General features: G+C 73.2%; 73 protein-coding genes and 2 pseudogenes. 31 read left to right on the top strand and 44 right to left on the bottom strand.

Features of this window, described 5'->3' with window-relative positions; translation table 11 throughout:
• On the top strand, window positions 1–248 hold a 248-nt coding region (locus CD790_RS35390; protein ID WP_222108331.1), incomplete at its 5' end, for a hypothetical protein.
• A gap of 229 nt (window positions 249–477) precedes the next feature.
• On the opposite strand, the gene CD790_RS32045 is transcribed toward CD790_RS35390, so the two are convergent.
• Both CD790_RS32045 and ahcY read right to left on the bottom strand, forming a co-directional pair.
• The gene (locus CD790_RS32045) at window positions 478–1,092 is read right to left on the bottom strand and encodes a hypothetical protein (RefSeq protein ID WP_144386894.1); all 615 of its coding nucleotides are present in this window, start codon (window positions 1,090–1,092) and stop codon (window positions 478–480) included.
• 102 nt (window positions 1,093–1,194) lie between these two features.
• A complete protein-coding gene (gene ahcY, locus CD790_RS32040; RefSeq protein ID WP_144386893.1) occupies window positions 1,195–2,655 on the bottom strand; it encodes an adenosylhomocysteinase in 1,461 nt (486 codons plus the stop codon).
• 508 nt (window positions 2,656–3,163) lie between these two features.
• Between ahcY and CD790_RS32035 the strand changes: the two genes are divergently transcribed.
• Complete coding sequence (locus CD790_RS32035; protein WP_144386892.1) at window positions 3,164–5,347, top strand: fructose-specific PTS transporter subunit EIIC; 2,184 nt, start codon at window positions 3,164–3,166, stop codon at window positions 5,345–5,347.
• A gap of 127 nt (window positions 5,348–5,474) precedes the next feature.
• Here CD790_RS32035 and CD790_RS32030 read toward each other — a convergent pair whose 3' ends face one another.
• The 6 genes from CD790_RS32030 to CD790_RS32000 all read right to left on the bottom strand — a co-directional run bounded on the left by CD790_RS32030 (window position 5,475) and on the right by CD790_RS32000 (window position 11,984).
• Window positions 5,475–6,446 (bottom strand): cation diffusion facilitator family transporter, encoded by a 972-nt coding sequence (locus CD790_RS32030; RefSeq protein ID WP_144386891.1) that lies wholly within the window; start codon window positions 6,444–6,446, stop codon window positions 5,475–5,477.
• A gap of 93 nt (window positions 6,447–6,539) precedes the next feature.
• The gene (gene manA / locus CD790_RS32025) at window positions 6,540–7,769 is read right to left on the bottom strand and encodes a mannose-6-phosphate isomerase, class I (RefSeq protein WP_144386890.1); all 1,230 of its coding nucleotides are present in this window, start codon (window positions 7,767–7,769) and stop codon (window positions 6,540–6,542) included.
• Window positions 7,770–7,956: 187 nt separating this feature from the next.
• Window positions 7,957–9,270, bottom strand: coding sequence for an SIS domain-containing protein (locus CD790_RS32015; protein ID WP_144386888.1), 1,314 nt, complete (start codon window positions 9,268–9,270; stop codon window positions 7,957–7,959).
• A 154-nt stretch (window positions 9,271–9,424) separates the two neighbouring features.
• Window positions 9,425–9,607: a Trm112 family protein gene (locus CD790_RS32010; protein WP_144386887.1), complete on the bottom strand. Its 183-nt coding sequence runs from the start codon at window positions 9,605–9,607 to the stop codon at window positions 9,425–9,427.
• A 355-nt stretch (window positions 9,608–9,962) separates the two neighbouring features.
• The gene (locus tag CD790_RS32005; RefSeq protein ID WP_144386886.1) at window positions 9,963–11,321 is read right to left on the bottom strand and encodes a phosphomannomutase/phosphoglucomutase; all 1,359 of its coding nucleotides are present in this window, start codon (window positions 11,319–11,321) and stop codon (window positions 9,963–9,965) included.
• A gap of 225 nt (window positions 11,322–11,546) precedes the next feature.
• The gene (locus CD790_RS32000) at window positions 11,547–11,984 is read right to left on the bottom strand and encodes a DUF3499 domain-containing protein (RefSeq protein ID WP_144386885.1); all 438 of its coding nucleotides are present in this window, start codon (window positions 11,982–11,984) and stop codon (window positions 11,547–11,549) included.
• Between the two features lie 283 nt (window positions 11,985–12,267).
• Here CD790_RS32000 and CD790_RS31995 point away from each other — a divergent pair, with 283 nt between their 5' ends.
• Window positions 12,268–12,747, top strand: a complete 480-nt coding sequence (locus CD790_RS31995; protein ID WP_144386884.1) for a metallopeptidase family protein — start codon at window positions 12,268–12,270, stop codon at window positions 12,745–12,747.
• A gap of 1 nt (window position 12,748) precedes the next feature.
• Here CD790_RS31995 and CD790_RS35045 read toward each other — a convergent pair whose 3' ends face one another.
• The 3 genes from CD790_RS35045 to CD790_RS31980 form a co-directional block, all read right to left on the bottom strand.
• Window positions 12,749–14,353, bottom strand: a complete 1,605-nt coding sequence (locus tag CD790_RS35045) for a DUF5719 family protein (RefSeq protein WP_186319355.1) — start codon at window positions 14,351–14,353, stop codon at window positions 12,749–12,751.
• Window positions 14,350–18,354, bottom strand: coding sequence for a glycosyltransferase family 2 protein (locus tag CD790_RS31985; RefSeq protein ID WP_144386883.1), 4,005 nt, complete (start codon window positions 18,352–18,354; stop codon window positions 14,350–14,352). The genes CD790_RS35045 and CD790_RS31985 overlap by 4 nt, the downstream gene beginning before the upstream one ends.
• Window positions 18,355–19,474: 1,120 nt before the next feature.
• Entirely contained in the window at window positions 19,475–19,738 is a 264-nt protein-coding gene (locus tag CD790_RS31980; RefSeq protein WP_144386882.1) for a WhiB family transcriptional regulator, read from the bottom strand.
• Window positions 19,739–20,375: 637 nt separating this feature from the next.
• Here CD790_RS31980 and CD790_RS31975 point away from each other — a divergent pair.
• The 3 genes from CD790_RS31975 to CD790_RS31965 all read left to right on the top strand — a co-directional run bounded on the left by CD790_RS31975 (window position 20,376) and on the right by CD790_RS31965 (window position 23,445).
• The gene (locus CD790_RS31975) at window positions 20,376–20,927 is read left to right on the top strand and encodes a cysteine dioxygenase family protein (RefSeq protein WP_144386881.1); all 552 of its coding nucleotides are present in this window, start codon (window positions 20,376–20,378) and stop codon (window positions 20,925–20,927) included.
• A gap of 152 nt (window positions 20,928–21,079) precedes the next feature.
• Window positions 21,080–22,066 carry a 2-phospho-L-lactate transferase gene (gene cofD / locus CD790_RS31970; RefSeq protein WP_144386880.1) on the top strand — a complete coding sequence of 329 codons (987 nt, stop codon included), beginning with the start codon at window positions 21,080–21,082 and terminating at the stop codon, window positions 22,064–22,066.
• On the top strand, window positions 22,063–23,445 hold the full coding sequence (locus CD790_RS31965) for a coenzyme F420-0:L-glutamate ligase (RefSeq protein ID WP_144386879.1): 1,383 nt from the start codon (window positions 22,063–22,065) through the stop codon (window positions 23,443–23,445). Before cofD ends, CD790_RS31965 begins: the two co-directional genes overlap by 4 nt.
• Here CD790_RS31965 and CD790_RS35040 read toward each other — a convergent pair whose 3' ends face one another.
• Window positions 23,446–23,667: a hypothetical protein gene (locus CD790_RS35040; RefSeq protein WP_186319353.1), complete on the bottom strand. Its 222-nt coding sequence runs from the start codon at window positions 23,665–23,667 to the stop codon at window positions 23,446–23,448. It lies immediately after the preceding gene.
• Window positions 23,668–24,597: 930 nt separating this feature from the next.
• On the opposite strand from CD790_RS35040, the gene CD790_RS31955 reads away from it, so the two are divergent.
• The gene (locus CD790_RS31955; RefSeq protein ID WP_144386878.1) at window positions 24,598–25,590 is read left to right on the top strand and encodes a DNA-3-methyladenine glycosylase; all 993 of its coding nucleotides are present in this window, start codon (window positions 24,598–24,600) and stop codon (window positions 25,588–25,590) included.
• Between the two features lie 15 nt (window positions 25,591–25,605).
• Here the strand turns inward: CD790_RS31955 and CD790_RS31950 are convergent, their stop codons facing one another.
• Together CD790_RS31950 and CD790_RS31945 are read right to left on the bottom strand one after the other, a co-directional pair.
• Window positions 25,606–26,706, bottom strand: a complete 1,101-nt coding sequence (locus CD790_RS31950; RefSeq protein ID WP_144386877.1) for a sugar phosphate nucleotidyltransferase — start codon at window positions 26,704–26,706, stop codon at window positions 25,606–25,608.
• Between the two features lie 124 nt (window positions 26,707–26,830).
• On the bottom strand, window positions 26,831–28,459 hold the full coding sequence (locus tag CD790_RS31945) for a peptidoglycan recognition protein (protein ID WP_222108330.1): 1,629 nt from the start codon (window positions 28,457–28,459) through the stop codon (window positions 26,831–26,833).
• A gap of 139 nt (window positions 28,460–28,598) precedes the next feature.
• Here CD790_RS31945 and CD790_RS31940 point away from each other — a divergent pair, with 139 nt between their 5' ends.
• The 4 genes from CD790_RS31940 to CD790_RS31925 all read left to right on the top strand — a co-directional run bounded on the left by CD790_RS31940 (window position 28,599) and on the right by CD790_RS31925 (window position 34,670).
• Complete coding sequence (locus tag CD790_RS31940) at window positions 28,599–29,351, top strand: TIGR03089 family protein (RefSeq protein WP_144386876.1); 753 nt, start codon at window positions 28,599–28,601, stop codon at window positions 29,349–29,351.
• 289 nt (window positions 29,352–29,640) lie between these two features.
• Entirely contained in the window at window positions 29,641–30,885 is a 1,245-nt protein-coding gene (locus tag CD790_RS31935; RefSeq protein WP_260868044.1) for an LCP family protein, read from the top strand.
• Window positions 30,886–31,169: 284 nt separating this feature from the next.
• Window positions 31,170–32,909 (top strand): LCP family protein, encoded by a 1,740-nt coding sequence (locus CD790_RS31930; RefSeq protein ID WP_144386874.1) that lies wholly within the window; start codon window positions 31,170–31,172, stop codon window positions 32,907–32,909.
• Between the two features lie 90 nt (window positions 32,910–32,999).
• Complete coding sequence (locus tag CD790_RS31925) at window positions 33,000–34,670, top strand: LCP family protein (protein ID WP_144386873.1); 1,671 nt, start codon at window positions 33,000–33,002, stop codon at window positions 34,668–34,670.
• A 66-nt stretch (window positions 34,671–34,736) separates the two neighbouring features.
• Here CD790_RS31925 and CD790_RS31920 read toward each other — a convergent pair whose 3' ends face one another.
• The gene (locus CD790_RS31920; RefSeq protein ID WP_144386872.1) at window positions 34,737–35,753 is read right to left on the bottom strand and encodes a glycosyltransferase family 2 protein; all 1,017 of its coding nucleotides are present in this window, start codon (window positions 35,751–35,753) and stop codon (window positions 34,737–34,739) included.
• A gap of 186 nt (window positions 35,754–35,939) precedes the next feature.
• On the opposite strand from CD790_RS31920, the gene CD790_RS31915 reads away from it, so the two are divergent.
• The gene (locus tag CD790_RS31915; protein WP_186319352.1) at window positions 35,940–37,556 is read left to right on the top strand and encodes an LCP family protein; all 1,617 of its coding nucleotides are present in this window, start codon (window positions 35,940–35,942) and stop codon (window positions 37,554–37,556) included.
• Window positions 37,557–37,679: 123 nt separating this feature from the next.
• Here CD790_RS31915 and CD790_RS31910 read toward each other — a convergent pair whose 3' ends face one another.
• Complete coding sequence (locus tag CD790_RS31910; RefSeq protein ID WP_144386871.1) at window positions 37,680–38,222, bottom strand: acyl-CoA thioesterase; 543 nt, start codon at window positions 38,220–38,222, stop codon at window positions 37,680–37,682.
• Between the two features lie 139 nt (window positions 38,223–38,361).
• On the opposite strand from CD790_RS31910, the gene CD790_RS31905 reads away from it, so the two are divergent.
• Window positions 38,362–39,714: an LCP family protein gene (locus tag CD790_RS31905; RefSeq protein ID WP_144386870.1), complete on the top strand. Its 1,353-nt coding sequence runs from the start codon at window positions 38,362–38,364 to the stop codon at window positions 39,712–39,714.
• Window positions 39,715–39,750: 36 nt separating this feature from the next.
• Here the strand turns inward: CD790_RS31905 and CD790_RS31900 are convergent, their stop codons facing one another.
• A complete protein-coding gene (locus CD790_RS31900) occupies window positions 39,751–40,350 on the bottom strand; it encodes a DUF4291 domain-containing protein (RefSeq protein WP_144386869.1) in 600 nt (199 codons plus the stop codon).
• A gap of 129 nt (window positions 40,351–40,479) precedes the next feature.
• On the bottom strand, window positions 40,480–41,637 hold the full coding sequence (locus CD790_RS31895; RefSeq protein WP_144386868.1) for an acyl-CoA dehydrogenase: 1,158 nt from the start codon (window positions 41,635–41,637) through the stop codon (window positions 40,480–40,482).
• 195 nt (window positions 41,638–41,832) lie between these two features.
• Here CD790_RS31895 and CD790_RS31890 point away from each other — a divergent pair, with 195 nt between their 5' ends.
• Window positions 41,833–43,173: a UDP-glucose/GDP-mannose dehydrogenase family protein gene (locus CD790_RS31890; protein ID WP_144386867.1), complete on the top strand. Its 1,341-nt coding sequence runs from the start codon at window positions 41,833–41,835 to the stop codon at window positions 43,171–43,173.
• 29 nt (window positions 43,174–43,202) lie between these two features.
• On the opposite strand, the gene CD790_RS31885 is transcribed toward CD790_RS31890, so the two are convergent.
• The 3 genes from CD790_RS31885 to CD790_RS31875 all read right to left on the bottom strand — a co-directional run bounded on the left by CD790_RS31885 (window position 43,203) and on the right by CD790_RS31875 (window position 46,236).
• Window positions 43,203–44,390, bottom strand: a complete 1,188-nt coding sequence (locus CD790_RS31885; RefSeq protein ID WP_144386866.1) for a dipeptidase — start codon at window positions 44,388–44,390, stop codon at window positions 43,203–43,205.
• Between the two features lie 173 nt (window positions 44,391–44,563).
• A complete protein-coding gene (purE, locus tag CD790_RS31880; protein WP_144386865.1) occupies window positions 44,564–45,100 on the bottom strand; it encodes a 5-(carboxyamino)imidazole ribonucleotide mutase in 537 nt (178 codons plus the stop codon).
• Window positions 45,097–46,236, bottom strand: coding sequence for a 5-(carboxyamino)imidazole ribonucleotide synthase (locus CD790_RS31875; RefSeq protein WP_144386864.1), 1,140 nt, complete (start codon window positions 46,234–46,236; stop codon window positions 45,097–45,099). Before CD790_RS31875 ends, purE begins: the two co-directional genes overlap by 4 nt.
• Before the next feature lie 197 nt (window positions 46,237–46,433).
• On the opposite strand from CD790_RS31875, the gene CD790_RS31870 reads away from it, so the two are divergent.
• The 5 genes from CD790_RS31870 to CD790_RS31855 all read left to right on the top strand — a co-directional run bounded on the left by CD790_RS31870 (window position 46,434) and on the right by CD790_RS31855 (window position 49,860).
• Window positions 46,434–46,823 carry a hypothetical protein gene (locus tag CD790_RS31870; protein WP_144386863.1) on the top strand — a complete coding sequence of 130 codons (390 nt, stop codon included), beginning with the start codon at window positions 46,434–46,436 and terminating at the stop codon, window positions 46,821–46,823.
• Window positions 46,820–48,397, top strand: coding sequence for a peptidoglycan-binding protein (locus CD790_RS35035; protein WP_186319351.1), 1,578 nt, complete (start codon window positions 46,820–46,822; stop codon window positions 48,395–48,397). The genes CD790_RS31870 and CD790_RS35035 overlap by 4 nt, the downstream gene beginning before the upstream one ends.
• Complete coding sequence (locus CD790_RS31865) at window positions 48,394–48,828, top strand: protease inhibitor I42 family protein (RefSeq protein WP_186319349.1); 435 nt, start codon at window positions 48,394–48,396, stop codon at window positions 48,826–48,828. The genes CD790_RS35035 and CD790_RS31865 overlap by 4 nt, the downstream gene beginning before the upstream one ends.
• 16 nt (window positions 48,829–48,844) lie before the next feature.
• Window positions 48,845–49,249 (top strand): hypothetical protein, encoded by a 405-nt coding sequence (locus CD790_RS31860; RefSeq protein WP_144386861.1) that lies wholly within the window; start codon window positions 48,845–48,847, stop codon window positions 49,247–49,249.
• Between the two features lie 98 nt (window positions 49,250–49,347).
• Window positions 49,348–49,860: a GtrA family protein gene (locus CD790_RS31855; RefSeq protein ID WP_144386860.1), complete on the top strand. Its 513-nt coding sequence runs from the start codon at window positions 49,348–49,350 to the stop codon at window positions 49,858–49,860.
• Between the two features lie 89 nt (window positions 49,861–49,949).
• On the opposite strand, the gene CD790_RS31850 is transcribed toward CD790_RS31855, so the two are convergent.
• Window positions 49,950–51,200, bottom strand: a complete 1,251-nt coding sequence (locus tag CD790_RS31850) for an ATP-binding protein (protein WP_144386859.1) — start codon at window positions 51,198–51,200, stop codon at window positions 49,950–49,952.
• Window positions 51,201–51,267: 67 nt separating this feature from the next.
• Window positions 51,268–51,948, bottom strand: coding sequence for a response regulator transcription factor (locus tag CD790_RS31845; RefSeq protein WP_144386858.1), 681 nt, complete (start codon window positions 51,946–51,948; stop codon window positions 51,268–51,270).
• Between the two features lie 291 nt (window positions 51,949–52,239).
• On the opposite strand from CD790_RS31845, the gene CD790_RS31840 reads away from it, so the two are divergent.
• A complete protein-coding gene (locus tag CD790_RS31840) occupies window positions 52,240–53,769 on the top strand; it encodes a peptide MFS transporter (protein ID WP_144386857.1) in 1,530 nt (509 codons plus the stop codon).
• A 114-nt stretch (window positions 53,770–53,883) separates the two neighbouring features.
• Here CD790_RS31840 and CD790_RS31835 read toward each other — a convergent pair whose 3' ends face one another.
• The 6 genes from CD790_RS31835 to CD790_RS31810 all read right to left on the bottom strand — a co-directional run bounded on the left by CD790_RS31835 (window position 53,884) and on the right by CD790_RS31810 (window position 59,749).
• The gene (locus CD790_RS31835) at window positions 53,884–55,395 is read right to left on the bottom strand and encodes a hypothetical protein (RefSeq protein WP_144386903.1); all 1,512 of its coding nucleotides are present in this window, start codon (window positions 55,393–55,395) and stop codon (window positions 53,884–53,886) included.
• 5 nt (window positions 55,396–55,400) lie between these two features.
• On the bottom strand, window positions 55,401–56,456 hold the full coding sequence (locus CD790_RS31830; protein ID WP_260868043.1) for a neocarzinostatin apoprotein domain-containing protein: 1,056 nt from the start codon (window positions 56,454–56,456) through the stop codon (window positions 55,401–55,403).
• A complete protein-coding gene (locus CD790_RS31825) occupies window positions 56,453–57,511 on the bottom strand; it encodes a hypothetical protein (protein WP_144386856.1) in 1,059 nt (352 codons plus the stop codon). The genes CD790_RS31830 and CD790_RS31825 overlap by 4 nt, the downstream gene beginning before the upstream one ends.
• 307 nt (window positions 57,512–57,818) lie before the next feature.
• Complete coding sequence (locus CD790_RS31820) at window positions 57,819–58,547, bottom strand: LPXTG cell wall anchor domain-containing protein (protein ID WP_144386855.1); 729 nt, start codon at window positions 58,545–58,547, stop codon at window positions 57,819–57,821.
• Window positions 58,548–58,718: 171 nt separating this feature from the next.
• Window positions 58,719–59,216 (bottom strand): ATP-binding protein, encoded by a 498-nt coding sequence (locus tag CD790_RS31815; protein WP_144386854.1) that lies wholly within the window; start codon window positions 59,214–59,216, stop codon window positions 58,719–58,721.
• A gap of 164 nt (window positions 59,217–59,380) precedes the next feature.
• On the bottom strand, window positions 59,381–59,749 hold the full coding sequence (locus CD790_RS31810) for an STAS domain-containing protein (protein ID WP_144386853.1): 369 nt from the start codon (window positions 59,747–59,749) through the stop codon (window positions 59,381–59,383).
• A 253-nt stretch (window positions 59,750–60,002) separates the two neighbouring features.
• Here CD790_RS31810 and CD790_RS31805 point away from each other — a divergent pair, with 253 nt between their 5' ends.
• The 3 genes from CD790_RS31805 (at window position 60,003) to CD790_RS31795 (ending at window position 63,063) form a co-directional block, all read left to right on the top strand.
• A complete protein-coding gene (locus tag CD790_RS31805; protein ID WP_186319348.1) occupies window positions 60,003–60,947 on the top strand; it encodes an RNA polymerase sigma factor SigF in 945 nt (314 codons plus the stop codon).
• 303 nt (window positions 60,948–61,250) lie between these two features.
• Complete coding sequence (locus tag CD790_RS31800; protein ID WP_144386851.1) at window positions 61,251–62,264, top strand: beta-ketoacyl-ACP synthase 3; 1,014 nt, start codon at window positions 61,251–61,253, stop codon at window positions 62,262–62,264.
• 49 nt (window positions 62,265–62,313) lie between these two features.
• Entirely contained in the window at window positions 62,314–63,063 is a 750-nt protein-coding gene (locus CD790_RS31795) for an SDR family NAD(P)-dependent oxidoreductase (protein WP_144386850.1), read from the top strand.
• An 81-nt stretch (window positions 63,064–63,144) separates the two neighbouring features.
• Here CD790_RS31795 and CD790_RS31790 read toward each other — a convergent pair whose 3' ends face one another.
• Complete coding sequence (locus CD790_RS31790) at window positions 63,145–63,390, bottom strand: hypothetical protein (RefSeq protein ID WP_186319364.1); 246 nt, start codon at window positions 63,388–63,390, stop codon at window positions 63,145–63,147.
• A complete protein-coding gene (locus tag CD790_RS36705) occupies window positions 63,387–63,743 on the bottom strand; it encodes a hypothetical protein (RefSeq protein ID WP_313956560.1) in 357 nt (118 codons plus the stop codon). Before CD790_RS36705 ends, CD790_RS31790 begins: the two co-directional genes overlap by 4 nt.
• Before the next feature lie 304 nt (window positions 63,744–64,047).
• Here CD790_RS36705 and CD790_RS31780 point away from each other — a divergent pair, with 304 nt between their 5' ends.
• From CD790_RS31780 to CD790_RS31765, 4 genes and pseudogenes are all read left to right on the top strand, one after another.
• A complete protein-coding gene (locus CD790_RS31780; protein WP_144386848.1) occupies window positions 64,048–64,992 on the top strand; it encodes a helix-turn-helix transcriptional regulator in 945 nt (314 codons plus the stop codon).
• Window positions 64,946–65,086: pseudogene (locus tag CD790_RS37045) on the top strand (DUF397 domain-containing protein); the annotation flags it as partial. The gene CD790_RS31780 and the pseudogene CD790_RS37045, both read left to right, overlap by 47 nt.
• A complete protein-coding gene (locus tag CD790_RS31770; protein ID WP_144386846.1) occupies window positions 65,079–65,303 on the top strand; it encodes a DUF397 domain-containing protein in 225 nt (74 codons plus the stop codon). The pseudogene CD790_RS37045 and the gene CD790_RS31770, both read left to right, overlap by 8 nt.
• Window positions 65,304–65,342: 39 nt before the next feature.
• Complete coding sequence (locus CD790_RS31765) at window positions 65,343–65,561, top strand: DUF397 domain-containing protein (RefSeq protein ID WP_144386845.1); 219 nt, start codon at window positions 65,343–65,345, stop codon at window positions 65,559–65,561.
• A gap of 74 nt (window positions 65,562–65,635) precedes the next feature.
• On the opposite strand, the gene CD790_RS31760 is transcribed toward CD790_RS31765, so the two are convergent.
• A complete protein-coding gene (locus CD790_RS31760) occupies window positions 65,636–66,154 on the bottom strand; it encodes a GtrA family protein (RefSeq protein WP_144386844.1) in 519 nt (172 codons plus the stop codon).
• Window positions 66,155–66,564: 410 nt separating this feature from the next.
• Here CD790_RS31760 and CD790_RS31755 point away from each other — a divergent pair, with 410 nt between their 5' ends.
• Entirely contained in the window at window positions 66,565–67,137 is a 573-nt protein-coding gene (locus CD790_RS31755; RefSeq protein WP_144386843.1) for an RNA polymerase sigma factor, read from the top strand.
• Window positions 67,118–67,429, top strand: a complete 312-nt coding sequence (locus CD790_RS31750) for a hypothetical protein (protein ID WP_144386842.1) — start codon at window positions 67,118–67,120, stop codon at window positions 67,427–67,429. The genes CD790_RS31755 and CD790_RS31750 overlap by 20 nt, the downstream gene beginning before the upstream one ends.
• 8 nt (window positions 67,430–67,437) lie before the next feature.
• Here the strand turns inward: CD790_RS31750 and CD790_RS31745 are convergent, their stop codons facing one another.
• The 8 genes and pseudogenes from CD790_RS31745 to CD790_RS31715 all read right to left on the bottom strand — a co-directional run bounded on the left by CD790_RS31745 (window position 67,438) and on the right by CD790_RS31715 (window position 73,762).
• On the bottom strand, window positions 67,438–69,216 hold the full coding sequence (locus tag CD790_RS31745; RefSeq protein WP_186319346.1) for a BTAD domain-containing putative transcriptional regulator: 1,779 nt from the start codon (window positions 69,214–69,216) through the stop codon (window positions 67,438–67,440).
• A gap of 276 nt (window positions 69,217–69,492) precedes the next feature.
• A complete protein-coding gene (locus CD790_RS31740; RefSeq protein WP_144386840.1) occupies window positions 69,493–69,810 on the bottom strand; it encodes an antibiotic biosynthesis monooxygenase in 318 nt (105 codons plus the stop codon).
• On the bottom strand, window positions 69,807–70,115 hold the full coding sequence (locus CD790_RS36430; RefSeq protein WP_260868046.1) for an antibiotic biosynthesis monooxygenase: 309 nt from the start codon (window positions 70,113–70,115) through the stop codon (window positions 69,807–69,809). The genes CD790_RS31740 and CD790_RS36430 overlap by 4 nt, the downstream gene beginning before the upstream one ends.
• 6 nt (window positions 70,116–70,121) lie before the next feature.
• A pseudogene (locus CD790_RS36425) lies at window positions 70,122–70,592 on the bottom strand (SRPBCC family protein); the annotation flags it as partial.
• A gap of 1 nt (window position 70,593) precedes the next feature.
• Window positions 70,594–70,854 carry an acyl carrier protein gene (locus CD790_RS31730; RefSeq protein WP_144386838.1) on the bottom strand — a complete coding sequence of 87 codons (261 nt, stop codon included), beginning with the start codon at window positions 70,852–70,854 and terminating at the stop codon, window positions 70,594–70,596.
• Between the two features lie 79 nt (window positions 70,855–70,933).
• Window positions 70,934–72,166, bottom strand: a complete 1,233-nt coding sequence (locus CD790_RS31725; protein ID WP_144386837.1) for a ketosynthase chain-length factor — start codon at window positions 72,164–72,166, stop codon at window positions 70,934–70,936.
• Window positions 72,163–73,440, bottom strand: coding sequence for a beta-ketoacyl synthase (locus tag CD790_RS31720; protein ID WP_260868042.1), 1,278 nt, complete (start codon window positions 73,438–73,440; stop codon window positions 72,163–72,165). Before CD790_RS31720 ends, CD790_RS31725 begins: the two co-directional genes overlap by 4 nt.
• Window positions 73,433–73,762, bottom strand: coding sequence for a TcmI family type II polyketide cyclase (locus tag CD790_RS31715; RefSeq protein ID WP_144386836.1), 330 nt, complete (start codon window positions 73,760–73,762; stop codon window positions 73,433–73,435). Before CD790_RS31715 ends, CD790_RS31720 begins: the two co-directional genes overlap by 8 nt.
• A gap of 330 nt (window positions 73,763–74,092) precedes the next feature.
• Here CD790_RS31715 and CD790_RS31710 point away from each other — a divergent pair, with 330 nt between their 5' ends.
• On the top strand, window positions 74,093–75,148 hold the full coding sequence (locus CD790_RS31710; protein ID WP_144386835.1) for a methyltransferase: 1,056 nt from the start codon (window positions 74,093–74,095) through the stop codon (window positions 75,146–75,148).
• A 211-nt stretch (window positions 75,149–75,359) separates the two neighbouring features.
• On the opposite strand, the gene hutI is transcribed toward CD790_RS31710, so the two are convergent.
• The 4 genes from hutI to hutU form a co-directional block, all read right to left on the bottom strand.
• Window positions 75,360–76,529 carry an imidazolonepropionase gene (gene hutI / locus CD790_RS31705; RefSeq protein WP_260868045.1) on the bottom strand — a complete coding sequence of 390 codons (1,170 nt, stop codon included), beginning with the start codon at window positions 76,527–76,529 and terminating at the stop codon, window positions 75,360–75,362.
• Between the two features lie 116 nt (window positions 76,530–76,645).
• On the bottom strand, window positions 76,646–77,986 hold the full coding sequence (locus CD790_RS31700) for a formimidoylglutamate deiminase (RefSeq protein ID WP_399218588.1): 1,341 nt from the start codon (window positions 77,984–77,986) through the stop codon (window positions 76,646–76,648).
• The gene (locus tag CD790_RS31695; RefSeq protein ID WP_144386832.1) at window positions 77,983–79,170 is read right to left on the bottom strand and encodes an allantoate amidohydrolase; all 1,188 of its coding nucleotides are present in this window, start codon (window positions 79,168–79,170) and stop codon (window positions 77,983–77,985) included. Before CD790_RS31695 ends, CD790_RS31700 begins: the two co-directional genes overlap by 4 nt.
• Window positions 79,171–79,319: 149 nt before the next feature.
• Window positions 79,320–80,990 (bottom strand): urocanate hydratase, encoded by a 1,671-nt coding sequence (gene hutU, locus CD790_RS31690; RefSeq protein WP_144386831.1) that lies wholly within the window; start codon window positions 80,988–80,990, stop codon window positions 79,320–79,322.
• Between the two features lie 108 nt (window positions 80,991–81,098).
• Here hutU and CD790_RS31685 point away from each other — a divergent pair, with 108 nt between their 5' ends.
• Window positions 81,099–82,433, top strand: coding sequence for a diaminopimelate decarboxylase (locus tag CD790_RS31685; protein ID WP_144386830.1), 1,335 nt, complete (start codon window positions 81,099–81,101; stop codon window positions 82,431–82,433).
• The last annotated feature ends 89 nt before the right edge of the window (window positions 82,434–82,522 follow it).

Below are 82,522 nucleotides of genomic sequence, written 5' to 3'. Positions count from 1 at the left end.
ACGGACGCTTCCTTCGGTCCCGTTTCACCGGGCCCTCCGGGCGCTTCCCTTCGGTGTTTCCAACCTTACCAGATTCTTTTTCGTTCCGTTTCCGGTCCGAATTCGTTTCCGGTTGGCCGCTGGAGTGGCCTTTGCCTTTCGGCTGTTTCGACTTTATCAGAACCGGCCCGGCCGATCTAATCGGCCTTGCGCTTCCGAAGAATTCGAAGCTGCTCGCCGGAATTCAATTTCCCAGTCGAGCGACGTAGATACTAACCGCCGCCCCTGGACGGTGTCCAGTTCCTGGCAACTGCTTGAATCTACCTCCCTGCTCCACCTGTGTCAACAGGTCTCGCGGGGCGAAGAGGACAGTACCAGGTCAGAGGGGGTCCATGCACATCGCGCGGCCGGCGTGCCCCCGGCGGATCCGTGCGCGGGTGCGTCGGCGTCGCCCGGTCCGGGCGTCGCGACGAGCGGCCGGGGGCACGTTCGGGCCGGTCAGGAGAGTGCGGAGGGCGGGCTCTCCAGGTCCTCCAGCTCGATGCCGGGGGCGGAGAGCACCACGTCACCCGCGATGTGGACGGTGTGCGCCTCGCCCGTGTCCACGTCTCCGACCTGGTACTCGTCCACCGTCAGCGGGCCGCTGTCGGTGGCGTGCGCCGTTCTGTCGAGCAGCGCCCAGGACTGGTCGAGGGTGCGCGGGGCCAGCACCGGAGCGGTGAGGGCGACCAGCCGGACCCGGGTCGCGGGGGCGCCCGGGGTGAGCCGCAGCAGTCGGGCGGTGGCGACCAGGAAGGCGGGCGAGGCGCCGGTGAAGGCGTGCGCGGGCACATTGCCCTCCGTGGCATGGGTGCCGCCGGGGTCGGTGCGGACCCAGGTGACCCCGTCCAGCGCGGCGCCGCGGACCTGCCAGCCCCCCGCGTGCAGCTCCATCCGCAGCGGGCGGCCCAGCTCGTCCAGAGTGAGATCCACCGAGCCGGCGTGCTCGCCGTCGGGGGTAGTGATCTGGGAGACGTAGCGCCAGCCGGACGGGCCCGTGGCGCAGTGGAAGTGCTCTTCGCCGAGCGGGGTGTGGTCGTGCGGGTCGTGGAGCGAGTAGCGGCCGCGGGGCATGGTGGGTCCTTGACGGTGAAGACGGGACAGGCCCCCGCCGGGAGAGCGAGGGCCTGTCACCGAGCCACGTGGATCAGGAGCGATCGGTGTGGCGAGAAGCGATCAGTAGCGGTAGTGGTCCGGCTTGTACGGGCCCTCGACCGGCACGCCGATGTAGGCGGCCTGCTCCGGCCGGAGCGTGGTCAGCTTGACGCCGAGCGCGTCCAGGTGGAGGCGGGCGACCTTCTCGTCCAGGTGCTTGGGCAGCACGTAGACGTCGGTCGGGTAGGACTCCGGCTTGGTGAAGAGCTCGATCTGGGCGATGGTCTGGTTCGCGAAGGAGTTGGACATCACGAACGACGGGTGACCGGTGGCGTTGCCCAGGTTCAGCAGGCGGCCCTCGGACAGCACGATGATCGCCTTGCCGTCGGGGAAGGTCCAGGTGTGAACCTGCGGCTTGACCTCGTCCTTCACGATGCCGGGGATGGCGGCGAGGCCGGCCATGTCGATCTCGTTGTCGAAGTGGCCGATGTTCCCGACGATCGCCTGGTGCTTCATCTTGGCCATGTCGGCGGCCATGATGATGTCCTTGTTGCCGGTGGTGGTGACGAAGATGTCGGCGATCTCGACCACGTCGTCCAGGGTGGCGACCTGGTAGCCGTCCATCGCGGCCTGGAGGGCGCAGATGGGGTCGATCTCGGTGACGATCACGCGGGCGCCCTGGCCGCGCAGCGACTCGGCGCAGCCCTTGCCCACGTCGCCGTAGCCGCAGACGACCGCGACCTTGCCGCCGATCAGCACGTCGGTGGCGCGGTTGATGCCGTCGATGAGGGAGTGGCGGCAGCCGTACTTGTTGTCGAACTTCGACTTGGTGACGGAGTCGTTGACGTTGATCGCCGGGAAGAGCAGCGTGCCGTCCCGGTGCATCTCGTAGAGGCGGTGGACGCCGGTGGTGGTCTCCTCGGTCACGCCGCGGATCTCGGAGGAGAGCCGGGTCCACTTCTGCGGGTCCTCGGCGAGGGTGCGGTTGAGCACCTCCAGGATGATCCGGTGCTCGTCGTTCTCGGCGGTCTCCACCGCCGGGGCGGCACCGGCCTTCTCGTACTCGACGCCCTTGTGGACGAGGAGGGTCGCGTCACCGCCGTCGTCCAGGATCATGTTCGGGCCGCCGGTCTCGGTGCCCGGCCAGGTCAGCGCCTGCTCGGTGCACCACCAGTACTCCTCCAGGGTCTCGCCCTTCCAGGCGAAGACCGGAACGCCCTGCGGGTTCTCCGGGGTGCCGTTCGGGCCGACGGCGACGGCGGCGGCCGCGTGGTCCTGGGTGGAGAAGATGTTGCAGGACGCCCAGCGCACCTCGGCGCCGAGGGCGACCAGGGTCTCGATGAGGACGGCGGTCTGCACCGTCATGTGCAGCGAGCCGGTGACGCGGGCGCCGGCGAGCGGCTGGGCGGCGGCGTACTCGGCACGGATCGCCATCAGGCCGGGCATCTCGTGCTCGGCGAGGGTGATCTCCTTGCGGCCGAAGGCGGCCAGGGACAGGTCGGCGACCTTGAAGTCCTGGCCGGTGGCGGCGGTGGTCGTCATGGGGTGTCCTCCATGGGGCGTCGTCTGAGCGAGAGTGGTTCGGCTGGGCATGCGGCAGAGACGCACCGGACCCGTCGTCCGGTCCCGGGCCGGATGGGCCGGGGCGGGCGCGGGTACGGCTCACCGCACACGTGACACACGGCGCGGCCGCACGCTTGGCGCACGGCCCCGCCGTACGCGTCGCGCACGGCCCGGCCGCACGACACGCGTACGGCCCCTCTGCTCGCAGCGCAGTCCGTCGGAGGCCCTCTCTCCCTCGGCCGATCCACGGGGCGGACCGCCCGACCGCCATCAGCAGCGACGTCTGGCTCGGTCACGAATCTACACCGATCGGCCCAGTGATCCCCAGCCCGTGGGGGCCTACTTCGGCCGGAATGGCGGGCTCCAGGGGGGTCGGGGCAGACGGTTGTCCGAACGCTTCCGTCGTCCCGCGGGCGTGTTGCAGGATGCGGCCCAGCGTGGCGCGTACACAGGCGCCCCACGCTCGCTGATGTGTGAGGAGAACGACGTGACCAGTCCAGCCGATCCCCCCGAGGGCGTGGGGGCCAGCGGGCCACGGCTCAGGCTGCTGGCGGTGACCGCCTGTCCCACCGGCATCGCGCACACCTACATGGCCGCCGAGAAGCTGGCCCAGGCGGCGGAGGCTTTCGGCCATCGCATCACGGTGGAGACACAGGGCTCGATCGGGGCCGAGAACGTCCTGTCTGACAACGATGTCAGAGAGGCCGACGCGATCATCGTCGCCGCGGACAAGGACGTCGACCTCAGTCGGTTCGTGGGCAAGCGGGTGCTCGCGGTCGGTGTGGCGGAGGGCGTCCACCATCCGGAGGAGCTGATCGAGCGGGCGCGGACGGCCCCGGTGTACGGGGGCGACGGCGGTACGTCGAACGCGACGGAACCCGGCGCCGGCCCGGGCGCGAGCGCCGGCCGGCACGGCGGCGGCTCGGGGCGCGGCGTCACCTACAAGGCGCTGATGAACGGCGTCTCGTACATGATCCCGTTCGTGGTGGTCGGCGGCCTGCTGATCGCGGTCTCGCTCGCGCTGGGCGGCCATACGACCCCCGAGGGGATCGTCATCCCGCACGACTCGGTGTGGAAGTCGGTCAACGACATCGGCGTCGTCGGCTTCCAGCTGATGGTCCCGATCCTCTCCGGCTATATCGCCTACGCCATCGCGGACCGGCCGGCGCTGGTGCCCGGCATGGTCGGCGGCTGGATCGCGGCCCACGGCGAGCTGTACGACAGCGAGGCGGGGGCCGGGTTCATCGGCGCCATCGTGACCGGCTTCCTCGCCGGTTATCTGGTGCTGTGGATCAAGAAGGTCCGGGTCCCCCGGTTCGTCCAGCCGATCATGCCGATCATCGTGATCCCGATCCTGGCGACCTCCGCGCTGGGTCTGTTCTTCGTCTACGTCCTGGGCGAGCCCGTCTCCTGGGTCTTCGAGCACCTCACGGACTGGCTCGGGGGTCTGACCGGCACCAGCGCGGCGCTGCTCGGCGTCATCCTCGGACTGATGATCGCCTTCGACATGGGCGGCCCGGTCAACAAGACCGCGTTCCTCTTCGGTGCCGGTCTGATCTCGAAGAACCCCGAGGTCATGGGTGTCTGCGCGGCCGCGATCCCGGTGCCCCCGCTGGGGCAGGGGCTGGCCACGCTGCTCCGCCGCCGGCTCTACTCCGACCAGGAGCGCGAGACCGGGCTGGCCGCCCTCTTCATGGGCTTCTTCGGGATCACCGAGGGCGCCATCCCGTTCGCGGCGGCGCGTCCCGCGCGGGTCATCCCCGCGAACATGCTCGGTGGCGCGGCCGCGGGGGCGGTCGCGGGGCTGGCGGCGGTCGAGGGCAGTGTGCCGCACGGCGGGCCGATCGTGGCGCTGCTCGGGGCGGTCGGCGGGGTGCCGATGTTCTTCGTCGCGGTCGCGGTGGGGACGGGGGTCACCGCGCTGACGACGGTGACGCTGCTGTCCCTCGGCGGCGGGCGTCGCGCGGGGGAACGGCCGCGGGAGCGGTCGGGGGCGGGCACGGCCCGCGGCGCGGCGGTGCGCGAGCCCGCGTTCGCGGGTGTGGGCGCGCCCCGGGCGACCGCCGGTGACCGTGGCCGTGACGGTGACGGTGACGGTGGCGGTGGCGGTGTGGGTGTCGGCGGCGGGAGCGGGAGCGGCGCCGAAGCGGACCCCGGCCACTCGGCCGCGGAGGCCGGGGCGACGGTGCCGGGGGGCGGCTCCGGGCCCGAGGCCGAGGTGCTGTCCGGGTATCTCACGGCGCGGACCGTGAAGAAGGAGCTGGTGGCGGACGACAGGGACGCGGCCATCCGGGAGATGGCGGAGTTGCTGGCCGCGAGCGGCCGGGTCGCGGACGTCGACGAGCTGGTCCGGGTGGCGTTCGCCCGGGAGGCGCGGGGCACCACCGGGCTCGGCGAGGGGATCGCCATCCCGCATGCCAAGACGGACGCGGTCTCCGCGCCCGTCGTCGGGTTCGCCCGCTCGGCGGAGGGCGTCGAGTGGGAGTCGCTGGACGGGACCCGGGCCCGGTTGGTCTTCATGATCGCGGTGCCGGAGGCCGCCGCGGGCGATGAGCATCTGCGGATCCTGGCGCTGCTGTCGCGCGGGTTGATGGATCCCGGGTTCCGGGGGCGGCTGCTGGAGGCGGCCGACGAGGCGGCGATCCTGCGGGTGCTGGGCGAGATCGGCTGACCGTCGGCCGGTGGGGCGGCCGGGGGTCGGCTCCGGTGGGCGACCTCGGCGCGGGCCGACGCGACGGGAAGGGGGTACGGGGCGCGTGCCCCGTACCCCCTTCCCCTGGCTCGCTCGGCCTACGGCGTCAGTGGTCCGCGCCCGACCCGTCCGGCGTCGCGGCCGGGTCGGCGCCGGCGCCGGCCGCCTCGGCGCGGTACACGTCGGGTTCGAGGTAGATCACCCGGGCGATCGGGACGGCGGCGCGGATGCGGGCCTCGGCGGCGTCGATGGCGCGGGCGACGTCGGCGGCCGTCTCCTCCTGCGGAACCGCGATCTTCGCGGCGACCAGGAGCTCCTCCGGGCCCAGGTGCAGCGTGCGCATGTGGATGAGGCGGGTGACGGTCTCCCCGTCGACGACCGCCTCGCGGATCTTGGCGACCTGATCGACGTCGGCCGCCTCGCCCAGCAGCAGGGACTTGGTCTCGGCGGCCAGCACGAGGGCGATCAGGACCAGCAGGGTGCCGATGCAGAGGGTGCCGATGCCGTCCCAGACGCCGTCGCCGGTGAGGAGCGCGAGGCCGACGCCGCCGAGGGCGAGGATCAGGCCGACGAGGGCGCCGAGGTCCTCCAGGAGGACGACCGGCAGCTCCGGGGCCTTGGCGCGGCGGACGAACTGCGACCAGGTCAGCCCGCCGCGAACCTCGTTGGACTCCTTGATGGCGGTGCGGAAGGAGAAGGTCTCGGCGATGATCGCGAAGACCAGCACGCCGACCGGCCAGTACCAGTGCTCGATCTCGTGCGGGTGCTTGATCTTCTCGTAGCCCTCGTACAGCGCGAAGACGCCGCCGATGGTGAAGAGCACGATGGAGACGAGGAATCCGTAGATGTACCGCTCGCGGCCGTAGCCGAAGGGGTGCTCCTCGGTCGCCGCCTTCTTCGCCTTCTTACCGCCGACCAGCAGCAGGGCCTGGTTGCCGGAGTCCGCGACCGAGTGCACGCCTTCGGCGAGCATCGACGACGAGCCGCTGAAGGCGAACGCCACGAACTTGGCTACGGCGATGGCCAGGTTGGCGCCCAGCGCGGCGACGATCGCCTTGGTTCCGCCTGATGCACTCATGGGTGTCGGATGTCCCTTCCAGCCTTGGATCTTTGCTGTCGCTTTACCGCTGTACGGCGGGACATTGTTGCAGCATCGCCGGAGCGCCCCGGATCAGTCCGAGACGGAGCCGGCGACGGTGGCCCGGAACAGCGTGCCGCCGCCGGGGCCGCCGGCCGCGGCGGCGACGCGCTCGCCGGCGGCGGCGTACGCCGACTGCCCACGCGTCAGGCGCAGTTCGGGCGCGCTGTCGTCGAGGGAGCGCAGCACGACCTCGCCGGCCGTGCAGAGCAGGATCTGCGCTCCGCCGGCCGGCAGCGGGTGGGCGGCGGCGCCCTCGGCGAGGACGAGGCGGGAGAGCCGGAACTCGTCGATCGGGGTGGCGTACACCTCCTCCTCGCCGGCGTCGGCCTCGGGGCGCAGCACGCCGGGGGCGCCGGGCTCGAAGCGGACGACGCGGAGCAGTTCGGGGATGTCGACGTGCTTGGGGGTCAGTCCGCAGCGCAGCACGTTGTCGGAGTTGGCCATGATCTCGACGCCGAGGCCGTCGAGGTAGGCGTGGGGGACGCCGGCGCCGAGGTAGAGCGCCTCGCCGGGCTGCAGCCGCACATGGTTGAGGAGCATGGCGGCGATGACGCCGGGGTCGCCGGGAAAGTGGCGGGCGAGGGAGGCGTACGCGGCGTAGGCGTCGGCGTGGGGTCCCCCGAGGGCGGCGAGCCGCTCGGCCGCGTGGGCGGCCGCCTCCACGGTCTCGGCCATGGCGTCGTGTTCGGCGGAGAGGACGGCGGTGAGGACTTCGCGCAGCGCGGAGGACTCGGGGTGGGCGTGCAGGATGTCGACGAACGGCTTGAGGGAGTCGACCTGGAGGGCGGCGATCAGCTCGGCCGTCTCGTCGGGGGCCCGGAAGCCGCACAGCCCCTCGAACGGGGTGAGCGCGCAGATGAGTTCGGGCTTGTGGTTGACGTCCTTGTAGTTGCGGTGCGGGGCGTCAAGGGGGACGCCGCGCTCCTCCTCGTCGGCGAACCCGGCCCGGGCCTGGTCGAGGTCGGGATGGACCTGGAGGGAGAGCGGGGAGCCGGCGGCGAGCACCTTGAACAGGAAGGGCAGCCGGGGGCCGAAGCGTCGGACCGCGGCGGTGCCCAGCTCGCCCTCCGGGTCGGCGGCGATGACGTCGGAGAGCGCGGTGGGGCCGGCTCCGCGGTCGATGCGGGACGGCGCCCCGGGGTGTGCGCCCATCCACAGTTCGGCCTGCGGTTCGCCGGTCGGCTCCTGGCCGAGGAGTTCGGGGAGGGCGGTGGTCGAGCCCCACGCGTAGGGGCGCACGGTGTTGGTGAGGCGATCCATGGAGCGTTCCTGACTGTCCTGGCTGCTGGGTGTCGGTGCTGGTGGGCGGGGCCGGCCCGGGCGGCGGGACGCGAGGCGTCGGCGGCGGGTGGACGTCCGCTCCCGGTTCGGCACGCCCGTCACCGGCGCCGAGTGCCCGCTGCCGAGGGTGGAACTCCGGCACCGGGTGCGGCCGCCCGCCACCGGCTCATGATCTCTCGGCGGAGGCGAGCGCCAGGTAAACGGCGGCGAAATCCGTGATGGCGAGCAGTTCGGCGGCCTTCTCGAGCGGGCTGCCGTCGGCGGGTTCGAGCTCGCTGATCGCGGTGTCGTGGGCGAGGGCGAACTCGCGGGAGGTCGGCGCGGCGGAGGTCGGGGTCTCCTGGTCGTCGCGGAGCAGCACGATGCGGGCGCGTAGCGCCTCCGGCTCCTCGACCCGGTCGCGGAAGAAGTCGTCCGGGTTGCCGCCGCCGGCGAAGGCCGAGGTCAGCAGGGCGCCGTGGGCGGCGATCGCCCCGGGCAGCTCGCCGGTGAGGGCGGGGCGCCCGGCCACCGCGGCGAGCAGCCCGGCGAACCGTCGTCCGGCGGCGCCGGCGACGGGCCCCTCGGTCCACACCAGCGGCAGCGCCCCGGCCAGTTCGGCGGCGAGGGTCTTGGCGGGGTTGGTGTAGGTGGCGATGGCGGGGCCGCAGCGCTCGGCGACCCGGTCCAGCCGGTCGGCGACCTGGTCCAGCACCGAGGGCGGGGCGGCGATCAGGCCGATCCGGTCGACGAGGGCGAGCAGCGGGGTGAGCAGGGCCCACAGGGTGCCGGGAAGGGCGGGGCCGGTGGTCTCGCCGGGCGCGGTGCCCAGTGGCTCGGTGTGCCGGGCGGTGGTCTCGGCGCTGTGCGCGCCGCCGACCCCGGAGCTGAGCGCGCCGGTGTCGTACGGCCCGTACAGGCTGTCGGGGGAGGCGCCGGCGGCGCCGACCGGGGCGGGGCCGTGGGCGGGGTCGTAGGGCGCGGTGCCGTAGGCGGCGGTGTCGTAGGGGGCGGTGGCCAGCGGGACGGTGAGTCCGCGCGCCTGGCTCACGGCCTCGGTGAGCGGGGAGCCGGCGGGCGCGACGGCGACGAGGGAGCAACCCCTGCGGTACGCCTGCTCCACCAGCAGCGGCAGCCCGGGTTCGGTGCCGTCCGGGGAGACCAGCAGCACCAGGTCGAGCGGCCCGGCCCAGCCGGGCAGGGTCCAGCGCAGCGCGCCGGGGGCGGGCGCGACGCCCGTGGGCGCGATCAGGCTGATCGGGCAGTGGCTGCCGCTGAGCGCGGCCAGCACGTCGGCGGTGCAGCTGCCGGCGGCTCCGGGGCCGGCGACCAGCACGGCGCGCGGCCGCCCGTCGGGTTTGAGCTGCCCGATCCCGACGTCGGCGGCGTGCCGAGCGGCGGTGCGGACCCTGGCGCCGGATTCGGCGGCTCCGCGCAGCAGTCCGCGGGTGTCCGCGCGGGCCAGGGCTTCGGGGGCGTCGAGGAGGGATTCGTCGAGCATCGGGCTTCGGCCTCCGATCGCCGTGGGCGGGCGTTTGCTGCTGCCTCGCGCGGTGCCGCCTGGCGCCGCGCGCTGATGTGCTTCTCTTCTAGCTCTAACCCGCCGGGGCCGGCCCGGCTTCCCCCTTCCGGCGCGTCCCGCGCCGGGCCCGGGGTCAGGCGGGGCGGCGCGCCTCGTCGACGAGCAGCACCGGGATCTCGTCCTTGACCGGGTACGCCAGGCCGCAGCCGGATCCGGTGCACACCAGCTCGGGGTGGTCCGGCCCCGTCTCCTCACGCAGCGGGGCGTGGCACGCCGGGCAGACGAGGATCTCCAGCAGACCGGCTTCGAGCGGCATGGGCGGGGTGTCCCTTCGGGAATGGATACGGCGTCGTCAGCCTACCGCCGCGCCGTGCCGGGGGCGCGGGGCACCACCGTGACGCCGGCGCCGGACGCCGCGCCGGCCCCGGACGGGGCCCGGGCGTGGCGCGGGGTTCGCCCAGGAGCGGTCGTCCCACCGGACCGGCTCGGCCCCGGCCGTCGGCCGGTGAGGGCTCGGACGCCGACCGGCCGCCGTCAACGCCGTGCCCGGTGAGGGGGCCTGGGACGGGTCGCGGCACAGGGCGGGACGCCCCCGGTCCCGAGCCTTCCGCAGGGGAGGCCAGGCCCGGGGGTGGATCAGGCCCCGGGGCGGGTCACGCTACGGACGCGGGTCAGGCTCGGACGATGGCCAGCACCTCGTCGCGGACGCGGGCGACCGTCTCCGCGTCGCGGGCTTCCACGTTGAGGCGCAGCAGCGGCTCGGTGTTGGAGGGGCGCAGGTTGAACCACCAGTCGGCGGTGGCCACGGTCAGGCCGTCCAGGTCGTCGGTCTCGACGCCCTCGCGGTCCGCGTAGCCGGCCCGGACCGCCGCCATGCGGTCGGCCTGGTCGGCCACGGTGCTGTTGATCTCGCCGGAGCCGGCGTAGCGGTCGTACTGGTCGACCAGCTCGGACAGCGGTCCGTCCTGTTCGCCGAGGGCGGCGAGGACGTGCAGCGCGGCGAGCATGCCGGTGTCGGCGTTCCAGAAGTCGCGGAAGTAGTAGTGCGCGGAGTGCTCGCCGCCGAAGATCGCGCCGGTGCGGGCCATCTCGGCCTTGATGAAGGAGTGGCCGACGCGGGTGCGCACCGGGGTGCCGCCCTGCTCCCGGACGACCTCGGGGACGGACCACGAGGTGATGCAGTTGTGGATCACGGTGCCGCCGGGGTGCTTGGCCAGCTCGCGGGCGGCGACCAGGGCGGTGATCGCGGACGGGGAGACCGGCTCGCCGCGCTCGTCCACCACGAAGCAGCGGTCGGCGTCGCCGTCGAAGGCCAGGCCGATGTCGGCGCCGGTCTCGCGGACCCGGGCCTGGAGGTCGACCAGGTTCTTCGGGTCGAGAGGGTTGGCCTCGTGGTTGGGGAAGGTGCCGTCGAGCTCGAAGTAGAGCGCGTCCAACTCCAGCGGCAGCCCCTCGAAGACGGTCGGGACGGTGTGCCCGCCCATGCCGTTGCCGGCGTCCACGACGACCTTGAGCGGCCGGATGGCGCTCAGGTCGACCAGGGTGCGCAGATGGGCGGCGTAGTCGGCGAGCACGTCCCGCTGGGTGAGGGTGCCGGGGGTGGCGGCGGGCTCGGGCGCCGCGCTCTCCGCCCAGCCCTCCACGAGCTCCCGGATCTCGGTCAGCCCGGTGTCCTGGCCGACGGGCGCGGCGCCCGCGCGGCACATCTTGATGCCGTTGTACTGGGCCGGGTTGTGGCTCGCGGTGAACATCGCGCCGGGCAGGTCGAGCTGTCCGCTGGCGAAGTAGAGCTGGTCCGTGGAGCACAGACCGATCTCGGTGACGTCGGCGCCGGCCGCGGCGGCGCCCCGCGCGAAGGCGCGCGACAGGCCGGGCGAGGAGGGGCGCATGTCGTGGCCGACCACGATGGCGCGCGCCTCGGTCACCCGGGCGAAGGCGGCACCGAAGAGTTCGGCGAGCGACTCGTCCCACTGGTCCGGGACCACTCCGCGTACGTCGTACGCCTTCACGATCTGCGACAAGTCGGGCACGGCCAGACCCTTCTGGAGTTCTTACGGGCCCCCAAACCTACCCGCACGGGAGGGGAGCGAAAGGCGCGGCCGTCCCCGGGGGAGCGGCCGAAAGGGCCTGGGCCGCCGGCGACCGCCGACAAGGCGTTCGGGAGGACCGGGAGCCCGGCGGTCGCGCCGTCAGCAACGGCGGGCCACGCCGTCAGGAACGACGGGCCGCACGGTCAGAACCGGCGGGCCGCGCGGTCAGGAGTCGGGCGAGCGCAGCACCCGCAGGTGGCCACGTCGGGCGACCTCGACCGAGTCGCCGCGGCCACCGCCGCTCCCGGGGCGGCCGGGGCCGCCGCCGGCGGCGCGCTCGTGCGGCCGGGCGGCCTCGCGCACGGCGTTGGCGAGGGCTTCCAGGTCGTCTCCGCTGGGCCGGGCCGGGCCGCTGTCCAGGGCGAGGCGCACGACCTCCCAGCCGCGCGGGGCGGTCAGCCGCTCGGAGTGCTCCGAGCACAGGTCGTAGCAGTGGGGCTCGGCGTAGGTGGCGAGCGGCCCGAGGACCGCGGTCGAATCCGCGTAGACGTACGTCAGCGTCGCGACGGCGGGGCGGCCGCACGCGGTGCGCGAACAGCGACGTACAGGGCTCACGACGTTGGACGGTACCGCACTCTTGAGCGGGCCGCGACGACTCTCCACCAGCTCACTCCGCCGTGTCGTCCCGGTTCGCCCTTCCCGTCCGATACGCGAACATCGCGGGTGACCTGCGCGGAGTCTCCGATGCGGCGCCTGGGGCGGAGGGGACCGACGGTCAGCACCCGGTCCCGTTCGGGCCACAACGCAGACCATCGAGTGATCAGGAGACGTCTGTTTTCGCACCCAAGTGTGGCTGAAATGCTCACCCGCCGACACGCCGAGGAGGGGGCGGCCGCTGCTCGGTAAGCGCGTGCCGAAAGGCCCCCGAGGGCTACCCTCATGAGTGATGACCAGGCCCGTACCTCCTCACCCATCCGAACCGCGCCCGCGCCGCCGCGACCGGCACGGCAGAGGTATGCGCGGACCGATCGCACCGCCCCAGGTGCCGCTGTCGATCAGCCGTGCCGAGTCCTTCCTCGATCTGGTGCAGGACTCCGCGGAGCGGCTGGAGCGCCGCTGGCCACGGCTGGCCGAGGTCGACTTCACGGTGCTGGACGTGCCGGTCCCCGGCTTCGACGGCCTCGGCCCGGACGGGAACGGCGGCGGCGACCCGATCTGGGACGGCGAGACGGTGCCACTGGGCCGCTTCATCGCCGCCCACGGCAACGTCCCGCACCGGATCGTGATCTACCGCCGTCCGGTCGAGATCCGCACCAAGAACCGGGACGAGCGGGCGCTGCTCGTCCACGAGGTGGTCGTGGAGCAGGTCGCCGAGTTCCTCGGGCTCGCCCCGGAGTCGGTGGACCCCAAGTACGGCCAGGACTGACTCAGTCGTTCAACAGCGACATGTCCTGGCCGGCCTCGGGCACCTCCACCGTTCCCCGGTCGTCGGGGAGCGTCTGGACCGTGAACATCGGCACGCCGTCCTGGGGCAGCGCGAGGGTGCGGGCGGCGTGGACCGGTCCGCCCGAGACGCGTTCCACGGTGACGGCGAACGCCCCCTTGCCGCCGGCCGGCGGGGGCGGCTCCACGGCCATGGTGGTGCCGCCCTTGAGGGTGATCTCCTTGGTGCTCGGCGTGCCGCCCTCGCTGCCCGCCGAGGAGGTCACCCGCACCCGCGCGCCCTCCTCCGGCGCCACCAGGGAGAGGGTGGAGCCCTTGGCGCGGTTGTCGGCGACGCTGGCGCGCCGCTCGATGGCGGTCGTGGCGGGGATGAACGCCGTCTCCTGCTTGGCGCCCTTGCCTCGGGTGATCCGCAGGGCCGCCACCACCGGCGCGGCTCCGCTCGCGTCGCCCTCCGGTGACAGCAGCAGCGAACCCGGCTCGCCCTTGGTGACGTCCCCGAGGTCCAGCGCCGCGGTCATCCCGCTCTTGACGTGCAGCGTCTGGCTCCCGGCCGGGGTGAAGGTGCCCGACCGGCCGGCGAGCCGGACCTTGAGGTCGGCGTCCTCTCCGCCGGGGGCGTAGGCGACCAGCCGCACCGCCGTGGCGTCCTCCGGGATGCCGGGGAGCACCAGCGAGGTGGACGGGTCGGCGGCGGGCGGCAGCCAGTCGCCGCCGATGTTGGTGTCGGACGCCTGCACCGCGGCGCCCACCCGGCCGGAGCGCACCGCCACCCGCAGCGTCACGTTGATCTCCGGCTTGGCGGCCAGGGTGGACAGCAGGACCGGCACGGTGGAGTGCGGCGGGACGTTGACGGCCTCACCGGAGGGGGCCTCCAGGCGGCCGTCCTGGCCGTACAGCTCCAGGTCGACGACGGCGGTGGCGTCGTCGGGGTTGGTCAGGTGGACGTAGTCCTGCCGGTCGGTGGCGGTGCTGGAGCCGGGGAACCAGAACTCGGTGTCCGGCGCGGTGCACGAGATGCCCTGGAGGCCGCGCCCGACGCCCGCGTCGACCACGGTGGTCTGCTGCACGCTCCAGCCGGGCGCCAGCCGGCCGTCGGCGGTGCCGGTGAGGGCCGGCGCGTCCGAGCCGTCGGCGGTCGCGGTGACCGGACGGCCGGGCTCCTTGAGCGGCACCACCGGCTCTCCCCCGCCCTTCCGCGCGCCCTTGTCCTGGCCGTCCTGGGCCGGGTCGTCCTGGGCCGGGTCGTCCTGGGCCGGGTCGTCCTGGGCCGGGTCGTCCTGGGCCGGGTCGTCCTGGTTCTGGCCGGTCGCGGCGGCGGGCAGCAGCTGGGCGGTGCCGGGCTTCTGCCCCCGGTCCTTCGCCGCCGCGCCGTCCGCCGTGGGGGTGAAGGCGGTGTAGGTGGTCTCGCCCACGTCCGAGGAGGTCGGCGCGGGGCAGACCAGGGTGGACCGCTCCACCGGCAGCCGGGCGGGGGCGTCGGCGGTCGACCGCCCGGCCGCGTCCGAGGGCTCGGTGACGTAGGCGACCCCGGTGACGGCGGCCAGCGCCACGACGCCGGCGATGAGGGACAGGGTGGTGCGGTTCATCGCTGCTGCTCGCTCCCGTCACGGCGCGGCTCGCCCGCCCCGCCGCCGTACGTCATGTCGGTGTGCGGGGGGCCCGCGGGCGGCGCCGGGTAGCCGCCGTCCGAGTACGCCGTCCCGCCCTGGCCGTATCCGGAGCCGTCCCCGAAGGAGCCGCCCGAGTACGGGTAGCCGCCGTCGCCGTAGCCGCCCTGGGCGTAGCCGTTCTGGGGGCTCTGGAGGCTCTGGGGGTTCGGGGGGCTCTGGGGGTAGCCGCCGTCGCCGTAGCCGTCGCCCTGGTAGGCGTCATAGCCCGGGTACGGCGGCTGCGCCTGCCACCCGCCGTACGACTGCTGGGGCGCGGCCGCGTACGGGTCGGCGACCGCCGCGGCCGCCTGGTCCGGATAGGCCGCATCGGCCCGCTCGGCGTACGGCTGCCCGGCCGTGGGCGGCGCGCCCGGCGGCGGGGGGACGGCGCCCGGCGCGGCCGGCCGCTCCCTCGCCCCGCGCGGGGCCGCGTTCGCCGCCTCCGCGCCGCGCGGGGCGGCGCCGTCCGGGCCGGCCCCGTGCGGGTCCGCGGGCTGGTCGCCCTGGGTCGTCTCCGCGGCCGCGCGGAGCCGCCGCGCCCGGCGGCCCTCCCCCGCGGCCGTCTGGGCCGGGATCGTCGCCCGCGGGGCGCCGCCGGGCCGGGCGGCGGCCCCGGCGGTGGGCAGGTCGTCGTCGATCTCGCGGCGCCGTCCGGGCAGGGCGAGCACCACCAGCACCACCGCCAGCAGGCCCTGCGTCCACACCCACGCGGTGTGCGTGAGCGGCGTCTCGTAGCCGAGGTCCAGTCGGCCACCGGCCGCCGGGAGCTCGAAAGCCTGCGCCCAGCCGTCCACGGTCTTCGCCTTCAGCGGCTTGCCGTCCAGGGTGGCCCGCCAGCCGGGCGCGGCCCGGTCGGCGATGCGCAGCAGCCGGCCCTCGGCCCCGGCGGGGATCTCGGTGTGGGCCTCGACCGGGCCGGCGGCCACCGGCACCGGCGCGGCCGCCCCGGAGCCGCCGTCGGCGGCCTCGCCGCCGACGATGGCGACCCGCGCGACACGCTGCTCGACCTGCCACAGCGAGCTGCCGTTCTGCTGGCTGAGCCGGGCCAGCCCTGGGGTGGCGTCGAGCACCCGCCCCACCCGGCGCGGGGCGCTGTCGCGCACCAGCACGTAGCGCACCGCGTAGCCGCTGAGCTGGCTGGTCTGGTCGGCGCCGGAGCCGGCGACGAGGTTGGCGACGACGTCGTCCAGCCGCGGGTCGGCGCCGCCCGCGACGGCGAGTTCGCCGTCGCCGAGCCGGGCGCCGGAGCCGCGCACCAGGACGTAGTCGACGCGGCCCGCGGTGCCGTCCAGCACCAGGGTCCGCGCCTGGTCGCGGGTGCTGGCCTCAGCCGCGACGAACTCCGGGACCTGCACCGGGCTGTGCCGTCCCACCGGCCCGTCGGCACCGCCGGCCATCCAGCCGAGGGCGGCCAGCAGCGGGGCCGCGACGGAGGCCACCGCGATCAGCAGCGCGGTGGGCTGGCGCCAGCCGAAGCTCCGCGCGGCGACGCGTTCGCGGACGCCCTCGGCGCCGACCATGGCGGCGGAGAGCACCGCGATCCCGTAGACGAGGGTCGCCGGCCCGGCCCAGCCGGAGCGGTTGGTGAGCGCGGCGAACAGCAGTCCGGTCAGCGCGACCGCCCAGGCGGCGCGGATGGCCAGCTGGCGCTCGTCGCGCAGCAGGGCGCCGAGCGCGGCCAGTACGAAGCCGAGCAGCAGCAGCGAGCCGCCCGCCTTGGGGCCGCCGGGGCTGAGCGCCAGCAGGTCCAGGGCTCCGGCGGAGCCGCCCGCGTAGTCGAGCCCGGCCTGGTCGAGGAAGCGCCCCGGGTGGGTCAGCAACGACAGCGACCAGGGCGCGAGCATGAGCAGCGGGGTGCCGACGACGGCCAGGAGACGCAGCGCGTGCGGCACGAGGTGGGCGGGGTTCCGCAGCACCTGGAAGGCGAGCAGGCCGAGGCCGAGCAGCACGGCCATCAGCCACACCACCGGCGTGAACGCCATGGTGACGGTCAGCAGCAGCGCGTACGCCCAGGCGGCGCGCCAGCTCGGGCGCGCCGCTCCGAGCGGTCCGTTCGCGCCCAGCCCGCTGGCGACGACGGCGGCGCGCGCCATCAGCGGCAGCAGCACGGCGAGCACGGCGGTGCCCAGCCGGCCGCTGGCCAACGCTCCGGTGGCGGCGGGCAGGAAGGCGTACGCGATGCTTCCCCAGGCCCGCAGCAGTCGGGACTCGACCAGCGGGCGGGAGGCGAAGTAGGCGGTGAAGCCGGCCAGCGGCACGGAGCACACCAGCAGCAGCGTCAGGGTGAAGCCGGTGCTGCCGAGGAAGAGCGTGCCGAGCGCGGCCAGGACGGCCAGATAGGGCGGGGCGCCCTCGGTGGTGCCTGGGCCGACCGGGTGCCAGCCGCCCGTGTAGCGCGCCCACAGCCCGGAGACGTCGCCGGGGGCCGGCAGCAGGGCGCCGCCGGAGAGCGCCCCGGTGCCGATCAGCCCGCGGCAGGCGATGAAGGAGACGAGCAGCAGGAGGGCGAAGAGCACCGGTCCGGGCTTGCGGGCGATCCGCTTCAGCCGGGCGAACTGCTCGACCTCCAGGAAGTCGGCGTCCTCTCCGCCGGGCCCGGACTCGACCGCGCCGTGCCGGCCGGCCGCGGCCAGCTCCGGCTCCGACCGGCCGGCGACGCTGCCGGCGATCTGCTCCACGGTGGCCCGCACGGTCGCGCCGGGCGGCGGGAACAGCGGCCGCAGCTCGCTCGCCTCGACGGCGGGGCGGCCGCGGCGGCGCCGCGCGGCCAGCAGCCGCTCGGGCCGCAGCAGCACCCGGAAGAGGCCCGCGATCTCGTCCAGTGCCTGGCCGGGCACCTTGCCCACCAGGTAGGCGACGGTGCGCACCAGGGTGCCGAGCACGACCCGCAGCAGCACGTACGGCAGCAGCGGGCCGCGGGTGTTGGCCAGCAGGGTGTAGACGGCGCCGGACTTGTCGACCCGGTGTGGCGAGGAGCCGCGCAGCGAGAAGCGCTTCGATCCGGGGTGGTCGGGCGAGGGGCCGGCCGAGCGGCCGACGCAGTCGATGGGGCGGCGTTCCCGCGCGGACGCCTCGGCGTGTCGCAGCACCGCGTCGGGGGCGACCAGCACCTGGTGGCCCGCGGCCTGGGCGCGCCAGCACAGGTCGACGTCGTCGCGCATCAGCGGCAGTCGCGGGTCGAAGCCGCCGAGCTCGTCCCACACGTCACGGCGGATCAGCATGCCGGCGCTGGAGACGGCGAGCACCGGGCGCACCTGGTCGTGCTGTCCCTGGTCCTGCTCGCGCCGCTCCAGGCCGGTCCAGCGGCGGCCGCTGCGGGCGATGCTGACGCCGACTTCGAGCAGCTGTCTGTCGTCGTACCAGCCGCGCAGCTTGGGGCCGATGATGGCGGCGGAGCGGTTGGCCGTCAGCTCCGCCTCGGCGACGCGCAGCAGCTCGGCCAGCGCGTCGGGGGCGGGGGCGCAGTCGTCGTGCAGCAGCCACAGCCACTGGATGGGCTCGCCGTGCGGGAGTTCGGGCAGGTCGTAGGAGTCGTCGCGCCAGGTGCGGCTCGCCGGGTCCCAACCGCTGGGGCGCTTGAGGTACGGCAGTTCCTCGGGCCCCAGCGCCGGCACGCCGCGGACCGCCTCCTCGACCGCCGTGCCGAAGCCGCTGCGCCGCGCGAGGTGGAGCACCCGGTCGGGGCCCAGCGCCTCGGCGAGCAGCCGGGCGGAGTCGTCCCCGCTCCCGGTGTCGGCGGCGACGGCGTTCTGCACCGGGCGCTCCTGGCCGAGTAGGCCGGAGAGCGCGTCGGGCAGCCAGCGGGCGCCGTCGTGGGCGACGAGTACCGCCGTGACGACGTGCCGTGGATACGCGGGCGCCTGGTCGGGCGCGGACAGGGGTGACGCCAGGGGGGACGCGGCCGGGTAGGGGGCCGCCGGTTGGCTGTGCACGGACATCGACGTACGGGCCCTCCGCCGGGGGTACGGGAGGCGCCCCCGGAGTCTGCGGTGCTGGAGCGGTGCGGGTGCGGTGCGGTGGGGTGCGGGTGGGTGTGGGTGGGGATCTGACGGGTGTTGAGCGGCTGGTGCCGCGCGGGTGTGGCGGGTGCGGTTCCGGGCTACCCGGGCGATGGCCTCGGGGCGGGCCCCACACTAACGGCTGCGCGCCGAGCGGTCCGCCTCCCGGCGGGGCGGGCGCGGGCGGTGGGCCGTGTGTTATGGGCGGATTGTGGGGGTGGCGGCGCCGTGGTGCCGTGGCGTCGACCGACGGGCTCGGACGGCGAGCCGCCCGACAGTCCGGGGCCTTGACGGACTCCACGCCCGGAGGCGCCCTGGCGACCTTCCAGGGGAGCCCTGGGGCGGGAAGCGCGCGGTGGGCGCGTGGGTGAGGGGCCGGTGGAGGGAGGGCGCCTGCGGTCGGCGCGGCGGCCGCGGATGAGGGGCCGGTGGCGGGCGGGGCACCCGCGCCGCGCGAGGCGGCGGGTGAGCTTGCCGGCGGCGGACGCGACGTCCGCGACGGGCCGAGGTCGCGCGTCCGGCCCGTCCGGCGTGCCCGTCCGGCGTGCCCGTCCGGCGTGCCCGTCCGGCGTGCCCGTCCGGCGTGCCCGTCCGGCGTGCCGGCGGCGGGGCCGAGGGCAGTCCGGAAGCGGCCCGAGCGGGCTCCGACGGGTGGCGACGACCGGGGCGAGCCCTCGACGAGCGGTCGGCGGCGGTCGGTGGCGGGGCCCGCGACGAGCGGTCGGTAGCGGCCCGCGGCCGCGGCTGGAGCGGGGCCGGAGCAGTGGCCGGCGATGGAGGCCGGCGGTGGAGTCGCCGGGGCGGCGCCAACGGCGAGGTCGCCGGGGCGGCGCGGGCGGTGGACGACCGCGTACGGTCCACGTGGTCCGAGGCCGAGGGCCTCGATGGACGGCTCGGATGACGACCCGGATGACGGCTCAGGTGGCTGCCCGATACGACGGCCCTGTTGTCGGTCCGGATGTCGACCCCGGCGTCGGCCCCGATGTCGGCCCCGTCGGCTCGGACGATTCGAGACGGTGGCCCGAGGGGGTGACCGCGGGGCGGCGGACTCGACGGGGTCCTAGACCGCGGCCTTCTTCAGGCGGCGGCGCTCACGCTCCGACAGACCGCCCCAGATTCCGAAGCGTTCATCATTCGCGAGGGCGTATTCAAGGCACTCGGAACGGACTTCACAGGCGAGGCAGACCTTTTTGGCCTCGCGCGTGGAACCGCCCTTTTCCGGGAAGAACGACTCGGGATCGGTTTGGGCGCACAGTGCGCGCTCCTGCCAACCGAGCTCCTCGTCCGCCCCTTCGACCAGCAGTTGCTGGAACAGCTCGGTCATGTGCGCCCCTCGTCTGTTTTCGCGTCCCGTGTCGCCATCGCCGCCGTGACGCGCGTGAACGACACGAGTGAAATTACAAGTGTGCCGATCCGGGCCAGTCAAGCCGGGATCTGCTATTGAGCCCCTTATTCACTCTGCGGAACCAAGGTTGTGCGGAAAGTGTTCAAATAGACCTAAATCAGACAGGGCCGAGTGTCCACTTCCCTCGACTTCCCCTGGACCGTTCCCGCACCGGGGGCGACCGCCCCTCACGTGGGAGGACGCCAGAGAAGTCGATCTCGTTGCAGTCGCCGGAAGGTTTCAGCAGATTGCTGCGCGCCTGTCCGTTGCGCCCCGTGCACAAACCTTTCTCCAGTCTGAGTAACCGGATGAGGTGAAACATTGCCCACATAGCGGGCGTCAGGTTGACAGCGGCTCCCCCTACCCGCTCTCCTTGGACCCATGCCAGTGACCCACATGCTCCAGCCGACCCGTGTCCACGGGTCCCGCTGCGCTGTGCAGGCTCGCTGTCGCTGTTCCAGCTGTTGATGCTCACACCGGCTCTCCAAGCCCCCTGAGCTCCAGCCCCTTCGTGCCCTGCACGCCTCTCGCTCTCGCACCGCCACGGTGCCCTGCGCCTGCCGAGGAACCTCCGCACATGAACAGCGACGTCCAGATCGCCGGCGACCCGCTCGCCATCCCGCACCTGCTGCCCCCCGTGCCCGCCCACCCCACCACCGTCGCCGCCTTCGCCGGACTGGCCCGCTCCATCGCGGCCGACCGCGACAGCTGGGAGCCGCTGGTCCGCTACGACGCGACCACCCGCTGGTACCACCGGCTGCGCACCGGCCCCGGGTACGAGGTCTGGCTCCTCAGCTGGGTGCCCGGGCAGAGCACCGGCGCCCATGACCACGGCGCCTCCTCCGGCCTGCTCACGGTCCTCAGCGGCCGGCTGACCGAGCGCACCGGCGGCACCGCGCCCGACACCGAGCGCGTGCTGAGCGAGGGGAACCAGCGGGTCTTCGCGCCCGGCTATGTGCACGACATCGCCAACGACTCCCTTGAGCCGGCCGTCAGCCTGCACATCTACTTCCCGGGTCTGACGGACATGCCGATGCACCCGACGCAGCACGCGCGGCCCACGGAGGCCGTGCCGGCGGCGGAGGCGACGCCGGCGGCCGTGGAGGCGTGGGGGCCGGGCAACGGCTGACCGAAGCCACGCACCCCGCGCGGCGCCGGGGCCCCTCAGGCGTCGTGGGCGCGCTCGGCACCGCCGGACACGACCGTCGCCCGCCGGCCGGACACGGCCGTCGCCCGCCACTGCCCGCAAGGCGAGGCTCCGCGGCTGACACACTGTGGGCCATGCGCATTGTGGTTCTGGCAGGCGGCATCGGCGGTGCCCGGTTCCTCCGCGGTCTCAAGTCGGCAGCCCCCGACGCCGACATCACCGTCATCGGGAACACCGGCGACGACATCCACCTCTTCGGTCTGAAGGTCTGCCCCGACCTCGACACCGTGATGTACACGCTCGGCGGCGGCATCCACGAGGAACAGGGCTGGGGCCGCTCCGACGAGTCCTTCGCGGTCAAGGAGGAGCTGGCCGCGTACGGCGTGGGCCCCGAGTGGTTCGGCCTCGGCGACCGGGACTTCGCCACGCACATCGTGCGGACCCAGATGATCGGCGCGGGCTATCCGCTGAGCGCGGTCACCGAGGCGCTGTGCGCGCGGTGGCAGCCCGGCGTACGGCTGCTGCCGATGACCGATGACCGCGTCGAGACCCATGTACTCATCGACGACCCGGACGCCCACGGCGAGGCCGCCGAGGGCCGCGGCGGGCGCAAGGCGGTGCACTTCCAGGAGTACTGGGTGCGGCTGCGCGCCTCCGTCCCCGCGCACGCGATCATCCCCGTCGGCGCCGAGGAGGCCAAGCCCGCGCCGGGCGTGCTGGAGGCCATCGCCGAAGCCGACGCCGTGCTCTTCCCGCCGTCCAACCCGGTCGTCAGCGTGGGCACCATCCTGGCCGTGCCGGGCGTACGGGAGGCCGTCGCGGAGTCGGCCGCGCCGGTCGTGGGCCTCTCCCCCATCGTCGGCGACGCGCCGGTGCGCGGCATGGCCGACAAGGTGCTGGCCGCCGTGGGCGTGGAGTCGACCGCCGCGGCCGTCGCCCGGCACTACGGCGCCGGGCTGCTGGACGGCTGGCTCGTGGACACCGTCGACGCCGACGCGGTGGCCGACGTCGAGGCCGTCGGGATCCGCTGCCGCGCGGTGCCGCTGATGATGACCGACGTGCCCGCCACCGCGGAGATGGCCGCGCAGGCGCTGGCACTGGCCGAGGAGGTACGGGCGTGAGCGGAGCGCCGGAGATCCCCGCGTACCGGGTCTGGGCGCTGCCGGGGGTGCCCGAGGTGCGCCCCGGCGACGACCTCGCCAAGCTCATCGCGGACGCCGCCACCGCGGAGGGGCTGCCGGGCCTCGCCCACGGCGATGTGCTGCTGGTCACCTCGAAGATCGTCAGCAAGGCGGAGGGCCGGGTGCTGGAGGCGGCCGACCGCGAGGCCGCCATCGACGCGGAGACGGTCCGCGTCGTCGCCCGGCGCGGGACGCTCCGCGTCGTCGAGTCTCGGCTCGGCTTCGTCATGGCCGCCGCCGGCGTCGACGCCTCCAACACCACCGCCGGAACGGTTCTGTTGCTCCCCGAGGACCCCGACGCGTCGGCCCGACGCATCCGGGAGGGGCTGCGGGAGTCCCTGGGCGTCGACGTCGGCGTGATCGTCACCGACACCTTCGGGCGGCCCTGGCGCAAGGGGGTCACCGACGTCGCCATCGGCGCGGCGGGCGTGCGGGTCCTGGACGATCTGCGCGGTGGCACCGACGCGCACGGCAATCCGCTGGTCGCCACCGTCATCGCCACCGCCGACGAACTGGCCGCCGCCGGCGACCTGGTGAAGGGCAAGGCGGCCGGGCTGCCGGTGGCGGTGGTCCGCGGGCTGCCGCATGTGGTGGCGTACGACGACGCGGTGGCCGATCCGTCGGGTGTGTCGGAGGAGGCCGGCGCGGGGCTCGGGAGTGCCCGGGGCGCCCGGGAGCTGGCGCGCGACGCGGCCGACGACATGTTCCGGCTGGGCACCTCGGAGGCGGTGCGCGAGGCGGTCACGCTGCGGCGCACGGTCCGGGAGTTCACGGACGAACCGGTCGACGGGGGCGCCGTGCGACGCGCGGTGACCGCCGCGATCACCGCGCCCGCGCCGCACCACACGACCCCGTGGCGCTTCGTCCTGCTGGAGTCGGCCGAGTCGCGGCTGCGGCTGCTCGACGCGATGCGCGAGGCGTGGATCGCGGACCTGCGGGGCGACGGCCTCAGCGAGGAGCGCGTCGCCAGGCGGGTGCGGCGCGGCGACGTGCTGCGGAAGGCGCCGTATCTGGTGGTGCCGTGTCTGGTGGCCGACGGGGCCCATGCGTACCCCGACGCCCGACGGGCGGCGGCCGAGCGCGAGATGTTCGTCGTGGCGGCGGGCGCGGGGGTGCAGAACCTGCTGGTCGCCCTGGCCGGCGAGGGGCTGGGCTCGGCCTGGGTCTCGTCGACGATGTTCTGCCGCGATGTCGTGCGCGAGGTGCTGGAGCTGCCGGCCGACTGGGACCCGATGGGCGCGGTGGCCGTCGGCCGCCCGGCGGCCCCGCCGACCGCTCGGCCGACCCGGGTGGCCTCGTCCTTCATCGAGGTGCGCTAGTCACGAGGCGGGTGCGGGTGGCGCGTGGCGCGGGTGCGGGTGGCGCGGGGCGCGGGTGCGGGTGCGCGTGGCGCGGGTGCGGGTGCTGGTGCGGGTGCTGGTGCTGGTGCTGGTGCGGGTTTCGCGTGGTGCGGGTGCGGGTGCGGGTGCGGGTGCGTGGTGGTGGGGTGGGTGGGTGGTGCCGGGGGTCGGGGTCTCCGGGGCCGGGGACCTGGACCGCATATTTAGTCACCCCCGCCTCACGCCACAAATATGCGACAGCGTCCAGCCCCCCACCCCTGCGACCCCGCCCCCTCCCCCGACGCCCCAAACACCCGCCGCCCCAGCCCCCGCAGGCATCCGACCACGCGTTGGGATACCGGGGATGGGCGGGGAAACGACCCCGGCGCGGCAGCGCCGGTCAAGGGGCACGCCGAGCACGGCCACATGGCGGGACCACCCCGAGACACCCGGGTGGCGGGTAACAGCCCCCACGCGCGGCAGCGCAGGTGAAGGGGCAACGCGGAACACGGCGCGTGGCGGGGCCACCCCGGCGTGCCCCCGACAACCAAGCCCCACCCCCCGTGGAACGGAAGCCGCACAGCCCCCGCCCCACCCCACGCGTTGGAGTGCCGGGCGGGTGGGCGGGGAAACGACCCCGGCGCGGCAGCGCCGGTCAAGGGGCACGCGGAACACGGCGCGTGGCGGGACCACCCCGGCGTGCCCCCGACAACCAAGCCCCACCCCCCGTGGAACGGAAGCCGCACAGCCCCCGCCCCACCCCACGCGTCGGGGTGCCGGGCGGGTGGGCGGGGAAACGACCCCGGCGCGGTAGCGCCGGTCGAGAGGCACGCGGAGCACGGCGCGTGGCGGGGCCACCCCGGCGTGCCCCCGACAACCAAGCCCCACCCCCCGTGGAACGGAAGCCGCGTGGGCCCCGCCTCACCCCGCGGGTTGGGGTGAACGGGCGGGTGGGCGGGGAAACGACCCCCGGCGCGGTAGCGCCGGTTGAGGGGCACGCGGAGCACCAGCGCGTGGCGGGGGCGCCCCGACGTACCTCCACCGGCACGGAAGCCGTACGCGGCGGGAGGGGGCGAAGAGGCACCCCCTCGTCGACGGGGGCGCTCTCGGAGGGGCCTAGGCTCGTAGGGCGGGGCTGAAGGAGACGGGACCATGTCGGGCGAACGGACGACGCGGACCACCGTGCGCGGTGGCCGGCTCGTCGTGCCCGCGACGCGTGGCCAGGCCGTCGGGACCGGCACGCGGCGGCGGTGGACGCCGGAGGGGCCGCTGGACCTGGGGGTGACGCTGGGGCCGCTGCGGCGCGGGCCCGGCGACCCGGCGTTCCGCGTCGCGGCGGACGGCGCGGTGTGGCGCGCCAGCCGCACCCCGTACGGGCCGGGCACGCTGCGGATCGCCCGCGAGGGTGACGCGGTGCTGGGCGAGGCGTGGGGGCCCGGGGCGCGGTGGCTGTTGGACGGGCTGCCGGCGCTGCTGGGGGCGGAGGACGACCCGTCCGCGTTCGTGCCGCGGCACCGGCTGGTGCACGAGGCGCATCGGCGCAACCCGGGGCTGCGTCTGGGCCGCACCGGACTGGTGCTGGAGTCGCTGATCCCCTCGGTCCTGGAGCAGAAGGTCACCAGCGACGAGGCGTACCGCGGTTGGCGGCTGCTGCTGTGGCGGTTCGGCGAGCCCGCGCCGGGGCCGGGCGAGGCGGAGCGGATGCGGGTGATGCCGGACCCGCGCGGCTGGGCGCTGGTGCCGTCCTGGGAGTGGCACCGGGCCGGCGTCGACGCCAAGCGGGCGGCGGCGGTCGTCCGGGCGGCGCGCGTGGCGGCGCGGCTGGAGGAGGCGGCCGGCATGGCGACGGAGGAGGCCGCCGCGCGGCTCCAGGCGATCCCGGGCATCGGGCCGTGGACCGCCGCCGAGACGCTGCAGCGCAGCAACGGCAGCCCGGACGCCGTGACCGTGGGCGATCTGCACCTGCCGCGCATCGTCGGCTACGCGCTCACCGGCGAGCGGGGCGCGGACGACGCCACGATGCTGGAGCTGCTGGCTCCGTACGCGGGGCAGCGGCACCGCGCGACCCGGCTGATCCTGCTCTCCGGGCGGACGCCGCCGCGCCGCGCGCCGCGCTTCTCGGTGCGGGACTTCCGCGCGATGTAGCCGTCCCCGGTCGGGTTACTGGTCCGAGGAGAAGCGGACCGCGCCGGCCGGGATGTCGGCGCCGCACCACACCCGTACCCCGTCGCGCAGCTCGTTGTCGGAGCCGACCAGGGCGCCGTCCCCGACCACCGCCCCGTGCAGGACGGTGCGCGCGCCGATTCGGGCGTGGGCGCCGATGAGGGAGTCGTGGACCTGGGCGCCCTCCTCGACGACGGCGCCGTCCAGCACCGTGCTGCCGTCGATGCGCGCCCCGGCGCCCACCTGGGCGCCGGCGCCGATGACGGTGCCGCCGGTCAGCTTGGCGTCGCGGGCGACGCGGGCGCTGTCCAGGACCAGTCGCTCGCCGCAGCGGCCGGGGACGGCCGGGGACGGGGCGCGGCCCAGCACCAGGTCGGCGGAGCCGCGGACGAACGCCTGGGGGGTGCCGAGGTCGAGCCAGTAGGTGGAGTCGACCATGCCCTGGAGGTGGGCGCCGGCGGCCAGCAGGCCGGGGAAGGTCTCGCGTTCGACGGAGACGGGGCGGCCGGCCGGGATGGTGTCGATGACCGAGCGGTTGAAGACGTAGCAGCCCGCGTTGATCTGGTCGGTGACGATCTCCTCGGGGGTCTGCGGCTTCTCCAGGAACGCCGTGACGCGGCCGTCGGGGTCGGTCGGCACCAGGCCGTAGGCGCGCGGGTCGGTGACGCGCGTCAGGTGCAGCGAGACATCGGCGCCGCTGTCGCGGTGGGTGCGGACCAGGGCCGGGATGTCGAGGCCGGTGAGGATGTCGCCGTTGAAGATCAGCACCGGGTCGTCGGGGCCGGAGTGCAGCCGGGAGGCGACGTTGCGGATCGCCCCGCCGGTGCCCAGCGGCTCCTCCTCGGTGACGTACTCCAGGTGCAGGCCGAACGCCGAGCCGTCGCCGAAGTACGGCTCGAAGACCTCGGCGAGGTACGAGGTGGCGAGGACGATGTGTTCGACTCCGGCGGCGCGGGCGCGCGCGAGCTGGTGGGTGAGGAACGGGACGCCGGCCGCCGGGACCATCGGCTTGGGCGTGTGCACCGTGAGCGGGCGCAACCGGGTCCCCTTGCCGCCGACCAGGAGGATCGCTTCGGGCGAATTCGACGCGTCTGCCAAGGTTTCGTCTCTGCTTCCTGCTGGGGCTCGCCGGGTCGGCGGCCAGTGTATGCAGCCGCGAAGGTCCGGCCCGCGCCCGGCCCGGGCCGCCGCGGTGCCGCCGGCCCGCGGCCTCGCCGATCGTTCAGCGGCCCTGGAGTTCGGACGCGGCGCTACGGGCGGAGCCGAGCTTGCCGTAGAGCCGGGCGCCGGGGCATTCGGTGCTGTAGCCGTCCCGGTGACCGGAGATCACCTTCAGCCTGACCTTCGTTCCCTTTGTGAACTTGTTGCCGCCGCCGGACACCACCTGAATGGTGCCGCTCGGGTTCCTGCCGTGGAGTCCTAGCTTCCAGGCTGCGACCTTCGCCACGGCCTTGACCGCGGCTTGGGACGGATTCGAGGTGCTGTAGCTTCCGAGGACCGCGATGCCCATGCTGTCCTTGTTGAAACCGAGCGTGTGGGCGCCCATGACCGGCTTGGCCGGGCCCCCGGCGCGCCCCTCGTAGATGTTCCCGCACTTGTCGACGGCGAAGTTGTAGCCGAAGTCGCGCCAGCCGCTGCTCTTCACGTGGTATCGGTAGATACTGCGCAAGACGGAGGGGGCCTGCTTGCAGCGGTAGCTGTTGCCGGTGGCGCTGTGGTGCACGAAGGCCACCTTGATCGTCTTGGTGTAGACGAAGCCGCGGTCCCGGAGCTTCTCGTCGGCGCCCCAGCCGGCGCGGGTGATGATGCGCGGCCGCGGGGCCCGGTGGGGGCGCGCCGCGCTGCCCTCGTCGGGCGCGTCGGGGATCACGTACGGGGGTTCGAGCTCCGGGAAGCCGGCGTCCTCGTCCTCCCGCTCGGAGGCGTCGGAGTCCCCGCCGGGACCGCCCTGCTCGTCGTCCTCGTCGTCCTCGTCGTCGTGCAGGGAGCCCGAGCCGGAGTCGTCGTCGTGGCCCCCGTCGACCCCCGCGTCGGGCTCGTCCTCGAGGTCCTCGTCATCCCGCTCGTCGTAGCGCCCGTCATCCCGCTCGTCGTCGCGCTCGTCGAAACGCTCGTCATCCCGCTCGTCGTCACGCCCGTCGTCCTCGTACGGGTCGTCCTCGAAGTCCTCGTCATCCCGCTCGTCGAAACGTGCGTCCTCCCGCTCGTCGAAACGTGCGTCATCCCGCTCGTCGTAGCGCCCGTCATCCAGCTCGTCGTCGCGCTCGTCGTACGACTCGTCGTCCTCGGGCGGCCGCTCCTCCTCGTAGGGGTCGTCGCCGGGGTCGACCAGTTCCAGGCTCAGCCCCTCGGGGAGGGTGGCGTTCGCGCGGTGCTCGTCAGGGCTGATCCGCACCTGGACGCCGTCGGACTCGCCGACCCAGAGCGGGGCCGTGGCACCGCGGGTCCGCGCCGTCCACCCCTCGGGCGAGTCGGCGTCGGGCGCGTCCTCGACATGGGTCTCCAGGTCCTGCCAGGCGGACCACCGGCCGGTGTCGCCCGCGCGCGTGCTCACCTGCACCCGGCCGGGCGGCTGGGCCTGCGGATCGCTCCAGGCGACGCCGAGCAGCGAGAACGGTCGCACCTCGGGGGCCACCAGGCTTCGCCGCACGGTGGACGCGGCGAGGGACCGACTCAGCCCGCCGGGTGGGGTGAGGGGGAGTGACTGGGTCCCGCCCGGCGGCCCCGCGGGGTAGCGCACCGGTGCGGCTCTGTCAGCCCCGGTGGCTCCGGCGGGGGCCGTGAGCGAGAACGGGATGGCGAAGGCGGTCGCGCAGGCGACACCGATCGAAGTAGCCAGTAGTGCACGCATGTAGCGAATCCTGGGCAGAGCCCAGTAAATATGTCGATTCGTAATTTTCTGCATTTTCCGCCCGGCGCTCCGCCGACTCGGTGGCCCTCCCCGCCCGTTCCCGACCCGCCCCCGTCCGGCGCCGCGTAATCTGACGACGATGAACGCCACCGATCGCACCCCCGCCGACCTGCTGCGATCCGCGCTCGCCGCGGACCCGGCCCGGCCGCTTGTCACCTTCTACGACGACGCAACCGGCGAGCGCGTCGAACTGTCCGTGGCCACCTTCGCCAATTGGGTGGCGAAGACCGCCAATCTGCTCCAGGGCGATCTCGCCGCCGGACCGGGAGACCGGCTGGCACTGCTGCTGCCCGCACACTGGCAGGCGGCTGTCTGGCTGTTGGCCTGCTCCTCCACCGGCGTCGTCGCCGAGGTCGCGGGCGACCCGGCCGCGGCCGATCTCGTGGTCAGCGGGCCGGACCGGCTGGAGGAGGCGCGCGGCTGCTCCGGGGAGCGCATGGCGCTCGCGCTGCGCCCGCTCGGTGGCCGCTTCCCGCAGCCGCCGCCGGGCTTCGCCGACTACGCGGTGGAGGTGCCGAGCCAGGGCGACCGGTTCGCGCCGTACGCCCCGGTGGACCCCGACGCGCCGGCCCTGACCGTGGGCGGTGTGGAGCTGACGGCCGCACAGGTGGTCGAGCGGGCCCGCGCGGACGCCGCCGAGCGGGGCCTGGGGCCCGGCTCGCGGCTGCTGTCCGGGCTCGACTGGGACAGTTGGGAGGGGCTTTCCGCCGGGCTGTTCGCCCCGCTCGCCGCGGGCGGCTCCGTGGTCCTGTGCCGCCACCTCGACCGGCTCGACGAGGACGGCCTCGCCAAGCGCCGGGAGGACGAGCGCGTGACCGCCGTCGCCCGCTGATCCGCGAACCCTGTACGACCTCCGCGGCGGACCGCCCCCGCGCCGCGTGCCGCCGCCTCCACGGCGTGCCGCCGCGGGGGCGCGACCACCCGCCGCGCATCCTCCCTCTGTGAGCCGTCCGGCGGACGCACGGGCCGAGCCACGCGCTTCGCCGCACCCGCCGCGCGATGATCGTGGATACGTACAACCCTGTGCGGGGCACGTACGTCCGCTCCGGTGATCGACAACCCCCGCACGGTTGGCCCCACACGGTTCACCGCCGCCGGCTCCGCGAGGGATGGACGCAAGAGTGACCACTGACCCGCCCGCCCCGACACCGCCGACCCCGCACCGCCGCTGGCTCCGCCGGCTGGCACTGGGCACGGCGGTGCTGCTGCTGGCGGGGGTCGGCATCTGCTGGTGGCTCTACGACCGGCTGGACGACAACATCACGACCGACCCGGACACCGCCAACGAGCTGGAGCTGTACGAGGCCGAACGGCCGGTCTCGGTCGTGCGCGGGGCGCAGAACGTCCTGCTCATCGGCTCGGACACGCGCACCGGCAAGGGCAACGCGCAGTACGGCCGCAACTTCGGCACCCAGCGCTCGGACACCACCATCCTGCTGCACCTGGCCGCGGACCGGGAGAGCGCGACCGCCGTCTCCGTCCCGCGCGACCTGATGGTGGACATCCCGCGCTGCGCGCTGGCGAAGAAGAAGCGCAGCAAGCCGCAGTTCGCCCAGTTCAACTGGGCCTTCGAGCGTGGCGGCGCGGCCTGCACCATCCGCACGGTGGAGAAGCTGACCGGCATCCGGGTCGACCACCACGTCATCGTGGACTTCCGCGGCTTCAAGAAGATGGTGAACGCGGTGGGCGGCGTCGAGGTGTGCCTCAAGGAGCCCATCGACGACGACGAGGCGAAGCTGGAGCTGCCGGCCGGCCGGCAGGTGCTGCGCGGCGAGGAGGCCCTGGGGTTCGTGCGCGCCCGCTACAGCATCGGCAACGGCAGCGACACCGGGCGCATCGCCCGCCAGCAGCAGTTCCTCGCCGCGCTGGTGAAGAAGGTGCACAGCAACGGGGTGCTGTTCAATCCGCGGCGGCTGTATCCGGTGCTGGACGCGGCGACCAAGTCGCTGACGACCGATCCGGGCCTGGGCTCGCTGCGCAGGCTCTACGACCTGATCCGCGCGATGCGCGACATCCCCGACGAGCGGGTCCGCTTCCTGACCGTGCCGCGCCAGCCGTACACGTACAACCCCAACCGGGACGAGCTGGTGCAGCCGGACGCCGATCAGCTCTTCCGACAGGTACGCCTGGACCAGCCGGTGACGGTGGCCCGGGCGGAGACCATCCGGGACGACGGCAACGCCGCGGCGCCGGCCGGGGACGACCGGAAGACTGTCGAGAAGGAGGTCGAGGAGAGGGGCGAGAGGAAGGTCGCGGGGAAGGTCGGTGAGAAGGTCGGTGAGAAGGTCGCGGAGAAGAAGGGGGCGCCGGCCGCCAAGCCGTCGGCCTACGCGGGGGCCATGGCCGCACAGGGAATGTGCAAGTAAACGGCCAAATAAACTGGACAAGTGGGGATGACAGGCCCAAAGGTCGCACCCTTCGTTCCGAATGGGTCTCGAAGAGATCTCGAAAAGATTGGGAAGATTGCCCAGTTGTAGGGGAGTGGAATTTGTCACCGGCGTCGCTCGACGCTGAACTGGGCGGATAGTGTGAGCGCTCCGGTGCGCTCGACCAGCGGCCGCGCACTGATGCAGACGTGATGCAGACGATGACCAACCGAGCGCCTTGAGGGGGAGGCGCCGCGTGGCACCGACGGAGGACACAGGCGACCGTGGACGCGCAAGGCCATGGGCGAGCGGGCGACATCGACCCCGCCGATCAGTGGGTGTTCGACCCGAACACCGGCAGCTATGAGCTGCGGCTGGACCCCCAGGGGGAGCCGGCGCCCGCCTCCGAGGCCCGGACGCCCAGTAGATCCGCCGGTCGCGGCCGCGGGACGGTGCCCGAGCAGCGCGGCGGGCGACGCCGGGCCGCGCCCAAGGGCGCCCCGGAGCGGGCCGACGCCACCGGCGGCCGGGGCGGCAAGGCCGGCCCCGTCGGTCCTCCCAGCCGCCGCAAGCCGAAGCCCAAGAAGTCCAAGGCCAAGAAGGCCCTGTACTGGGGCAGCGGCACGCTGGCCTTCCTGCTCGTCGGCGGCTCGGTCGCGGCGTACCTCGTCTACCAACACCTCAACGGCAACATCAAGAAGGTGGACGTCGGCGAGAAGAACGCCGCGGTCATCGACGGCCCGGTCAACATCCTGGTCATCGGCACCGACAAGCGCGAGGGCAAGGGCAACACCGGGTACGGCGACGAGGGCAGCGTCGGCCACGCCGACACCACGATCCTCTTCCATGTGTCCGAGGACCGGACCAACGCCACCGCGATCTCCATCCCGCGCGACCTGATCACCGACATCCCGGACTGCTTCACCATTCAGGACGACGACACCAAGAAGACCATCCCGGGCCAGCGGCAGGTGCGCTTCAACACCAGCCTGGGTCAGGGCGGGCGCGACCCGGGCTGCACCTGGCGCACCGTCGAGAAGCTCACCGGCCTGGAGATCAGCCACTTCATGATGGCCGACTTCAACGCGGTCAAGACGCTCTCCTCGGCGGTCGGCGGCGTCGAGGTGTGCGTGGCCAAGGACATCGACGACCCCAAGTCGCACCTGAAGCTGTCCAAGGGGCGGCACACCATCGAGGGCGACGACGCGCTGGCCTTCGTCCGCACCCGGCACGCCGTCGGCTTCGGCAGCGACCTGGACCGGATCAAGATGCAGCAGCAGTTCCTCAGCTCGATGATCCGCGAGATGAAGTCCGGCGGCACCTTCACCAACCCCAAGAAGATGTGGAAGCTGGCGAACGCCGCCACCAAGGCGCTCACCGTCGACACCGGCATAGGGAGTGTCGACAAGTTGATGGACCTGGGCAAGGACCTCAGCCAGGTCAACGTCAAGAACATCACCTTCACCACCCTCCCGGTCATCGACAACCCCGCCGAGGGCCCCCACCACAAGACGGTGGTCGTCGACGAGGCCAAGGCCAACCAGCTCTTCGCCATGGTCAAGCAGGACGTCTCGCTGACCGAGGTGAAGAAGCGGGACAAGGCCGCCAAGGCCAAGCAGGCCGCCAGGCTCAAGGGCCCGCAGGCCGCGCCGGCGGACGTCCGGGTCAAGGTGCTCAACGGCAGCGGCAAGTTCGGCGCCGCCCAGGACACCGTCGAGTGGATGCAGAACACCGAGGGCATCATCCGCTCCAGCAACGGCGGCAACGCCCCCGCGGAGCTGAAGAAGACCATCCTGGAGTACGCGCCCAACCAGGCCGACCAGGCCCGCCGGCTGGCCGCGAGCATGGGGCTGCCCGCCGCCGCGCTCAGGGAGGGCACGGCCGACGCCGAGCCGATGGCCGAGATGACCCTGACGCTGGGCGCGGACTTCGAGGGCGCGGGCACGCCCATCGCCGCCCCCACCAAGGCGCCCAAGGACATCCAGCGCGTCGGCGCGGATGACAAGAACATCTGCGCCAAGTGACGACACACGTGTCCATCACACGTGACACCACGGTCCGGAGCATGCCCACCCATCGCGTCGGACGCACCATCGAGCAAAGGGGAGGGCCCGTTGCCGCAGGACAGTGAGGTACGGGGGGCCAGAAGGCGCCGCGGCGCGCCGCAGCCCGAGACACGGCACCACGAGGGCGGCGCCGGTGCGGAAGAGGGCCGCACCGCCGCCGCGGCCGGTCCGGGTGGCGGAGGCCGTCGGGCCGACCGCCGCAAGGGCCGTAGCGGCCGCAAGAAGCGCGGCAAGGGCGTGCGAATACTTCGCTGGTCCGCGCTGGGTCTCGCCGTCGTGATCCTGGCCGCGGCCGGTGCCGGTTACCTGTACTACCAGCACCTGAACAGCAACATCCGCAAGGAGAACCTCAACCTCGGCAAGAACAAGCTCGACAAGGCCGCGCCGAACGCGGACGGCCAGACCCCGCTGAACATCCTGCTGCTGGGCTCGGACAGCCGTAACTCCGACGAGAACGTGGAACTGGGCGGGGCCAAGGACACCCGGGGCGACAAGCCCCGCGCGGACGTGCAGATGCTGCTGCACGTCTCGGCCGACCGCAGCAACATGTCGGTGATCAGCATCCCGCGCGACACCCGGGTGAAGATCCCCGAGTGCGTGGACGAGGACGGCGTGGTCTATCCGGAGACCGACCGGTTGATCATCAACGCCAGCATGCAGCACGGCGGTCCGGGGTGCACGGTGGCCACCTGGGAGGAGCTCACCGGCGTCCCCATCGACCACTTCATGATGATCGAGTTCTCCGGCGTGGTGGACATGGCCGACGCGGTCGGCGGCGTGCCGGTCTGCGTCCAGGAGAACGTCTACGACAAGTCCTCCGGCCTGCGCCTGGAGAAGGGCGAGAAGAAGGTCAAGGGCGAGCAGGCCCTGCAGTGGCTGCGCACCCGGCACGGCTGGCAGGGCGGCAGCGACATCGCCCGGTCAAAGGCCCAGCACATGTACATGGGCTCGATGGTGCGGGAGTTGAAGTCCGGCACCAAGCTGACCGACCCCGGCAAGCTGATGGACCTGGCCGAGGCGGCCACCAAGGCGCTCGTCGTCGACCCGGGCCTGGGCACCGTGAAGAAGCTGTACGACCTGGGCGACGAGCTCAAGAAGGTGCCCTCGGACCGGATCACCATGACGACCATGCCCTGGCTCCCCGACCCGGAGCAGCCGAAGGCACACGTCGTCCCCAACCCGACCGACGCCGAGCAGCTCTTCTCCATGGTCCGCGCCGACGTCGCGCTGGACGGCAAGGACGCGAAGAAGAAGCTCAAGCCGGGCAAGGGCGAGAAGCCCAAGGACAAGGCGGCGCCGAAGGACCAGATCCCGGTCATGGTGCAGAACGGCACCAGCACCACCACCCTGGCGCCGGTCAGCGGCCGCGCGAAGGTCATCGCCGAGGAGCTCGGCAGGCTCGGCTTCGCCAAGGCGACCGCCGACGCCACGCCCAAGTCGCAGGCGGACACCACCATCACCTACCCCAAGGCGGACCAGCAGGCCGACGCGCAGGCGGTCGCCAAGGCGCTGGGGGTGCCGGCGAAGTCGGTGCGCATCTCGTCCTCCGTCAGCCAGGTGACGCTGGTCATCGGCTCCGACTGGCGCGAGGGCACCGGCTACCCCAAGCCGCCCGCGGGGCAGGAGAAGAAGGAAGACGACAAGGCGCCGGAGACCGCGGACCTGCTCAACGGCGGCGAGAAGGGCTGCATGCCCATCGACCCGAACCACCGCTTCTGAGCCCGCGCCGGGAGACGCACGAGGGCCGGACCCCCACGGGGTCCGGCCCTCGGCCGTACGGACGCGCTAGCGGGTGACGACCGCCGGGCGCCGACTGGCGATGACCTTCTTCGCCAGCGAGCGCGGGCTGGTGAGGAAGCCCCAGCCCCAGGACATGTGCATGGTGGCCAGCGCGACGGGGATCTGGAGCCGGGCCCTGAGCGGCTGGCCCTTGCCGGCCGGGATGGAGCCGGCCACGATCGCCGCCAGATAGCCGCCCGGGACCACCAGGCCCCAGGGGGTGAGCGCGACGCCCACCACCGTGCCCGCCGCGATGGCCAACACGGCGGTCGGCGGCGCCAGGTAGCGCATGTTGATCGAGCCCTGGTGGTAGCGGGCCACCACGTGCCGCCAGCGGCCGTAGTCCTTGTACTGCTTGGCCAGCGCGCGCACGCTGGGCCGCGGCCGGTAGGAGACCTTCAGCTCGGGCGAGAACCAGATCAGCCCGCCCGCCTCGCGGATGCGGAAGTTCAGCTCCCAGTCCTGGGCGCGGATGAACTCCTCGTTGTAGCCGCCCTGCCGCTCCAGCGCCTCGCGCCGGAAGACGCCCAGGTAGACGGTCTCCGCCGGGGCCGCGTCGCCACCGGTGTGGAAGGCCGCGTTACCGACGCCGATCTTGGAGGTCATGGCGGCGGCGACGGCCCGCTCCCAGTCGTTCTCGCCCTCGGCGTGCATGATCCCGCCGACGTTCTGCGCGCCGGTCTCCTCCAGGAGGCGCACGGCGGTGGCGATGTAGTTCGGGGAGAGCATGCCGTGGCCGTCCACGCGCACCACGATCGGGTGCCGGGACGCCTTGATCGCGGCATTGAGCGCGGCGGGGGTGCGGCCGGTGGGGTTGGGCACCGTGTGCACCCGCGGGTCCTCCCGCACGAGCTCGGCGGCGATCTCGTCGGTCCGGTCGGTCGACGGGCCGAGAGCGATCACCACTTCCATCTCGCCGGCGTACTCCTGCGCCAGGATGTGCCGCACGGAGTTGCGCAGATGGCGTTCCTCATTGAGCACCGGCATGATCACGGATACGGCCGGAGGCTGCTGCTCAGACATCGTTCCTCGGGGGGTACGCCCCGTGGCGGCAGCCGTCGGTGACGGCAGCGCGCCCCCGGGTGACTGCAGTATCAAGGCCACGTTACCGCTAACGGGGGATAGCGGATCTCCCGGCCGAGTGGCAGCGGGCCCCGCCCTCGGCGTGGGACGGGCCCGGCGGTCATCGTATGGGCCTACGTTGACCCCGTGACCCCACCGGCCCGCCCCCCGCGCCCGCAGCGCCGCCCGGACCCGGACCGCGGGGGCCGTGCGGCGCGCGGCGACCGCGCGGACCGGCGGGACGGCGCGGACCGGCGGGACGGCGCGGCGGGCCGAAGCGGCGCCGGGCGCCCGGCCCGGCCGCGACGGCCGGCCCCCGGCGGTCGCCGCCCCCGGCCCGCGCCGCGGCGCCGGACCCGGCCGCGGTGGGGGCTGCGGCTGGCCACCACCGCCTCCGCCCTGGTGCTGGCCGTCGGCGGGATCGGGCACGCGATGGTGGCCGGGCTGGAGTCGGGGATCGAGCGGGTCGACGTCTTCCGCGGGCTCAGCGACCGCCCCAAGACCAGCGACGGCACCAATCTGCTGCTGGTGGGCACCGACGGGCGGGACCGGATCACCCCGCAGGAGAAGGAGCGCTTCAAGCTCGGCGGCGCCCCCTGCCACTGCACCGACACGATCATGCTGGTGCACCTCTCGGCGGACCACGGCCGGGCCAGCGTGGTGAGCCTGCCGCGCGACTCGTACGCGGAGATCCCCGCGTACACCGACCCGGTCACCCACAAGCGGCGCCCCGCCCACCGGCAGAAGATCAACGCCGCCTACGCGGAGGGCGGGCCACGGCTGACCGTGCGCACCGTGGAGCACATGACCGGCGTCCACATCGACCACTACCTGGAAGTGGACTTCATCAGCTTCATGAAGACGGTCGATGTGCTGGGCGGGGTGCCGGTGTGCACCGCGCGGCCGCTGAAGGACGCCTACACCGGGCTGGACCTGCCGGCCGGCAGCCGGGTGCTGGGGGGCGGGGAGGCGCTCCAGTACGTGCGCGCCCGGCACCTGGACGGCGGCTCCGACCTGGCCCGGATGGTCCGCCAGCAGCGCTTCCTCGCCGCGCTGCTGCGCAAGGCGACCGACAGCGGGGTGCTGCTGAATCCGGTGCGCTTCAACGAGGTCGCCTCCACCCTGCTCGGCGCGGTCCGCGCGGACCAGGGCTTCGGCACCGGCGACCTGGTGGCGCTGGGCCGGGCGCTGCACGGCTTCACGCTGGCCTCCTCGGAGTTCGCCTCGGTGCCGGTCAGCGACGCCGGGCACCTGGTGCCGAAGATCGGCTCGACGGTCACCTGGGACCGGAAGCGGGCGGACCGGCTCTTCCGGGCGCTGCGCGAGGACCGCCCGTTGGCCGAGCACGCCGACCGACGGCCGGCCCCGGGGGTGCGTCCGGCCCCGCCGACCCCGGTGGCGGTGGCCCCGGGGAAGGTCCAGGTCCAGGTCCTCAACGGGACCCGCACCGCCGGTCTGGCCGCCCGCGCCGACCGTGCCCTGCGGGCCACCGGCTTCGCCACCACGGGCACCCCGCACGACGCCCCCGACACGGGCGTGGCCCACACCCTGATCACGTACGACCCGCGCTGGGACGGCTCCGCCCGCGCCCTGGCCGCCGCGCTGCCCGGCGCCGAGCTGCGGGAGGCCCCGGGACAGGGGCCGGTGCTGCGGGTGACGGTGGGCGCGGACTACCGGGAGGTGCGGCGGGTGCGGGCGGACGACGGGGCGCCCACCAAGGGCGGGTACGGGGCGGTGCGGGGCGACGAGGTCGTCTGCCCGTAGCGGCACCGGGGCGTGCGTACCGCCGTCAGTTCCCGGCCGCTGTCCGTTGCTGGCCGCTCTCCGTTCCCGGCCGGCGTCAGTCCCGGCGGGGATCAGCCCGGCCCGGATCGGTCCCGGCGGGGGTCAGTCCTCGATGCCCTCGGCGGCGCGCTTGTCGCGCAGTTCCTTGATCGCGCGGCGGCGGGCCAGCCGGTGGGTGCGCCGGATCTGGGCCTCCTGGTAGCGCCGCTTGTCCCGCTCGGTCTCCGGGAGCACCGGCGGCACGGCGCGGGGCTTGCCCTCGGCGTCGACGGCGGCGAAGACGAGGTAGGCGCTGCCGACCTGGACGGCGGGCGTGGACTCGTTCCACCGCTCGGCCAGCACCCGCACCCCGACCTCCATCGAGCTGCGCCCGGTCCAGTTCACCTGGGCCTTGACGTGGACGAGGTCGCCCACGCGCACCGGGTCCAGGAAGGCCATCTCGTCCATGGAGGCGGTCACCGCGGGGCCTCCGGAGTGGCGGCCCGCGACCGCGCCGGCGACGTCGTCCACCAGCTTCATGATCACGCCGCCGTGCACCGTGCCGAGGAGGTTGGTGTCGTTCGCGGTCATGATGTGGCTGAGCGTGGTGCGGGAGGCGGAGGTGGGCTTCCCGGGCGGGGCCTCCGGCAAGGGCTGCTCGATCATATGTCCACTGTATGCGGGGAGAGATCCGCAAACCGGTACACACCCCCGCCCGGTCTCGATTGCATCAGCTCTGCAACATCCCCGGCCCGATCCCGTACCCGGCTACAGGGCGACCGCGCGGAACGGGCACACTCCTCCCATGAATGATTGGCCCCAGGGACGGTCCGACGACGGCAGGCAGCGGTACGGACGCGGCAGTGGCAGCGCGGAGCCGGAGTCCGCGCGCGCCATGCCGCACGTGCGCCGGCCCGGCGCCCCCTCCGCTCCCGGCGCCCGGCGCCCCGCCGGGGAGCCGCCGCTGCCCCCGGAGCTGTCGCCGCGCCGCACCGTTCCGCCGCAGCAGGGCTACCAGCAGTCCCAGGGGTACGGGTACGGCCCCGGTCAGGACGACCCGGCGGACGACGACGGCTACAACACGGGCCAGGTCTACGGCCGTGGCGTCCAGGGCGCCGCCGGCGGCGGCAACGGCCCCGGCAACGGCGCCCCGCGGCGCCGGCCGGCCCGCACCACCCCGGTGAACTGGAAGAAGCGGATCACGGTCGGGCTGTTGAGCTTTGTCGTGTTCCTGCTCGTGGTCTCCATCGGCACCTACTTCTGGGCCGACTCCAAGCTCCGCCGCGAGGTCGACCTGTCCAAGGTCATCGAGCGGCCGGAGGGCGGCAAGGGCACCAACTACCTGATCGTGGGTTCGGACAGCCGCGAGGGCATGTCCGACGACGAGAAGAAGAAGCTGCACACCGGCTCGGCCGACGGCAAGCGCACCGACTCGATGATGATCCTGCACACCGGGGACAACGGCTCGACGCTGATCTCGCTGCCGCGTGACTCGGACGTGGAGATCCCGTCCTTCCGTGGCTCCGACTCCGGCAAGCTCTTCCCGGCGCAGGGCAAGCGCACCAAGCTCAACGCCACCTACGCCACCGACGGCCCGGAGCTGCTGGTGCGCACCGTGGAGTACAACACCGGGCTGCGCATCGACCACTACGTCGAGATCGGCTTCGCCGGCTTCGCCAACCTGGTCGACGCCGTCGGCGGCGTGGAGATGGACATCCCCAAGGCGTTCAAGGACAAGAAGTCCGGCGCCGACTTCGAGGCCGGCAAGCAGACCCTGAACGGCGAGGAGGCGCTGGCCTTCGTCCGCACCCGCTACGCCTTCGCGCGCAGCGACCTGGACCGCACCAAGAACCAGCAGAAGTTCCTCTCCGCCCTGGCCAACCAGGCGGCCACCCCGTCCACCGTGCTGAACCCCTTCAAGCTCTACCCGACCATGGGCGCCGGTCTGGACACCGTGATCGTCGACAAGGACATGGGCGTGTTCGACCTGGCCGAGATGTTCTGGGCCATGAAGGGCGTCACCGGCGGCGACGGCACGTCGATGAACATCCCGATCTCCGGCTCCTCCGGGGGCAACCTGGTCTGGGACAAGGCGAAGGTCAAGCAGCTGGTCGAGCAGCTGAAGAACGACGAGAAGGTCACCGTCACCGGCGACTGAGGCGACCGGGCCGGTCGGCTCGACCCGGTCGACCGCTCAGTCGACCATCCGCAGCCGGGCCGACGGCCCGTCCGCGAGGGTGTAGGGCCGCTCCGCTGGCACCAGCGAGGCGGCCCGCTCCGTCTCCCCCGCCCGCACCAGGGCGTGGATCTCGTGGGCGAGCGGGGTGACGTCGGTGATGCCGACGGTCCACTCGTCGGCGTACCGCCGCGCCGCCTCCCCCGCGAGGCCGAGCTGGAGCGACCGGTGCGACAGCGGCCGCAGGCGCAGGTCGCGCTCCGGGTCCCACTGCACCCGCGCGGGCGCCTCCCGGAGCTCCCGCTTCCAGGCGGCCTGGTCGGCGTGGACGGCGCTGTCGTAGTGCGAGAGGCAGGCGTTGCGCAGCGCCCACTCGAAGCCCGCGCGGGTGATCTCGATCGCCAGGACGGTCTCCTGGCCCTCCTTGGCGCCCCAGCCGCAGCGGTACATCATCCACAGGAACGACGGCTTGATCCATGTCATCCGGTCCCGCTTCCAGGCCGCCGGGAAGCGGCCGTCGCGGGCCGCGGGCAGCCCGAGACGCGGGGCGTACGCCTGGTAGACGGTGACGGTGTCCGGGGTGTGCAGGGCGCGGATCTGGCGTACGGGCGGTTCCATGACGCCCAGCGTGCCGCCCGGACACCCGGTCCGGCCAGCGATTTTGTCCCCGTACGACGCGACGAGGCCCCGGCCGGGGGCCGGGGCCCGGTGAGCCGCCGTGGAACCGCGGGAGGACCTACGGAGGTACTACGGGAGGTTGCGGGCCATGACGATGCGCTGGACCTGGTTGGTGCCCTCGTAGATCTGCGTGATCTTCGCGTCCCGCATCATCCGCTCCACCGGGTAGTCCCGCGTGTAGCCGTACCCGCCCAGCAGCTGCACCGCGTCCGTGGTGACCTCCATCGCCACATCCGACGCGAAGCACTTCGCCGCCGCGCCGTAGAACGTCAGATCGTCGTCCACCCGCTCCGACCGCGCCGCCGCCGCGTACGTCAGCTGACGCGCCGCCTCCAGCTTCATCGCCATGTCCGCCAACATGAACTGGATCCCCTGGAAGTCCGCGATCGCCTTCCCGAACTGCTTCCGCTCCTGGACATACCCCTTCGCGTAGTCCAGCGCCCCCTGCGCGATCCCCAGCGCCTGCGCCGCGATCGTGACCCGCGTGTGGTCCAGCGTCTTCATCGCCGTCGCGAACCCCGTGCCCTCCGCACCGATCATCCGATCCGCCGGAATCCGCACATTGTCCAGATACACCTCACGCGTCGGAGAGCCCTTGATACCGAGCTTCTTCTCCGGCGCCCCGAACGACACACCCTCGTCCGACTTCTCCACCACGAACGCGGAGATCCCCTTCGACCGCTTCTCCGGATCGGTGACCGCCATCACCGTGTAGTACTCCGACACCCCGGCATTGGTGATCCACCGCTTCACACCGTTGAGCACCCAGTGGTCACCGTCGCGCACCGCACGCGTCTTCATCCCCGCCGCGTCCGAACCCGCCTCCGGCTCCGACAGGCAGTACGAGAACATCGCGTCGCCCTTGGCCAACGGACCCAGATACCGCTTCTTCAGCTCCTCCGAACCCGACAGGATCACCGGCAGCGACCCCAGCTTGTTCACCGCCGGAATCAACGAGGACGACGCGCACACCCGCGCGACCTCCTCGATCACGATCACCGTCGCCAGCGCGTCCGCCCCCGCGCCCCCGTACGACTCCGGCACATGCACCGCGTGCAGCTCACTGGCGACCAACGCGTCCAGCGCCTCCTGCGGGAACCGACCCTCCTCGTCGACCTCCGCCGCGAACGGCGCGATCTTCGCCTCAGCCAGCGCACGCACCGTCTCCCGGAGCATCTCGTGCTCCTCCAACGGCCGGTACAGGTCGAACTCCGCGGATCCCGCCAAGGCTTCTCACTCCCCTGTGAGCTAACTACCGTTAAGTAACCGAATGGGCCAACCGGAGTCTAGGGCGGTGTCCGGGGCCGGCATACGTGAGCTTGCCGACAGCCGGCGCCCCTACCGGCCCTGGGGCAGCCCTGCCCGGCCCGGGTGCCGACTATGCTCGCCCCCGTCCCACCCCGCACGTACCTGGAGCTCTGCATGGCCCTCAAGATCACCGTGATCGGCACCGGCTACCTCGGCGCCACCCACGCCGCGGCCATGGCTGAGCTCGGCTTCGAGGTGCTGGGGCTGGACGTGGTGCCGGAGAAGATCGAGATGCTGGCGGCCGGCCGGGTGCCGATGTACGAGCCCGGTCTGGAGGAGCTGCTCCAGCGGCACGTGGCGGGCATCCCGGGGTCCACCGGGCGGCTGCGGTTCACCACCTCCTGGGAGGAGGTCGGCGAGTTCGGCGACGTCCACTTCGTCTGTGTGAACACCCCGCAGAAGCACGGCGAGTACGCCTGCGACATGTCCTACGTCGACTCCGCCTTCGCCTCGCTCGCCCCGCAGCTGCGCCGCCCCTGCCTGGTGGTCGGCAAGTCCACCGTGCCGGTGGGCAGCGCGACCCGGCTGGCCGCCCTGCTCGCCGAGCGTGCCCCGGTGGGGGCCGACGCCGAGCTGGCGTGGAACCCGGAGTTCCTGCGCGAGGGGTTCGCCGTCCAGGACACCCTGCGCCCGGACCGCATCGTCGCGGGCGTCGGCAGCGACCGGGCCGAGAAGCTGCTGCGCGAGGTCTACGCGACGCCGCTCGGCGAGGGCACGCCCTTCGTGGTCACCGACTACCCGACCGCCGAGCTGGTGAAGACCGCCGCCAACTCCTTCCTCGCCACCAAGATCTCCTTCATCAACGCCATGGCGGAGGTCTGCGAGGCGGCCGACGGCGACGTGGTCAAGCTCGCCGAGGCCATCGGGCACGACGACCGGATCGGCCGCAAGTTCCTGCGGGCCGGCATCGGCTTCGGCGGCGGCTGCCTCCCCAAGGACATCCGGGCCTTCATGGCGCGCGCCGGCGAGCTCGGCGTGGACCAGGCGCTCACCTTCCTGCGCGAGGTCGACTCGATCAACATGCGGCGGCGCGGGCAGATGGTCGAGCTGGCCCGCGAGGCCGTCGGCGGCTCCTTCCTCGGCACGACGGTCGCCGTGCTCGGCGCCACCTTCAAGCCGGACTCGGACGACGTACGGGACTCCCCCGCGCTCAACGTCGCCGGACAGATCCACCTCCAGGGCGGACAGGTCACCGTCTACGACCCCAAGGGCATGGACAACGCCCGCGCCCTCTTCCCGACCCTCACCTACGCGCCCAGCGCGCTGGAGGCCGCACGCGGGGCCCAGGTGGTGCTGCACCTGACCGAGTGGGGCGAGTTCCGCGAGCTGGACCCGGAGGCGCTGGGGGCGGTCGTGGCCGAGCGCCGCATCCTGGACGGGCGCAACGCGCTCGACCCGTGCAGCTGGCGCGAGGCCGGCTGGGACTTCCGCGCCCTGGGCCGCCCGACGGCCTGACCGGCCCCCAGGGCGCCCGCGGCGGGCGACTAGCCGTCCAGGTCCTCGATCGTCGCGATCGACGGCCCGCGGCGGTTCTGGAGCTCCCGTGCCACGTCCTCGGCGGCCCGCAGCGTGCGGACGGCGTTCTGCCAGGTGAGCTTGGCCAGGTCGGTCGTGGACCACCTGCGGTCCAGCAGCTCCGCGATCAGGTTGGGGTAGCCGGCGACGTCGTCCAGGCCGGCCGGGGTGAAGGCGGTGCCGTCGAAGTCGCCGCCGATGCCGATGTGGTCGACGCCCGCCACCTCGCGCATGTGGTCCAGATGGTCGGCGACCGTGGCGGCGGTGGCCACCGGGCGGGGATTGGCCGCCTCGTAGGCGCTGTGGACCTTCATGGCGGCGGGGGTGGTGTCCAGCGGGTGCAGCCCGTGCGCGCGCATGTTCTCCTCCGCGTTCCGCGTCCAGGCCACGGCCGCCGGGAGGATGAACTTCGGTACGAAGGTGGCCATCGCCAGGCCGCCGTTGCCCGGCAGCAGCTCCAGCACGTCGTCCGGGATGTTGCGCACGTGGTCGCAGACGGCGCGGGCGGAGGAGTGTGAGAAGACCACCGGGGCCTCGGTCACCCGCAGCGCGTTCCGCATGGTGTCGGCGGAGACGTGGGAGAGGTCGACGAGCATCCCGGTCCGGTTCATCTCCCGGACCACCTCCTCGCCGAAGCGGGTGAGGCCGTTCGCCCGCGGCTCGTCGGTCGCCGAGTCGGCCCACGGGACGTTGTCGTTGTGAGTGAGCGTCATATAGCGGACGCCCAGCCGGTACAGGGCGCGCAGGGTGGCCAGCGAGCAGTTGATGCTGTGGCCGCCCTCGGCGCCCATGAGGGAGGCGATCCGGCCGTCCGCGCGGGCCGCCTCCATGTCGTCGGCGGTGTACGCGAGTCGCAGGTCGTCGGGGTGGCGCTCGGCCAGCCTCCGCACCACGTCGATCTGTTCGAGGGTGGCGCTGACCGCCGTGTCCCCGCTCATGTCGGCGCGGACGTACACCGACCAGAACTGTCCCCCGACGCCGCCGGCCCGCAGCCGGGGGATGTCGGTGTGCAGCCGGCCCCGCTGATCGGCGGCGATGTCGCAGCGATCCAGGTCGTAGCGGACCTGCTGGCGCAGCGCCCAGGGGAGGTCGTTGTGGCCGTCGACGACTGGGTGGGCGGCCAGCAGTTCGCGGGCCTGTGCGAGGGAGGTGGTCATCGTCCCATCCTCGTACGCGCCCCCGCCGAAGTCACGCCTCGGAGGGCCGGGCGGCACCGGGCCGACGCGAGGCCGGCGGGGCCGGTACGGGGCCGGCAGAGGGCGGCGCTACGGGGCCGGCAGAGGACCGGTACGGGGCCGGGGTCGCGGCCCCGGGCGCCCGCCGCCCGCGGCTACTTGCCGAAGCCGAACTTCCCCGCGCCGTCCACCTTCGCCCGCAGCCGCTTGCCCTTCTCGGTGGCCTGCTCGTTGAGCTCCTCCTGGAAGTGCCGCATCCGCTCCATCAGTTCGGCGTCGTGCGTCGCCAGGATGCGGGCGGCCAGCAGCCCGGCGTTGCGGGCGCCGCCGACGGAGACCGTGGCGACCGGGACCCCGGCCGGCATCTGGACGATGGACAGCAGCGAGTCCATGCCGTCCAGGTACTTCAGCGGGACCGGCACGCCGATCACCGGCAGCGGGGTGACCGACGCCAGCATGCCCGGGAGGTGCGCCGCGCCACCCGCGCCCGCGATGATCACCTTCAGGCCACGGGAGGCGGCGTTCTCCCCGTACGCGACCATCTCGCGCGGCATGCGGTGCGCGGAGACCACGTCGACCTCGTACGCCACCTCGAACTCCTCGAGGGCCTTGGCCGCGGCCTCCATGACGGGCCAGTCGGAGTCGGAGCCCATGACGATGCCGACGACGGGGCCGGTGGCGGAGTTAGTCATTCGGTGATGGTCCCTCGGAGGTAGTCGGCGGCGTGCCGGGCGCGCTCGCGCACCTCGGCCAGGTCGTCGCCGTAGGTATTGACGTGGCCGACCTTACGACCCGGCTTCACATCCTTGCCATACATGTGGATTTTGAGTCCCGGGTCGCGGGCCATGCAGTGCAGGTAGGCCGCGTACATGTCGGGGTAGTCGCCGCCGAGGACGTTGGCCATCACGGTCCACCGGGCGCGGGGGCGCGGGTCGCCGAGCGGCAGGTCCAGCACCGCGCGCACATGGTTGGCGAACTGCGAGGTCACGGCCCCGTCCTGGGTCCAGTGTCCGGAGTTGTGCGGGCGCATGGCCAGCTCGTTGACGAGGATCCGGCCGTCTCGGGTCTCGAACAGCTCGACGGCCAGGTGGCCCACGACGCCCAGCTCCTTGGCGATCCGCAGCGCCATCCGCTGCGCCTCGGCGGAGCGGGCCTCGGGGAGCCCCGGGGCGGGGGCGATCACCGTGTCGCAGACGCCGTCGACCTGGATCGACTCCACGACGGGGTAGGCGACAGCCTGTCCGTGCGGGGACCGCACCACGTTGGCCGCCAGCTCGCGGACGAAGTCGACCTTCTCCTCGGCGAGGACGGGCACGCCGGCGCGGAAGGGCTCGGCGGCCTCCTCCACACTCCGGACGACCCAGACGCCCTTGCCGTCGTAGCCGCCGCGCACGGTCTTGAGGACGACGGGGAAGCCGTCGCCCTCCTCCGCGAACCGGACGACGTCCGCCGGGTCCGCCACGATGCGGTAGCGGGGGCAGGAGATGCCGATCTCGCTGAGCCGGTCCCGCATGACGCCCTTGTCCTGGGCGTGCAGCAGGGCGTCGACGCCGGGGCGGATGACGACGCCGTCCGCCTCCAGGGCGCGCAGGTGCTCCGCCGGGACGTGCTCGTGATCGAAGGTGACCACATCGCAGCCTTGTGCGAAAGCATGAAGGGTCTCCAGGTCGCGGTAGTCGCCGATGACGACCTCGCTGACCACCTGCGCCGCCGAGTCCTGCGGAGTGTCGCTGAGCAGCTTGAACTTGATGCCGAGGGGGATGCCCGCCTCATGGGTCATGCGCGCGAGCTGGCCGCCGCCGACCATGCCGACTACCGGGAAAGTCACCACCCCAGGGTAAACGCCCGCGACACCGGACCCCGTCCACCTTTGGTGGATCCTCCATATTCACCCCGGTGGCCTGGGCCCCCACACCCGGGGGCTCGCCCCTTCGCCTTGACGGGGTCCGGTCAGCCAGGCGATAGGCTGCGGGCCCGCGTGATCTTGGCGGAAAATCGTCACTCAAGGCTCAGGGGGAGGACCTGGTGTCGCTGAACGGCTCCGATTTCGGCATCCAGAAGGGCGAGACAGTCAGTGCGAGCGACCGGTTGACCAGAGCCGCGGGCGACCTCGACGCGATCACGAAGTCGCTCGGGGGTGGAAGCGGCGGGGGCTGGGATCCGCTCGGCGGCATCGCCGCCGACCTGTTCACCGCCACCCAGTTCGGCGAGTACGGGGCGGGCGTCTCCTTCACCTCTTTCGCCGGCGCCTGGAACGGCGAGTGCGCCACTCTCGCCGGAGCGCTGCGCGAGCTCCACGCGAAGATCGGGACCAGCGCCAACGCCTTCGGAACGCACAACAAGGGTGTCGCGGACGACCTGCGGGGCACCCGGAACGCCTATCTGGACGGCATCTCGGGGGACGGGCGGCGATGACGGACAAGAGTGCGAAGAAGCGGTTCGAGGACATACAGAAGGACATCTCCTCCATCCCGTTCGGCGTCTTCGGCTATCTGCAACTGAACGCCGCCATCTGCAAGGCGTTGGAGGTTCCCGGGCCCTCCGGCAACCCCGACTTCGTCGCGGGCAAGGCCAAGGCCTACCGGACCGCGGCGGACGAGGTGGAGACGGTCTCCACGGACGTGGAGGCGGTCTACGTCAGCGCCCTGCCGGAGGTCTGGGTCGGCAAGGCGAGCGAGGCGGCCCAGGACGTCATCGGCGCCGCCCACCGCCTCGCCGGCCGGATCGGCCCCAAGTTCCTCGCGGCGAGCAAGGAGTTGCTGCTGCTCTCCGAGGGCATCAGGGAGGCCCAGTCCACCCACGAGTTCGGCGTGACCGCGCTGCACCACGCCCACAAGCTGCTGGCGAGCAAGAGCGGCAAAGCCCCCGACGAGGAGACCCTCACCGAGGCGCAGACCGCGGCCAACGACGGCCTCGGGCAGCTGATCAGAGCGGCCGGCCAGGCCGAGGAGGCCAGCCGGCGGGCCGTCCGCGAGCTCGACAAGTTGGCCGCCGACGCCCGCGCGGTCAAGGCCGGCACCGGAGACCTCACCGACGCCGACCGCCTCGTCCTCGCCGACGCCTCGGTCCCCGGCGGCGACCCCGAGCTGAACGAGATCCTCAGCGCGAACGACCTGCGCCGTGCCTCCGACCGCATGGAGCGGATGAACAAGGAGGACGAGCGCGCCTTCAACACGCTGCTCTCCCAGGCCAAGTCCCCGGAGGAGCGGGCCTATCTGATGAAGAGCCTGGCCGCCGGCTACAGCCTCAAGGAGGTCCAGGAGTTCGGCAAGAAGATCCACCCCTTCGGCGACGATCCCAACTGGCTCCAGCAGCACCTGACGCCTGTCGTGAACCGCCCCGGCGACACGAAGAGGTACGGCGACGACAGCCAGAAGGTGGCCTTCAACTGGGGCGGCGGCCAGGCCAAGGAGTGGGAGCAGAAGGGCCCGACCTGCGTGGCGTCCTCGACCGTAACGGCACGCGCCATGGTCGACCCGCTCTACGCCCTGGAGATCACCTCGGGCGGGCACCCCGGTGATCCCAAGTACGACAACCCCAACGCGTTCATCGAGCGACTGCACGAGGAGCAGGAGCGTGTGTACGACAAGCGCGACGGCGACCACGAGGGCATGAAGGACCACGAGGGTCGAAAGGTGGCCAAGGAGGAGATCGCTCCGCATATCGGCGGCTCTTACGAGACGCGCGATCTTGAGAACGCCGAGGACCGCCGCAACATCCTTCCCGCGATCCATTCGGCGGTGGACGAGGGGAAGCCCGTCCCGGTCATCGTCCGGGGACCGAAGTACGGTCACGAATTGGTGATCATCGGCCACGAAGGGGACAAGCTCCAGCTCTACAACCCCTGGGGCCACACCACCTGGGTGAGCGAGGACGACTTCATCAACAACCGCATGCAGGGCGCCTCGGACGACACCCTGCCGAACGCCGAAGCCGTGCATCTGCCGAACGCGGGAGACCCCAAGCCGAAGCCGTGGTGGAAGTGGTGAACCTTCGATCAGCGCGCGTCGCCGGTCTCGTCCTCCTCGCCGTCGCCGTCGCCGTGGCCGGGTACTTCGGGGCCCGGGCCCTCTGGGGCACCGACCCCGAGCACGTCTACGGCGCGCGCGACACCGCCGTCGAGGTCTCCCCGGGTGAGACCTTCACCATCGAGGTGGACGCCAACCCCACCACCGGTTTCAAGTGGATCGTCGACCGGCCGGCGCCCGCCCGCCGTGTCGTCGAGGCGCTCGGCGAGGACTATGAGGGGGACGGCTCCGACCGCGTCGGAGCCGGCGGCACCCTGCGCCTGCGGTTCCAGGCGAAGGACGCCGGCTCGACGGAGATCAAACTGCTGCACTGCATGCGGTGCGGGACCCCGTCGGCGGAGCCCGAGGGCGACGGCGCCGAATCCCTCACCTTCCACGTCACCGTCCGCTGACCCCTGGAGAGAAGGCATGACCGACGAGCCCCCCATGACCGACGAGGAGCTGCGCGCCCTCGACATCCCGCTGATGCTCCGCTACGGCCTCACCCTCGGCGGTGCGCATCGCGTCGCCCTCTTCGGGGACGGCGCGGTGGCGGCCGCGCTGGTCGTGGAGGGGCTGGGGGTGTGGCCCCGGGCGCTGAACTTCCTCGCCGAGATCGTGCGGCGCGGGGGGCTGCCGCGGGCGGCCGAGCTGCCGGAGCCCCTGCCGGGGGAGGCGGCCGCCATCGCCCAGGAGTGGCTGACGACCGCCTCGGCGGTGGCCCGGGGACCGGAAGCCGACGAGTCCGTGGCCCGCTGGCTGGAGGCGGCCGCCGTGATCCTGGCGGTGCGGGTCCAGCACGGAAGTGGCCCGGGCCACGCCGATGAGCACTGAAGGACACCCGTATTGCCGACACCCGCGGGCGGCCCCCCGGACGGCTGGTTAGCATGACTGTGTTGTCAACGCCGATCGGACGGGGCTGATCCATCACCATGAGTGAACGGCGCTCTCTGCGCACGCAGGTGGAGCAGCTCGCTCGCGAGGTCGCCAAGTTCGGCGCCGTCGGCGGTGTCGGCGTCCTCGTCAACCTCGGCGTGTTCAACCTGATCCGGAACCACACCGAGCTACAGGTGGTGCGGGCCAGCATCATCGCGACCGTGGTCGCGATCGCCTTCAACTACGTGGGCTTCCGCTACTTCGCCTACCGTGACCGGGACAAGAGCGGTCGCACCAAGGAGCTCTCGCTCTTCCTGCTGTTCAGTGCGGTCGGTCTGGTGATCGAGAACGGTGTGCTCTACGCCGCGACGTACGGCTTCGGCTGGGACAGCCGGCTGCAGAGCAACGTCTTCAAGTTCGTCGGCATCGGCATCGCCACCCTCTTCCGCTTCTGGTCGTACCGGACGTGGGTGTTCCGGACCCTGCCGGCCCGCGAGGCCGTGGAGACCGCCGAGTCCTTCCTCGCCGACTCCCGCCCCGAGGACCGTCCGCAGAGCGCCCGGAAGTAGGCCAGGACATAGCGCCAGGACGTAGCCGCGGGAGGCGGCCGGGCGGGGGCGTCCACCGCGAGGCGGCCGAGACCGGCCGCCGCGGTCGCCTAGTCCGCCGCCTCCTCCGTCATCTCCCGGCTCAGGAACAGCGCGAAGACCGGCGGGTGCGGCTGGAGCAGCTCCAGTCGCCCGCCGTCCGCCTCGGCGAGGTCACGCGCGACGGCGAGGCCGAGGCCGGTGGAGTTCCGGCCGCTGACGGCCCGCTCGAACACCCGTGAGCCGAGGTCCGGCGGCACCCCCGGGCCCTCGTCGGAGACCTCCACCACGGCCTGGTTGCCGGCCACCCGGGTGCGCAACGCGACCGTGCCGTCGCCGTGCATCAGCGAGTTCTCGATCAGTGTCGCCAGGACCTGGGCCACCGCTCCCGGGGTGCCGACCGCGCGCAGCCCCTGCTTGCCGGAGCGGACGATGGCGCGGCCCTCGCTGCGCGAGGCGGGGCGCCACTCCTCGATCTGCTGCTTGACGATCTCGTCGAGGTCGAAGGCGATGGCGGAGCCGGTGCGCGGGTCGCGCGAGTTCGTCAGCAGCCGCTGCACCACGTCCGTGAGCCGCTCCACCTGCGCGAGCGCGATCATCGCCTCCTCCTTGACCGTGTCCAGGTCGTCGGTGAGCGTGATCTCCTCCAGCCGCATGGACAGCGCGGTCAGCGGCGTGCGGAGCTGGTGCGAGGCGTCCGCGGCCAGCCGGCGCTCGGCGGTGAGCATCCGGGCGATCCGCTCGGCGCTGGAGTCCAGCACATCGGCCACCCGGTCCAGCTCCGGCACCCCGTAGCGGCGGTGCCGCGGCCGCGGGTCGCCCGAGCCCAGCCGCTCGGCGGTCTCGGCGAGGTCGGTCAGCGGCGCGGAGAGCCGGCGCGCCTGCCGGATGGCCAGGAAGACGGCGGCCAGCACGGCCAGCAGCGCCACCGAGAGGATGATCAGCAGGGTGCGGCCGACCTCCTTGCTCACGGTCGAGCGGGACGCCTCCACGGTCACCCGCTCCCGCTGCGCGCCGATCCGGGAGGCCCGGATGACGCTGCCGCTCGGCCGCTCCCCGACCTCGATCGGCTTGCGGCCGGGGATCTCGATCCGGGCGTACCGGCCGCTCTCGATCTGCTCCCGCAGCGCCCGCTGGCTCAGCCCCTCGCCGCCGACCAGCCGGCTGTCGACGATGCTGACCAGGCGTACGGCGTCGGAGTCGACGCTCTCCCGAGCGCTCTCCTCGATGGTGCGGGTCTCCACCAGCACCAGGGACACGCCGAAGACGGCGATGACGACGAGCACCACGGCGAGCGTGGAGTTGATCAGACGGCGACGCACGAGGGGTGGGCTCTTCTCGGGTGGGCTTCTCTCGACTCTTCCGGAACCGCCTCTGGAACCGGAAGTCTCAACTCTTCTCGAACCGGAAGCCGACGCCCCGCACGGTGGCGATGTAGCGCGGGTTGGCGGCGTCGTCGCCGAGCTTCTTGCGCAGCCACGAGATGTGCATGTCGAGCGTCTTGGTCGAGGACCACCAGGTGGTGTCCCAGACCTCGCGCATCAGCTGGTCGCGGGTGACCACCCGGCCCGCGTCCCGCACCAGCACCCGCAGCAGGTCGAACTCCTTGGCGGTGAGCTGCAGCTCCTCGTCGCCCATCCAGGCGCGGTGCGACTCCACGTCGATCCGCACGCCGTGGGTGGCCGGCGGCTGGTGCGGGTTATCGACCGCGCCGCGCCGCAGCAGGGCCCGCACCCGCGCCAGCAGCTCGGCCAGCCTGAAGGGCTTGGTGACGTAGTCGTCGGCGCCCGCGTCGAGGCCGACAACGGTGTCAACCTCGTCGGCGCGAGCCGTGAGTACCAGAACGGGGAAGGTGTGGCCCTCGGTGCGCAGCCGGCGGCAGACCTCCAGGCCGTCCATGCCCGGCAGACCCAGATCGAGGACGAGGAGATCGACACCCCCTTGCAGCCCGGCGTCGAGCGCTGTGGGTCCGTCCTCCCGCACCTCGACCTCGTATCCCTCGCGGCGCAGGGCGCGCGCGAGCGGCTCCGAGATGGACGCGTCATCCTCGGCGAGCAGTACTCGGGTCATGGGGTGATGGTAGTCCGCTGACGTGCGCTCGCGGGCTGCCCCGGGGAGGTCCCTCGGGGCCGACGGGACGGCCGGGCCGTTGCCGAACGGGGGCGGAAAAGTTGCGCCGGAGCCCCGTGATCTTTCTCTCAAGCGCCGCCGCGATGCCCGGTGTGTGGCGTATCGTGACGGGACGTCTGTAGCACCGCCCACGGCCCTTGGCTCGCGCGACGCGCCGAGGGTCTCTTTTATGCCCGGGCTGGCCCACGCTCAACCAGTTCCGAGCAGAGGGATACGACCAAAGGAATCACGATGGCGTCCAGCCTGACGAAGGACGGCGCGGGACGGGGCAATCCGCCGTCCGGCACCAAGACCTTCTTCGGCCACCCCCGCGGACTGGCCACTCTGTTCATGACCGAGATGTGGGAGCGCTTCTCCTACTACGGCATGCGCGCACTGCTCGTGCTCTATCTGCTGGCCGGCGGCCCGGACGCCAAGGAAGGCAGCCAGGGCGGCGGTCTGGCGATGCCCGAGGGCAACGCCATCGCCATCTACTCGGTCTACGTGGCCATGGTGTACCTGCTCGCCATGCCCGGCGGCTGGTTCGGCGACCGGGTCTGGGGCCCGCGCAAGACGGTCGCCATCGCGGCCTCCGTGATCATGGTGGGCCACCTGACCCTCGCCCTCCCCGGCGAGGCGTCGTTCTTCGCCGGCCTGGCGCTGGTCGCCATCGGCTCCGGTCTGCTGAAGGCCAACATCTCCACGATGGTCGGCCAGCTCTACGAGGGTCCGCAGGACCCGCGCCGTGACGGCGGCTTCACGATCTTCTACATGGGCATCAACATCGGTGCCTTCGCCGCCCCGCTGGTGATCGGCACCGTCGGCCAGAAGGTCAACTGGCACCTGGGCTTCGCGCTCGCCGCGCTCGGCATGGCGCTGGGTCTGGCCCAGTTCCTGATCGGCTCGCGCCACCTCGACCCGAAGAGCAGCCTGGTCGCCAACCCGCTGCCGGCCGAGGAGCGCGCGACGTGGCTGCGCAAGGGCCTGATCTGGCTGGGCGTCGCCGCTGTGGTCTACACCACGGTCGGCGTCACCGGCAACTGGCACCTGAACTGGGCGCTGATCCCGATCACCGTCGCGGGTCTGATCATTCCGGCCGCGGTGCTGTTCCGCATCAAGCGGGACCGCGAGCTGACCGACGTCGAGCAGAGCAAGGTCAGCGGCTACATCTGGTTCTTCGTGGCGGCGGCCATCTTCTGGATGATCTACGACCAGGGTGGCTCGACCATGGCCGCCTTCGCCGACGGCGAGACCTCCGACAACGTCTTCGGCATCCACTTCCCGTCGACGTGGTTCCAGTCGGTCAACCCGCTCTGGGTGATGGCGCTGGCCCCGGTCTTCGCCTGGATGTGGCTGGCGCTGGCCCGCCGCAACCGCGAGCCCAACACCACGGTCAAGTTCGCCATGGCCCTGCTCGCCATCGGTGCCTCGTTCTTCGTCTTCGTCATCCCCATGCTGATGGCGTCGGACGGCGACAAGGTGACCCCGCTGTGGCTGATCTCGATCTACATGATCCAGACCATGGGTGAGCTGTGCCTCTCCCCGGTCGGCCTCTCGGTGACCACGAAGATGGCGCCGCAGAAGTACTCCAGCCAGATGATGGGTGTCTGGTTCCTCGCCGTCACCGCGGGTGACTGCACCACGGGTCTGCTCGGCATCGCGCACGTCGACCTGAGCAGCACGGGCGTCGTCGCGGCGGAGGCGGCGCTGGCGGTGCTGGCCGGCTTCGCGGTGTGGATGTACCGCAGGAAGATCATCGAGCTCATGGGCGACGTCAAGTGATGTGACCCCTGGGTCGAGGGGCCCGGCGCGAGTGATCGCGCCGGGCCCCTCGCGTTTCCCTCGCCTCTGTCCGGCGCCTGTCTCCGGCGGTACGGATACGGCCGGGGGCTACGGTCAGCCTCGGCCGCGCAGCCGCCGCCAGGGCGTGAAGGTGAACACGGCGGCGCCGAGCAGGATGGTGGTGCCGGCGATCAGGCCGAGCGCCTTGAGGCCGCCGTGGTCGCCGGCGCCGGTGTCGGCGAGCCCGCCGGCGGCGCCGCTCCCGGACGCCCCACCGGCCGTGCCACCGCCGGTGCCGCCGCCCGCGGTGCCGCCGCCGGTGCCGCCGGAGCTACCGCCGCCGGAGCTGCCGCCGGTGGTGCCGCCCGGCTGGGCCGTGGTGTCCAGCTCCAGCGAGACGCCCGGCGGCTTGGCCGGGGTGCAGGTCGTGGTGGTGCCGAGCGCCTTGATCGTCAGCACGCCCGGGGTCAGCGTCGCCTTGCCGCTGGCACCGGGCTTGTACGGTCCGGTCAGATCGGGGATCGCGATCGGCTCACCGGCCTTGATCGGGTCCTTGTTCGGCGGGCCCGCCACCGCGACCGTGCCCTTGTCCGCGCCGCCGACCACGACGGCCATCGAGGGCTGCACGGCGCCGGCCGGGATGTCCACCGGGCTGTCCATGACGGACTTGGCGAAGTTCACGGTGAGGTCGAAGGCGCCGCCGTTCTTCTTGGCGTCGATGCGGACCGGGGAGATCGCCCGCTTGTCGCCGATCGGGGTCTTGCAGGCGTAGTCGACCTGGATCACCTTGCCGGTCTGCGAGCCGCCGGGATCCTGGCCGCCGCCCGTGGAGCCGCCGGAGGAGCCACCGGTCGACCCGCCGCTGGAGCCGCCGCTCGTCGAGCCGCCGGAGTCGCCGCCGCCACTCGTGGACCCGCCGGAGCCGCCGCCGGACGAGCCACCTGAGGAACCGCCGGACGAGCCACCCGAGCTACCGCCGGAGGACCCGCCCGAGGAGCCGCCGGAGGAGCCACCGGAGGAGCCGCCGGAGGAGCCACCCGAGCTACCGCCGGTGCCCCCTCCCCCGTCCGTCACCCTGATCGTGGCGGCCGGCCGCACCGCCTCCTTCGCCGAGCACCTGGTGTCCGTGGAGATCGGCTTGTTGACGTTGATGTTGTAGAAGCCCGGCGTGAGCGTCACCTCGCCCGCCGCCGTCAGCTTCAGCCTGGCCTTCATGTCGGAGAGGACCATCGCGCCGTTCTTGGGGATCGGCGGGTTCTGCCGGGTCCCCTCCACGGCCAGTTCGCCGCTCTGCGCGCCGCCCACCGTGATCTTGCCGGTCGGCAGCACGGTGTCCTTGTCCAGATCGAGGATGTCGGGGTTCTTCGAGGCGGCCGTCACCGTCTTCCACACCACCTCCACCTCGTCGCCGACCTTGGCGGTGGCCGGGGCCCGGACGTCGGCCGTCGTGGTGCCCTGGACCGGGGGCAGCCCGGAGATCGGCGGCGGGAGGCACTCGGTCTGGTACGACACCTCCGCCGCCCGTGCGGGGGCCGTGCCCAGCAGCACGCTCGCGCCGCCCACGAGCAGCGCGACGGCCGCCGCGCCCGTCCTCCGTTCCGTAAGCGCACTCCGTTCCCTGCTCACGTGACTCACGTGGTTCCCTTCGGGGTCGGTCGGTCGTCGGACGGTGCGGATGCGTGCCCGGACCCGGCGGCGCGCGGCTCGGTGACCCGAGGCTCGTCGTCCCCCGGCTCGGCGTGCGGGGCCGGTTCCGGGACGAACCAGGGCAGGGCCGCCGCGCCGCCCTCGACTGCCTCGTCGGGGGCGCGGGCGACGGCGGGCGGCCGGAGGCGATCCACGACGGCCATCCCGGCACGGAAGACGGCGACCGGGACGACGCAGCCCAGCAGGATCCAGAAGAGCGTCACGCCCCAGGGGCGGCCCACCGTCCAGGGCTGTTCAGCCAGCAGCCGCCGCCCGTGGCGCAGTGACACCAGATAGTCGCCGTGCGCCCCCGCCGAAAGCTCCACACTCAGCCTGACCTGCGCCTTCCGGCCCGCCGGGATGGTGCCGCGCCAACGCCGCTCCTCCCACTCGGGCGCGAAGACGCCGTGTGAGGTGCCCAGTTGGAACACCGGGTCGCGGGCGGCGGCGGTGCCGAGGTTGCCGACGGTGACCACGAGGGTGCGCCGGGCCGGGGCACCGAACCAGGTCAGCAACCCGCTCGACCCGTCCAGCCGCACGTCCAGCACCCGCAGCCGGGGCCGTCCGGCCTCCGGGGGCAGCGGCTTCACCGGATGTCCGGCGACCGTGAACGCCACCCGGGCACTGGCCTGTTTCCCGGTGACGGTCGCCGCGTGGACGACACAGGGGCAGGGTGCGGGCGGCTCGGCCACCGGCAACCGGCGCGAGAAGGAGCCGTCGGCGCCCACGGTGACCGCGCGGCCCTCGGCGTTGGCACAGGTGTTGGTGCCGCCGATCATGTTCTGGCCGCAGATCAGCAGCGTGAGCAGCGCACCCGGCCGCCAGCCCGTCCCCCGGACGGTCACCGCCCCGCCCACCCCCGCCTCGTCCGTCGACACCTCCACGACCGGCCCGGCGTCCGCGCGGGCCCGCTCGACGGGCACCAGCACGGTGGCCAGGAGCGCCAGCAGCACCCCGACGAGGGCCGGCACCGCGTGTCCGCGGCGTCTCCTCGTCCTCATGTCACCGCTCCCGCTCGCCGGCGGAGCCGGCGTCGGCGCCGGCGGGCGAACCGGACGGCCATGCCGGCGAGACCGCAGGCGGCGACCGCCCCCAGCGCCACGACGCCCCCGGGGACGGGGGTGTAGCGGGCGGAGGCGGTGGCGCGGGCGGCGCCGGGGGCGGTGACCGTCAGTCGGACGTCCACCGGGTCGAGCGTCGGGGCGTCCGGCCAGCTCTCGGTCAGCCGGGCCCGCTGGCCCGGACTCAGCGTCACCGGAAGGGCGCGGGCCGCGCGGTGCAGCCGTTCGCCGAACAGGCCGCGGGCGCGCAGCGCGAGCCGGGGGGTCAGCGGCGTGTTGCCGCGGTTGACGACGGCGTAGTGGATCACGGCTCCCCCGCCGTCGCGGTCCGTCACCCGTACGTCCTCGACGCTGAGCGCCGCCAGCGGCCGGCCGGCGACCCGTAGCCGTAACCGCACCTGCGTCGTGTGCCCGCCGGCGGAGGCGAGGACCGCCCCGGAGTGGTCGCCGGGCGCCGCGTCGGCCGGGACGGTCACCGTGAACGGGACCTCCGCGCGGGTGCGCGGCGGCAGCCGCACCTCGCGCGCGGCCAGCGCCGGCCAGCTCCCGGAGGCGGGGCCGGCGCCGGAGCCACGCCCCGGCCCGGTGACGCGCAGTCGGATCGTGCGGGGCCGGTCGCCGTGGTTGGTGAGGGTGAGCGCGTCCTCCAGGACGGCTCCGGGGCCGCCCTCCAGGTAGACGTACGACCGGGCGCCGCCCCGCCCCGGCACGCTCCCGCCGGACGCGGGCGCGGCGGTCCAGTCGCCCGACGCTCCCGGAGCGGGCGCCGCCGCGCCTGGCGTTGGTGCCGAGGCGCCCGGCGTCGGCGCCGAGGTGCCCAGGGCGGGCGCCGACGGGCCCCGTGCGGCCGCGGCGGCCGCCGGGGGCGCGCCCGCCACCGGACCGGCGGCCAGCAGCAGGGCGGTGAGCGGCGCCAGGGCCGCGAACCGTACGACTCCGCGCGGTCGCGGGCCACCCGCGCGAGGCGGCGGTGAGCCCTCCGCGCGAGGCGGCATCAGGCCGTCCGCCCAGGGCCTCAACGAGCCCTCCGCGCGAGGCGGCGCCAGCCCGTCCGCGCAGGGCGGCAACCAGCCGTCTACCCGAGGCCGCAGCGAGCCCTCCGTGCGAGGCGGCACCAGGCTGTCCGCCCGGTGCGGCACCAGGCCGTCCGCCCGAGGCCGCAACAAGCCCTCCGCGCGGGGCGGCACCAGGCCGTCCGCACAGGGCCCTAACGAGCCGTCCCCTGGGCGCAGCGAGCCGTCCGCAGGGGGCCGCGGGCCGGCCGGCCGGGGCCGCGGCGGGTCAGCCTTCGCGGACACGGCGTCAGCGCGCGGCCGGCCGGCGGCGCCGGGTCAGCCAGAGCGCCCCCGCCACCCCGCCGAGCAGGACCGTGCCGCCCAGCGTGCCGAGCGCCAGCATCGAGTCGGCCGGCCCGGTCTGGGGCAGCCGGTCGTCGCCCGGGGTGCGCTGGGAGCCGCCGGAGCCGGCCTGGTCGTCGGAGCCGCCCGAGCCCCCCGAACCGCCGGAGCCGCCCGTCCCCCCGGAGCCGTCCTTGGCCGTGACCTCCAGCGTCAGCGACGGCTTGGGGCGGTTTCCTGGCTCGCAGGTGGTCGTGGTGCCCAGCGCCTTGATGGTGAGGGTGGACGCGGTGAAGGTGACCTTCCCGGTCTTCTTCGGGGTGTAGGTCCCCGTCAAAGTGCTGATCTTGATAGGGGTGTTGGCGGGGATCGACCGGTCGTTGGCGGGTCCGGTGACCGTGATCGTGCCGCTCTCCGCGCCGCCCAGCCTGATGAGGGCGCTCGGGTTCATCGCGCCCTTGCCCAGCTCGACGGGGCTGGAGGAGACACCCTTCTGGAAGGACATGGTCAGCCGGTAACCGGCACCGCTGGGCGTGCTCTTGATGTCGATGGGTGAGACCGCGGCCTTGTTGCCGATCGGCGTCTTGCACTGGTAGTCGACGTCCACCGTGGCGGCGTGCGCGGTCGGGGCGGTGAGGAGCACCGCCGCGCCGGCCACCGCCGCGGCCAGCGCGCGGTGTGGGGAGTGGGACACCTCGGTTCCCCTCTCGTCAGGCCGTCAGTTTTTCTGACGGCACATCAGATGGGAGCCTGACGGTACGCCGGGGACCGTGACGAGGGAAGACCCATGGCACCCCTGCGAGGGCAAGTCCGAGAAGAGACGGGGGGAGTCCCCCGGGAAGGCCCTGAAGGGATCGCGGGGCGCCTAGGAGGGCCCGGCCAGCTCCGCCCAGACCGTCTTTCCGGCCTCGCCGGCGTTCCGGACGACACCCCAGTCCAGGCACAGCCGCTGCACGATGAACATGCCGTGCCCGCCGGGCCGGCCCGCGCGGTGCGGGGTGCGGGGCGCGGGGGTGCCTGAGCCGAGGTCCACGACCTCCAGGCGGAGCACCTTGCCGTGGTGGCTGACACGCAGCTCCTCGGGGCCGTCCGCGTGCAGGCAGGCGTTGGTGACCAGCTCCGAGACCACCAGCAGGACGTCCTCGGCGGCCGCCCGCTGATCGGCGGTGGCGGCGGGCAGCCAGCCCCAGTCGCGCAGCGCCTGACGCGTGAAGTCGCGGGCGCGGGGCACCGCGCCGCTGGCCTCGGTCAGCCGCAACCGGCGGACCTGTCCGGTGGGGGTGGCTGGTGGGGTGGCCGAAGCGGCCGCGCCGTCCGGCTCCGGGCCGAGTTCGCCCGGTGGGTACGGCCGGGTGGTGCTCATCAGCGCTTCACCTCACCGATTCACGATGCACCGATTCAGGGACAAAGGAAATTATCTGACGTCTTCAACAGATTCAGCTGTCTCCTGCCCGGCCAAAGCGTGAGAACACCCACTACTTCGGTATGGGTCATGTGACAGAGGCAACGGGTGTGGTGGCTCACAGATCATTCGGCGAGCGCCGCGTCCAGCGATTCATGGACGGTAAAGACGGCGTCCGCACCCGTGATCTCGAACACCCTCGCGACGACGGGCAGCATTCCGGCGAGATGGACGCCCCCGCCCTTCGCCTCGGCCTTCAGCCGGGCCCCAAGCAGCACGTTGAGACCGGTGGAATCGCAGAACTCAAGGCGTGAGCAGTCGACGACCAGCCGTACGCGCCCCTCCTCCACGCACTGCTCCAGCGGCTCCCGCAGCAGGTCGGCGGTGTGGTGATCGAGCTCACCCGCCGGTGTCACGACCGCGCTCGCCCCGTGGTGCCGAACCTCGACCTGGAGCCGGCCCCTACTAGTGCTGCCGACCATCCCGCGGTCCATCTGCGCACCTCTTCTGGCGTCTCGTTGCTTTCGATTGCGCGCATCGAACACTACGCCTTCCCTACGTCGTCCGGTAGCGGAACAACGCGCATGATCCGCCATATACGGACAACGCGGACTTGCCATGGCCGGGGGAATCCCGGTAGGCGTAGTGGGGACACATTCGACCCAGCCGGCTTTGGAGGCGCCGCTCACCGCAGGAAGACGCAATGGCTTCGGCTGCCGTATGCCGAGAACGCATGGAGGAGACACCATGTCACCCCACCTCGACGAGTCGTGGACCCATTCCCCCGGGGAGACCGCACCGTCGACCGCCTCACCCGAGGCTGCTGTAACCCTCATCACTCCTACACCGCCCGCTCCGGTCCCGTCCGAGGCCGCCTCGCCGGACCTCGACCTGGACCTGCCGGAGATCCCGCCCTACGACGAGGTCGGGCCGGTGGACGCGCGGGCCCTGTCCAAGACCCTCTTCGCCCGTCTGGAGACGCTGGAGGAGGGGACGCACGAATACGCGTACGTCCGCAACACGCTGGTCGAACTCAACCTGGCGCTGGTCAAGTTCGCCGCCTCCCGGTTCCGCTCCCGCAGTGAGCCCATGGAGGACATCGTCCAGGTCGGCACCATCGGCCTGATCAAGGCGATCGACCGCTTCGAGCTCAGCCGGAGTGTGGAGTTCCCCACCTTCGCCATGCCGACCATCATCGGCGAGATCAAGCGGTTCTTCCGGGACACCAGTTGGTCCGTGCGGGTGCCCAGGAGGCTCCAGGAGCTGCGGCTGGACCTGGCCAAGGCCGGCGACGAGCTGGCGCAGACCCTGGACCGCGCACCGACCGTGAGCGAGCTGGCCGAACGGCTCGGCATCGCCGAGGACGAGGTCCTCGAGGGCATGGCCGCGAGCAACGCGTACACCGCGAGCTCGCTGGACGCCCAGCCGGAGGAGGACGAGACCGAGGGCGCGCTGGCCGACCGCATCGGCTACGAGGACCACGGCCTGGAGGGCATCGAGTACGTCGAGTCCCTCAAGCCGCTCATCGCCGATCTGGCGCCGCGCGACCGGACGATCCTCTCGCTGCGGTTCGTGGCCAACATGACCCAGTCCGAGATCGGTGAGGAGTTGGGCATCTCCCAGATGCACGTCTCCCGGCTCCTGTCCCGCACCCTGGTGCGGCTCCGCAAGGGGCTGTTGGTCGAGGAGTAGCGGAGTAGCGGCACACGCAGACGTCGAAGGCCCGTCCCGGCACCCCGGGGCGGGCCTTACGTCTGCCCCCTGACGAGGGCTCATCCTGCGTGCGCGGCCGTGCGCTTGGGCGATGCCGCACGCCGGCGCTCGCCATCTCCGCGCCTGGGTACCGGACTTCGGGTGCCCGGCGCGCTGGGGTGGCGGTGGGGCCCGACTGGTCCGGGAGTGGTCCGGGAGTGGTCCGGCGCGCCATCGGCCCACGATCCGGTGTTGCCAGCATCGGCGCACGACAGCACCGGCGCACACCGAGGGAGCAGCCCTATGTCCCAGCTGACGCGACCGGCGGGCCCGCGCGGCAGCCGTATCCGCGGCGTGGGGGCCTACCGCCCGGCCCGTACGGTCGGCAACGCGCCGATCGCGGAGCGGATCGGCGTCTCGGAGGAGTGGATCGCCAGCCGCTCCGGCATCCTCGCCCGGCGCTTCGCCGGGCCGGACGAGCCGCTCCCCGTGATGGCGACGGCCGCCGCCGAGAAGGCGCTGGCCGCCGCCGGGATCGAGGCCGACCGGGTGGACGCGGTGATGGTGGCGACGATCAGTCATCTGACCCAGATGCCGGCGCTCGCGGTCGACGTGGCGCACCGACTCGGCGCCCTACGGGCGGCCGCCTTCGACGTCTCGGCGGCCTGTGCCGGCTTCTGCCACGCGCTGGCGCTCGCCGACACCACCGTCCGCGCGGGCGACGCGGAACACGTGCTGGTGATCGGCGCGGACCGGATGACCGACGTCGTCGACCAGGACGACCCGGCCACCGCGTTCCTCTTCGCGGACGGCGCCGGGGCGGTCGTGGTCAGCGCGACGGAGGACGGCACGACGGGGATCGGTCCGGCGGTGTGGGGCGCGGACGGCAGCCGGCAGGAGGCCATCACCATGACCGGCCACTGGGTGCCGGAGCTGCGCCGCGAGGACGCAGCGCTGCCCTGGCCGTACCTGGCCATGACCGGCTGGAAGGTGTTCCGCTGGGCCACCGAGACCCTCGGCGACGTGGGCCGCGCGGCGGTCTCCCGCGCCGGGCTCACCGTGGCGGAGCTGGCGGCCTTCATCCCGCACCAGGCCAACCTGCTGATCACCGAGGCCCTCGCCAAGGACCTCGACCTGCCCAACTCCACCGCGATCGCCCGCGACATCGCGGACAGCGGCAACACCTCCGCCGCCTCCATCCCGCTGGCCATGGAGCGGCTGCTGGCCACCGGCGCCGCCCGCTCCGGCGACCCGGCACTGCTCATCGGCTTCGGCTCGGGGCTGGTCTACGCGGCCCAGGTGGTGGAGCTGCCCTGACCGACCCGCGGCCCTACGCCCGTACGAACCCACCCGAGACGGGGGAAGCATGGAGCTCGACCTCATCGGCAAGCACGTCCTGATCAGCGGGGGCAGTCGCGGCATCGGCCGCGCCCTGGCACTGGCCTTCGCCCACGCGGGGGCGCGGGTGCTCGCCTGCCACCGCGACCCGAGCCCGCAGGCGGACCGGCTGGCCGCCGAGCTGAAGGAGGCCCCCGGAGAGCATCTGCTGGTCCAGGCCGACGTCACCGACCCGACCCAGGTGGACCGGCTGCTCGGCCAGGCACGCGAGCGCTTCGGCGGGCTGGACGTGGTGGTGCACAACGCGGGAGTGATCAGCCATGTGCCGTTCGCCGAGTTGGAGCCCGAGGAGTGGCACCGGATCCTCGACACCAGCCTCACCGCCGCCTATCTGCTGGTCCGCGGGGCGCTGCCGCTGCTCGGCCCCGGTGCCTCGGTGATCGCCGTCGGCTCGCGGGCCGCCCGCGCGGGGATCCCGTTGCGCGCCCACTACACCGCCGCCAAGGCGGGCCTGGAGGGGCTGACCCGCTCGCTGGCCAAGGAGCTGGGCCCGCGCGGCATCCGGGTCAACGTGATCGCCCCCGGCGTGATCGACAGCGACGACACCAAGGCGCTGCCGGCCGAACGGCGCGCCGAACTCACCGCCCGCTACAGCGCCATGACCGCCCTGGGCCGCCTCGGCCGCCCGGACGAGATCGCCGGCGCGGCGCTCTTCCTCGCCAGCGGCCTGTCGAGCTACCTCACCGGCCAGACGATCTGCGTGGACGGGGGGATCTGAGCCCGCGACGCGGCCCGCGGGTGCCGCCCGCCCCGTGGTGCGCGGGGCGGGCGGCGGTCTGTGTCGCCCTACGGCGGCCCGTCACGGCCAGCGGACGACGGGCCCCTCCCGTCGGTACTCCAACCGGCACTCCGGCACGTTGCCTTCGTCGGGCGGCCGCTGCCCGGCCAGGGCGTAGCAGAGCGCCGCGTGGAGCTGCTCCGTCTCGGCGACCGTGAGCGTGAGCACGACCGGCTTCCCGACGTGGCTGACCTGGAACGACAACGTGAACTCGGCCTCTTCGGTGCCCAGACGCCCGATGCGCCAGCGTGATGACGGCATGCTCACAGCCACACCCCCGGCTCGAACCGGTACGGCCGCGTGATGATCTCCCGATAGGCGAGGTGCCCCGGGTTCCCCTTGAGGTGTGCCACGGCCCACTCGGTGCCCGCCTCGCCACTGTCGTACGGCTCTCCCAACTCCCCGCAGGCCGCGCACTGCATCCTGAACGAGTGCGGTTCGGCCTGCGGCCGGCGGTCCGGGCCGATGGTGTACTCCCGGAACCTGTACGTCGCGCGGCGGGCTCCACCCCGGGGCCCGAGGTGGCTACGGACCCGCTCGGCCAGATCGTCCCCACGCCGGGAGAGCTCTTCGAGGCTGGGCCGGTCCTGCCCGTGCGCGGGGCGTGTCTCCTCGCTCATCGGGCCGCCACCCCCACCCGGTACGCGTGGCGGGGTCCGCTGGCGCGGTGCCGCCCGGAGGCGGGAAGTAGCAATCCCAACAACGCCTTGAAGATCGTTCGGATAGGGTCCATGACGTCGTCAACCTCCTGCGGTTGATGGCCACGCCCCCGGACGTTCGCCGCGTCGCGGGGGTCCTCGCGTCTCATGCCACACCTTCTGGTGCGGTCATGACTGTGTGTAGTGCAAGCGTCGCTGTGCGGGCGTACGCTGACCAGCGTTCCGGCCATTCCCAACCTCGCCGGAATGCTGGGGAGTTGAACGCATGAACGAGGAACCCGAAGACGCCGCCTCCTGGTTCGGCCGGGAGATCAAACTCGCCCGGGAATCCCGCGGGTGGTCACAGCAGCGACTCGCGAGCGAGCTGTACTGCCTGCAGCCCTACGTCAGCAAGGTCGAGACGGGGCACCAACTGGCCTCTCCGCAGTTCGCGGAGCAGTGCGACAAGGTGTTCGGCACGACGGGCATCTACGCGCGGCTGCGGGAGCGCGCGGCCGACAGCAGGAACCCGATCTGGTTCATCCCGTACCTGAAGCTGGAGCGCGAGGCGCGGACTATCTGCAACTACTCCAGCGCATTCGTCACGGGCTTGCTCCAGACGCCAGAGTACGCAGAGGCCGTCTTTCGGTCCGCGCGCCCCGAGGAGACGGCCACCGAGATCCAGGAGCGTGTGGGCGAACGCTTGCGACGTCGGGAGATCTTCGAAAGGTCGAAGCCTCCATCACTGTGGGTGATCCTTCACGAGGCGGTGCTGTGGTACCGAATGGGCGGCGCCGACGTGACTGGAGGACAGCTCCGGCATCTGCTGGCGGCGACGGAGTCACCGCACATCAACATCCAGGTCTTCCCCTTCAGTGCTGGCGCGCCATCGCGGGCAGGTTCGTTTAATGTGCTGACGCGGCAGGACGGAACCGAGGTCCTGTACCAGGAGACCTATCAACGGGGGCAGGTACACGAGACTCCGGAAGTGGTGGCCGAAGCGCGCGCGGCCTATGAGCGGCTCCGCGCCGACGCTCTGTCACGGGACGAGTCCCTAGCTCTCATCCGTTACGTTTTGGAGGCGCACGACCATGACCACCACCCGCGACTTCTCCGGCGCGATATGGGTGAAGTCCAGCTACAGCGAGGGGAACGGCGGAGAGTGCGTCGAATGGGCCCCCGAGTTCGCGGCTACCGGCGCCGTCCCCGTCCGGGACAGCAAGAACCCTGACGGCCCCGCCCTCGTCATCGCCGCCCCCGCCTGGAAGGCGTTCGTCACCGCCCTCGCGGAAGGCGAGCGCTTCGGACCCTGCCATCATGCCTAAGCGCATCGTTCCGGACGCCGCCACGCTCGTCGGCTGGCGCAAGTCGTCCTACAGCAGCTCCGAGCCGGACAACTGCGTTGAGGTGTTGGACAGTTACCCGACTGGGGTCCCTATTCGTGACAGCAAGAACCCCGACGGCCCAGCCCTAGTCTTCGCCACACCGACATGGAAAGCGTTCATCGCCGCCATCGCGGAAGGTGAGCCTCTCAGCGCCTGAGACGCCCGGCAACATTCGCCACGCATTGGAGGCACACCCATGGCCAACACGCCAGACCTCTCCAGGACGAAATGGGTGAAGTCCAGCTACAGCGCGGGCAACGGCGGACAGTGCGTCGAATGGGCCCCCGAGTTCGCGGCTACCGGCGCCGTCCCCGTCCGGGACAGCAAGAACCCTGACGGCCCCGCCCTCGTCATCGCCGCCCCCGCCTGGAAGGCGTTCGTCACCGCCCTCGCGGAAGGCGCGCCCCTCGCCTGAGGTCGACGGCGGCCGGAACCACTCGGAGCCCACCCCGCATGGCGCCGGGTGGGCTCCGCGCTCGTTCGGAACAGTCAGGCGGCGCGGCACAGCGCCGCGGGGTCGGCCGACGTACGGGCCACGGCGGCGTACACGGGAGCGGCGGTGCGGACGGAGGCGGCGGCCTGCGTGCGGTTCCGCGCGAAGACGACGAGGCGCAGCACCGCGAACCGCGCGACGCCGGCGAGCGCGGAGGCGGTCAGGTAGACGACCTGTTCGAGCATCGCACCGGGCGCCGCCACCAGTTGGTGCAGGACGAGCATCGCCACGCAGGTCACCGCGTACCCGGCCGCAGCGGACCCGGCCGACTGCGCGTGCTGGCGCCAGGTCGCGCGGCCGCCCGCGCCGAAGGTGAAGCGGGCGTGCAGCTCGGTGGCGAGGAGCGTGGAGACCACCGTGACGAGGGCGTTGGCCAGCGCCCAGGGAATCCAGGAGGCGAGGGCCGTCACGGCGAAGCTGGAGGCGATCCCCACCCCGCCGCCGCAGAGCGCGAAGCGGGCGAAGGCCGTGAAGGCGCCGGGCGTCGCCGGCTCGTGACTCTGTGCTGTCTCCATGATGTGCCCCCCGATGGCTTGCTCCCCGAAACGCGCACCCCTCGGTCAGAGGGGTGCGCGCCACCCGTGGCACCATCATGGCACATCGATGGCGCCACCGCGATCCATTTATGGCGCCACCCACGTCGCCAGTGGCGCCACGGCACGGGCCGAGCCGTGAAGGCGCAGGTCAGCGGCTCAACGGCCGCTTCGGCGGGGCCGATCCCCGACCTCCGTCGGCAGGTCAGCACCATGAGGTGGCGCGATCTGGGCGCGGGCTGAATCCTTTCGCGGGGCCCGTGCCTCTTATCGCCGTACCGACGAACGTCGGACGGATCTGGAGGTTGTCGTGATCATCGGTATCGGTATCGCCGTCGGCGTGGTGCTGCTCTGCACCTGCGTGTTCGCCCTCAAGCGCAAGCGCGGTGGGCGTGGCTGACTCGGCCTGGCCCAGCGAACCGCTGATCGTCGCCGCGCAGCGCGGTGACGTCGACTCGATCGCCGCGTTGGTGTCGGGCTCACACCCGAACGTTCAGCGCTTCGCCCGCTCCCTCTGCGCGACCCGGGAGGACGCCGAGGACGCGGCGCAGGAAGCCCTGATCATCCTGTACCGCAAGATCGGGATGCTGCGGGCCTCCGGCGCACTGGCGTCGTGGATGTTCCGCATCGTCCGCAACGAGTGTCTACGGCGCGCACGGACGATGGTGCGACACGACTCCCCGGTGCCGGACACCGCCGTGGACTCGGCCGAGGACGAGGCGCTGCGACGCCTGGACGCGGGCAGGGTGGCGGCGGCGGTCGCGGCCCTGCCGCCCGACCAGCGGCGGGTGCTGATCATGCGAGACATCCAGGGCCACAGCGGACGGACGGTCGCCGACGCGCTGGGCCTCAGTACGGCGGCGATGAAGTCGCGTCTCCACCGAGCCCGCGCGGCGGTTCGACACACGCTGCATGCCACACCCGACTCAGCTCCTGGAGGGAACGATGACCGGAACGAAGGCTGACGGCCCCGACTTCGCGAGCGCCTCCCTGCCCCGGCACCTGGTGCGCGGCGCGGTGGGGTTCGGCGCGCTGGTCGGCTCGGTCGCGCTCATCCCGGCCGTCGGGCCGGTCAGCCTGGTACTCCTGCCGGTCGGCATGCTCGCGCTGCGGGGGTGCCCGATGTGCTGGATGGTCGGGCTGGCGCAGACCGTTTCCAGGGGCCGCCTGGAGCGCTCCTGCGAGGACGGCCAGTGCCGACTGACCGTCGCGGGCCAGGGGAAGGAGCACGGCGAACCGGTCGCCTCCACGCCCTGAGAACAGCCCTAGTCCCCCACCAACCGCTCGCGGATATAGGCCCGGACCAGCTCCGGCACCGAGTAGCGGATCGTCCAGCCGTCCCCGCCGCGGACCTGGAGGAGGTGCTGCTCCACCAGCGGGGCGAGCACACCCTCGACGCCCGCGCCGTCGTGGCCGAGGAGTCGGGCCGCGTCGTCGGAGGTGAACTCCTCGGGGCCGACGGCGCCGAGCAGCAGGATGGCGATGCGCTCGCGCTCGCGGAGGCGGCCGAAGCCGGCCGCGTAGGCGGGGCGGAGGTCCATACCGGGGAGGCTGACCTCGTCCAGGCGGCGGCGGGCGTCGGCGAGGCGGTGGGCGAGCTTGAGGAGGGGCCAACTGGGCAGGGCGGCGAGGCGGATGCCGACCGCGCGGAGCACCAGGGGGAGGCCGCCGCAGAGTCTGACGATCTCCTCGACGGCCGTGGGCTCCCGCTCGGTGCGCCGGGTGCCGATGATCCTGCCGAGCAGCTCGGCGCCCTCGTGCGGCGGCAGCGGGCCCAGCAGCACCCGCTCGGCGCCGGGCAGCCCGTGGCCGGCGCCGGTGACCAGGGCGGCGCAGCGGCCGCCGCCCGGCAGCAGCGGGCGCACCTGGGCGGCGTCCGCGGCGTCGTCGAGGACGAGGAGCAGCGAGCGGTCCGCGCACCAGGTGCGGAACGCCTTGCCCCACTCGTCCGGGTCGTCCGAAGGGCGGGGGTGGCGGGTCGAGCCGACCGCGCTCAGGAAGCTCGCCAGGATCTCCCGCGGGCGCGGCGGGTCGGCGCTGCGGCCGCGCAGGTCGGCGTAGAGCTGGCCGTCCGGGAAGGCGTGCCGCAGCCGGTGGGCGAGGTGCACGGCCAGGGTGGTCTTGCCGACGCCCGGCGGGCCGCTGAGCCACAGCACCGGCAGCGGACAGGAGTCCTCGCGGCTCCGCGCGAAGCGCCGTTCCCACTGGCGCAGCAGCTCCGCGCGGCCGGTGAAGTCGCCGATGTCGGGCGGCAGCTGGGCGGGGCTGGGGGTCGCCTCGTAGCCCTCGGAGGCGGACTCCTCGTGGGACGGTTCCGCACCGGGGGCGTCGGGGCGCGGGTCGCCGCCCTCCGCCGGGGCGGGCCCGTCGGACCCGACGACCGCCGTGGACGGCTCCCCCGCGTCGTCCTCGCGCAGCGTCTGCGCGCCGGACAGCACCGCGTTCTGGAGCCGCCCCAGGTGCGGCGAGGGCTCCAGGCCCAGCTCCTCCACGAGGCCGCGGCGGAAGGTCTGGTAGAGCTCCAGCGCCTCGTACCGCCGCCCGGAGCGGTACAGCGCGATCATCAGCTTGGCGTGCAGGCCCTCGTTGAACGGGTGTGCCGCGCAGAGCGTCTTGAGCTCGCTGATCAGCTCGTGGTGGCGGCCGAGCGTGAAGTCGGCCTGGATGCGCAGCTCCAGGGTGCGCAGCCGGCTCTCCTGGAGTCGGGCGACCTGGGCGCTCAACAGGGCGCCGGACTCCACCCCGGCCAGCGGGCCGCCGCGCCACAGGGCCAGCGCCTCGCCGAGGGAGCGGCTGGCGCGGCGGGCGTCCCCGGCGTCCAGCTCGCTCCTGCCGCGGGCGGCGAGCTCCTCGAAGCAGCGCAGGTCGAGATCGGCGTCGGGGACGGTCAGCAGATAGCCGTTGGGCTTGGTGTGCAGGGCGGCGCGCCCCTCTTCGCCGAGCACCTGTTTACGGACTTTGTAGATGTAGGACTGGAGGGTCGCCAGCGCGGTCACCGGCGGACGTGATCCCCAGAGTTCGTCCACGAATTCATGGGTTTGCACGACTCGATTCTCAAACACCAGCGCCAACGCCAGAATCTGGCGTAACTTCGGTGCCCCCGGGGTCAATTCACGATTGCTTTCGTCAACTACTTCCAGCGGACCGAGGACTCGGAACCGCAGGTTGGGCCGCTCAGACATGATCGATTCCCCCGTCGATATGCGACAGCACAGACCCGCGCCGCCCATCGTACCGGCCGAAATTCCGTCGGCCTTTGGACGATTGAGAAGCGACGCGGGTTCTGGGGCCGAGCATCGAAGCGGAGGCCGAAGTGCGGATTACGCGGAATAGGACGCGACCACTTCGTAGACGGCGAAGGGGCGCGGGTCGGGGTCGACGAACTCGCGCACCGGCGCGGTCTGCCCCCGGTGGTCCTTGGCGGCCTCCCAGGTCTGGAAGGCGGCCAGGTCCTCCCACTCGCTCAGCACCGCGTACCGCCGCGGGTCGTGGGCGTTGCGCAGCAGCTCGTTGCCGAGCAGCCCGGACGTGCCCTTCAGCGCGGCGCTCGACGCGTGATAGCCGCTGATCAGGGCGTCGGCGGAGCCCTCAGGCACCCGGTAGTAGATGACGACGCGGGTGCTGCCGGTGCCCCTCATGACGACTCCTCCGTTACGGGCTTGGGCAACGCGGCGGCGACGTCCATGACGGTCATCGAGCCGCCGGTGCGGAACGGGTGGAGCTTTCGGCGGTGCTCGACGTGCGCCGCGCTCCGTTCGAAGGCGCGGAAGCGCTCCTCGTTGGTCCAATCGCTGATGATGAAGTAGACGCCCGGCTCGTCGCGGCTGCGCATCAGCCACTGTCCGAGGTTGTCCGGATGTTCGGTGACGGCCGCGCCGATCTCGCTCCAGACCTGTTCGAAGTCGACCTCCAGGCCGGCCACGATCTCCGCGCGGAGCAGCACCCGGAAGACGGCGCCGGCCGCGTCCCGCACGGCGGACGCCTCCTCCACCAGGTGCTTGATCCGGGCCATCTCCTTGAGCGTCTGCCGGTCGAGGTGCTCCTGGGCCGCGGCGTCGTCGACGGGCGCGGTGGGCTTCATGGCGAAGTCCTGGATCCAGCGCATCCGCACCCCCTCGCCGTCCGGCTCGTACTCCCACCGGATGTCCATGTGGGTGAACGGGCCGGTCTCCACCCGGCGGGCGGTGACCGTGCGGGTCCGGGGGTCGGCGGTCCGCTCGGAGACCCAGCTCCACTCCTTGCCGTCCTCGTCCGGGTGCATGGTCAGCCGGAACCGGACGGTGTTCCCCTCCCGGTGCACCACCTCGACCTTCCGGTACTCCGAGAACAGCTCGGTCCAGGAGGTCACGTCGTTGGTCATGCCCCACACCAGGTCCATCGGGGCCTGGATGACGACGGCGTTGTCGATGTGGCCGGCCACCTCAGCCCACCTCGACGTGCTCGTTGACGTAGTCGAGCACCGCGCGGGGCGTCTTCATGGCGTCGACGGCGTCGTCCGGGATGCGCATCCGGTACTCGTCCTGGATCTGGGTGACGATCTCCAGCACGGCGAGCGAGTCGATCTCCAGGTCGGCGAAGGGCGTGTCCAGGATCTCGCCGTCCAGGTCGAGGGCGTCGGCGGCGCTGCCGAGGGTTGCGCGCATGATCTGACGCAGCCGGTCGAGGGTGAGCGGGGTACTCATGGGTGCTCCTTGTCGGTGTCGTCGTACGGATCGCGGATCGCGGCGCGGATCGCGGATCGCGGGTGGTGCGGAGAAGGGCTCAGCGGGGCGCGCGCAGCACCACGGCCGCGTTGAAACCGCCGTAGCCGCGCGCCACCACCAGCACGTGCCGCAGCGGCGTCTCGCGCGGGGCGCCGCGCACCAGGTCCAGGGGCGGCGCCCCGGCGGGCGGGTCCAGGACGTGGACGGTGGGCGGGATCACCTGGTCGTCGAGGGCGAGCAGGGCCGTGGCCACGTCCAGCGCGGCGGCGCCGGCGTAGAGGCGTCCGGTGGCGGTCTTGGGCACGGTGACGGGCACCCCGCGCGGGCCGAAGACGGCGACCAGGGCGGCCGCCTCGGCGCGGTCCAGGGCGGGGACCCCGGCGCCGTCGGCGAAGACCGCGTCCACCTCGTCCGGGCCGATCCGGGCGTCGGTCAGGGCGGCCTCGACGGCCCGGCGCAGGGTGGGCGCGCGGCCGGAGCCCGGCGGCGGGTCGAAGCTGGCCGCGTAGCCGGCCACCTCGCCGTAGAGCCGGTCCACGCCGCGCCGCAGCGCGTCCTCGCGCCGCTCCAGGACCATGATCGCGCCGCCCTCGCCGGGCACATGACCGCCGGCCCGCGCGTCGAACGGCAGATAGGCGGCGGTCGGGTCGGCGACCCGGCTCAACCGTCCGGTCGCCAACTGGGCGACCATGCAGGCCGGCGAGAGCGGGGCGTCGGTGCCGCCGGTCAGCGCCAGCCGGGCGCCGCCGCGCAGCTGACGGCGGGCGTGTCCGACGGCGTCCAGGCCGCCCGCCTGCTCGGTGGCGATCAGCCCACAGGGGCCGCGCATCCCGTGCAGGATGGAGAGCTGGCCGGTGGTGGCCGCGTAGAACCAGGCCACCGACATGTACGCGCTGACCCGCAGCGGGCCGCCGCTCCACAGCTTCTCCAGCTCGCGCTGGCCGAACTCCACGCCGCCCGAGGAGTTCGCGGTCACCACCGCCATCTCGTACTCGGGGAAGTCCGCCGGGTCGGCCCCGGCGTCCGCCAGCGCCATGGCGGCGGCGGCGAAGGCGAAGTGGGTCATCCGGTCGGTCTGCGCCAGCAGCCGCGCGGGCACGTGGTCGGCCGCCGCGGCCTCGTCGAAGTCCCGCACCTCCCCGGCGAGCTGGGTGGTGTAGCCGGACGGGTCGAAGCGCTGGATGCGGTCGACGGCGCTCTTGCCGGCCAGCGTGGTGGCCCAGTAGGCGTCGAGGCCGGTGCCGGTGGGCGCCACCACGCCGAGCCCGGTGACCACGGTCTCGCCACTCATCGGAGCCTCCTCGGCGAGGTGAGCACGACCGCCGTCTGGAAGCCGCCGAAGCCGCTGCCGACGCTGAGCACCACATCGGTGCGGTGCTCCCGCGCGTGGTTCGGCACGTAGTCCAGGTCGCACTCCGGGTCGCGGGTGGTGAGGTTGGCGGTGGGCGGCACCACCCCGTGCTCGATGGCGAGCGCGGAGGCGGCGACCTCGATCGCGCCGATCGCGCCCAGCGAGTGGCCGATCATCGACTTGATGGAGCTGACCGGCACCCGGCGGGCGTGGTCGCCCAGGCTGCGCTTGAAGGCGGCGGTCTCGTGCCGGTCGTTCTGCCGGGTCCCGGAGCCGTGGGCGTTGACGTAGTCGACCTCCTCCGGGGCGATGCCGGCGGAGCGCAGCGCCTGGGTGATCGCCTCGGCCAGCTCCCGGCCGTCGGGCTTGAGGCCGGTCATGTGGAAGGCGTTGGCGCGGTTGGCGTATCCGGCCACCTCGCAGTAGACGTGCGCGTCGCGGCGCGCCGCCCGGCCGCGCTCCTCCAGCACGAAGACCGCCGCGCCCTCGCCCAGCACCAGCCCGTCGCGCTCCAGGTCGAAGGGGCGACAGGCCCGCTCCGGCTCCTTGTTGCGGGTGGAGGTGGCCTTCAGCGCGTCGAAGCAGGCCACGGTGATCGGCGAGATGGGGGCGTCGGTGGCGCCGCCGATGACCACGTCGGCGGCGCCCTCCTCGATGAGCTGGGCGGCGTACCCGACGGCGTCCAGACCCGAGGTGCAGCCGGTGGAGACGACCGCGGCGGGCCCCTCGGCCCCGCTCAGCCAGGCCACCTCGGCGGCGGCGGTGCTCGGCACCACCGCGCCGTAGAGGTGGCGTACGCCGTACTCCTCGTCGCACAGCCAGCGGCGCCCGCCGTCGGAGATGACCGTGTACTCGCTCTCCATCAGCATGGTGGAGCCCACCGCGTTGCCGATGGCGACGGCGGTGCGGTGCGGGGCGAGCTCCCCGGTGACCAGCCCGCTGTCGGCCAGCGCCTCGCGGGTGGCGACCACCGCGAGCTGCACCGCGCGGTCCATCCGCCGGATCTCCTGCGGGGTCAGCCCGCGGCTCTCCGGGTCGAAGTCGCACTCGGCCGCCACCTGGCAGCGGAACAGCGACGCGTCGAAGAGGCTGATGGTGCGGGTGGCGGTGCGGCCGGCGGTCAGACAGGACCAGAACTCCGGTACGTCGAGCCCGCCGGGCGCCACCACGCCCATGCCGGTGATGACGGCTCGCCTGCCGCCCCGCTCAGTCACGCTCGTTCTCCCAGCGGTAGAACGGCACGGCCATGGCGTGCCGGGGCTCGGACCAGTTCGGGTCGTACGGCCGGATGTAGGGCAGCAGCCGCTCGTGGATCTCCTGGAACAGCGGGTGCCCACGGTGCTCGTACAGCCGCTCGGTGGTGTCCTCGCCGTCCGCCTCGACCAGGTGCAGATAGAGGTCGTGGAAGCGGAACAGGGTCCTTCGGCGGACGCCGATGAGGTGTGGCAGCTCGGTGCCGTCGGACCAGCGGAACACCTCGGACACCCCGGCCACGTCCTCGGGGTTCATCCGAGCCACGATCAACGTTCGGTGCATTTCGACTCCCGTCCCGTCCCGGAGGCGCCGGCCGCGCCGGCCGTCGCCGGTCGTCGTCGGCGTCGGCGTCTGCTTTCGCCGGTCGACGCCGGCTCTCGCCGGTCGGCGCCGGTTCTCACCCGTCGGCGTCGGCTCTCGGCGGTCGTCGCCGGCCGCTCCGGACCTCTCCGGGTCGATGCTCACCGCCGCGGCTGGCACCCCGCTGGTCGGCGGATCGTCCGCGCCCCCACGGGAGCGACAGCGCCGCGACAGTGGCGCGACAGCGCCCCACCAGCGCGGGGCAGCAACCTCGTGCCCGACCCCCGACCGGCATCGAGAGGTGATCCGCCCATGACTGCGACCGCACAGCACGGCACCGGTGACGAGGCGTTCCGGAGGCTCGGAGAGCTGGCCTTCAGCGCCGGCGTGGCGGCGGCGGTGCAGACGGCCGCGCGGCTGCGCGTGCCCGACGTCCTCGACGAGGACCCGCTGCCCGTGGAGAGGCTCGCCGAGAAGGTGGGCCTGGACGCGCACCGCCTCTACCGGCTGCTGCGCACCCTGACCTCGTACGGGGTCTTCGCCGAGCCGCAGCCGCGGCACTTCGCCCAGACCGACGTCTCGGTCCTGCTGCGCGAGGACCACCCGCAGAGCCTGCGGGCGATCGTGCTGTGGGTCGGCTCGCCGTGGACCTGGCAGTCCTGGCCCCGGCTGGAGGACGCCCTGCGCAGCGGCGAGAGCGTCATCCCGAGTGTGTTCGGCAAGGACTTCTACACCTATCTGAAGGAGGACGCCCCCGCCGACGAGAAGGTCTTCGCCCAGGCCATGACCGAGTCGAGCATCCGCAGCTCGGCGGCGGTGGCCGAGGCGCTGGACCTGTCCACGGCCACCACGGTGGTGGACATCGGCGGCGGCCAGGGCCATCTGCTGCGCACGCTGCTCCGCCACAACCCGCACCTGCACGGCGTGCTGTTCGACCTGGAGACGGTGGTCCCGGGCGCCTACGAGGAGCTGCGGGAGGGCGGCGAACTCGGCTCCCGCACCCGGATCCTCGGCGGCAACTGCCTGGAGTCCGTCCCCGTCGAGGCCGACGTCTACCTGCTGAAGAACCTGCTGGACTGGCCGGACGACTTCTCCGTCGCGGTGCTCCGCAACATCCGGGCCGCCGCCCGGCCCGGGGCCCGCGTCGTGGTGGTCGACAGCCTGGTCGACGCCCACCCCGACGAGATGACGATCACCACCGCGCTCGATCTGTTCCTGCTGCTCAACATGGGCGGCCAGAAGCACAGCCGGGGCGAGTTCGAGGAGCTCTACGCCCGCGCGGGCATCGAGGTCACCGGCGTCACCTCGGCACCGGGCACCCTGCCGCGGCTGCACCTGGTCGAGGGACGGATCCCGGCGGCGGGCTGAGCGGCCGGGAACCGTACGGCGGACGGCCCGTGGGGCGCAGGCCGTATGGACAGACGGCCCGTACGAGGGATGGCCGTACGACAGGCGGCTCGTACGGGAGACGACCGTACGACAGACGGCCCGTACGACAGACGGCGGGGCGCCGTCGGCTTCTCGCCGACGGCGCCCCGTCACGCGCGCGTACGCCGCTGTGGCGCTCCCTACGCCGCGGCTACCCCACCAGCTCGCCGCGCTGCCAGACCGCGCTGACCAACGGCACGCCGGGGCGGTAGGCGAGGTGGACGTGTGAGGGGGCGTCGAGCAGCGCGAGGTCGGCGCGGGCGCCGGGGCTGACGCGCCCGACGTCGGTGCGGCGGAGCGCCGCCGCGCCGCCCGCGGTGGCCGACCAGACGGCCTCGTCGGGCGTCATCCGCATGTCCCGCACGGCCACCGCGATACAGAACGGCATCGAGCTGGTGAAGGACGAGCCCGGGTTGCAGTCGGGCGACAGGGCGACGGTGACGCCGGCGTCCAGCAGTCGGCGCGCGTCCGGGTAGGTCGCCCGGGTGGAGAACTCGGCGCCGGGCAGCAGCGTGGCCACCGTGGTGCCGTTCGCCAGCGCGTCCACGTCCTCGTCGGAGAGGTGGGTGCAGTGGTCGGCGGAGGCCGCGCCGAGCTCCACGGCCAGCTGCACGCCGGGGCCGTACGAGAGCTGGTTGGCGTGCACGCGCGGCAGCAGGCCGCGCTCGATGCCGGCGGTGAGGACGGCCCGCGCCTGGTCCCCGTCGAAGGCGCCCTGCTCGCAGAAGACGTCGACCCAGCGGGCGTGCGGGGCGCAGGCGTCCAGCATCGGCCCGGTGACCAGCTCGACGTAGGCGTCGGGCCGGTCGGCGAACTCCGGGGCGACCACGTGCGCGCCGAGGTAGGTGACCTCGTCGGTGTGCGCGGCGGCGATGCGCAGGGCGCGCGCCTCGTGCTCGGTGGTCAGCCCGTAGCCGGACTTGATCTCGATGGTGGTGGTGCCCTGGCGCAGCGCCTCCCGCCGGTAGCGGGCCACGTTGTCGTGCAGCTCGTTGTTGGAGGCGGCGCGGGTGGCGGCGACGGTGGTGCGGATGCCGCCGGCGCTGTAGCTCCGGCCCGTCATGCGGGCGTTGAACTCCTCGGTGCGGTCTCCGGCGAAGACCAGGTGGGAGTGGGAGTCGACGAAGCCGGGGATGACCGCCCGGCCCTCGGCGTCGACCCGGTTGTCGGTGCCGGGGACCTTGCTCGACGGGCCGACCCAGGCGACGCGGTCGCCCTCGATGACGACCGCCGCGTCCTTCAGCAGTCCGAGCGGGCCCTCACCGAGCTCGGGGTCGTTGGTGACCAGGCCGGCGATGTTGACGATGGCGGTGGTGTCCACCCCGCCCGGCCCGGTGGGCGCGGGGGGCTGGACCAGGGGTGTGTGGGTGTGCGGGTGGGGCGTGGGGTTCATCGCGGGGGTCTCCTTCGGCCGGGTGGCCGGTGCCGTCGGGCCGTTCACTCACGCAGCGCGGCGATGGACTCGGACAGGGCTAGCGGGACCTGCGGCACCAGCTGGTGCCGCCCGTCCCGGACGATGTGGCGGCCGCCGACCACGGTGTGCAGCACGTCCGCGTTGGAGGCCGCGAAGACGGCGACCTCGGCGCCCAGCCGGGGCAGCGGGCCCGCGGTGCGCACGGAGTCCAGCCGGACCGTGGTGAAGTCGGCGAGCGCGCCGCTCTCTATCCGTCCGGCGCTGTCCCAACCGAGCGCCGCGTGACCGTCCTCGGTGGCCGCGCGCAGCAGTTGGGCGGCGGTCCAGTGGCCCCGGGTGCGGGTGCGCAGCCGCTCGTCCAGCTCCATCGCGCGGGCCTCTTCGAGGATGTCGATGACCGCGTGGCTGTCGCTGCCCAGGCTCAGCGGGGAGCCCGCGCCCTGCAGCCGGGTGGCCGGGCCGATGCCGTCGGCCAGGTCGCGCTCGGTGGTCGGGCACATGCACACGCCGGTGCCGGTGGAGCCCAGCAGCGCGATGTCCTCGTCGGTGAGGTGCGTGGCGTGCACGGCCGTGGTGCGCGGGCCGAGCGCCCCGTGGTCGGCCAGCAGCCCGGTGGGGGTGCGGCCGTGCGCCTCGCGGCAGGCGTCGTTCTCGGCGGTCTGCTCCGAGAGGTGGACGTGGAGCGGCGCCTGCCGGTCGGCGGCCCACTGGGCGACGGTGGCCAGCTGCCCCGCCGGGACGGCCCGCACCGAGTGGATGGCCGCGCCGATCCGGGCGTGCGGGGCCGGGATCAGCGCCGAGACCCGCTCGGCCCAGGCGTCGGCGGTGCCGTCGCTGAAGCGCAGCTGGTGCGGGGAGGGCGCGGCGCCGAAGCCGGAGGAGAGGTAGGCGGTGTCCAGCAGGGTGATGCGGATGCCGGCCTCGGCGGCGGCCGCGATCAGGGCCTCGCCCATGGCGTTGGGGTCGGCGTACCGGGTGCCGCCGGGCGCGTGGTGGACGTAGTGGAACTCGCCGACGCAGGTGATGCCGGCGAGCGCCATCTCCGCGTAGACGGCGCGGGCGAGGGCGAAGTAGCTGTCCGGGGTGAGCCGGGCGGCGTACTGGTACATGAACTCGCGCCAGGTCCAGAAGGTCCCGGAGCCGATCTGCACCAGCCCGCGCAGGGCGCGGTGGAAGGCGTGCGAGTGGGCGTTGGCCAGGCCGGGGAGGGTCAGCCCGCGGAGGGTGACGCCGCCGACGGGCGGCGCCGGCACCCCCGTCCGCAGGGCCGTGATGCGACCGTCGGCGCCGGTCTCGATGGCCACGCCCGGCTCGACATGGGTGCCGAGCCAGGCGTGTTCAGCCCAGTAGGTCTGCGGTGTCAGCGACACGCGAGGCCCTCCAGTACGTCGGCGAGTGCGGTCACTCCGGCGAGGCAGTCGTCCTCGGCGGCGGTTTCCGCGGGCGAGTGCGAGACGCCGGTGGGATTCCGTACGAACAGCATGGCCGTGGGGACCGATGCGGACAAAATACCCGCGTCGTGTCCCGCGCCGGTGGGGAGCACGGGTGCGTCGCCCAAGAGGGCGGCCAGCTCGTCGCGCAGGGCGTGCCCGAACTCCACCACGGGGGTGAAGGACTCCCGGGTCATCCGGACGTCGACGCCGTCCCGCTCGCCGCGCTCCACCGCCGCCCGCTCGATCTCCGCGACGACGGCGTCCAGCGTCTCCTGGTCGGCGGCGCGCGAGTCCAGCCAGCCGCGCACCAGCGAGGGGATGGCGTTGACGCCGTTCGGCTCCACGCTGACCTTGCCGAAGGTGGCCAGCGCACCGGCCAGCCGCGCCTTCTTGCGCGCGGCGAGCACGGTGTTGGCGTACGTCAGCATCGGGTCGCGGCGGTCCTCCAGCCGGGTGGTGCCGGCGTGGTTGGCCTCGCCGTGGAAGTCGAACCGCCAGCGGCCGTGCGGCCAGATGGCGGACGCGATGCCGATCGGGTGCCCGGACAGGTCCAGCGCCCGGCCCTGCTCCACGTGCAGCTCGACGAAGGCGCCGATGCGGGCGAGGCGCTCGGGGTCGGGGCCGATCGCCTCCGGGTCGTACCCGGCCCGCTCCATGGCCTCTGCCAGCCCGACGCCGTCGGCGTCGCGCAGCGCGTGCGCCTGCTCCGGCGTCAGCTGCCCGGCCGCCAGCCGGGAGCCCACGCAGGCCAGCCCGAACCGGGCGCCCTCCTCGTCACCGAAGTTGACGATCGCCAGCGGGCGGGTCGGCCGCGCGCCGCGCGAGCGGAGCTCGTCGAGCGCGGCGAACGAGGACACGACGCCCAGCGGGCCGTCGAACGCGCCGCCGTCCGGCACGGAGTCCAGGTGCGAGCCGGTCACCACCGCGTCCTCGGCGGCCGGGTCGCCCAGCCACGCCCACTGGTTCCCGTTCCGGTCCACCTCGTACGCCAGCCCCCGGGACTCCGCCTGCGCCCGGAACCACTCCCGGCAGTCGACGTCGGCCCCGGTCCAGGCGAAGCGGCGGTAGCCGCCCGAGGCCGCTTCGCGGCCGATAGGCAACAGGTCCTTCCACATCTCGTGGAACGAACTCCCCGGCCCGCCCGCCCCCGCTCCTTCTCCGGGGGCGCTGTGCCCGCCCGGTTGTGGGCAGTCGTTCCGCGGGGCGGAACGGGTGGGCCCAACCGCACCCGCGCCCGCACCCGGCGACGTGTCACCGTGCGCGGTCATTCGGCGCCCTCGGCGCCCTCGCGCATCGGGACGCGCACGCCGCGCTCCGCGGCGACCTCGTCGGCGCGGTCGTAGCCGGCGTCGACGTGGCGGATGACGCCCATGCCCGGGTCGTTGGTGAGCACCCGGCGGATCTTCTCACCGGCGAGCGGGGTGCCGTCGGCGACGGTGACCTGGCCGGCGTGGATGGAGCGGCCCATGCCGACGCCGCCGCCATGGTGGATCGAGACCCAGGACGCGCCGGAGGCCACGTTGACCATGGCGTTGAGCAGCGGCCAGTCGGCGATGGCGTCGGAGCCGTCGAGCATGGCCTCGGTCTCGCGGTAGGGCGAGGCGACGGAGCCGCAGTCGAGGTGGTCGCGGCCGATGGCCAGCGGGGCGGCCAGCTCGCCGCTCGCGACCATGTCGTTGAAGCGCTCGCCGGCCTTGTCGCGCTCGCCGTAGCCGAGCCAGCAGATGCGCGCGGGCAGGCCCTGGAAGTGGACACGCTCGCCGGCCATCTTGATCCAGCGGGCCAGGGACTCGTTCTCCGGGAAGAGGTCCAGCATCGCCTTGTCGGTCTTGGCGATGTCGGCCGGGTCGCCGGACAGGGCGGCCCAGCGGAACGGGCCCTTGCCCTCGCAGAACAGCGGGCGGATGTAGGCCGGGACGAAGCCGGGGAAGGCGAAGGCGCGGTCGTAGCCGGCCAGCTGGGCCTCGCCGCGGATGGAGTTGCCGTAGTCGAAGACCTCGGCGCCGGCGTCCATGAAGCCGACCATCGCCTCGACGTGCCTGGCCATGGACTCGCGGGCGCGGGTGGTGAACCCGGCCGGGTCCTTGGCGGCGTACGCGGCCATGTCCTCGAAGGCGACGCCGGTGGGGAGGTAGGAGAGCGGGTCGTGGGCGGAGGTCTGGTCCGTCACGATGTCGATCGGGGCGCCCTCGGCCAGCATCTGCGGGAGCAGGTCGGCCGCGTTGCCGAGCAGGCCGATGGAGAGCGGCTTGCGGGCGTCGCGGGCCTCGGTGGCGAGCTGGAGCGCGTGCTGGAGGCTGTCGGCCTTGACGTCCAGGTAGCGGTGCTCGATCCGGCGCTCGATGGCGCGCGGGTCGCAGTCGACGCAGATCGCGACGCCGTCGTTCATCGTCACGGCCAGCGGCTGGGCGCCGCCCATGCCGCCGAGGCCGGCGGTGAGGGTGATGGTGCCGGCCAGGGTGCCGTTGAACTTCTTGGCGGCGACCGCGGCGAAGGTCTCGTAGGTGCCCTGGAGGATGCCCTGGGTGCCGATGTAGATCCAGGAGCCGGCGGTCATCTGGCCGTACATGGTCAGGCCGAGCTGCTCCAGGCGGCGGAACTCCTCCCAGTTGGCCCAGTCGCCGACCAGGTTGGAGTTGGCGATCAGGACGCGCGGGGCCCACTCGTGGGTCTGCATGACGCCGACCGGGCGACCCGACTGGACGAGCATCGTCTCGTCCTGCTTGAGGGTCCGCAGCGTGCGGACCATCGCGTCGAAGGAGCGCCAGTCACGGGCCGCCTTGCCGGTGCCGCCGTAGACCACGAGCTTGTCGGGGTGCTCGGCGACCTCGGGGTCGAGGTTGTTCTGCAGCATCCGCAGGGCGGCCTCCTGCTGCCACCCCAGAGCGCTCAGCTCGTTGCCGCGCGGGGCTCGTACGGGTCGCGGTCCGGACATGAAGCACGCCTCCTGCCATTGACTGGATCGAGATATTCACATCTTGTCGTCACTGAATACCTCTAGTCAACAGCTTCGCCGCCGTGCCTGAGGTGGTTGGCTGGAGACATGACAACCACCCGTCGCGACTTCGCCGTCCGTGCCGCCGTGGAACAAGGGCTGATCGGTCCCGACCAGCCCGTCATCGGCCTGCTGGACGTGGCCGGAATCCGTGCCGCCGCCACCGCCCTGCGCGCCGCCTTCGCCGAGGTCACCGCCCCCGGCACGCGCGTCCTGCACGCCTTCGCGGCCAAGGCCGCCGCCCTGGTGCCGGTGCTGCGACTGCTGGCGGACGAGGGGCTGGGGTGCGAGGTGGCCAGCCCCGGCGAGCTGGCGCTGGCCCGGGCGGCCGGGGTGCCCGCGGACCGCATCGTCCTCGACTCGCCCGCCAAGACCCCCACCGAGCTGCGCGAGGCGCTCACCCTGGGCGTCGCCGTCAACGCGGACTCCTTCGCCGAGCTGGCCCGACTCGACGGGCTGCGCCAGCGGGTGCGCGGCGACTCCCCGCTGGGCCTACGGGTCAACCCCCAGGTCGGCGGCGGCGTCATCGACGCGCTCAGCACCGCCACCGCCACCGCCAAGTTCGGCGTCCCGCTGCGCGACCCGGGCGCGCGGGAGGCCACCGTACGGGCCTTCCTGGACCGCCCCTGGCTGACCCGGCTGCATGCCCATGTCGGCTCGCAGGGCTGTCCGCTGGAGCTGATGGCGGCCGGCGTCCGGGAGGCGTACGAGCTGGCCGAGGAGGTCAACCGGGCGGCCGGACGACGGCAGATCGACACACTCGACATCGGCGGCGGACTCCCCGTCAACTTCGCCTCCGACGAGACCACCCCCACCTTCGCGGCCTACGCCCGAGCGCTGCGCGCCGCCGCCCCCGGGCTGTTCTCCGGCGACTACCACCTCGTCACCGAGTTCGGCCGGTCGCTGCTGGCCAAGTCGGGCACCGTGCTGGCGCGCGTGGAGTACACCAAGACCGCCGGCGGCCGCCCGATCGCGGTCACCCACGCCGGCGCGCAACTGGCCGTGCGCACCGTCTTCGCCCCCGAGACCTGGCCGCTGCGGATCTCCGCCTACGACCCGCACGGCCACCCCAAGGCCGCCGGCCCCGACGGCCCGGTGGTGCAGGACGTCGCCGGACCCTGCTGCTTCGCCGGCGACCTGGTCGCGACAGCCCGCCCACTGCCCCCGCTCGCGGCGGGCGACCTGACGGCGCTGCTCGACACCGGCGCCTACTACTTCTCCAACCACTACGCGTACAACAGCCTGCCGCGACCCGGCGTCTACGGCTTCACGATCGAGGAAGACGCCACCGTGCGCTTCGCCACCGTACGGAGCCCGCAGACGATCGCCGAGATCGTCACCGAAAGCGGCGGCGCCCACGCGGAGGCCCTGTCGGGCCTGTGACCGGCGCCCCGTGCGGAGGGCTGGAGGCCGGGAGGGCGTGCGGACGGGCCTGGAGGGGGCGGGGCGGGGCCGGCGGGGGCGGGAGGGGC

It is taken from the genome of Streptomyces sp. SAJ15, assembly GCF_007595705.1.
In the GTDB taxonomy this organism is placed as follows: Bacteria; Actinomycetota; Actinomycetes; order Streptomycetales; family Streptomycetaceae; genus Streptomyces.
The sequence above is the reverse complement of the archived record's forward strand: the minus strand, read 5'-3'. Positions and strand labels throughout refer to the sequence as shown.

Bases quoted from the DNA above. Each gene is read 5' to 3' on its own strand.
- CD790_RS32045 (WP_144386894.1), bottom strand. From the start codon at position 1,092: ATGCCCCGCGGCCGCTACTCGCTCCACGACCCGCACGACCACACCCCG.
- ahcY (WP_144386893.1), bottom strand. From the start codon at position 2,655: ATGACGACCACCGCCGCCACCGGCCAGGACTTCAAGGTCGCCGACCTG.
- CD790_RS32030 (WP_144386891.1), bottom strand. From the start codon at position 6,446: ATGAGTGCATCAGGCGGAACCAAGGCGATCGTCGCCGCGCTGGGCGCC.
- manA (WP_144386890.1), bottom strand. From the start codon at position 7,769: ATGGATCGCCTCACCAACACCGTGCGCCCCTACGCGTGGGGCTCGACC.
- CD790_RS32015 (WP_144386888.1), bottom strand. From the start codon at position 9,270: ATGCTCGACGAATCCCTCCTCGACGCCCCCGAAGCCCTGGCCCGCGCG.
- CD790_RS32010 (WP_144386887.1), bottom strand. From the start codon at position 9,607: ATGCCGCTCGAAGCCGGTCTGCTGGAGATCCTCGTCTGCCCGGCGTGC.
- CD790_RS31995 (WP_144386884.1), top strand. From the start codon at position 12,268: ATGACCAGGCCCGTACCTCCTCACCCATCCGAACCGCGCCCGCGCCGC.
- CD790_RS35045 (WP_186319355.1), bottom strand. From the start codon at position 14,353: ATGAACCGCACCACCCTGTCCCTCATCGCCGGCGTCGTGGCGCTGGCC.
- CD790_RS31985 (WP_144386883.1), bottom strand. From the start codon at position 18,354: ATGTCCGTGCACAGCCAACCGGCGGCCCCCTACCCGGCCGCGTCCCCC.
- CD790_RS31980 (WP_144386882.1), bottom strand. From the start codon at position 19,738: ATGACCGAGCTGTTCCAGCAACTGCTGGTCGAAGGGGCGGACGAGGAG.
- CD790_RS31975 (WP_144386881.1), top strand. From the start codon at position 20,376: ATGAACAGCGACGTCCAGATCGCCGGCGACCCGCTCGCCATCCCGCAC.
- cofD (WP_144386880.1), top strand. From the start codon at position 21,080: ATGCGCATTGTGGTTCTGGCAGGCGGCATCGGCGGTGCCCGGTTCCTC.
- CD790_RS35040 (WP_186319353.1), bottom strand. From the start codon at position 23,667: ATGCGGTCCAGGTCCCCGGCCCCGGAGACCCCGACCCCCGGCACCACC.
- CD790_RS31955 (WP_144386878.1), top strand. From the start codon at position 24,598: ATGTCGGGCGAACGGACGACGCGGACCACCGTGCGCGGTGGCCGGCTC.
- CD790_RS31945 (WP_222108330.1), bottom strand. From the start codon at position 28,459: ATGCGTGCACTACTGGCTACTTCGATCGGTGTCGCCTGCGCGACCGCC.
- CD790_RS31940 (WP_144386876.1), top strand. From the start codon at position 28,599: ATGAACGCCACCGATCGCACCCCCGCCGACCTGCTGCGATCCGCGCTC.
- CD790_RS31920 (WP_144386872.1), bottom strand. From the start codon at position 35,753: ATGTCTGAGCAGCAGCCTCCGGCCGTATCCGTGATCATGCCGGTGCTC.
- CD790_RS31910 (WP_144386871.1), bottom strand. From the start codon at position 38,222: ATGATCGAGCAGCCCTTGCCGGAGGCCCCGCCCGGGAAGCCCACCTCC.
- CD790_RS31905 (WP_144386870.1), top strand. From the start codon at position 38,362: ATGAATGATTGGCCCCAGGGACGGTCCGACGACGGCAGGCAGCGGTAC.
- CD790_RS31900 (WP_144386869.1), bottom strand. From the start codon at position 40,350: ATGGAACCGCCCGTACGCCAGATCCGCGCCCTGCACACCCCGGACACC.
- CD790_RS31890 (WP_144386867.1), top strand. From the start codon at position 41,833: ATGGCCCTCAAGATCACCGTGATCGGCACCGGCTACCTCGGCGCCACC.
- CD790_RS31885 (WP_144386866.1), bottom strand. From the start codon at position 44,390: ATGACCACCTCCCTCGCACAGGCCCGCGAACTGCTGGCCGCCCACCCA.
- purE (WP_144386865.1), bottom strand. From the start codon at position 45,100: ATGACTAACTCCGCCACCGGCCCCGTCGTCGGCATCGTCATGGGCTCC.
- CD790_RS35035 (WP_186319351.1), top strand. From the start codon at position 46,820: ATGACGGACAAGAGTGCGAAGAAGCGGTTCGAGGACATACAGAAGGAC.
- CD790_RS31860 (WP_144386861.1), top strand. From the start codon at position 48,845: ATGACCGACGAGCCCCCCATGACCGACGAGGAGCTGCGCGCCCTCGAC.
- CD790_RS31855 (WP_144386860.1), top strand. From the start codon at position 49,348: ATGAGTGAACGGCGCTCTCTGCGCACGCAGGTGGAGCAGCTCGCTCGC.
- CD790_RS31845 (WP_144386858.1), bottom strand. From the start codon at position 51,948: ATGACCCGAGTACTGCTCGCCGAGGATGACGCGTCCATCTCGGAGCCG.
- CD790_RS31840 (WP_144386857.1), top strand. From the start codon at position 52,240: ATGGCGTCCAGCCTGACGAAGGACGGCGCGGGACGGGGCAATCCGCCG.
- CD790_RS31830 (WP_260868043.1), bottom strand. From the start codon at position 56,456: ATGAGGACGAGGAGACGCCGCGGACACGCGGTGCCGGCCCTCGTCGGG.
- CD790_RS31825 (WP_144386856.1), bottom strand. From the start codon at position 57,511: ATGCCGCCTCGCGCGGAGGGCTCACCGCCGCCTCGCGCGGGTGGCCCG.
- CD790_RS31815 (WP_144386854.1), bottom strand. From the start codon at position 59,216: ATGAGCACCACCCGGCCGTACCCACCGGGCGAACTCGGCCCGGAGCCG.
- CD790_RS31810 (WP_144386853.1), bottom strand. From the start codon at position 59,749: ATGGACCGCGGGATGGTCGGCAGCACTAGTAGGGGCCGGCTCCAGGTC.
- CD790_RS31805 (WP_186319348.1), top strand. From the start codon at position 60,003: ATGTCACCCCACCTCGACGAGTCGTGGACCCATTCCCCCGGGGAGACC.
- CD790_RS31800 (WP_144386851.1), top strand. From the start codon at position 61,251: ATGTCCCAGCTGACGCGACCGGCGGGCCCGCGCGGCAGCCGTATCCGC.
- CD790_RS31795 (WP_144386850.1), top strand. From the start codon at position 62,314: ATGGAGCTCGACCTCATCGGCAAGCACGTCCTGATCAGCGGGGGCAGT.
- CD790_RS36705 (WP_313956560.1), bottom strand. From the start codon at position 63,743: ATGAGCGAGGAGACACGCCCCGCGCACGGGCAGGACCGGCCCAGCCTC.
- CD790_RS31780 (WP_144386848.1), top strand. From the start codon at position 64,048: ATGAACGAGGAACCCGAAGACGCCGCCTCCTGGTTCGGCCGGGAGATC.
- CD790_RS31770 (WP_144386846.1), top strand. From the start codon at position 65,079: ATGCCTAAGCGCATCGTTCCGGACGCCGCCACGCTCGTCGGCTGGCGC.
- CD790_RS31765 (WP_144386845.1), top strand. From the start codon at position 65,343: ATGGCCAACACGCCAGACCTCTCCAGGACGAAATGGGTGAAGTCCAGC.
- CD790_RS31760 (WP_144386844.1), bottom strand. From the start codon at position 66,154: ATGGAGACAGCACAGAGTCACGAGCCGGCGACGCCCGGCGCCTTCACG.
- CD790_RS31750 (WP_144386842.1), top strand. From the start codon at position 67,118: ATGACCGGAACGAAGGCTGACGGCCCCGACTTCGCGAGCGCCTCCCTG.
- CD790_RS31740 (WP_144386840.1), bottom strand. From the start codon at position 69,810: ATGAGGGGCACCGGCAGCACCCGCGTCGTCATCTACTACCGGGTGCCT.
- CD790_RS31730 (WP_144386838.1), bottom strand. From the start codon at position 70,854: ATGAGTACCCCGCTCACCCTCGACCGGCTGCGTCAGATCATGCGCGCA.
- CD790_RS31725 (WP_144386837.1), bottom strand. From the start codon at position 72,166: ATGAGTGGCGAGACCGTGGTCACCGGGCTCGGCGTGGTGGCGCCCACC.
- CD790_RS31715 (WP_144386836.1), bottom strand. From the start codon at position 73,762: ATGCACCGAACGTTGATCGTGGCTCGGATGAACCCCGAGGACGTGGCC.
- CD790_RS31710 (WP_144386835.1), top strand. From the start codon at position 74,093: ATGACTGCGACCGCACAGCACGGCACCGGTGACGAGGCGTTCCGGAGG.
- CD790_RS31695 (WP_144386832.1), bottom strand. From the start codon at position 79,170: ATGTGGAAGGACCTGTTGCCTATCGGCCGCGAAGCGGCCTCGGGCGGC.
- hutU (WP_144386831.1), bottom strand. From the start codon at position 80,990: ATGTCCGGACCGCGACCCGTACGAGCCCCGCGCGGCAACGAGCTGAGC.
- CD790_RS31685 (WP_144386830.1), top strand. From the start codon at position 81,099: ATGACAACCACCCGTCGCGACTTCGCCGTCCGTGCCGCCGTGGAACAA.